The sequence below is a fragment of the Limimaricola sp. AA108-03 genome (assembly GCF_050847355.1).
Classification (GTDB): Bacteria; Pseudomonadota; Alphaproteobacteria; order Rhodobacterales; family Rhodobacteraceae; genus Limimaricola.
In genome coordinates, this window is the sequence record NZ_CP193756.1 from 221581 (window position 1) to 305356 (window position 83776).

Here is an 83776-nt window from a genome sequence, read left to right on the forward strand (position 1 = left end):
CGCCGCATGAGCCGCGACTTCGACCAGGCTGCGCGGCTCCTCGATTGCATCGAGCATGAAGCGCACGGCACGACCCAGCTGCGGGGATAGCGCGCCGCTCTCGGCGCGACGGCGCTCGATATCGTCGTGTACGAAAAGCGTACGCACGTCGTATGCCAGAGCATCCCCCCCGAGCCGGCGGATCGCCTCGAGTGCCAGCTCCATCGCTGAAGTCGCGCTGCCTGCGCTCTGGCGGTCACCGTCGGTTACGTAGCTTTCGGCCACCGCTTCGACGCCGGCAAACTCTTCCGCGAACGCCTCCATCTCATGCCAATGCACCGTAGCGCGGTAGCCCTCGAGCAATCCTGCCGCCGCCATGATCCATGCCCCCATGTCGAGGCCCGTCACCGTCCGGGACCGTCGCGCTGCAGCACGGATCGCGGGCAGCAATTCGGGACGGGCCGCGGCTTCCCGAGCCCCATAGCCGGCTATCAGCACGAGTGCATCGCATTGGCCGATTTCCGACAATTCGATCTCGGCGGCCAACTGTAGCCCGGAGGAGCTGCTGACCGCTTCGCCGCCCGGCGTCGCCACGCACCAATTGAACAGGGGCTGGCCAGAGAGATCACATGCCGCGCGCAGCGGTTCGATGGCGCTGGCCAGCACCATGTTGGAAAAGCCGTCGAAGGGCAGAAAGACGATCCGGAACGCCATGGTTGTCATTTTGTGCAATATAAACGGCAGAAATGGCAATGCGGGATCGATGGGCCGCGGCTAGCTTCTCCTCAATCGACCAATCCAAGCCGATCGGAGGCGCGACCGTGAACTGGGACGCATTCATTACCTGTGCCGTAACGGGCTCGGGGCAGAGTCACCTCAAGAGCGACAAGGTGCCGGTGACGCCGAAGGAGATCGCCGCCGCCTGCGTCCAGGCGGCGGGCGCCGGCGCGGCGATCGCCCATGTCCATGTCCGCGACCCTGAGACCGGCGCGCCGTCGCGCGATCCGGCGCTCTACCGCGAGGTGGTGGCGCGGGTCCGCGACAGCGGCACCGACGTGATCCTCAACCTCACCGCCGGCATGGGCGGCGACATCGTGCTTGGCTCCCCCGAGGCGCCGCTGCCGCTCGACGCAGCCGGCACCGACCTGATCGGCGCCACCGAGCGGCTGGTGCATGTCGAGGAACTCTTGCCCGAAATCTGCACGCTCGACTGCGGCACGATGAACTTCGCCGAGGCTGATTACGTGATGACCAACACGCCCGGCACGCTGCGTGCCATGGCGCAGCGGATCCAGACGGCGGGGGTGAAGCCCGAAATCGAGGTGTTCGATCTTGGGCATCTGTGGCTCGCCAAGACGCTGGTGGACGAGGGGCTGATCGATGATCCGGTCCTGGTGCAACTGTGCCTGGGCATTCCCTTCGGCGCGCCCAACGATCTCAATTCGCTCACCGCGCTGACTAACAACATGCCCGAAGGCTGGGTCTACTCGATGTTCTCGATCGGCCGGATGCAGCTGCCCTATGCCGCGCAGGCGGTGCTGTCGGGCGGCAATGTTCGCGTGGGGCTCGAGGACAACATCTGGCTGGAGCGCGGCGTTGCGGCCTCGAACGGCGATCTGGTGGAACGCGCGGCGACAATGCTTTCGGCGATGAACGTCAACCTCATGGCGCCCGCGCAAGTGCGCGAGAAGCTCAAGCTGAAGAAGCGCTGGTGACCCCCCACCCCATCACATGCCGCACGCGGCTTTGCGCGCGGCCGATTTCAGGGAGACTTGCATGACATTCACCGATCTCAGCCGCCGCGGCTTTCTGGCCACCGGCACCGCCGCTCTCGCCCTCGGACCCACCGCGCTGCGCGCGCAGGCCGGGCCGAAGCGCGGCGGCGCGATCCGCATCGGCCATTCCGGCGGTGCCACCTCGGACACCATCGACCCCGCGACCTATGCTGCGGGACCGGTGGTCACCGCGATGCTCGGCGGGGTGTGCAACAACCTCGTCGAGATCGACGCCGAAGGACGCGCGGCGCCCGAGCTGGCCGAGAGCTTCGAACCCGATGCCGAGGCGCGGGTCTGGACCTTCAAGCTGCGCGACGTGGCCTTCTCCGATGGTCGCAAGCTCACCGCCGCCGACGTGATCGCCTCATTCAACCACCATCGCGGCGAGGACACTAAGTCGGGCGCTAAGGGGCTGCTCGAGCAGGTCGCCGAGATCCGCGCCGATGGCGACCGCGTGGTGGTGTTCGAGCTGACCGCCGGCAATGCCGACTTCCCCTTCGTCGCAGCCGACTACCACTTCGTCATCATGCCTGATGACGGCAATGGCCGGATCGACTGGCAAGCCGCGATCGGCACCGGCGGCTACACGCTCGAAGAGCACGAGCCCGGCGTGCGCATTCGCCTCAAGCGGCGCGACGAATACTGGAAGGACGACCGCGCCTGGTTCGACGAGGTGACACTGCTGACGATCAACGACCCCACCGCGCGGCAAAACGCGCTGGTGACCGGCGAGGTCGACATCATCAACGGCGTGCCGCCCAAGACCGTGCACCTGCTGAGCCGCCGTCCCGGTCTGTCGTTGGTCGAGGTCACGGGCACCGCGCATTACCCCTTTCCGATGCATTGCGACGCCGCGCCTTTCGACGACGTGAACGTGCGTCTCGCGCTCAAGCACGCGATCGACCGGCAGGAGATGCTCGACAAGGTGCTCAAGGGTCATGGATCGCTTGGCAACGATCACCCGATCGCGCCGGGCAACCGGTTCCACGCGAGCGATCTCGAACAGCGCGCCTATGACCCCGACCGCGCGAAATACCACCTCAAGCAGGCCGGTCTCGACAGCCTCGACGTCTCGCTGTCGACTTCGGACGCGGCCTTCGCGGGTGCGGTAGATGCGGCGGTGCTGTTACAGGAATCCGCGAGCCGCGCGGGCATCCGTGTCAATGTCGACCGCAAGCCCGCCGATGGCTACTGGTCGAACGTCTGGCTCAAGGACCCCTTCGCCATGAGCTACTGGAACGGACGCCCGACCGAGGACTGGATGTTCAGTCTCGTCTATGCGGATGGCGCCGAATGGAACGAGAGCCGCTGGAGCAACCCGCGCTTCAACGAACTGCTGGTTGCCGCCCGGGCCGAGCTCGACGACGGGCTGCGCGCCGAAATGTATCACGAGATGCAGGCGCTGTGCCGCGATGACGGCGGCTCGATCATCCCGATGTTCGCCAACTACATCGATGGCAAAAACGACCGCATCGCGCATGGCGACCTCGCCTCGAACCGCTTCCTCGACGGCTGGAAGGTCGTCGAACGCTGGTGGGCCATCTGACCTCCTCATGCTCCGCCGTCAGCCGGCGGCGGGGCGCCCCGAACGACAGTCTCGAAAGGCCCATCGCATGACCCGAACCCTCTCCCGCGTCGCCTGCATCGGCGGCGGCGTCATCGGCGGCGGTTGGATCGCCCGGTTCCTGCTCGACGGCACCGACGTCGCCGTTCACGACCCCCACCCCGAAGCGCGCCGCATCATCGACGAGGTGCTCGACAACGCCCGCCGCGCCCGCGCGCGGCTGATCTCCGCACCACCTGTGCCCGAGGGGCGGCTGAGCTTTCATGACGACATCGCCGGCGCGGTCCAAGGCGCGGAGTACATCCAGGAAAGCGTGCCCGAACGGCTTGACCTCAAGCACAAGGTCTTCGCCGCGATCGAGGCGGCGGCATCCCCCGAGGCGCTGATCGGCTCCTCGACCTCCGGGTTCAAGCCCTCCGAGCTGCGCCGGGGCGCTGCCCATCCAGAGCGGATCTTCGTGGCCCATCCCTTCAACCCGGTCTACCTCGTGCCGCTGGTCGAGCTGGTGGGTTCCGGGCCGGAGGACGACGCCATCCTCGATCGGGCAGCGGGCATTCTCGCGCAAACCGGCATGCACCCTCTCAAGATCCGCCGCGAGATCGATGCGCATATCGCCGACCGGCTGCTCGAGGCGGTCTGGCGCGAAAGCCTCTGGTTGGTGAAGGACGACATCGCCACCACGCAGGAGATCGACGACGCGATCCGCTATGGCTTCGGGCTTCGCTGGGCGCAGATGGGCCTGTTCGAGACCTACCGCATCGCCGGGGGCGAAGCGGGCATGAAACACTTCATCGACCAGTTCGGACCGGCGCTGAAATGGCCCTGGACCAAGCTCATGGACGTGCCCGAAATGACCGAGGAGCTGTCGGCCAAGATCGCCGCGCAGTCCGACGCACAATCGGGGCAACACACGATCCGCGAGCTGGAGCGGATCCGCGATGACAACCTGATCGGCATCCTGCACGCGCTGCGCGCCAATGGCTGGGGCGCGGGCGAGACGCTGCGCGCCATGGAGGAGCGCGCTTTCGCGCAGGCCCATGCCCGCGCAGCAGCGGCTGCGCCCGACCCCGCCGAACCGCTGGAGTTGCACCGCGCGAAGGTCGGTGGCAACTGGCTCGACTACAACGACCACATGACCGAATTCCGCTACCTGCAGGTCTTCGGCGACGCCACGGACGCCTTTCTGGGCCATATCGGCATGGATGCCGCCTACCGCGCGCAAGGCCTGTCGGTCTACACGGTCGAGACGCATATCCGTCACCTTGCCGAGACCGCCGCGGGCACGGATCTCACCGTATGCACCACCGTGCTGGGCTTCGATGCCAAGCGCATCCGGCTGCATCACGAGATGGTCGATGCCGATGGCACGGTGCAGGCCACGGCCGAGCACATGCTGATGCATGTCGATACGCAAGCGGGCTGCGCCTGCCCGATGCGCGCGCCGCTGGCCGATCGGCTGGCCGCGCTGGCGCCGGGCCAGAGCGCCCTGCCCGCGCCCGATCACGCGGGCCGCCCGATCCGCGACATCGGCTGGCCGCTCGGGGAGCCCGCCTGACATGCATCCTTTCCTGCACATGACGTTGCAGCGGTTGGCGCTCGGGCTCCTGACCCTCTTCGCGATCTCGCTGTTCATCTTCCTCGCGATCGAGCTTCTGCCCGGCGACCTGACCGAGGAGATCCTCGGCCAGTCCGCCACGCCCGAGACGGTCGCGGCCTTCCGCCGCGAGCTGGGACTCGATCAGCCGGCGCATCTGCGCTACCTCGACTGGCTCGGCGGCGCGCTTCGGGGCGACTTCGGAATCTCCCTCGCCAATGGTCGCGAGATCGGCGAACTACTGGCCGCGCGCTTCGGCAACACGCTGTTCCTCGCCGCTTACGCCGCCGCGATCTCGGTGCCGCTGGCGCTAGGACTTGGGCTTCTCGCAGCGCTCTACAGGGACAGCTGGTTCGACCGCTTCGTCAACGTGGCGACGCTCAGCTCGATCTCGTTTCCCGAGTATTTCGTGGCCTATATCCTGCTGCTGTTCTTTTCGGTCAAATGGGGGCTGTTTCCCTCCATTGCCGACTTCGGCAGCGGCGCGGATCTGGGCACCATGCTCTACCGGACCTTCCTTCCGGCGCTGACGCTGGTGCTCGTGGTCACCGCGCATATGATGCGGATGACCCGCGCCGCGATCATCAACCTCATGGCTCAGCCCTATATCGAGATGGCGCGGCTCAAAGGCGCCTCGCCCGCGCGGGTGATCCTGAGCCATGCCCTGCCCAATGCACTGTCTCCGATCATCAACGTGGTGGCGCTCAACCTTGCCTATCTGATCACCGGCGTGGTGATCGTCGAGGTAGTCTTCGTCTTTCCGGGGCTGGGACAGCTGATGGTCGACTCGGTGGCCAAGCGCGACATCCCGGTGGTGCAGGCCGCCTGCCTGATCTTCGCGGGCATCTACATCCTGCTCAATCTCGCCGCCGATCTGCTGGCCATCGCCACCAATCCCCGGCTGATGCACAGGAAATGACCGATGACGCTGACTGACATCAAGACCGCTCCGCCGACGGCCTGGTTCGGCATCGTGGTGATCGGGCTCTACATCTTCGTCGCCCTCTTCGCCCCCCTCATCACACCCTTCGGCGAGACCGAGATCGTCGGCACGGAGTTCGAGCCTTGGGGCGGCGCCTACCCCTTGGGCACCGACAACCTGGGCCGGGACATGGTCTCGCGGCTGATCTGGGGCACGCGCAATTCGCTCGGCATCGCCTTGGCCACGACCGTGCTGGCCTTCGGCGCGGGTGCGGGGCTCGGGCTTCTGGCTGCGGTGACGGGGGGCTGGGTCGATCAGCTCCTGTCGCGGCTCGTCGACATGCTGATCGCGATCCCGGCGCTTCTCTTCGCGCTTTTGCTGCTGTCGATCTACGGCACCGGCATCGTCAACCTCGTGATCGTCATCGCGGTGATCGAGGCGACGCGCGTGTTCCGCCTCGCGCGGGCCGTGGCGATGGACGTGGTAGTCATGGATTACGTCGAAGCCGCGCGGCTCCGGGGCGAAGGGTTGGGCTGGCTGATGCGCCGCGAGATCCTGCCTAATGCCACGGCCCCTCTGATCGCCGAGTTCGGCCTGCGCTTTTGCTTCGTGTTCCTCGCGATCTCCGCGCTGTCCTTCCTCGGGCTCGGCATCCAGCCGCCCACCGCCGATCTGGGCTCCATGGTGCGCGACAACGCGGCCCTCATCACCTTCGGGGACATCACCCCGCTCCTGCCCGCCGCCGCCATCGCGCTTTTGACGGTGAGCATCAATTTCGTCGTCGACTGGGTGCTGCATCGCGCCTCCGGCCTCAAGGACTGAGAGGTTCAAGATGACCGATCCCCTCCTCACCATCCGCGATCTCAGGATCGAGGGCCGGCAGGGCCGAAGCTGGACCCCGATCGTCAAGGGCGTCGATCTGGAGCTGAAGCGCGGCGAGATCCTCGGCCTGATCGGCGAGAGCGGCGCCGGGAAATCGACGCTGGGCCTCGCCGCCATGGGCTATGCTCGCGACGGCACCCGCATCTCCGGCGGCTCAATCGACTTCGACGGGCAAGACCTCCTCGCACTGTCGGAACGCCGCAGGCGCGGTCTGCGCGGTCGGCGCATCGCCTACGTCGCGCAATCGGCGGCGGCCAATTTCAACCCGGCGCACCGGCTGATCCGGCAGTTTTCCGAAGCCCCGACCGAGATTCACCGCATCAGGGGCCGCGACGAGGCCAAGGCCGAGGGCCGCGCACTCTATGCCCGGATGCGTCTGCCCAATCCCGGCGAGATCGGCTTTCGCTATCCGCACCAAGTCTCTGGCGGACAGCTGCAGCGCGCGATGACCGCGATGGCGATGTCCTGTCGTCCCGACCTCATCATATTCGACGAGCCGACCACCGCGCTCGACGTCACCACGCAGATCGAGGTGCTGGCGGCGATCCGCGACGCGGTTCGCGAGTTCGGCACCGCAGCGATCTACATCACCCACGACCTCGCGGTGGTCGCGCAGATGGCCGACCGGATCAAGATCCTGCGCCATGGCGAGGAAGTCGAGGAACAGCCGACCCGCGCCATGCTCTCCGCCCCGCGCGAGGACTACTCCAAATCGCTCTGGGCCGTGCGCAGCCACGATGCCGCTGCCCGCCCGGCACCCGCCGAAGGCAAAACCCCGGTGCTGCGGCTGTCGAAGGTCTCGGCCGAATACGTGCGCGGCACGCGGGTGCTGCGCGATGTCAGCTTCGACATCCCCAAGGGCCGCACCGTCGCGGTGGTGGGCGAGAGCGGCTCGGGTAAATCGACCACGGCGCGGGTGCTGACTGGCCTTCTGCCCCTCAGCACGGGACAGGTCGAGCTCGATGGCGCGCCCCTGCCCGACCGGCTCGCCGAGCGATCCAAGGACCAGCTGCGGCAGATCCAGATGATCTACCAGATGGCCGACACCGCGCTGAACCCCAAGCAGACGATCCGCGAGATCATCGGCCGCCCGCTGCGCTTCTACCTCGGACTCAGGGGCGCGGCGCAGGAGGCACGAATCCGCGAGCTGCTGGCGGCGATCGAGCTCGACCCCGACAGCTACATCGACCGCCTGCCCGGCGCGCTCTCTGGGGGGCAGAAGCAGCGCATCGGCATCGCCCGCGCGCTGGCCGCCGAGCCCAAGCTCATCGTCTGCGACGAGGTGACGAGCGCGCTCGACCAGCTCGTGGCCGATGGCATCCTGCGCCTCCTGCGGCGCCTGCAGGAGGAGCGGGGCCTGAGCTACATGTTCATCACCCATGACCTCGCGACAGTGCGCGCCATCGCCGACCACGTGGTGGTGATGCAAAACGGCGAGGTGGTCGAGCAGGGCCCGCGGGACGAGATGTTCGCGCCCCCGCACCACCCCTACACCGAGACCCTGCTCGCCTCGGTGCCGCAGATGGATGCGGACTGGCTCGATACCGCGCTTGCCCGCCGTGGGGAGATCTGAGATGCGCGTGACCGACCCAGAGATCCTGCGCTTCATCGCCGAGACCGAAGCCGCCTACCCGGCCGAGGCCAACACCGCATCGACGGCCGAGAACCGCCGCCATTACGACGCGATGTGCGCGGTGTTCCGCAGCCTCCGGCCCGGGGACGTCGCGGTGTCCGACGCGGCGGTAGCGGGCGTGCCGATCCGCCGCTACCGCCCGCGCGGTGCGACGGGGCCGTTCCTGCTCTACGCGCATGGCGGCGGCTACGTCGTGGGCTCTCTCGACAGCCATGACGACGTCTGCGCCGAGATCGCGCAGACCACGGGGGCAGAACTGCTCGCGGTCGATTACCGTCTGGCGCCCGAGCATCTTTATCCCGCGCAGCTTGATGACGTGGAGACGGTCTGGCGGGCCGAGAGCGTGAACCGCCCCGGCTTCGTGCTGGGCGACAGTGCGGGCGGGGCGCTGATGGCGGCCCTGTGCCTGCGCATGCGGCGTATGGAAGGGCCGATGCCGCTCGCGCAATGCCTGATCTATCCCGGGCTGGGCGGCGACATGTCCGCGCCCTCCTATGCCGAGAACGCCGAGGCGCCGCTACTGCGCACCGCCGATCTCGTCCATTACGCGGGGGTGCTGACCGGCGGCGACACGAGGCTGCGCGAGATCGATCCCGAGCTTTCGCCGCTGCGCGCCCAGGATTTCGCAGGCCTGCCCCCGGCCCTCGTCGTCACCGCCGATGTCGACCCGCTGCGCGACGACGGCCCCGCCTATGTCGACAAGCTCGTCGCCGCCGGGGTCGCCGCCGAATGGCGCAACGAGCCGCAGCTGGTGCATGGCTACCTGCGGGCCCGCCATCGCAGCGCGCGCGCCGGACGAAGCTTCGAGGCGATCTGCGACTGGCTGCGCACGCAGCTCGCGGGGGTCGTATGAAGGCCCTGCGTCCCCGGGCGAGCGCACCTGTGCGCCCGCTCGGAGACGAGAGATCAGGCCACCTCTTCGCAGGCACCGAGTTCCGGCTTGCCGGGCTGGCGCGAGAGGCAGCGGAGGATCGCGATGCACATCAGAGCCATGATCACCGAGAAGGGCAGCGCTGCGATGATGGCCGCGGTCTGCAGGGTACTCAGCGCCGCGTTCCCGCCTGCGACTAGCAGCACCGCCGCCACGATGCCTTGGAAGCTGCCCCAGATCACGCGGTGGCGGAACAGCGGATTGGGATCCCCCTTGCTCAGGATGGTCGCCACGACCAACGTGCCCGAATCCGACGAGGTCACGAAATAGGTGGTCACGAGGATCGTGCCCAGCACGCCGGCCACGACGCCGACGGTCCCCACCTCCATCGCCTCGAAGGTCGCGAAGAGCGCCATCGAGACATTCGCGCTCACCGCCTCGGACACGCCGCCGGTTCCGAACAGCTCCGCCCACAACGCGGTGCCGCCATAGGCCGCGATCCAGACGAAGGACAAAAGCGACGAGACGCCGACCACGCCGAAGATAAACTCGCGCACCGTCCTGCCGCGCGAGACGCGCGCCACGAAGACGCCGACGAAGGGAGCCCAAGACATCCACCAGCCCCAGTAGAAGGTGGTCCACCAGCCCTGCCACATGTCGCTCCAGCCAGTCGCTTCCGCGGCGGGGGTCTCGACGTGGAGATTGAACGCGACGAGGTTCGCCGCGTAGGACAGCGTCGCATCGGCCAGGCTCGACAGCAGGTAGCGTGTCGGTCCCCAGGCGAAGAAGAAGACCAGCAGCAGGATCGTCAGCCACATGTTGCCCTGCGACAGCCACTTGATGCCCCGATCCAGCCCCGAGAGGACCGAGCACATAGCGACCGCCGTGATCGCGGCAATCAGGAGAAGCTGGACCTCGCCCGAGATCGGGATGCCCGCGATGTGGTTAAGGCCCGCGTTGATCTGCGTCACGCCCAGCCCCAGCGAGGTCGCAATGCCGAAAACGGTCGCGAACACCGCGATCACGTCGATCACGGTCCCAAGCGTCCCCTCGACCCGGTCGCCGAACAGCGGATAGAGCGTGTAGCGGATGCCCATGGGCTTCTTCAACCTGTAGGTGACCAGACACAAAGCCAACGCGACGATGCAGTAGAAGGCCCATGCGTTGAGCCCCCAGTGGAAGAAGCTGACCTGCAGCGCCATCTCCGCCGCCGCCGCGTTCCCCTGGTCTGCGGCGAAGGGCGTGCCGCCGGAATAGTGGAAGATCGGCTCGGCGATCGACCAGAAGATGATGCCGATACCCTGCCCCGCAGCATAGAGCATCGCGAACCAGGTGAAATAGCCGTATTTCGGTCGGTCATCCGCATCTCCGAGGCGAATGGCACCGTATCGGCTCAGCGCCACCCCGATCAGGAAAACGAGAAAGACGCCGGAAAGCGCCACGTACCACCATCCGAAGAAAAAGGTGACCACTGTTCTGGCCGCGTCGATCCAGCCGGCCGACAGCTCGGGAAAGGCCAGCACGAGAGCGACGAAGATAAGGATGATGGCCGCCGAGACCAATGTCGTGTGGGGGTTGACCCCCCTCAGCAATTCCGGACGAAAGGACATGGTAACTCCCTGATCGCGCTCATGACGCGTTTGATTGCCGCCTCTGCGTGCGGTTCCGCTAAGTTCGGATGATCCCGCTTCACCGGGATCGTGTGGGCGCCGACCAGGCCCGCCCGAGGGCCCGGGCTGATTGGTATTGCCACCGGGGATGGCCGTTCAGGCACCACGCTTCCCCCGGCCGGTTCGCGGTGCCGGCAGCGCGCGGTCGAGGCCGACGCGCCGGTCAGCCGACATTCGCCAGCACGGCGGGGCGAGCGAATTCCTTCCGCAGCGCCGCCACGATTCCATCGGTGCAGACCTCGAGCAGGATGTCTCCCTTCTCCGCCGTCGCATCCTTGGGCGATGACAGGGTGCCGCTGGCCGGGGTCCAGCCCGGCTGGGCAGGGTAGACGTCATAGGGGGGAAAACTGGCCGGCGCGTGTTCGACCGCGTCCTGTAGCGAGACGAGGTCCGGGTGAAGGCGCAGCATCAATGATGTCTCCAATACCCCCCCATGCTCGATGTCCCAGCCAAGGAAACCCTCGGGATAGAGTTTCTCGATCGAGGTCGGGTCCACGAAATCCCAGTAGGAGAGGACGACCACCTTGATCCCCTTGACCCCGCTCCAGTCCAGTTCGCGCAGCGCCAGGTCGATCGCCTCGGTTATGAACCATGAATTCTCGAAATGTCCGTTCACGATACAGACGTTCCGGACGCCGTGGCGTGCAAATTCCTTGACCACATCCTTGAGCGCATTGACGAGGCTCGCGCCATCGAGGCTGGTGGTGCCGGGAAAGAAATTTCCGCCCCCGGATTTCTGGTGCGACTTGTATCCGTAGGTAAAGGGGGGCGCGACCAGGGCGCCCGTTTTTTCCGCGGTGCGGCGCGCGAATTCCATCGGCAAGAGGACATCGACATGCATTGGCATGTGGTGGCCGTGCTGTTCCATCGACCCGAGCGGGATCAGGATGGGCACGTCGCCCGAGCGGACCCGCTCCTGATAATCCGGCCATGCCATTTCGGCGGCGAAAACTGTGGTGCGTGGCATGATATCCCCCTGTTTCATTGTTCCCTGACGCTAAGACAGCTTGCTCATGCAAAAAAATTTATTGTAGAAATTTTTGCATAAGGATTGCTGATAATGCGCAAGTTTACCAACCTGCAGACCGACCTGTTGCGGACCTTCGTGACCGTGGTCGACCTGCGGAACTACACCGATACGGGCCGGCTGCTCGGCCGGACGCAGCCAGCGGTGTCCTTGCAGATCAAGCGGCTCGAGGAGGTGACGGGCGTCAGGTTGATCTCGCGCATGGGCAAGCGGGTCGAGTTGACGCCGGATGGCCAGACCCTTCTGGGCTATGCGCGCGAGATCCTGCGGCTCAACGACCGCGCGGTCGCCAACCTGCAGCAGTCATCCTATTCGGGCACGCTCAGGATCGGCCTGCCTGTGGATTACTCGATCGGCTACTTCCAGAGCATCATCGCCGCCTTCTCGCGGGAGAACCCGGCCGTGCTGCTCGACGTGTGCTGCGATCGCAGTCCCGCGCTCCTGTCGGCCCTGCACACCGACGCGCTCGATCTGACCATCGCGGTCGCCGACTCGATGCCGGCCCCGCATGTCGCCGTCTACTGGTCCGAACGCCCGGTATGGGCCTGCGCGCGCGACTTCAAGATCGATCCGGCCACGCCACTCAAACTCGTCGCGCATCCCGACGGCTGCTTCTACCGTAAGCGCATGATCGACGCGTTGGACGCCGAAGGCCGGGACTGGCACGTGTCCTTCGAAAGTCAGGGCATATCCGCCCTGCAACGGGCCGTCGTGGACGGCATGGGGGTCAGCGCGCTGACCCGCAAGACGCTGCAGCCCGGCATGCGCCTCCTCACTGCCAGCGACGGATTTCCGAAGCTCTCCAAGGTCTATGTCGGCCTGTTCTACAAGCATGTCCGGATGTCGGAGGCGGCGCTCAAGCTGATCGAGAAGATCACGGCGGATGTGTCGCATTACCGCCTGCCGACCCGAACGCGTGCCTAGAGGCAGGACCGGGCCGGTTTACCATTATCACCCCTTATGTCTGAATGAAGGCTATTAATTTCACGCGTGTCTCCCTCCTCGATATGCAGGACGCATCGCGGTTCGAAAGGAGGAGTTCCGGCCATGGACGGCATGTTGCACATCATGGAATGGCACAATGGGGAAAAGGAATATTCACCGTTTTCCGACAATGAGATGGCACGCCGCCAGACCGAATTGCGCGAATGGATGGGTCGCAACGATGTCGACGCGACGCTGCTGACTTCATACCACTGCATCAATTACTACAGCGGCTGGTTGTATTGCTATTTCGGCCGGAAGTACGGCATGGTCGTCGATCACGACACCGCCACCACCATTTCGGCAGGCATCGATGGTGGCCAGCCTTGGCGCCGCAGCTTCGGCAACAACGTCACCTACACCGACTGGCGGCGCGACAACTTCTATCGCGCGGTCCGCGAGCTAACCAGGCGCGCGAAACGGATCGGCATCGAGTTCGACCATGTCTCGATCGAATACCGCGAGCGGCTGGCGGAGGCCTTGCCGGGGGTGGAGTTCGTCGATGTCGGCCAGCCCTCGATGTGGATGCGCACCATCAAGTCCGCCGAGGAAATCGCCCTGATCCGAGAAGGCGCCCGGATCTGCGATGTCGGCGGCTGGGCGGTGGCCAAGGCCGTCGCGACGGGCGTGCCCGAGCACGAGGTGGCGATTGCCGGAACCAACGCGATGATCCGTGAAATCGCGAAGTCGTTTCCCTTCGTCGAGCTGATGGACACCTGGACCTGGTTCCAGTCCGGCATCAACACCGATGGCGCCCACAATCCGGTGACCAACAGGAAGATCCAGTCGGGCGATATCCTGAGCCTCAACACCTTCCCGATGATCTTCGGCTACTACACGGCGCTGGAGCGGACGCTTTTCTGCGAGCATGTCGACGCGGCCAGCCTCGATATTTGGGAAAAGAACGTCAAGGTGCATGAGCGCGCTCTCGAGCTCATCCGGCCCGGTGCCCGCTGCATGGACATCGCGGCGGAACTCAACGCGATGTATCGCGACTGGGACCTGCTCAAGTACCGCTCCTTCGGATACGGCCACAGCTTCGGGGTGCTGAGCCACTATTACGGCCGCGAGGCGGGGGTCGAGCTGCGCGAGGATGTCGAAACCGAGCTCAAGCCGGGCATGGTCGTCTCGATGGAGCCGATGGTGATGATCCCTGAAGGCAGGCCCGGCGCGGGCGGCTACCGGGAACACGACATCCTCGTCATCGGCGAGGACGGCGTGGAGAACATCACCGGCTTCCCGTTCGGCCCCGAGCACAATGTCATCGGCGCCTGAGGGTCCGGCGGCCTCCGCGCGGCAGGTCGCCGCAGCGACCTGTGCCGTTCTCGCCCTGCTCGCCGGGGTGACGGCCCTGTCGCGCGAAGCGCAGCAGCAGGGCTACACGGTCCTGGCCCGCGGATCCGCCATTCCCCTCTTTCTAAGCACCGGCAACCGAGGATGGCCGGCCCCGTCGCTACCCGCCGGGCCGCCACCTTGGCCATGAGCTTCGTCTCGCCACGCAGCGAGGGGCCGACGGCGATCCCGGTCCGAGCCGAAAGTCGCGGAGGCTGAGACTCGCATGACCGCGCGCCTCGACCGGCCCGATGAGAAGCGCCGGCTGGTCTGACCCGGCTCCGCCCGGTCGGCCCGGCGGCCGGGCACGCGCTCACCCCATCCGCTCGGACGCGAAGGCGCCGGGCGAGGCGGGAAACACCACCGTCTTGCCGCCATTAAGGAACACCCGTCGGTCGGCATGGGCGTGCACCGCGCGCGACAGCACCTGCGCCTCGACGTCCCGTCCGAGCGCCACCAGGTCGCCCGCGCTTTGCGCATGCGTCACCCGCACCGTGTCCTGTTCGATGATCGGTCCCTCGTCGAGATCGGCGGTCACGTAATGCGCCGTGGCCCCGATCAGCTTCACGCCGCGCGCATGGGCCTGCTTGTAGGGCACGGCGCCCTTGAACGAGGGCAGGAAGGAATGGTGGATGTTGATGATCCGCCCGGCCATCCTCGCGCACAGACCGTCCGAGAGCACCTGCATGTAGCGCGCCAGCACCACCAGGTCGGCCCCGGCCTCCTCGACCACCGCCATGATCCGCGCCTCGGCCTCGGGCTTGTTCTCGGGCGTCACCGCGATGTGGTGGAACGACAGGCCATGGCCCTCGACCGTCGCCGCATAGGCCTCGTGGTTCGAGATCACGCCGGCGATCTCCACCGGCAACGCGCCGATGCGCCAGCGATAGAGCAGGTCGTTCAGGCAATGGCCGAACTTCGACACCATGACGATCATCCGCATCCGCGCCGGCGCTTCATGCGCCTCGAGCGCGAGGCCGGTCTGCGCCGAGATCCCGGCGAGCGCCGTCTCCAGGTCGCGGCGCGTGGCCCCCGTCTCGGGGCGGATCACCATGCGCAGGAAGAACTGGCCGGTCTCCTCGTCGTTGAACTGTGCGCTGTCGAGGATGTTGCAGCCCAGACCCGACAGACCGCCGGAGATGGCGGCGACGAGGCCGCGCCGGGTCGGGCCGGTTCCGGTAACGATCAGATGGCTCATGATTTCAGCACTCCGGGAGATTGACGGCGATACCGCCTGTGGATGTTTCCTTGTACTTCGTGTTCATGTCCCGCCCGGTCTCGAGCATCACCTTGATGCAGTTGTCGAGCGGCATGAAATGCGTGCCGTTGCCCCTGAGCGCCAGCGCCGCCGCCGAGACCGCCTTGATCGCGCCGAGCGCGTTGCGCTCGATGCAGGGCACCTGCACGAGGCCGCCCGCCGGGTCGCAGGTCATTCCCAGGTGATGCTCGAGCGCGATCTCGGCGGCGTTCTCGATCTGCGCGTTGCTGCCGCCCATGGCCGCGCACAGCCCGGCGGCCGCCATCGCCGAGGCCGATCCGACCTCGCCCTGACAGCCGACCTCGGCGCCCGAGATCGAGGCGTTGGTCTTGATGATCCCGCCGATCGCGGCAGCGGTGAGCAGGAAGTCGCGGCGGCGCGCCTCGGTGACGCCATCGCAATGGTCGAGCCAGTAGCGCAGCACCGCCGGCACCGTGCCAGCCGCGCCGTTGGTCGGTGCGGTGACGACCCGCCCGCCGGCGGCGTTCTCCTCGTTCACCGCCATGGCGTAGACGCTCATCCATTCATTGGCGACATGCGGCGCGGGGCGGTTGCCGGTCTCAGCGCGCAACGCCGCCTGGATCGCCTTCGCCCGCCTCTTCACCTTCAGCCCGCCCGGTAGAATGCCTTCTTGCGACAGCCCCCGGTCGATGCAGGCATTCATCGTCGCCGACAACGCATCGAGCCGCGCATCCAGATCGCGGACCCCGCGCGCCGACTCGTTGGCACGGGTCATCGCCGCAATGCTGAGCCCTGCTGCCTCGCCCATCGCCAGCATCTCGCGCGCCGAGCGGAAAGGATGCGGCAGCGCTTCGCCACCCGGCTGTGCCGGACCCTCGCGCGCGGCCACGAGCTCGGCCTCGGTCTGCACGAACCCGCCGCCGACCGAGTAGTAGGTGGTGGTCAGGAACGGGTTCCCGGCCCGGTCGAAGGCGCGGAAGATCATGCCGTTGGCATGAAGCGGCAACGCCGGGCCGTAATCGAACAGCAGGTCGGTGTCGAGGTCGAAACCGAGCGACGGCAACCCCTCGGGGTGAAGCGTGCGGGTTTGACGCAATCCATCGATCAACCCCTCGGCAGCGTCCGGATCGAGCGTCTCGGGTCGTTGGCCCAGGAGCCCCAGCACCACCGCCCGGTCGCTCGCATGCCCCTTGCCGGTGAAGGCGAGGCTGCCATGCAGCGAGACGCGCACCGAGGCCACCTCGCCCGCGCCGGGGATCCGTTCCGCGCCGCCTCTGAGGCCATTGAGAAACCGCGCCGCGGCGACCATTGGCCCCATCGTGTGCGACGAGGACGGCCCGATGCCGGGCTTGAAGATCTCGAACACCGATACCGGCATCGGATCAACCGTAGACCGGGAAGGCGTCGCAGAGCGCCTCGACTTCGGCGCGCACCTCCGCCTCGACATCCGCGTCGCCCTCGGGCGCCGCCGACAGCGCCGATACCACCTTCAGCACCAGCGCGCCGATGTGGCGGAACTCAGCCTCGCCGAAGCCGCGCGTGGTCCCTGCCGAACTGCCCAGCCGAACCCCGGAGGTGACGAAGGGCTTTTCCGGGTCGAAGGGGATTGCGTTCTTGTTGCAGGTCAGTCCCGCGCGCTCGAGCGCGACCTCGGCCGCCTTGCCGGTGACGCCCATCGGGCGCAGGTCCACGAGGACCATGTGACAATCGGTGCCGCCCGACACGATCCCCAAGCCGCCCGCCTTCAGCGTCTCGGACAGCGCCCGGGCATTGGCGATGACCCGGGCCGCGTATTCCTTGAACTCGGGCTGCAGCGCCTCGCCGAACGCCACGGCCTTCGCGGCGATCACATGCATGAGGGGCCCGCCCTGATTGCCGGGGAAGACCGCCGAGTTGAACTTCTTGGCCAGCCCCTCGTCATTGGTCAGGATCACCCCGCCGCGCGGGCCGCGCAGCGTCTTGTGGGTGGTCGAGGTCACCACATGCGCATGCGGCAGCGGGTCGGGATAGAGACCCGCCGCGATCAGCCCCGCGTAATGCGCCATGTCGACCATCAGCCAGGCCCCGACCTCCTCGGCGATGGCGCGGAAACCGGCGAAATCGATCTCGCGCGGATAGGCCGAAGCCCCGGCGACGATCAGCTTGGGCCGCTCGGCCAGCGCCCTCCCGCGGACCTTCTCCATGTCGATGAGATGGCTGTCCTCTTCGACCTCGTAGGAAACCACCTCGAACCACTTGCCCGACATGGTGACCGGCGAGCCGTGGGTGAGGTGGCCGCCATGGGCCAGCGACAGCCCCATGATCCGGTCGCCGGGGCTCAGCAGCGCGAGAAACACCGCTTGATTGGCCTGCGCGCCGGAATGCGGCTGCACGTTGACATGCGCCGCGCCGAAGAGCTGCTTCAGCCGGTCGCGCGCGATTTCCTCCACCGTATCCGCATGCTCGCAGCCGCCGTAGTAGCGCCGGCCCGGGTAACCTTCGGCGTATTTGTTGGTGAAAACAGAGCCCTGCGCGCGCAGGACGCCGCGGCTGACGATGTTCTCCGAGGCGATGAGCTCGATCTGCCGCTGCTGGCGGGTCAGTTCCCGCGCGATGGCATCGGCAATGGCGTTGTCGGAGATCCGGTCGTTCATGGAAGCGTCGAGCATGGGTGTCTCCCTTGGCTGCAGACATGCCCTCTCCGGCGACCGCCCGAAGGCGGTCGGCAGAGGGTGAAACTGGTGTGATAGGTCGGTTCGGCTCAGTAGGCGGCGTCGAGCTCCACGCGGCCGGTTTCCAGCAATGCCCGGACATGCGGCGCGAAGCTGCGCCAGACGTCGAGGCGGAAGGCGTCCGGCCCGTCGCGCCACAGCACCACCTGCGCGGTGTCGAAGACGGTGCGCACCACCCGGCCCGGCGCGAGCCGCTCCAGATCGCGCGGGCAGGCGATGGAGAGTAGCTCCCGCGCTGCCGGGCCGCTGACGGCAAAGGTGATCTCGCGGTCGGAGATCTCGACGAGCGCATGCGGCGCCTGCGCATAGGCTCTCGCCCCGGCGGCGGCGATGGCCTCCGCCTCGGGCGCGTGGATCAGCCATTCGTCCGGCCCGAGGCAGAGCGCCGCCCGCCCGCCCGACCGCGCCGCCGCGCCGACCCGCTCCGGCAGGTCAAGCCCGAGCGCCTGCGCGAGCGCGGCACGATGCGCCTCGCGCACCCGGAGCGAGAACCGCGCGACCGGGGCCAGCTCCTCGATCCGCACCAGGGCGGCCGCCCCCTGGACGACTTGGAAATCATGCGTCTGCTTGGTCATCATCGCGCCTTCCTCAGAGCTTCAGCCGGTCGCCGTCGGGGTCATAGAAGGCGGTCGAGGTGATCTTCGCCCGCACCACGCCCTCGGGCATCGGCACATGCACCGTCTCGCCCTCGCGGTCGCGCCCGCCCTCGATCAGCGCCATGGCGATGGAGCGGCCCAGCGTGGCGCTGTGATAGGAGGAGGTCACGTGGCCGACCATCTTCATCGGCTTGGGCTGGCCCGGGTCGAGTACGATCTGTGCCCCCTCCTCCAGCTTCACCGCGCCGTCCTCGGTCAGGAGACCGACCAGCTGCTTGCGCCCCGGGGCGACGAGATCGGGCCGCGCCAGCGACCGCTTGCCGACGAAATCGGGCTTCGCCTTGCCGATCGCCCAGCCCAGACCCGCATCCTCCGGCGTCACCGTGCCGTCGGTGTCCTGCCCGACGATGATGAAGCCCTTCTCGGCGCGCAGCACATGCATGGTCTCGGTGCCGTAGACGGTGATGCCGTGCGGCTCGCCCGCCTGCATCAGCGCCTCCCACAGCGCCAGCCCGTGCCGCGCCGGCACGTTGATCTCGAAGCCCAGCTCGCCGGTGAAGCTCAGCCTGAACAGCCGCGCCGGGAAGCCCGCGACGCGGCATTCGGCGACCGACATGTGCGGAAAGGCCTCGGCCGAGATGTCGCAGCCTTCGACCAGCCCCGCCAGCACCTCGCGGGCCTTGGGCCCGTTCAGCGCCACGGTCGCCCATTGCTCGGTGGTCGAGGTCAGCCAGACGTCGAGATCGGGCCACTCGGTCTGGAGGTAGTCCTCCATCATGTTGAGCACCCGCGGCGCGCCGCCCGTGGTGGTGGTAACGTGGAACAGGTCCTCCGACAGCCGCCCGATCACCCCGTCGTCGCGGATGTAGCCGTCCTCGCCCAGCAGCACGCCGTAGCGGCAGCGCCCTGGCGCCAGCTTGGTCCAAGGGTTGGTGTACATCCGGTTCATGAACTCGACCGCGTCCGGCCCGGCCACCTCGATCTTGCCCAGCGTCGAGGCATCGAAGATGCCGACTGAGGCCCGCGTGGCCAGGCACTCCCGCGCCACCGCCGCCTCCATGTCCTCGCCCCCTTGCGGGAAATACCACGCCCGCCGCCACAGCGAGACCGGCTCGAACACCGCGCCGTTGGCCTCGGCCCAAGGGTCGATCGGCGTGGCCCGCGTCACCTCGAAGGTGGCGCCCTTGTGGTAGCCCGCAAAGGCGCCGAAAGTGGTTGGCGTGTAGGGCGGGCGGAAGGTGGTCAGGCCCACCTGCGGCGGCGCCTTGCCGACCGCGTCCGAGGCGATCATCAGCCCGTTCATGTTCGACATCTTGCCCTGATCGGTCGCCATGCCGTTGGTGGTGTAGCGCTTGACGTGCTCGATCGAGCGCATCCCCTCGCGCACCGCGAGGCGGATGTCCTTGGCGGTGACGTCGTTCTGGAAATCGATGAAGGCGCGCACGCGGCTCGACTTGCGATCGGTCGGCAGCTCCTTGTGGCTTTCGCCCGTGCCGGGCCGGTCATGCGCGACGGCAAGGGTCGTGGCCCCGGCCGCCCTGCCGAGCGCCGTCGCCGCCTCTGCCCCCGCCTTCGCCCCGTCGGCCAGCGCCTCGGCATAGCCCCAGAGCCCGCGCCCCGCGCCCGCGATGTGGCAGTCCTCGGTCATCCGCCCGGGCAGGAAGGTCCGGCTCTCCTCGTCCCATTGCAGGCTGCCCTTGGTATGCGAGAACAGGTGCAGCGACGGCGTCCAGCCACCCGACATCAGCAGGCAGTCGCAATGGATCATGCGGGGATCGCCGACGCGGCCCGCTTCGACCGGGTTCACCGTGACCGAAGAAATGCGCAGCCGGCCGCGCGTGCCGGTGACGGTGTGCCCGGCCAGCACCTCGATGCCGCGCACCCGCGCTTCGGCGCGCAGGTCTTCGCGCGGGGTGTCGCGGGTGTCGACGATGGCGACGATCTTGGTGCCCGCCTCGGCCAGATCGAACGCCGCGTACCAGGCGCTGTCATGCGAGGTGACGATGACGGCCCGCTCGCCGACCTTGACGCCCCAGCGGTGCAGGTAGCTCTGCGCCGCGCCGGCCAGCATCACGCCGGGCCGGTCGTTGCCGTGGAACACCAGCGGCTTTTCCAGCGCGCCCTGCGCCAGCACCACGCGCGTCGCACGCACCCGCCACATCCGCTCGCGCGGGGCGTTCGCGGGGATCTCGTCGAGATGGTCGGTCAGCTTCTCGCACAACCCGATCATGTTCTGGTGGTAGTAGCCGATCGCCGTGGTGCGGGTCATCAGCCGCACGCCGAGCCGCGCGAGTTCCGACAGCGCCCCATCGAGCCACTCCCAGGCCCCCTGCCCGTCGATCTCGACGCCCGGATCGGACAGCAGCGCGCCGCCCATCTCCGGGTTCTCGTCCACTAGCGTCACCCGCACGCCCGCCCGCGCCGCCGCGAGCGCGGCCATGAGGCCCGACGGCCCGGCGCCCACGACCAGCAGGTCGGTGTGCAGGTAGCGCGAGGCATAGCGGTCCGGGTCGACCTCGGTCGGCGCCCGGCCCAGACCCGCGGCATGGCGGATCACCGGCTCGTAGAGCTTGTCCCAGAAGCTGCGCGGCCACATGAAGGTCTTGTAGTAGAACCCGGCCGGGAAGAGCGGGTGCAGCGCGTCGTTCACCGCGCCGAAGTCGAAGGCGAGCGAGCCGAGCCGGTTCTGGCTTTCGGCCACCAGCCCCTGCCGCAGTTCCTGCACCGTGGCGCGCGTGTTGGGCTCGAACCGCCCCTCTTTCTCACCGCCCCCGCGCGAGGTGCCGATGAGGGCGTTCGGCTCGGCGGAGTCCGCCGTCACAGGCCCACGCGGGCGGTGATACTTGAACGACCGACCCATCAGGTGGACGCCATGCGCCAGCAGCGCCGAGGCCACCGTGTCGCCGCGCAGCCCCTCATAGGACTTGCCGTCGAAGCTGAACATCACCGTCTCGTCGTGCTTCACCCGGCCCTTGCCGGGAATGCGGAACTGGCTCATTACGCGGCCTCCAGCTTTGAAAGATCGGGGCGCGGTTCGCCCGCCTTGTAGGTCATCAGGAACCGGTCGCTCACCGTGTCGCGCACCGCGTTGAAGAAGCGCGCGCAGCCATGGACATGGCGCCAGCGCTCGAAATGCGGGCCGCGCGCATTGGTGCGGATGAACAGGAAGTCGCGCCATTCCTCGTCGGACATCGCCGAAGGGTCCTCGGGCCGAATGACATGCGCCTCGCCCGCATAGGCGAATTCCAGCTCCGGCAGGGTCTCGTCGCAATAGGGGCAATGGATCAGCAGCATGTCGTCACCTCAATGCGCGACGGCGGCGGCCGCCGCCTCGTCGATCAGCCGCCCCGTGCGGAAGCGGTCCAGCGTGAAGGGGGCGTTGAGGGCATGCGGCTCGCCCGTGGCCACCGTGTGCGCCAGCACATGCGCCGCGCCCGGCGTCGCCTTGAAGCCGCCGGTGCCCCAGCCGCAATTGACGAAGAGGTTCGGCACCGGTGTCTTGCCGATGATCGCCGAGCGGTCCGGCGTCACGTCGACGATGCCGCCCCATTTCCGCAGCATCCGCATCCGGTTGAAGATCGGGAAGATCTCGCAGATCGCCGCCACCGTGTGCTCGATCAGCGGCAGCCCGCCGCGCTGCGAATAGCTGGTGTATTGGTCGGTGCCCGAACCGATCACCAGCTCGCCCTTGTCGGACTGGCTGATATAGGCGTGCACCGTGTTCGACATCACCACGCAGGGAAACACCGGCTTCACAGGCTCCGAGACCAGCGCCTGCAACGGGAAGCTCTCGAGCGGCATCCGCACGCCCGCGCTCTCCATCACCACGCTCGTGTGCCCCGCCGCCGAGACCGCGACCTTCTTCGCCCCGATGAAGCCCTTGGCGGTATCGACCCCCGTCACCGCCCCGTCGGGCCCGCGCCGGATCGCGATCACCGGGCAGTTCTGGATGATGTCGACACCCCTCGCCGCCGCCGCCCGCGCATAACCCCAGGCCACCGCGTCGTGCCGCGCCGTGCCCGCCCGCATCTGCAACGCCGCGCCCATGACCGGGTAGCGCGCCTCCCGGGAGATGTTGAGCGGCGGGCAGAATTCCTTGGCCTCCTCGGCCGAAAGCCAGCGGTTGTCGACGCCGTTCAGCCGGTTCGAATGCACGTGGCGCTGGAAGGACTGCACGTCGTGGACGTTGTGCGCCAGCATCATCACCCCGCGCCGCGAGAACATGACGTTGTAGTTCAGTTCCTGGCTCAGCCCATCCCACAGATCGAGCGCGTGGTCGTAGAGCTTCGCGCTCTCGTCATAGAGGTAGTTCGAGCGGATGATGGTGGTGTTGCGCCCGGTGTTGCCGCCGCCGAGCCAGCCCTTGTCGATCACCGCGACATTGGTGATGCCGTGTTCGCGGGCGAGGTAGTATGCCGCGCCGAGCCCGTGGCCACCGGCGCCGACGATGATGACGTCGTACTGCTTCTTGGGCTCCGCATCCGGCCATTGCTCGCGCCAGCCCTTGTGACCGGTGAGCGCGTTCTTCACCACGGCGAAGGCGGAATAGCGGGGCATGGCGCGATCCTCGGGAAGGGAGCTTTTCTGTTTCCTTCATGCCATGAAACCTGCATCCATGGCTGGATGGATGCGCCAGATTGACGTTATGATTGCGACATGAACACCGCTTTGGCCACGGCCCCTCCTCGACCCCGCCTGCGTGTCGGCTTCCTGCTGGCGCGGCGTTTCACGCTTTCGGCCTTCGCCAGTTTCGTCGATGTCCTGAGACTGGCCGCCGATGAGGGTGACAGGTCGCGGCCGATCCTGTGCAGCTGGCGTGTCATTTCCGAGGATCCGACCCCTGTCCGGTCCAGCTGCGGCGTCACCGTGGGCCCGGAGGAGCGGCTCGGCGATCCCCGCCGCTTCGACTACATCGTGGTGATCGGCGGGCTGATCGACGAAGGCGGTCTGCCGCCAGAGGAGATCGCCTTCCTGCGCCGCGCCGCGGCAGCCAAGGTGCCGCTGGTGGGGGTCTGCACCGGCGCCTTCATCCTGCACCGGGCCGGGTTGATGAAGGGGTACCGCTGCTGCGTCAGCTGGTTTCACCACGACGATTTCCTCGAGCAGTTCGACGGGCTCGTTCCCGTCTCGGACCGGGTCTTCGTCGAGGATCGCGACCGGCTGACCTGCTCGGGCGGCGCGAGTTCCGCGCATCTCGCCGCCCACCTGATCGACCGGCATATCGGCCGGGCGGCCGCGCGCAAGAGCCTGCACATCATGATCATAGACGAGGCAATGGCCGCCGACGATCCGCAGCCGGGCCTGCCGCTCGATCTCAAGACCCGCGATCCGCTGGTGCGGCGCGCGCTCCTGCACATGCAGCAGAATCTCGACGCGGCGCCCGGCGTGGGCGATGTCGCCGAACGGCTCGGGGTCAGCCGCCGCAAGCTCGAGCGGCACATGCGCGAGGCGCTTGGTCTGAGCCCGGCGGCGGCATTCCTCAAGGTCCGGCTCGCCCATGCGCGTTTCCTGCTCGCCCGCCCCGGCTACAGCGTCACCCGCATCGCCGCCGAGGCGGGCTTTTGCGACGTGTCGCACCTGATCCGCGTCTTCCGGCAGCATGAGGGCACGACGCCCGAGGCCTGGCGGCAGGCCAATGCCGCGCAGCGCGCGCCGGTCTGACGGGCAGACGAGAAAGGGCGGCCGATGGCCGCCCTTTCCCGCGAAATGCGATGTCTCTCAGGCGCGTTGCAACCCGCCGCTGCGCGAGGTGGCCAAGCTGACCGCGACATAAAGCAAACTCGAGACGGCGCAGCCGACCAGCGGGCCCACGACCCAGCCGGCCTCGCTCCAAAGCAGCATGCCGCCGGAGGTCACGAAGCCGCTGCCCATCGCCGCCAGCGCCCCCCAGCCATTGCCGCGCCAGAAGCTCGACACGAAAATCGGCCCGACCAGCGTCGCCAGCAAGGTGCCGGTGCCCAGAATGCCCAGCCAGGACAGGAAGAAGGGCGGTGCGTAGAACATCATCAAGAGACCGGCGAGACCGAACACCACCACCGCCGCGCGGTTGAGGAACAGGACCGTGGCCGGGTTCTCATGGCCGGGCAGCAGCGCCCGGCGCAGATCATGCGAGGCCGCCGAGGCGACGGTGTGCAGTAGCGAGTTCGCGGTCGATTGCATCGCGAAGAGGATGCACAGCGTGATGAAGCCGCCGAGCGCGGGGTGCAGGAAGCTCTGCAGATAAACCGGCATGGCCTGATCCGCCTGCTCCAGCCCGGGCATCCGGACCCGCATGTAAAGGCCCACTACGGGGATAAGCGATAGGAGACAACCAAAGGGCGCCACGTACATCGCGACCACATGCGGCTTAACATCGGGACGAAAGGCTAGGAAACGCACCGCCATGTACGGCAATACGGCTGAGAATAGGAAAGCGTAAGGCAAGACCAAAAAAACCGCGCCCCTAGCTTGGCCGTAGGGTGCGGAGGTTTCCGGGTTGATCAGACTAGGATCGATCTGACGCAAAGCCGCGACCAATTCTGCGGGAGTGAGATCGCTAAAGATTTGCGTGCAGATAATAACTGCCGCCAGAACCATACCGAGCAGCATCAGCGTGTCGGTCCAGGCCACCGCCGTCAGACCACCCAGCACCGTGTAGAGGATGATGATTGAGATCATCAGCACAGCTCCCCAGCTTTCGGGCAGGTCGAGCCAGCCGGCGGCGAGGATGCCCACGGCCTTGATCTGGCTGGTCAGGAAGACGAGCAGCAGCACGATGGTGATCACCGCGGCCACCCCCTGCACGAGCCGACCCAACCCGCCATCGGCATGCAGCCTCGCAGCGTATTCGGGGATCGTACAGCTGCCCATTTCGGCAGCCCGCCGTGACAGGAAACGCGAGAAGAACAGGACCGCAATCACCATAGCCGGGGCGAACATGAAATTGCCCAGTAGCTCGATCGCGCCGAATTCGTAGGCCACGCCGGGCGAGCCCATGAAGCCCCAACCGGAGAAGCCGGTCGCCACGATCGTCGAGGCGCCGACGAAGGGCCCGAGCGAGCGCCCCGCGACGAGAAAGCCGCTCTCGTCGTCGCCGCCCATCCGCACGACCCGGCCGGCACGCCATCCAAGCCAGATCAGCGCGGCCATGGACGCCGCCATGATCGCCCAGTTGACCCATACGCTATCGTCCACCTTCGGTCCTCCTCGAATTTGGTGGGATGGCCCGCCCCTCCTCCAAATGCGGGCCCGATGATCAATCCGCCCGCCGCGCCTCCTGCACGGCGAAGACGAAAACCGTCAGCACGAACGTCGCGAGATTGGATATGACGAACGCGTCCAGAACCCATGAGCCGGTCAGCATGGGACATCTCTCACGGAATGCAGAAAACCCCCGCGGTCTGCACCGCGGGGGCCAAGGTCGGATCAGGCGGCCTTCGCCTTGCCCTTCACGATCAGGTGCTCCGGGCCATAGGGGAAACCGGTGATGTTGCGGTTGCCCCCCTCCTCGATCACGAGGATGTCGTGCTCGCGATAGCCGCCGGCGCCGGGCGTCCCCTCGGGGATGGTGATCATCGGCTCCATCGAGACGACCATGCCGGGCTCCAGCACGGTCTCGCAGTCCTCGCGCAGTTCGAGCCCCGCCTCGCGGCCGTAATAGTGGCTCAACACGCCGAAGGAATGGCCGTAGCCGAAGCTGCGATACTGCAGCAGGTTTTCCTCGGCGTAGATCTCGTTGAGCTGCTTGGCGATCTCCGAGCACTTCTTGCCGGGCACCAGCAGCTCCTTGCCGCGGTCGTGGACCTTGCAGTTGATTTCCCACAGGCGGATGTGCTCGTCGCTGGCCTCCTCGGCGAAGAGCGTGCGTTCGAGCGCGACGTAGTATCCCGCGACCATCGGAAAGCAGTTGAGCGACAGGATGTCGCCGCGCTCGATCTTGCGGCTGGTGACCGGGTTGTGGGCGCCGTCGGTGTTGATGCCCGACTGGAACCAGGTCCAGGTGTCGAGCAGCTCGGCCTCGGGCCAGCTCTTGGCGATCTCGCGGATCATCGTGGCGGTCGAATGCAGCGCCACCTCGCGCTCGGTCACGCCGACGGCGGTGGCCTCGACGCAGGCCGCGCCGCCGATGTCGGCGATGCGGGCCATCTCGGTGATATGCGCGATCTCCTCGGCCGACTTGATCATCCGCAGCCGCATGGCGGGCGCCGCGATGTCGGTGAATTCGACGCCGGGAAACTCGGATTTGAGCTGCTCGAGCAGCTCGATATTGACGTGATCGAACTCGATCCCGATCCGCTTCGCCTTGCCCGCGACCTGTCGCACGGCATGAAAGAAATTGTCCTTCTGCCAATCGGTATAGGTGATGTTGTGGCCGAAGGTTCGACGCCAGGGCTGGCCGCCATCGATGCCCGCGCTGATCGTGGTGGCGCTGTCCTGATCGATCACGAGACCGTAGCGGCGACCGAACTGGCAATAGATGAAATCGGCATAATAGTTGATGTTGTGATAGGAGGTGAACAGCGCTGCATCGATGCCCGCTTCGGCCATATGCGCGCGGATCGCGTCCTGGCGACGCTGCATTTCGGAGGCAGAGAAGGTCGGCTTCGCCTTCTCACCATTACCTACATAATTCTGAAGACGTTCGCGCTGCATGATCGCTCCCTTTCTCGATGGACAGTGAAACTGGCCGGAGGGTCGATCGGATCTTGCAGCTTGTCAAAAGACCATAATTCACGCTCCCATGAGAAATACTCATATGGAGATCCAAGTGTCCCTTCCTCCGCTGACCGCCTTGCGGGCCTTCGAGGCCGTCGCGCGTCTGGGCAGCTTCAACGCTGCCGCGAAAGCGCTGTTCGTCACCCAGTCCGCCGTCAGCCATCAGGTGCGGCATCTCGAGACCTGGCTCGACCAGCCTCTTTTCGACCGGTCCGGCGCCAGGCCCCGCCTGCTGGCAAGAGGAGAGGCTCTTGCGCGCGACCTGACATTGGCGTTCGGCGGTATCGAAGCTGCCTGCGCCCGCGCACGAGTTTCGGAAAAGCCTGAATCACTCGTGATCGCGGCAATCCCGTCGGTGGCGCTGTGCTGGTTGATCCCGCGTCTGTCGTCGTTCCGAAACGCGCATCCAGACATTTCCGTGCGCATCATCTATGCGATCCACGGTCAGGACATCGATTTTCGGGAGGTCGATCTCGCTTTCACCTATGCCGCCAGCCCCCCGGCGCTGCCGGGCGTCCAGACCGAACTTTTCCTACCCGGCGTCAGCGTCCCTGTCTGCAGCCCCGCCGTTGCCACGGGGCTGGCCACGGGATCCGTTACGCCGGAGGCCATGCTGCAAGCCGGCTTCCTGCACGACAGCGATACGTCCGGCTGGGAAGACTGGCTGAGCCGTGCGGGGGGCGGCGGCGCTGTCCCGCTCGATGGGCCGGTGTTCGAGGATTTTAACCTGCTGCGGGCTGCGGCGTTGGCAGGGCAGGGAATCGCGCTGTGTCCCATCGCAATGATCCGCGACGACCTGCAAAGCGGGCAACTCGTGCAACTCTCCGATCGGACCGCGCTCGATGGCTATGGCTACTATCTCAATGTCGCGCAGACCATGGACCCGGCCATGGACAGGCCGGGGGCGATCTTCCGCGATTGGGCCTTCGCCGCCCGCGAAGCCTGAGCGCGGCTTTGACCGAGCCGATAGCTGCCGGCAAGAAGACGACCGGCCAACGTCCGATACGTTTTGGCGTCGTTCAGCGTTACCCCGAGCACGTCCTTCTATCGCCGACTGCGAACCAAGTTGACTTTAGCTCTTTGTATTTATCGAGGGCATGCAGAGACTTGTCTCGGCCGTTGCCGGACTGTTTGTACCCACCGAACGGTGTCGTCAAATCATCACGATCATAACAATTAACATAGACAAGTCCTGCTCGACCGCCGCGAGTTGGTCGCGGGAGCCGCCGTTCGGCGGGATCCTGTCGGACAAGCAGGTGGCCGAGGTGACCAACTACATCCGCTTGCATTTCGGCAATGAGTACGTCGAGGGCGAGAATGGCATCGCGGCCTTCGGCGACACGTGGGCCCAGACCGTCTCGGTGCTCGAGGCCAGCAATGCGAACCTCGCTCGTCTCGATCCGAATTTGTCCGACGTGGTGAAGATGACCGTCTTCCTCGTCGCGCCCGGCGAGGGAGCGGCATTGCTTCCGCGGGCTTCATGGCAAGCTACACCTAGTTCTTCGGCACCGAAGACCAGCCTAACCTGCCAGTGCGCTCGGTGGTCGAGGTCGCGGGCCTCGCCAACCCGGCCTGGCTGGTCGAGATAGAGGTCGTCGCAGTCCGGCCCTGACAAGAAATGAAGCCATGCGCGATGGCCGCCGGCGGTCAGGCGGCCATCCTCCAGATCTGGCTTGCCTCTGGTCTTTGGCATGAAATCTGGACGGCCAGGAGCCAGCATCACTGCGCCGTGTCGGCTTCCCGCTGATCGTCAGCTTTCGGCTTCGCAGGTCATGAGCGTGTCCTCCGCAATGAGATCGGTGAGCACGCCGTCGTCGCCCTTGACCCACCATTCGTATTGTCCAGAGACATAGCGCGCGCCCGATGCGGCCACCACCTGGACGAAGATGCGCTGCTCGCCCTCGACCGGGACGAGCGCCAGGCTTTCGGCACCCGATAAGACATACCGCACTTCGATGGATGGGGCCTCCCCGCAGGCATAAGTGCTGGTCGTCAGCTGCGCGTCGGCCAGCTGCAGGCCGACCGAGAGCGATGTGTCGGCCAGAGCCGCCGAGGAGGACAGTGCGAGAAGGGTGACACTCGAAATCGTTTTTTTCATCTGAAATCTTTCCTGACGCATGAAAACAGGCAGCGCTTGATGCTCGATACAGTAGGCCCGGCGCCGGTTCGAGTCCTCGTTTTGCAAATATAGCCATGGCATCTCCATTTCATGATCCGACATATTGCGTTTGGCCGAACCACGGGGGCGAACCGAAAAACCAGGAGCAATCGGTGATTGCCCTCCTGTCTTTTTGGCAAGCTTCTTCCCGGACCTCAGGTAGAGGCTTGCTTATTTTTTTGGACCTCCTATATCCGAGCCATGACCATGTTCAGCGCTCATAAGAGGTTCCTGCTCACCGCAGGAAAGCTACTGAACCGCCGGTAACCCCGAGCGGGCAAGCCGTGGTGCTTGTTCACGCCTCGGGGGTTTTGATCTCTCACAGATCCAATCGACACGACAAAGGCGTCACGTCCGCAATGCATGGCGCGCGATCGCGCGCGCCATGCCTTCGTGTGAAATGACGCCCGATGTCTCGGCATCAGTAGACTCAAGGCTGAAAAAACATGTCAATCTATATCACCCGTAAAATGATAGATTCCTCCGTTCAGAAAAGCAGGGCTCAAATGAACGGATCCATTTTCACGGTTCTGTTCCGGTGGGTCCGCAAGCAGCTGCGACGGCGCAGCATGATGGCCGATCTCCAGGCGATGGATGACAAGATGCTCGACGATATCGGAATCCGTCGGGCGGATATTCCGCGTCTGGTCGGCTCATTGGGCGATCGCGATCTGCGCATGCGCAGCATGGGGCAGACCTACAGGACGTAACGGTCAAGATCGCTTTTTCCGGCGTGAGGCGGGCCATCACCTTGCGTCCAGACATGCCCGCCGCCGCTCCCGTTCACTTGTCTCATTCAACCCTGCGCAATGAGGATTGAGATGACGTTTTTCCAGATTAATATCGAAAGCCTGCGATCCATTAAATCCGCTCCCAATGCCACATGCATCGCCCGCTGGGAGGATGACGGCGGTGGGCCCAACCCCATCGCGTTAGCCAGTCGCTCGCCGCGTCTGAAAGCGCGCCGTATCGGTTGGCTGCCTCCCGCAAGATCTCCGCAGCATCGGACGAAACAAACCTGTTTCGGAACAAACGAACCCTCAATGAAGGATCCCCTGGAATGACCATCACGTTGCGTGGTGTCGCTATCAAATGGGTCGGCGCTCAATACGGCAAACCACCAGGATGATCATTCGCTGCGGCAAAATGAATCTCACTCGAAACGGATGCCGGCGCCCCGATCCCGCGCCCATTCCGGCATGCCGCCTCGAAAGACAACCTTTACTCTCACGATGGAGGCACCATTGACGATCACCATGAAGCACAGCCGATACTCCGAAGACGCCAAACCCGTCGACCGCAATGCCGGGGTCATTGCCGACGCATTGTCCGATGCTCTGACGGACACCTACCGCCTCGTGCTGAAGACCCATGCCTGCCACTGGAACGTGGCGGGCTCGATGTTCTACCCGCTGCACCAGATGACGGAGGCGCATTACACCGACATGTTCGCAGCCGCGGATGTTCTGGCCGAGCGCATCAAGGCCTTGGGAAAACGCGCCTCGGTGAAGCCCGTCCGGATGATCGATGGCCTAGACACGGATGCGGATCTGACGGTGCACGAGATGATCAGGGGCCTCCTGGCGGATCACGAGGCGCTGTCGCAGCGCTTCTATGCCCTCGTGGAGGCCGCCGAGATTTCGGGCGATCCGGTCACCGCCGACCTCGCGACGGAGCGCGCGGCATTCCACGACAAGGCGGCCTGGATGCTCCGAGCGACAGCCGCATGAACGCGGCTCGTCGCGGCAGCAGGCGAAGGGAATGCCCCGGCTTCGGCCGGGGTATTTTCATTGATGCGGTCCCGGCGCAGCCCTCAATCGCCGGGCCGCCGTCACGTTCGAAATGAATTGTCCCGTGAGGGGACGAGATTGCGGAGCAGGCCATGGCATACAAACTACGCGAACTCCTCGCACCCGTGAAATCCCTGCTCGGCGGCACAGTCGCCTTCATGGCCGGAAACAGCCTGCTCGGCGTCGTTCTCCCGCTTCGCATGGAAGCCGAAGCCTATCCAGTCGCGCTGACGGGCGCGATCATGGCGGCCTATTACCTTGGCCTCGCGTTTGGTGGGGTGAAGTGCAAGCACGTCATCCTGCGTATCGGACATATCCGCGCCTTCTCGACCTTCGCCGCGCTCACCGCCGCGATCTGTCTGGCCTATGCGTTCTTCTTCAACCCGGCGGCCTGGGTGATCCTGAGGCTCGTCAACGGGTTCTGCATCGCCGGCATGACGACGGCGATCGAAAGCTGGCTCAACGACCGTAGCAGCAACGAAACCCGCGGCCGCGTTCTCGGCTATTACATGCTGACCTTCTACCTCGCCATCGCCCTTGGCCAGACCTTGGTGAATACGGCCCCCGTCGCGGGGAGCGATCTCCTGATGATTTCGGCCGCGCTGATCGGATTGTCGCTCGTTCCCGTGGCCCTGACGACCCTTGGAGAGCCGAACCTCGGCGAGCTGCGTGTCCTGAACGTGAAAGAGCTGTTCGAAGCCTCCCGGGTCGGCGTGGTCGGCGCTGGCGTGGCGGGCATTCTCGTCGGCTCCTTCTATGCCCTGGGAGTAGTCTTTGCCCGCCAGATCGGGCTGAGCGTGACGGAGGCGGCGCTGTTCATGAGCACCGTGGTGCTCGGCGGGCTGAGCTTTCAGGTGCCTATCGGCATGCTGGCGGACAGGTTCGACCGGCGGATCGTCATGTCCTCGATGCTGATCGCGGTGGGCGTGTCTTGGGGCCTGCTTTCGAAGTCGATCGCGAACGAGGTGTTTCTGCCCGCCCTGATGCTTATGGCACTGGTCTTCGGCGGCGCCATCAGCAGTGTCTACCCGCTCTGCGTCGCGCAAACCTTTGACCGGCTGGACAAGCGATACTACGTCGCGGCCTCGGGGCGGTTGCTGATGGTCTATTCGATCGGCGCGGCGATCGGCCCGTTGCTCGCCTCGGTCCTCATGTCGCTCTACGGACCGTTCTCGTTCTTCCTGTTCGAGTCCGCCATCGCAATCGCCTATGCGCTGTTCGTTCTCGTCCATATCAAGGCGGGGCCCGAGATGCCCGTGGGCGAACGCGAGAAATTCGTGCCGCTCCCCGACATCTCCCCTGTCGCCATGAGCCTGGACCCGCGCACGGAGCCCGGCCCCTCGGAACCGGACGCCCCGTCGACATCAACGACGGAGAGCGCGGTCGATCGGTGACGAAGCGGCCGATCGGACACGCGAAGCCTCCCCGTTATCTCATCGCGATACCAAGGCCTCGGACACAGGCAAAGTGAAGCGACGATGGCAGGCATTTTCAAAATATCCGACGGGTCGGGGCAACGTGTGACGTAATTCGAAGATGAAATAGAATAGGGAGCATGATGCCGAAACCAGCGCCGCGCTGGATTCGTATTTGGACCCGAGTTCAGTCGTTTTCTTTCGGCGGCTCCCTGAGACATCAGCGGTCTTCACCATGAGCAACTTCGCGCCTTAATGTCGCATGCACCTGCCGATTGCTTGAGTTCATGCCGCGAAAGAGGTATATAGAACGCATGATGATGTTCAGCCTTCATACGAGGTTCCTGCTTTTCGCAGGCAATCTGCTGAACCGCCGGTAGCCCCGGGCGGTCCGGTCCGGCTGGACCGGTTTCCGCGCCGGGGTTCTTCTGATCCGCAACAAATCGAACAGGACGACGGCGCAATTGCGCTGTCTGGCAAAAGCGTTCCGCTGGTTGAATTCTTTTGCCGGGCGGTTCGCATGCTGCCAGACGTCCTGTTTTGCAGGTCCTTATGCCGGAGAATGACATGTATATTTCTATCGAGAAAAACGCGCTCAATCGGCTGCCTCATTGCGAACATCCAAGATCGTCATCGGGCGGAATTCGTCGTTGGATCGCGGCTGCCATGCGGGGATGGCAACGTCGCAAGATGACCGCCGCGCTCGAGGCCATGGATGACAGGCTGATGCGCGACATCGGGATATATCGTGGTGACATCAAGAACGTCGTATATGGCCTTGATGATCGCGAATTGAGAATGACCCCAGTCGCACGGACCACTGCGAAGGCGCACCTGAGCCGACATTCATCGTTCGAATCCATCTGGTGACCAGAATTTCAAAGCGCGGCTCGCATATAAAGGTTTTGATGGAGAATATTCATGATGATCAGCAATGTCGATTTCGAAGACCTGTTTCCCGAAACATTTTCGCCGAAGCCGCGGATCCCGGAAAATTACCGTCCGACGTCCATTCCCGATGGGAACGTTCCGCCCGATCATGATGCCCCGCACGGGTCGGGCGGAACGGCGGTCGTTCTGGCAATGACCCCCATCATCGCGACAACCGGAGCCGTTCACGCCGTCATGGCAGCTTGGGCACGAAACGAGCGGTAGCGTCGGGCATACGGGAATTCACGAAACTGGGCAGACGTTCCGTATGAATATACTCGCCCTGTCTTCAATTTAATTCTTGACAGCCCACAAAGCTGTTTCGATGGGCCGTTCGTCGAATTGAGGAGATTGATGTCATGATCTCGCACGAAACGTATTTCCGGTTCCCTCTGCTGAACCGCCCGGTGCCCCGGGCGGTCTGCGCGGTGGCGCTTTAAGGACCGACCCGGGGTGTCTCGTTCTTGCAAACTTGAAACAGGGCCAGGTGGCCCGGGGAGTATGATCATGACCCTCATGAAATTGGTGCGACCATCGGCTGGCCAAGCCATTCCGGCGATGCTGGAACAAACCGCTCTTGGCGCGGGATTTGCGCTGACCCTCGCAGATCGCCTCGCCATCGAGCGCCTACTTTGCGACGGCGCGACGCTCATCGCGCCCAATCCGCTACTTCTGACGGCCCTTCTGCGTCACAAGTTGCGGATCTCGCGCGCGGCCAGAGAGCCCGCGGCGCACGATCTCGTCGTGTCCGGGCGCGCCGTCACCTACGAGATTGAAGGAGAGGGTATTCGCACCGGGACGCTCAGCACGTCGTGCATGCCGTTTCCGAACCATGTCATCGTGGCTTCCCTGCTCGGTGCCACGCTGATCGGGATGCGAGCGCTGCAGACGGGGCCGCTGCTGCGCAGCGATGGAAGCATCACATCGGTCACCATACTCGACGTAGCTGCCTCCCCGGTCGAGGCCGCGGCCTGACCGATGAGCGATCCGCCTCCTCATAAACATATCCACGCGCTCGTCGCGAATATTCAGGTGGAACCATGCGCGCAATATTGACCTCTCCCCGCCTGCTCCGTCGTCGGCCCAGGCTGACGATCAGCGATCAGGATCTCGCCCGGCTCGAGGCAATGGCCGTAAACAAGCTGTCCCGTGATCCTGCCTTGGCAAACCCTCTGCTTGAAGAGTTGGGTCGAGCCCGGATCGTGCCTGCGCATAAGCTGCCACGCAGGGTCGTGGCGATCGGCCGAAGCGTCACATACCTCGACGAGACGGCGGATCGGGAACGGACCCTGACCCTCGTCTTTCCCGAGGACGCGGATATTGCCTCTGGGCGCGTATCGGTCATGACGCCGATCGGCGTTGCCCTGATCGGTTTGTCCGAGGGCGCGCGATTCCATTGGGAAACGCGCGCCCGGGCGATCCGCGGTCTTACCGTGCTGCGGGTCGCGGAACCGTGCCTCACCGAACTCGTCGATGTCTGACTCGGCTTGAGCTGGTTCACGGATCGGTGCCGGGAGCTTCGGAGCGCCCCTTCAGCGCAGCACCGAGCGGATCGCCAATGGCCGGTTCTCGAGAATGGCTTCCATCGCGAAATGGCCCGTCACCGCCTCGATGTCGAAGCCTCGGATCAGCGCCTGATAAAAGCGGTCATAGCCCGCCATGTCGGCGCAGACCGCCTTGATCATGTAGTCCCAATGCCCGCCGATCCGGTGGAAATCGACCACCTCCGGCAGCGCCTCGACATGCGTGCGAAAGGCCCGCGCCCAGTCCGAGGCATGGTGACGGGTGCGGATCATCACGAAGACCGTCAGCCCGAGCCCGAGCGCCGCCGGGTCGATGTCGGCCCGCCGCCCCTTGAGCGCGCCGATCTCCTCCAGCCGCTTGAGCCGCCGCCAGCAGGCGTTCTGCGACAGCCCCACCCGCGCGGCCAGCTCGCGCTGCGACAGCCCGCCCTCGCGCTGCAGCAATTCGAGAATCCGGTAATCGATCTGATCGGCCTGAAGGGGCATATCCCGCCAATCTGACCCAAACTGTTGCGGCATACCAGTTCAAAAGGCCGTCGAATGATCGGCATGGGGCGGAGATGATAGCTCCAGCCCGCACAGGAGACCAGCGCCGTGACCGACCCTTTCGACCGTTTCGAGACCGCACTCACCGAGGCCGGACCCACCGCCCTGCGCGACGGCCAGTTCGGGCGTGGCGCCCTCGTTCCCGGCCCGTTCGGGCCGAAGGCGCTGGTCTATGCCGATGATACCGCCTCGGGCCGGGCGCTGCGGCAAGTCGAGGCATGGCTGCATGAAGAGGTCCTGCCCTTCTATGCCAACAGCCACACCGAAGCCTCGCATTGCGGTGCGCTGATGACCCGGCTGCGCCGCGCGGCGCGGGCGCGGGTGGCGCAGGGCTGCGGCGCGGGCCCCGACCACGCGGTGATCTTCTGCGGCAATGGCGCGACCGCAGGGATCAACCGGCTGGTGCAGCTTTTCGGCGTGCCCGACGCGCTTGCACGGGGCCGCCCGGTCCATGTCCTGATCGGCCCGTGGGAGCACCACTCCAACATCCTGCCCTGGCGCCAAAGCGGCGCGGAGGTGACCGAGCTGCCGGAGGGGTCGCATGGGCCCTGCCTCGATGCGCTCGATGCGGCGCTCGCGCGGGCGCGTCGGGCGGGCGCGCTTTGCATCGTCGCCCTCTCCGGCGCCTCGAACGTCACAGGCGCCATCGCCGACCCCGCCCGCGTCACGGCGGCGGTCAAGCGCGGCGGCGGGCTGATGGTCTGGGACATGGCCTGCGCCGCGCCCTACCTGCCGCTCGCCATGCGCTACGGTGGTGCCGAGGCCGATGCCATGGTGCTCTCGCCGCACAAGTTCGCCGGCGGGCCGGGCGCCTCTGGTGTTCTGGTGGTCCGCCGCGCCGCCTGCGCGCCGCATCGCCCGACCCAACCGGGTGGCGGCACGGTGCGCTTCGTCGGGCCTGTGACGCATGATTACGTCTCCGACCTCGCCGCGCGCGAGGAGGCCGGCACGCCGAACCTGCTGAGCGACATCCGCGCCGCGCTGGCCTTCGCGATCAAGGGCGCGATGGCGCGCATGGGTCTGCTCGAGATCGAGGCCGCGCTGGCCCGGCGCGGCGTCGCCGCCATCAAAGCCGCCCCCGGCATCGACCTGCTCGGCGGCCCCAACCGCCCCCGCCTGCCGGTCCTGTCGTTTCGGGTGACCGCCGCCGACGGCACGCCGCTGCACCAGCAGCTCGCCACCCGGATGCTGTCGGACCTGTTCGGCGTGCAGGCGCGGGGCGGCTGTGCCTGCGCGGGGCCCTATGTGCACCGCCTGCTCGGCATCGACGCGGCCGCGTCCGAGGCGCTGCGCGCCCGGATCCTCTCGGGCGAGGAGCTGGCCAAGCCCGGCTTCGTGCGCTGCAACCTGTCGCCCATGATGTCGGAGGACGAGATCGACACGGTGCTCGGCGCGATCGCCGCCCTGCCCGACGCGGCGCTGCGGCATCGCGACCGTTACGAGGCCGATGTCGGGCGGGCCATTTTCGGGACCAAAGCTGCCTAGATCGTGCCGCATGGCGGCGGCGCCGCGATCCGGCGCGCCTGCCACGAGGCGATGCATTCTCCGGACAGGAAGCCTGCGCCGAACCGGTCGCCCGCTCCCGGCGACCGGACAGGCATTGCGGCAAAACCGTTGCACGGCTTGCCCGGCGATTGCGGCTGGACCCCCTTGCCGGAGGAGATCATGCTCCGATGTTCCGGGCCCGTCGACCGGTCCGATCTGCAAACCAGCTGACAGGAAGGATCGTTTCGTGACACCCGACCCGACCCGCATCGAGAATCTTGCGACACCCGCCTTGCTGCTCGACGAAGAGAAGATGACCCGCAACATCGAACGGCTGGCGGGCCGGGCCGGCGCGTTGGGCATGTCCCTGAGGCCGCATCTGAAGACGGCCAAATGCACCGAGATCGCGCGCCGTCTCGGCGGCGACATGCCCGGCCCGATCACCGTCTCCACCCTGGCCGAGGCGGAGGCGTTCCACGCCGCCGGTCACGGCGACATTCTCTACGCCGTCGGGATCGCACCGCAGAAGCTCGCCCGCGTGCAGGCCTTGCGCGAGGGGGGTTGCGATCTCACCGTCATCCTCGACAGCCCCGAGCAGGCGAAGGCCGCGGCCGAGGCGCGGGTGCCGGCGCTGATCGAAATCGACAGCGACGGCCATCGCGGCGGGCGCCTCGCCGAGGACCCGGCATTGATCGAGATCGGGCGCATCCTGCACGGGGCGGCGTGCCTGCGCGGCGTGATGACCCATGCGGGCGAAAGCTACGGCGTGCGCGGCGAGGCCGCCCATGCGGATTTCGCCGAGCGCGAGCGCCGCGCGGTCGTCGCCGCGGCCGAGGCCCTGCGCCGCGACGGGCTGCCCTGCCCCGTCGTCAGCGTCGGCTCGACGCCCACAGCCCATGCCGCGCGCGACCTGACCGGCGTCACCGAGCTGCGCGCCGGGGTCTACATGTTCTTCGATCTGGTGATGGCGGGCATCGAGGTCTGCGAGACGGAGGACATCGCGCTGTCGGTCCTGACCACCGTCATCGGGCATCAGCGCGACAAGGGCTGGATCATGATCGATGCCGGCTGGATGGCGATGTCGCGCGATCGCGGCACCGCGGCGCAGGAGGTGGATCAGGGCTATGGCCTCGTCTGCGACGTGGAAGGGCGCGTATTGGACGGCCTGATCGTCGGCAGCGCCAATCAGGAGCACGGGATCGTCTCGTTGCGTCCGGGCGCGGATGCGGCGCTGCCGGACCTGCCCGTCGGCACCCGCCTGCGCATTCTCCCCAACCACGCCTGCGCGACCGCCGCGCAGCATGATCGCTACCATCTCCTGCCCGCCGCGGGCGGCGCCCTGAAGGTCTGGCACCGGTTCGGCGGCTGGTAGGGCGCGACGGCAGCCCCCGAACCGATGCCCATATCCCCCGGGTCTTCGCGGGGAAAGGGGGAAGGTGCTTGCCGTGTGAAAAGGGCGACGACACCCGGTGCGCCCCAACCCGCCGGGCTCAGGTTCCGAACAGGGGGCCCAAGCCGCCATTCCTCGATAAAGGCCCGCGCGACACCCGGTCGCGCAGGCCCGGCTTCATGCGGCGTAGTGGATCACGCTGCGGATGCTCTTGCCCTCATGCATCAATTCGAACGCCTCGTTGATCTTCTCGAGCGGCATGGTGTGGGTGATGAAATCGCTCAGCTTGAACTCGCCCGCGAGATAGCGCTCGACATAATCGGGCAGCTCCGAGCGGCCCTTGACGCCACCGAAGGCCGAGCCGCGCCAGACGCGGCCGGTGACGAGCTGGAACGGACGGGTCGAGATCTCCTGACCCGCGCCGGCGACGCCGATCACCACGCTTTCGCCCCAGCCCTTGTGGCAGCATTCCAGCGCCGAGCGCATGACGTTGACGTTGCCGATGCACTCGAAGGAGTAGTCGACGCCGCCATCCGTCATCTCGACGATGACCTCCTGGATCGGTTTGTCGTGATCCTTGGGGTTCACGCAATCGGTGGCGCCAAGCTGGCGCGCCAGCTCGAACTTGTTCTCGTTGATGTCGATGGCGATGATCCGGGCCGCCTTGGCCATGCTCGCGCCGATGATCGCCGACAGGCCGATGCCGCCGAGCCCGAAGATCGCGACCGTCGCGCCCTCCTCGACCTTGGCGGTGTTCATCACGGCGCCCATGCCGGTGGTGACGCCGCAGCCCAGCAGGCAGACCTCTTCGAGCGGCGCCTCGGGGTTGACCCTGGCGAGCGAGATCTCGGGCAGGACCGTGTATTCCGAGAAGGTCGAGCAACCCATGTAGTGATGGATCGGCCGGCCATCCTTGGAAAACCGCGTCGTGCCGTCGGGCATCAGCCCCTTGCCCTGCGTCTCGCGGATCTTCTGGCACAGGTTGGTCTTGCCCGAGCGGCAGAACTTACACTCGCCGCATTCGGGCGTGTAGAGCGGGATCACGTGATCGCCTACGGCGACGCTGGTCACGCCCTTGCCGATCGCTTCGACGATGCCGCCCCCCTCATGGCCCAGCACCGAAGGAAAGATCCCCTCGGGGTCGTCGCCCGAGAGGGTGAAGGCATCGGTGTGACAGACCCCCGTGGCGACGATGCGCAACCGCACCTCGCCCGCCTTGGGCGGCGCCACCTCGATCTCCTCGATCGAAAGCGGCTCCCCAGCGGCCCAGGCAACCGCGGCCTTGCAAGTGATGATGTCTGCCATTGGATGACGCTCCTGTCTTGGCGGATCGGAAAGTCGCGACGATGCGCGGCATGGAGCGCACTTACATTACTTCACCAAGCGCGTTAATCGCCGGTTCGAGAAAACACCATTGCACATGTGCAAAGATCGGAGGGAGGCGATGCAGGAGTGGGAAGGGGTCGGCGAGTTCGCGGCCGTGGCCGAAACGCTGAGCTTCACCCGCGCGGCCGCCCGGCTCGGCATCTCGACCGCGCAGGTCAGCCGACGGGTCAGCGGACTGGAGGCCCGGCTGGGCGTGAAGCTCCTGCAGCGCACGACGCGCAGCGTTTCCATGACCGAGCAGGGAGAAACCTACTACGCCCATATCCGCCGGGTGCTCGACGGGCTGACCGAGGCCGAGCGCGCGGTGACCCAGGCCAACGCCGCGCCGGCCGGACGATTGTCCCTCACTGCCCCCGTCACCTTCGGCGAAAGCGCCATCGGTCCGCTGGTGAACGAGTTTCTCACCCGGCATTCCGCGCTCGAGGTGACGCTGACGCTGACCAACCAGAAGATCGATCTGGTGGCGGAGGGGTATGATCTGGCGATCCGGCTCGGAACGCTCCAGGATTCGAGCCTTATCGCCACGCGCCTGGCGGCCCGGACGTTGCATGTCTGCGCCAGCCCAGCCTATCTCGCCTCCAGGGGAACGCCGCAGCAACCCGGCGACCTGTCGCGGCACAACTGCTTGCAAGGCACGCTGGACCACTGGCGATTTCGGCAGAACGGGCGCCCGCGACAGCTGCGGGTTCACGGCAGCCTACGGTGCAACAGCGGCTGGAGCCTGCTCGACGCGGCCATCAAAGGGGTCGGGTTGGTGCAACTGCCGGACTACTACCTGCGCACCGCCTTGGCCGAAGAGAAGCTCGTGCCGGTTCTGGAAGAGTTCCAGCCGCCGGAAGAAGGCGTCTGGGCGGTATATCCGCCGAACAGGCACTTATCGTCCAAGGTCAGGCTGCTGCTGGATTTCCTGGCCGAGCGCCTCGGCCGATCCGGCTAGCCCCCGGGCGGCCCGGGGGGCTGCGCGGGGGCCATGGCTCGCGAAACCGTTCAGCCCGGCGCCCTGCCCCCATCGGGCAGCTGCCCATCGACGATGGTGCCGCAGGCCTCCAGCTCATGGGTCAGTAGGGTGACCGAGGCGCGCTGCCCCGGCGCGATGCGTCCCAGATCACCGCCCAGCCCGAGCGCCTCGGCCGGGGTGGTCGAGGCCATCCGCAGCGCCTGCGCCCTCTGCGCGCCGCCCAGACGGCACATGTTGCGCACCGCCTCGTCCATCGCCAAATGCGCCCCCGCCAGGCGGCCTTCGGCGTCGGCAAGACGCCTGTCCTTTTGGGAAATAGTCTTGCCATTGACCGTGAAGCTTGCCTCGGGCGCGTCCAGCGTCGCCATCGCGTCGGTGACCAGAAACAGTCGCCGCTCGGTCATTGCCTTCAGAGCGAGCCGCAAATTCGCCGGATGCACGTGAATATCGTCGGCGATAATTCCGGCGAAAAGCCGGTCGTCATCGAGGAGAGACCCCACCACGCCGGGCGCGCGCCCCATGATCTGCGACATGGCGTTGAACAGATGCGTGCCGCCGCTCAGCCCCTCATCCGCCGCGCGGATCATCGCGGCGTGGTCGGCCTCGCTGTGCCCGGCAAAGACCGTGAGCCCCGCCCCGACCAGCCGCGCGATCGCGCCCGGTGGCGCCTCTTCCGGTGCCAGCGTCAGCAGCAGCGGCCCGCCAACCCCCTCGCACAGCGCATCGAGATCGTCTTCCGACAGGCGCTGCACCGCCGAGGGGGGGTGGATGCCCGGCCGCGCGGGCGACAGGAACGGCCCTTCGAGATGCAGGCCAAGGATCCCCGGCTCGGCCTCGGCCAGCGCCTCACGCACCTTGCGCATCGCGGCGAGATAGCCCGTGCCCGGCGCGGTGATGAAGGTCGGCAGGATATGCGCCGTCCCGCCCCGGCGCGCCGCGCGCGCCATGCGGCGCAAGGTGTCGCGCGTGGGCGCGTCGTTGAACATCACCTCGCCGCCGCCATTGATCTGCAAATCGATGAAGCCCGGCGCCGCCACTGGCGCGCGCAGCACGCGGCCCGCCGGCGCGCGGACGGCGGCGGTGACGTCGTGGATGCGGCCGTGCCGGATCACGACAGCCCGCTCCGCGAGCGGTTGATCCGCCTCGCCGTCGAACAACGCTTCTGGCAGGACGATCAGGTCGGTCTCGTCAGCCAAGCGTCACCTCCTGCCCCTCCGGGTGGGCCGTCTCGTAATACTGCCGCAGTTCCAGATCGGCGGCAGCCTCGGCGTCGAGCACGATGGTCGCGCGGGGATGCATCTGCAAGGCCGAGGCGGGGCAGCGGGCGCCGAGCGGGCCCTCGGCCATCGCCGCCACCGCCGTCGCCTTTTTCGTACCTGTGGCCAGTAGCACGGCATGGCGGCTGCGCAGGATCGTGGCGATGCCCATGGTGATCGCGAAGCGCGGCACCGTCTCGTCGGGCCCGAAGAAGCGCGCATTGGCCTCGCGGGTGGCGCGGGTCAGCGTCTTGACCCGCGTCGGCGAGGCCAGCGAGGAACTGGGTTCGTTGAAGCCGATATGGCCATTGCCGCCGATGCCGAGCAGCTGCAGGTCGATGCCCCCCGCCTGCGCGATCGCGGCATCATAGCGCGCGGCCTCGGCGGCGGGGTCCGGCGCGTCGCCGCGCGGCAGGTGGGTGCGAGACGGATCGAGCCCGAGCGGGCCGAACAGCCGCTCCCGCATGTAGCTGTGGTAGGATTGCGAATGCTCCGGCGGCAGGCCGACATATTCATCGAGGTTGAAGCTGGTCATGCGGTCGACCGCGACCTCACCGGCCCGGGCTCGTTCCACGAGCCTTGCATAGACCGGCTCCATCGTGCCGCCGGTGGCCAGCCCGAGGACGGCCTGCGGCTTTTCGTTCAGGGTCTGCGCGATGATCTCCACGCAGCGTGCCACGGCGGCGGCGGGATCGGGCAGGATCAGGATCTTCATGGTATCGGACCTTCATGGTGCCGGCGGTCGTCGAGCGCCGGTAGGCTAAGACATGGGTAAAGGGGCGTGGGCATGCGAGCGTCTCAGGCCCGGGCCAGCCCCGCGATCCCGATGATGCCGGCGGCGCCGCCCAGCTTGGCGGCTCGCAGCTCGGGACGCAGCGCGGCCGGCAACGATCCGAGGGCCGCGCGGATCCGGTCGAGAAAGCCGGGGGCCAGGCCGACCCCGCCGCCGATCACGATGCGGGGCGGGTCGATCAGCATCTGCAGATCCGTGCAGAGCGCGGCCGCGCGGGCAGCGGCCGTCGACACGATCTCTTCGGCCCAGCCCTCCCCGGCCCGCGCCGCCGAGAAGACGCCGCGCGCATCGGTGTCATGGCCGGTCTCGCGCGCGGCGCGGGCGATCCAGCGGCCAGACATCCGGTCCTCCAGCGGTCCCTTCTCCGGGATCAGCCCTCTCATCTGGCCCGCATGCCCCGCCAGGCCGCCGCGCCCTGACAGGAGCCGCCCCCCCGTCACGATGCCGCCCCCGATGCCGGTGGAGATCGTCAGGTAGATCATGTCTTGCCCCGCGCCCGCGCCGTGCAGATGCTCTCCCCAGGCCGCCGCCTGCGCATCATTGGCCAGCGTCACCGGGCGGCGCAGCCGCGTCTCGGCCATGGCGGCGTAGGGGGTTTCGGCCGGGATCGCCAAAGTGCCGGGATTGAGCGCGGACCACAGACCGCCCGAGACGCGACCGGTCACCGCGATGCCGACGCGGTCGTAGCGCCCCTGCCAGGGCGCTGCGAGCCCTGCCGCGGCATCAAGCCAGGCTTCGGGGCCCGCGTCGCGGTCGGTCGGCACGGTGGCCTGGTCGAGCACATGGCCCTCCTCGACGAGAGCGCAAAGCAGCTTGGTGCCGCCCTGATCTATGGCGAGGACCGGCCCACTCATGGGCGCATTCCCGCCCGGCCGACCGCCTCGGCGAACCAGCCGGTGACATGCTCGATCCGGGTGATCGCGGAGCCCACCACGACGGCATGCGCCCCGGCGGCGATCGCCTGCGCCGCCTGTTCGGGGCGGTGATAGCGCCCCTCGGCGATGGCGGGCAGGCCGGTGGCCGCCAGCGCCGTCACAAGCTCCAGATCCGGCCCCTCGGGCGGCGTTCCGCCTTCGGTATAGCCCGACATGGTGGAGCCGAGCAGCGCCGCCCCGGCAGCGGCGGCGGCGCGCCCGTCCTCGGGCGTGGCGCAATCGGCCATGGCGAGACGACCGGCGACGCGCACCGCCTCAATCAGCATGGCGACGGCTTCGGGCCGGTCACGACGGGTCGCGTCGACGGCGATGATGTCGGCCCCGGCATCCGCCAGATCCGCGACATCCTGCGCGAAGGGGGTGATCCGCACCGGGCTGTCGACGAGGTCGCGCTTCACGAGGCCGATGATCGGCGCATCGGTCAGGGCGCGCACCGCGCGCAGGTTGGCGATCCCCTCGATCCGCAACCCCGCCGCGCCGCCGTCGAGCGCCGCCTTCGCCATCGCGGCGACAATCTCGGGGCGGTCCATCGCCCCGCCGGTCACCGGCTGGCAGGACACCACGAGACGGCCGCGTAGTTGATCGATCATGTATGTGGCTCCGATCTTGCTTTGAACAAAGGGCGTCGCGCGGCCTATCGCATCAAACCGGGCAGCCCGGTGGCGAGGATGGGAAAGACGCAGACCAGCAGCAGCACCACCACCGGCGGGATCAGCCAGGGCAGGATCGCCCGGGCCAGCCGGTGGAACGGGATCTCGCCCACCTGCGCCACCACGAACAGCGCCATGCCCATCGGCGGGGTCAGGATCGAGATCATCAGGTTGAGGATCACGATGATCCCGAAATGCACCGGATCGATCCCGAAGCCCATCGCGATCGGCACGAGGATCGGCACCACGATCAGCAGGATCACGAGGCTTTCGATGAAGCAGCCGAGCAGGAAGATCATCAGATTGACCGCGATCAGGAAGGAGATCGGTCCATCGGCGAGGTTGAGGAACATCGAGGCGATCTGCTGCGGCGCCTGCTCGCGCGCCAGCACGAAGCCTAGGAGCCCCACGCCCGCGACGATGGTGGCGATCGAGGCCGAGGTCAGCGTCGAGTCGTAGATCGCGTCCCATAGCCGGCGCAGCGTCAGCTCGCGGTAGAACAGAAGGTCGATCGCGATGGCGTAGAGCACTGTCACCGCCGCCGCCTCGGTGGGCGAGAACAGCCCCGAGAAGATGCCGCCGACGATCACCGCCGGCGTCAGCAGCGCCGGCAGGCTCTTGACGAAGAGAAGCCCGACGGCGCGCGCCTCGGGCCGGGGATCGCGCGGGTAGTCGCGCTTCTTGGCGGTGGCATAGACCATCACCATCAGCGCCACGGCGCACAGCACGCCCGGCACCACGCCGCCCAGAAACAGCGCCCCGATCGAGGTATTGGAGATGACGCCGTAGAGCACCATGGTGATCGAGGGCGGCACCAGCGGGCCGATCATCGAGGACGAGGCCGTCACCGCGCCCGCGAATTCCTCGTCGTAACCCGCCTCGCGCATCGCCTCGATCTCCATCTTGCCCAAGCCCCCCGCATCGGCGAGCGCCGAGCCGGACATGCCCGAGAAGAACAGCGAGGCCAGCACGTTGACATGGCCCAGACCGCCAGTGATGTGCCCGACGAGGGCGCGGGCGAAGCCGAAGAGGTGATGGGTGATGCCGGCGGAATTCAGGATCGCGGCGGCGAGGATGAACAGCGGCACGGCGAGGATCGGGAAGCTGTTGAGCCCATCGACCATGCGCTGCATGGCAAAGCTCAGCCCCATGCCAGTGTGATAGAAGTAGCCCATGGAGACGATGATCATCGCCACGCCGATCGGCACGCCGATCAGCACCATGAAGAGCCAGACGAGGCCGACGGAGGCGAGGATCATGCCACGTCCTCCAGGCCGGGGCCGCCCGGGGCCTGCATGTCGGGCCCCCGTCTGAGCCGGGCGAGGATGCGTCGCGCCACCCGGTGCAACACGAGGATCACCGCGACGAGGCCCGCGGCATAGAGCACAGCGTCGGAGACGGGCAGCGTCACCGCTTCGTTGTTCCAGGTGCGCTGCACCGTCTTCCACGAAATGAGGACGAGGTGGCACAGGATGCCGCCCCAGAGCAGGTCCACCGCGATGGCGAGCCAGTGCCGCGCGCGGGCGGGCAGCGCGTCGGCGAGAAAGCCCATGCGCAGCTGCGCGTCGTTGCGCTCGACCGCGGCGATGGCGATGAAGGCCATCCACACCCAGATCCAGCGCGCCGCCTCTTCGGTCCAGACCGGGCCCTGAAACACAGGGGTGCGGCCGAAGATCTGGATCATCAACACGCCGAAGAGGACGATGAAGAGCGCCGAGGCGATGATGCCTTCGAAACTGTATCTGCGCATGGAGTCTCCGATCCGTCGATTGGGGTCGTGGCGGCGGAGTGGGAGCCCCGCCGCCGGGTCTTGGCGGCAGGCCGGGCGGGAGGGCCCCGACCGCCGCCAATTCGCAGCTTACTCGCCGCGGACCTTGGCAATCGCGCCCTCGCCGAACTCGGCCTCGAGCTCGTCGTAATATGGCTGCATCGCTTGGCGGAACGGCGCGAGATCGGGGCGGGTGATGGTCAGGCCGCGCTCCTCGAAGGTGGCGATCAGGTCCTCCTCGGCCTTGACGGTCATCTCGTCCGAGACTTCGCCACCGGCCTCGATCGCCTCGCGAACCCAGCCCTGCTCTTCTTCGCTCAGGCTCTCCCAAGTGCCGTTCGACATCAGGACCGCCGCGCTGGCGACGAAGTGGTTGGTCATCGCGACGTGGTCCTGCACCTCGTAGAACTTCATCGCGTCGATGGTCGGCAGCGGGTTCTCCTGCGCGTCGACCTGATTGGTCTGCAGCGCGAGATAGACCTCCTGGAAGGCCACGGGTGCCGGGGTGGCACCGACATTCTCGGCATAGGCGATGAGGAACGGCACGTTGGGGGTGCGCATGCGCAGGCCTTTCATGTCGTCGATGCTCTCGATCGGTTTGTTCGCGGTGGTCTGGCGGGTGCCGTAATACCACAGGTCGAGCATCTCGACGCCCTGCTCGCCGAACTTCGCATCCATCTCCTGGCCCCAGGGGCCGTCCACGATCTCTTCGAGATGCACAAAATCATCGACGACATAGGGCGCGCCGACGAGCTTCAGCTCGGGGATGACATAGCTCATGTCCGGGTAACCGGTGATGACCATGTCCAGCTCGCCCGCCTGCAGCTGCGCCACCATGGCCTTGAAGTCGCCCAGCGTGCCGGAGGGGAACAGATTCACGGTCAGCTCGCCGCCCGACAGCTCCTCGAGCTTTTCGCCGAAGGCCTGCGCGCCCTTGAAGACGTTGGACACCTCGTTGTCCTGCATGCCGAAGGTCAGTTCGCGCGCCTGCGCAGCCCCGGCGATCAGGGCCAGCATCGCGGTCGCGGCGAGCATCTTGGTATGGATCATGGTCGTTCTCCTCCTTGGTATGTCGTTGGCCGCCGGACGGCGTCAGTCGCCCTCCGGCGGCAGGTCCATCCCGGTGCTGCGCGGGGCTTTGAGCCGGGCGCGGTAGGATCTGGCGAGATGGCGGTCCATCACGTCGGTGGCGGTCACCACGTCGCCTGCGAGCACCGCTTCGTAGATCGCGCGGTGTTCCTCATAGGCGATGCGGTCGTAGCGGGCCGGATCGTCGGTCGGGGCGCGGCGCGCGAGCATGCCGCTCACGAACATGTCGTGCAGCGCGAGGATCACCGGGTTGTCGATCACCGTGACCAAGGCCCGGTGAAAGGCGATGTCGGAGCTAGCGAAGTCGGGCGTGCCGATCGCCTCGAAATTGCGGTCGAGCGCCGAGCGGATGCGGGTGATGCGGATGTTGTCGGCATGCATCGCCGCCTGCCGCGCGGCGCCGCTTTCGATGAACTGGCGCATCTGTTCGAGATGCGCCCGGCTCTCGTCGTCGCCCAGCACGTCGCGCAGGTGGTCGCCCGCCGCCGTCAGGACCCCTTCGAGCGACGGCGTCGCCGCGCGCGGGCGGTGACCGGTCTGGGTCTTGAGATAGCCGCGAAGCTGCATCTGCGCGAAGGCCTCGCGCACGGTCGGACGGGAGGCGCCGAAGCGCTCGCCCAGCTCGCGTTCGGTCGGAAGGGGAGAGTCGGGGGCGATCCGGCCGTCGCGGATCTCCGCGATCAGCGTCTCGGCAATGACACCGGATGCGCGTTGCGTCGTCATGTCAGCCCCCCTACCAGTGCAGATCCCCGTCTCCTCGCACACTTGGTATTTTCAGGATTCAATATTGTCAAACCAAAATCTCCCATATAGGCAATACTGGATTACAGGCACCATCTCGGGTCCGATCCTCGGGCGGTGTCTATCACCAGAGGGGGAACGCCAAGGTGGCCAAGCAATTTTCGGGAATGTACGCGGCGCTGATGACCGGCATGGACGAGGCCGGGGAGTTCTCGCCCGACCGTCAGCGCAACATCGATTCCTATGTGCTGCGGCAGGGGCTGGCTGGCCTCTATGTCGGTGGCAGCAGCGGTGAATCGGGGCTCCTGGGCACCGAGGAGATGCTGGCGCAGCAGGCCGTGGTGGCCGAAAGCGCCAGGGGCCACAATGCCCGGCTGATCGCCCATGTCGGCGTGCCGTCGCTGCGCGATTCCGTCGCGCTGGCGCGCCGAGCCGAAGCCTTGGGATACCACGCGCTGTCGGCCCTACCGCCGCATGCCTACCCCTTCTCCGACGACGAGGTGCTCGCCTATTACCGCGAGCTGTCGGCCGCGACCGCGCTGCCGCTCATCGTCTACGAGGTGCCGGTCCGCACCGGCCGCCCCTTCGGCCTCGACACGCTGGTTGAGCTTCTGGAGATGCCGGGCGTCGGCGGCATCAAATTCACCTCGACCGACTTGTTCAAGTTCTCGATGCTGCGCCGCCGTTGCCCCGAAAGCCTGTTCTTCTTCGGCTTCGACGAAGTCTACATCACCGGCGCCGCGCTCGGGGCCGATGGCGGCATCGGCACGACATACAACATCCTCGGCAGGCTCTACGTGGCGCTCGACGCCGCGATGCGCGCGGGCGATCTGGCGCGCGCGCGGGAGCTTCAGGACCTGTCACAGCGCTTCGTCGAAGCGCTTCTGGACGTCGGCGTCCTGCCCGGCATGAAGGCGGCGTTCCGGGCGATCGGTGTCGATTGCGGCCCGACGCGAGCGCCGCTCACCCCGAAGATCGCGGATGCCGAGGCGCGCATGAAAGCGGTCTTGGATCAAGCCGAGTTCAAGCGTTGGCTTGCCTGAAACGGCTTTCGTCCGGCGGCTGAAGCGGCCGGGCGAGATCACAGCCCTTCGGCGTCCACCGGCCATGCGCCCCATACCGGTCAGGCTGCCTCGAACTTGCCCATCGGGACCAGATCGGGTGCCGCCAAGCATGCCTTCGGGGATTTCGGTCGTCTCGCGGACGAGACAAAGGCCGCCTCGTTGCTGCCGGACGCGGGACAGGATCGGCCGGATCTGCCCAAGCCGGGCCACGGCTTTCGCACCGCGCTTGCTGTCCGAAGACCTCAACGCTTGGAATGCGTTCCGTCTGATAGAAACGCCTCATCCATCGGCACGTCCCATGGCATCGGATAGATGCTCGGCGAATCGCAGCCCTCGAAGCCCACCCCGATGATCCGTGGCCGCGGCTGAAGCCGCGCCAATGTCCGGTCATAATAGCCGCCGCCATTGCCGAGCCGGTAAAGATCCCGGTCGATGCCGACGAGGGGCGCGAGGACGATATCCGGCACACGGGCCTCGCCATTCACCGGCACGGGAATGTTCCAGATGCCACGGGTCATCGGGCAGCCGGGCGACCAGGCGCGGAATTCGAGCGGCATGGCTTTGTCGACCACGACCGGAAGCAGGATACCCGCCCCGGCCGCATGGGCCCTGGCCATCCATGGCCGCAGATCCGGCTCCCCGCGGATCGGCCAGTAGACGGCGATGGTGACGCCCGGCTTCGGCGCGACGATCCTGTCGAGGCCCTCGATCAGGGCCGTCGTCGCCCTTTCGCGCTCATGCGAAGGCATGGTGCGGGCCGCGAGAAGCCGCGCCCGCTCGGCGCGCCTGAACCGCGCCACGTCCCGCGCCGTCCCGGCATCGACCGGATGCCCGTCGACGAGCAGATGGGCAAAGCAGGGCGAGCCCCCCCGCTGGGGTCGTCTTCCATCCCGGATCTCCCGTTGCAGCCCATGCGGCCGGGACATCCTACCGCAGACACGGGCAAAGGCGATAGCGGCCCTTGCCGGACGATCGCCTTGCGCCTCAGGCGGCCTCGCGGTCCCCTGCCCCGCGCAGCAACTGCCGAATGATGTCGGAGCGGGTCAGGATGCCGACCAGCCGCTCCTTTCGCACCACCGGGATGACCTCGCTGCCCTGCGCCGCCAGCCGGTGCAGCAGCGCGCCGACCGGCATGTCATGCGGCACCGCCCGCGCGGCGGGCCGCATCACCTCCGACACACTGCGGCGCGGCGAGCGGCGCTTGAAGGCCAGCGGGCGCCCCTGGGCTACCACGGCATCGAGCAGGTCGGCCTGCAGAACGATACCGCGCAGTGTCATATCGACTTCGACGACGGGAAGGCTCTTGATGGCGTGATGGCAGAACAGCCCGGTGGACATAATGTCGTGCCGTCGAACCGGTGCCGGGCCGCCTCCGCCTACGCCGCCGCCAGCATTCGACCGTATTCTAGACGCCGGTTAAAATGGAAATCGTAGAGCATAAAGCCCGCCAGATCGGCGGGCTCTATTGAGTTGCTCTTTCAAAGAAAGGGTACGGCTCATCCGGCGACCGAGCTGTGCGCCTCTCTGGCCGGGGCCCTGAACACCACTGGCAAGGGGCCACGGCGCGACAGGGCAGCGATACCAAGAACGATCAGCCAGCCAGTGACGACGGCGACGATCCAGACAGTGCTGCCGGACGGCGCGATCACTGCCACGAGGCCGGCGAAGCCGATCGGCGCGCGCGCACCCCATGATAGAGGCCGGCCGCACCAGCCGCCGAAGGCGACTGCCCAGAGAGCCGTAGAGAAGAGCAGTGCGGCGGCGCTGAGCGCAACCTGCATGGCGCCGCCCTGTGCCAGCACGCCGGGATCGAAGACGAAGCCGAAGGGCACGAAGAACGCGACAAGGCTGAGCCCGAAGGCCGAGAGGCTGGTCTTGACGGCAGAGGCCTGGCCCACTGCCGCGGCCGCGAATGAGGCGAGCGCCACCGGCGGCGTCACCATCGACAGCACGCAGTAGTAGAAGATGAAGAAGTGCGCCGCGAGGGGAGCGATGCCGAGATCCTGGATCGCCGGCACGAAGAGCACCGCGCCGATGATGTAGGCGGCGACCGTCGGCAGGCCCATCCCCATGATGATGCAGCCGAACATGGCGAGCACCAGAGAGGCGTAGATCGAGCCCTCGGAAAGCGCCAGCAGCGAACTCGCGAACTTCAGCGCCAGGTTCGACTGCACCGCGACCGCAATGATCAGGCCGATCGACGCGATCGGAACGGCGACCTCGGCGGCCTGGCGCGGCGCATCGCGCAGCCCCTCGGCAATTTCGGTCCAGCCGATGCGTGTCGCCGGGCGCAGGAACGGCACGACGATGCACGACACCGAGGCCAGGACGGCGGCATAGGAGGCCGAGTAGCCGACGATCAGCAGGGAAACGAGCACTAGCGGCGGCAGAACCAGGTGCAGCCGTGGGCCGATGGGCGCAGTATCGGCGACCTCTTTGGCGGTCAGCGCTCGGATGCCATCGCGCCGCGCGCTCAGATCGACCACGATCAGCAGCGCCACGTAGAAGGCGACGGCCGGGATCAGACCCGCGAGCGCGATCTGCGCGTAGGGCATCCCCAGCAGCTCGGCCATGATGAAGGCGGCGACGCCCATGATCGGGGGCATCAGCTGGCCACCGGTTGAGGCGATGGCCTCCACGCCCGCCGCGCGATGCGCAGGAAGTCCGGTTCGTTTCATCAGAGGGATGGTGAAGACGCCGGTTGAGACCACGTTGGCCACCGCCGAGCCGCTGATAGAGCCCATCAGCGAGGAGCCAATGATCGCCGCCTTGGCAGTGCCGCCGGTGGCGCGCCCCGCAGCCCGGATGGCGAGGTCGATGAACAGCTGTCCACCGCCGACGGCACCGTAGAACGCGCCGAACAGGATGAAGTAGAAAATGAAGCTGACCGAAGTGGAGGTGGTGATCCCGAGAACCCCCGCCGTGGTCATGGTGGTGATCTCGGTCGCCGCCTCAAGACCGAAGCCGCGAAAGTTCAGCCAGCCGGGCAGCAGGTTGCCCCAGAAGGCATAGGCGACGAAGGCGAGGATCACCCAGACCAGTATCCAGCCCACGGCGCGGCGCGCGCCCTCGAGCAGCAGGAAGACCAGCGCCGCACCCATGACGATGTCGATGGTGAAGATCGGCGAGACGTTCTCCATCCGCGTGGTGAGCCGCTCGAAGCCGACGAGGTAATAGGCCAGGACCCCAAGTGCCGCGAGGATCAGCGCGGCGTCGAGAGACGCCCGGAGCCAGCCGGGCAGCTTCGGTGTGACAAGCGGCTTGTAGAGGAACAGCAGGATGAGGGCGAAGACGAGGTGAACGGGGCGCTCGACCAGAGGCTGTTGAGGGGCGAAGAGCAGCCAGGCCTGGAAGGCGATGAAAGCGATGCCAATGCAGAAGGCCAGCATCTGGACGGGGCTGTAGCGGGTTCCTGCGAGCATGGTCTCCTCCCTTGAGCGCAAGTCGGCAGCGAATGATCGATGCGGAGAGGGTCGCGCCCGACCATGGGCGCAACCCTCCGGTCGGGCTCACATCAGCCCGGCTTCCTCGTAGTAGCGCTGAGCGCCCGGGTGCAGCGCGATGCCGGTGTTCTCGGGCAGCATCGCCGTCGCCGGGTCGAACTGCGACCAGGCCCCGTGCGAGGACTTCAGCGCCTCGGCGTTCTCGACGATCGCCTTGGTGATCTGGTAGGCCGTCTCGTCGTCGAGCGAGGCGTTGGCGATCAGCACGGTGCCGAGGTTGGCGCCGGTCGTAGTCGCGTCCTGGCCATCGAACCAAGGGCCATATTCGCCGATCTCCAGCCCGTTCTCCTTGAGCAGCGCAACCGCCTCCTCTGGAATGTCGAGGTAGTCGACATCAACAGTCAGCGCGACCTCAGTGATGGTCGGGTGTCCCTTGATCATCGTGTCGATGTAGATGTCGGCATTGCCATTGCGCATCTGGTCGGCGATCTGGCCGGTGTCGACCTGAATCACATCACCGCCGTTCTTCCTGATCTCTTCGGCGCTGGTGCCAAGGCTTTCGAACAGCATCTCGGCCACCGGCACCGCCGAGGAGCCGACAGGCTTCATCAGCACTCGCACAGGCTCGTCCGAGGCGAGGATCTCGGCGAGATCGCTGGTGCCGCGCTTCTCGATGAACTCCTCGCGGGCAATGACGCCGACATAGACGTCGTTCAGCCCACCGACGAGTGCCCGGATATCCGGCGCGGCCATGCCCTGGTAGACATCCGAGCCGCTTTGAGCCCAGACCGCCGAGGCAACGTTCGACAGGGCGATCTCGGCCTTGCCGCCCTGAACCACCATCGGGTTGGCAACGCCGCCGCCGCGGGCGATCACCTCGACCGAGTTCGCACCGATGATCGGCTCGATGATCTGTTCGAGCGTGGCCGCGAATACATACCAGGACGACCCTTCGCGCATCGCGCCGATCCGCACCTCCTGGGCCGTGGCGGCACCGGCGGTGAGCGCGAGCAGGCTCGCCCCGAATGCCGCGGCACGGGCATGGGTCCGAATGAATTCAAACATGTCTGTTCCTCCCTTGATCAGGATGCCCCCGCGCGGGACGCGGGGGCAATCGGTCACTCGGCAGCCATGAGGTTCTCGACCCGGCCGATCCCGGCGGCGTCGAAGGCGGCCTCGATCTCGCGCTCGGCCGCGGCGCCGAGATCCTTGAGCGGCTCGCGGATCGTCGCATGGTCGAGCAGGCCCCGATGGCGCAGGCCGATCTTCAGTGCGACCGTGCCCTCCATGTGGCTGCCGCGGTGATAGACGGCCTTGGTCACCGGCAGAAGCCGTTCGGAGATCTTGCGCGCGGCGGTGTAGTCCTGAGCCTTCCCGGCCTTGATCAGGTCGATCAGCAGTTCCGGCGCGATGTTGCCGTAACCTACGAGCAGGCCGTCGACGTCGAACATGGTCGGCAGCAACCATTCGTCGTGGCACGAGAGGATCTGGAGGTCCGGCTGCGCCTTCTTCAGTTCGGGGATCTCGGTATACCAGCGCTTCATGTTGCGCACGCCGTTCTTCGTGGCGACGCAGCCTTCCTGGGCCGCGATCTCGAGCTGGGTGTCGAGGTCATAGGAGGCCTTGGTGGCGTCGGGATACTGGAACAGGATCGTCTGAAGTCCGCCCTCCTCGTAGATCGCCTTGTAGCGGTCCTGCGGGGCGCCCTTTTGGAAGCCGAAGCGCAGCCAGCCGTGGTTGGGATAGACCAGCGCGCCGGTGGCGCCGGCATCGCGCGAGCGCTTGGCCTCCTCGGCGGCGACCTTGGTGCCCTCGCCGGTGATGCCCGCGATGATCGGGACGTCGATCGCGTCCTTGTAGGCCCGGATCAACTCAAGACGCTCCTCGGTGGTGAGGAAGGTGCCCTCGCCCGCATGGCCAAGGATCACCAGCGATTTCACCTCGTCGAAGCTGGCGAGCCATTTCGCAAGGCGCACATTGGCCTCGATGTCGAGCGAGCCGTCCCGGTTGAAGGCGGTGACGGGGGCCGGGTTGAGACCGCGAAGATCCATGGGTTGCATTGTCGTGCTCCTCCGTTTGCAAGCCGATGTCTGACCCACGGGCCCCTTGCCTCAGCATTTGGGAACGATTGTGGGAACGTTCCCAAATTGCCGTTGCGGCGAGGCTGAGTCAAGTGGTAGTTTCAGGGGGAGGCCGAATGACCGGCTTGGGAGGGCGCCCGATGGACGAGATCAACGAGGCCATGAAAGACCGCGGACGGGTCACGCTGCACGACGTGGCGCGGGCTTCTGGCGTCTCGAAATCCACGGTTTCCCGTATGTTGGATGAGCGCCTGCCACGCTCCGACAGCCAGAAGGCGCGTCATGTCCGCCGCGTCGCCGCTGAGCTTGGCTATGTCCGCGACGTCTCGGCGGCGAGCCTGCGTCGGGGTAAGACCGGAATGATCGGGGTCATCGTGCCGCGGCTGACCGACACCGTCATGGCAATGCTTTACGAGTCGCTTGCCAAGGCCGCGACCCGAACTGGGCGCTTCACGATCGTTGCTACCACCGATGACGAGCCCGATGCCGACCGTCGCGCCGCCGACATGCTGCTGCGCCGGGGCGTGGACGGCCTTGTTCTCTCGACGGCCCGCGAGGGCAATGGTTTCACGAAGGAACTGAAGGAGAGGGAAGTGCCATTCGTGCTGGCCCTGCGGCACAACGGCAGCAGCCTGGCCTCGGTGGGCGACGACCGCCTTGGCGGTTACTTGGCGACGCGCCACCTGATCGATCTCGGGCACCGCCGTATCGGTATCCTCACGGGCCCTGAATATGCCACCTCGGCGCGGGGTCGCGTGGAAGGGTATCGGCGCGCCATGGAAGAGGCTGGCTTCGACATCGACCCGCAGCTGGTCATGCCCTCGACCTTCAGCATTGAATCCGGCGCGGAGGCGGCCGAGGAACTGCTGCGCCGCGATCCGCGGCCGACCGCGATCTTCGCGGTCAACGACAATACCGCCATCGGGGCGCTGTCGGCCATTGCCCATGTGGGGTTGTCGGTGCCAGAGGACATCTCTCTCGTCGGCTACAATGACATTCCGATCGTGCGTAGGTTGCCTGTGCCCCTGACCACCGTGCGCGTGCCGTTCGATCAGATCGCCTCAGCAGCCCTGGAGCTGCTGACGGCCGAGGACGTTCCCGCAGGAGACCGCATCCGGGTTGCGACGCCAACCTTAATTCCCAGGAAGTCGACCGCGCGACCAGCAACTGAGACCTGATACGAACTCCGGACCGAATGTTGCCCCTGTCTTTCGGGCGGTGAGCCGACATTCGCCGCAGGTCGGGCGAAGGTCAGCTCAGCGGACCTTCATGCCGTTAGCTGCAAGCGCACAATGCCCAGCTTTTCGGGTGCGGCATTCGGTAACTCGGGGGGAAAGCGGCCGTTCGCTACTTGTAGGAACCAAGGCGTAACGTCGTGGAAAGGCGACGTTCCAAACCCATGTTTTCTGGTTAACGGTTCTCGCTTCTTTAACCCGCTTTAAGGTCGATTTTCCGACTGTCTCTACCCCCCCTTCCTGACCGACTGCATCCTTGGAAATCGAACGCCCGATGGAAAGAAAAGCCTGGAAAGTTCCTCGCTTCAAAAAATATTAATTCAAGCCTCGTTTCCATTGCTTTCGTTTTTCAAGTTTTTCCGCCTGAATGACGCCAGTTCCGCCGGGCACGCATCTCTCCGCAAAGGCTTGGTTTGCATTGGTGGTCACGTCCAGCTTGTCCGGTGCGGTATTGTGATAGTTTCGTCGGGTCCCACAGATTGTTCCGCCCTTGGCAAAGATCTCGATTATCCCTCGGTCGTGAAAGACGCGAACGTCCTGCGCCCCGTCGATATCAACTCTGTAAAAAATGCCGCCGTCATCCTGCGGTAAGAGCACACTTAGCACGTCATCTGAAACCGTGATCTCAAAGGAGGTCGATCCTGACTGAGTCGCGCGGATTACTGTTCCGTTGAGCGGACCGGTCAATTGCAACTCGAACGGGGCACCTTGGGTAATGACGCCAGCCGCCGCCCGCGCCGGGGACGCGGGCCAAGCAGTGTCAAGTTCCGATACCGGCAGCATGCAGAGTCGGCCGTCCGCAGACAGCGAGAGCTCTCTCGGCAGGGACATCTCACCCGAATAGGATGATCCCAACGGTTTCCGGTCCTCCCAGTTGAATAGCCAAGCAAAAGCGATTTGGCGGCCATCTGCCTCGAAACTTTGCATCGCGTAGAAGTCGGTGCCGAAGTCGAGAAGCTGCAGTTCTTCGCTATCTGGAACGAAGCAGTCGTCGTTGAACTCGCCAACCAAGGCAAAAAGCAAGTTGTGCCGTCCCGAGGTTGGGTCGGTGTGACCGACGAAACCCATAACCAGAACCCATTTGCCGCCAAGTTGAAAGAAGTCGGGACATTCGACTGCGCGGGCGCCCTCCACGCGAAAACGCGAGGGGGCCCGGTAGAGCGGCCCGAGATAGGCCCAACTGCGCAGGTCGTCCGAGGCGTAAAGCAATACTGCGGGGTCGCCCTCCAATGACGCCCCAAGCACCATGCGATAAGCACCTGCGGCGTCGTCCCACCAGACCTTCGGATCACGGAAGTCGTGGGCCACGCCCTTCGGGCGTTCCTCAATTACCGTGATAAGACTTTTGGCCTGAACGAAGCCGGGCCCCGGGTGCGCGATCTTCTGGATCTCGCGGTAACCCGAGAAGAGATCGTAGGCTGGCAGACGCTCAGTGTAGAAAAACATCCGCGACCCGTCACGATCCTGAAAGGCATTGCCGGAAAAGGCCCCGCCGGTGGCGCCCAACTGCCAAAGGTCCTGCTCTGGGTGCAGAAAAACTGGCATGTGAGTCCAGTTGAACAGGTCTTTACTGGTGGCATGGCCCCAATGCATGGGCCCCCAATCTGTGCCCCCTGGATGAAACTGATAGAAGATGTGCCAAGTGTCGCCGACCTTGCAGAGACCGTTGGGGTCGTTCATCCACTGCCGGATCGGCGAGAAATGTAGCGTTGGTCGACCAGGATCCGCGCGCATCCACGCAGCAATTTCCGCGCCCGTTCGGAAAATGATGTCGTCAACCTCGAACTCCCATACAGTGATGCCGGCCCCTTCTACTTCGCCCGGAACGTAGGAATAAGCCCAATGGATAGCGGCTGAGCTATCCCATTCGATCGTGATGTCGCAGGATTCGCGATGATGATATCTAAAGAATGCAGGATGGCTTGGAAAGGCCGGAACCTGCCAGACGGTCTGCGCTCCGATTGTGATCCGCAAACAACCGGGGCCTTGCGCCCAGATCTCGACGCGCGTGCCAGTTTCGAGTCTCAGCGTTTTCTGCATGTCCTGTGCTTTCTTCTGGGTCCGGCGGGTCGGGATTTGCAGGGTCGAGGTCATCCGACGGGGACGGGCGTGCCGCGGAAGGCGTTGACGGAACGGTCCATCACCACCTGTGTCTCACTTCCTGAGTCCAAGACCGTGTTTCTCAGCGAGGCTTGCTCCACAAGAACGGACACCGCGTCGAGCGTTTGTAGGTTTTCGGTTGAAAGCAGCGCACCCACCTGGGTTGAAAAACAGGCGCTGTTCGGCGCAGCGTTTATGTCCGTTTTTTCGGTCGTCGTTACGATGTGATTGTTGGCTATGTAGTTTCCGCGACCAGATACCAAGCGAATGATCACGGGCTTTTCCGAGGGTGGTCTTATGAACTGCACGTCTATGGTTTCGGAGATATGATTGGCGATGACGGAGTTGTTGCTGCCATCAATCCGCAAGAGCCCGAACAGGTCATCGCGACCATTGTCGTATTTGACCATTGGTGCCCAAGGCTCCCGATCGCGAAGGAAATGGTTGGAGGAGACAAGGTTCTCGCAGCAGTTTTCAGAGAAAACCAGCATGCCGGGATAGAATGAGTGGAAGCGGTTGCCGGTGATCGACGACCGCACTACGCCGGAGAAGTGCACACTGCTTGCACCGCGCGGAAACACGTTGTTGGCTGAAACCAGTATACCGCCATAGTTCTCGGCGTAGATCGAATGCCCCCGGTATCCGGCACCGACAAAGTTGTTGGAGATCCGCGAGGCCTGCCCCATGCCTTTCAACTGGATGCAGTTGCCGCATTCCGCGACGAAATTGCCATCCACCGCCAGCGCGTCGGCATCATGGATGGTGATTCCGTGCTCCAGATAGACCAGCCCCATCCCCGTGATGCGGAACGAGTCGTTCGCGCTGGCCACGTGGATCCCGGTCTTTCCGTTCCTGTAGGTGTTTTCCGGATCGTCCTGACCCGACCCATCGTCGATGAAATGCAGTCCGTCGATGCAAAAGTCTGCGAACTCAACAGAGCTAATACGCGGGTTTCCGGTGCGCTTAACGCAGAAGGCGGCGCCAGAGGCATCGCTTTCGCCGGCCTCCGGAGGGAGGTCCACGAGAACTCGGCTTCCGCCTGGCCAGATCTCGTGCCAAGCGGCCAGTTCCTCGGTCGGCGTATTGAAACGAATGCTCGATGACGTGAAGCCATGCCCGGAGCCCACGATCTTTAGATAGCTCACGTCGATCAGGACTTGAGTGCGCAGGCGATAATCGCCGGGAGGGATGTAGATCACGGCACCAGGTTTGCCGCCTTCGTTCGCGTCGCGATCCTTTTGTCTGGCCTTGATATCTGAGATGATGCTGTTGATGACGGCCCCAATATCTTCATGGGCATTGCCCTCGGGATATTTGGTAACGTCATAGTCGTTTTGGTTGCACATGTCGTCTGTCTCCTGCGGCTGTCCGCGCCCTCGACAGGAGCGGGCCGATACGAATTCGAGAGCGGGAACCATCACCAGAGGCTGGTCCGGGTATCAGGGTCGAAGAAGTGGAGTTCCTCGGCGTCGACGGCCACGCGGGCGGTGTCTCCGGCGCGGACGCCGCTTTTCGGCGAGAACCGGGCAACGGCCGATTTCTGATCGCCGATATCGGCTATGGCATCGGGGTCTCCCGCATCCACCCAGGGCGCGTCGATGCTCAGATGCACCATGGATTCCGCGCCGAGCGCTTCGACAAGGGTCACGGGCGCCGATATCTCGGCCGAGCTGGGCCGGACCGTCGCGTCGTCCATGTGCTCGGGCCGGATCCCGACAATGACTGGACGGTGCGACGATCCCCTGAGCGAAGGTCGATTTTCGAACAACACTTCCGGCAGGTCGATGCGATTGCTGCCCAAGGTCACGGTCTGGCCGTCCAAAACCGCCTCGTAGAGGTTCATGGAAGGCGAACCAATGAAGGCAGCGACGAAAACGTTGTCGGGTCGGTTGTAGAGCGACTGCGGTGTGTCGACCTGTTGTAGGACGCCCGCCTTCATGACGGCGACCCTATCGCCCATGGTCATCGCCTCGACTTGGTCGTGGGTGACATAGATCGTCGTCACGCCCAGGCGGCGCTGGATGCCAGCGATCTCCGCCCGCATCTGCACTCTAAGTTTCGCGTCGAGGTTCGACAGGGGCTCATCCATCAGGAAGGCCGAGGGCTTGCGGACGATGGCCCGGCCCATGGCCACCCGCTGGCGCTGACCGCCCGATAGATTGCCCGGCTTGCGGTCGAGGTTGGAGGTCAGCTCAAGGATCGCCGCCGCGTCTTCGACGCGCTTGTTGATCTCGGCCTTGTCCATCTTTGCCATCTGCAGCGGGAAGGCGATGTTTTCCCGCACGGTCTTGTGCGGGTAGAGCGCGTAGGACTGGAATACCATGGCGATGTCGCGATCTTTGGGGTCGACCTTGTTCACCACCCGGCCGCCGATGATCAGCTCGCCGCTGGTGATGCTTTCAAGCCCGGCTACCATCCGCAGCGCTGTGGACTTACCGCATCCTGACGGACCGACGAAAACCATGAACTCGCCGTCCTTGATATCGAAACTCAGGTCGTGAATGGCGTGGAAGCTGTCGCCATAGACCTTGTTAATATTGTTTAAGATGATCGCGGCCATGGGTCTCTCCTCAGCCTTTCACAGCGCCGAACGTCAGGCCGCCGATGATTTGTTTCTGCAGAACCAGCGTCACGATGATGACTGGGAGCGAATAGAGCACCGCCGCCGCTGTCATCGGTCCCCAAGCGAGGCCATAGACCGAGTTGTATTCGGCGATGACGATTGGGGCGGTCTTCGCGTTTTCCGAGGTCAGCAGCAACGCGTAGAGGAACTCGTTCCAGCTGGCGATGAACGAAAATAGCGCCGTGATCGCGATGCCCGATTTCATGACCGGCAGGATGACCTTCACAAAGGCCTGAAACCGGGTGCAGCCGTCCATGCGGGCGGCCTCCTCCAACTCTTTGGGGACGCCTTCAAAAAAGGCCGCCATGAGTAGCAGCGCCAGTGGCACGGCTGTCGAGGTATGGGCGAGCACCAGTCCAGTCGTCGTGTCGAGCAGGCCGACGGATTTGAGCAGCTGGAACAGCGGCACCCCAAGCGAGACCGCCGGCACCATCCGGGTGATCAGCGCGAATAGCAGAAAAACGACAGTGAGTGGCCGGCGATACTGCGTGGCTACGTAAGCGGCCGGCACCGCCAGCGCCAGTGACAGCAGGGTGGTCAGCACCGCTACGATCAGCGAGTTCAGGAAAGCCTTGGGCAGGGTCGCAGTGCCCAGCACCTCGCGGAAGTTCTCCAACGAGAACGTCTCGGGGAAGAATTGTGGCGGGATCTGCTGAACATCCGCAGCCGGTTTCAGCGAGGTCATCAAGAGATAGACGTAAGGCAGCGCGTAGGACAGGACCAGTAAAAGCGCGAAGGCGTTGATCAGGACCTTGCCGATATCTCTTTGTCCGACATCAGTCATGGTTCGGCCTCCAGATTTTCCAGTAGGCAAGTCCTGCAAGGACGATCATCACGATCAGGAACAACGTGGCCGAGGCCGAGGCTTCGCCCATATCGCCGAACCGCACCATCCGCTGATAGATGTTCATCGAAAACACCTCGGATTGGTTGCGAGGCCCCCCTTGGGTCTGGATCCAGATCAGGTCGAAGGTTTTGGCCGCATCTACGCCCCGAACAATTACAACCACGGCGATCACGGGCCGCATCAGTGGAAGCGTGACATGCCAGAAACGTCTCAGCGCATTGGCACCGTCGATCCGCGCGGCTTCGATTAGGTCCTTAGGGATATTGGTTAGACCGGCATAGGAGACCAACGCGACGAAGGAGGTGGTCAACCATATGTCTGCGAAGGCCACCGAGTAGATGACGATATCCACATCTGACAGCCAGTTAATATCGCCCGGCGCGTCGATGAGGCCAACGCCTGCCAAGCCGTAGTTCAGGATGCCAATTTGGCCCACCAGCAGGAACCGCCACAACAGGCCCGCCACGATGGGCGGCACCATCAGCGGAAGCGCAAAGATAGTCCGGTGCCAGCGTGACTTGTCGGCAATAGCTGCGAACAGCAGCGCGGCGCAGAACCCGAACAGAAACTCAAAGAACAACGCGAAGACCGAATACTGCAGGGTGCGCAGAGCACTTTCGGCGAGACGCCTCGACGTTAGGGCGTCGGTGTAGTTCTGCAGCCCGACCCACTCGCGCAGGTGCGGCGCGATGGTTTCAACCTCGTAAAACGAATTGAAAATCAGAAGGCAGACCGGGTAGGCGACCAGCAATCCCAAGAACAGGACCGATGGCGCGAGCATGAGGCAAACAAACCGATTTTCGGTCATCGCTATCCCCTCCCGTTGAAAGGCGGGGAGGGCGCGCGCTGCACGCCCTCCGGTATGTCAGATGACCTCAGTTGAGGATGTCGGCCGCGTATTCGGCGGCTTCGGCCAGCAACTCGGCCACGTTGTCCTCGCATTCCATAGCCGCTTGGAAGGCGGGCATGACGGCTTCGTCCACCAGTTCCTGAAAGTCCTTGTGCAGCGGACGGCCCTTAGTGGCGGGCCCGCCAAGTGTGTCCAGCAGCGGCTGGAAATGCGCGTAGCTCTCCTGACCTACATAGCTTTCATAGGCTGAATTGGACGCGGCGAGCCCCAGCGGTGCTTCGATGCCCATTTCGTTGTTGGCGAAGGCGAAGGCGACGAACTGCTCGGCTGCGTCCTTGTTGGCCGCGGTCGAGGGGATCACGTTATACCATGGGCCGGGAATGGCGCCGATCCCAGCTGAGCCGGCCAGCATGGGCGCAACGCCGACCTTGCCAGACACTTGGCTGTCTTCTGGCGTCAACTTGTAAGCATGCGCCCAGAACTTCATCATCGCGGTCTGGCCCTGATAGAAAAGGTTCTGTTCTTCGCCCCAACCGATTTCCAACGCGTTTTCCGGCGCCGAACCGTCCTCGCAGAGCGGCGCGCGATAGAACTCCAGAGCTTCAATATGTGCCTCGTTGTCGAGGATCACGTTATTCTCTTCATCCAAGATGACCCCGGGCGAGCCAGCCTGCAGCACGTGTGCCATCCACTCTTCGGAAAACAGGCCGTTGACCGACGTGCCAAACATGCCGTCGCGGGTAAAGAACTTGGCCATATCACGCCACTGCTGCCATGTAGCGGGCGGCGCAAGTTCATAGCCATATTCGGCCTCGAAAGCTGCTTGGTTCTCCGGGTCTTCCCACAGGTCCTTGCGGTAAAATACAATCTCGGCATTGGCCCAGGCGGGCATTCCAATCATCTTGCCGTCGACGGTGGCATCAGCCAGAAGCGCCGGCGCCAGATCAGCCTTCACCTCGTCCGTGAAGAGCGCCGAGAGGTCTTCGACGTGATCAGCGAACCGGGCGTTCCAGACGACATCGATTGTGGCGACGTCGAAATTCGACGAACCTGAGGCGATCTCGGCCGACAGTTTGTCGAACACGCCCTGATAGGGAACCACAGTGAAGTTCACTTCGATCCCGGTCTCTTCGGTAAACCTCTCGGCCACGGCCTTCTGCAACATCTCCCCGCCTCCTTCGACGAGAATGTTGATGCTTTCGGCGCTGGCCATCGTGCCCGCCGACATGAGTGCGACAAGGCTCGTGCTCATCAGTGTCTTCATGGCGTCCTCCCAAGATTTATAGCGAAACCGCATCTCACGCGACTCGATAACCATAGGGTAGCCACGGAATGACAACGTTGTCAATTTATAATGTCGACGTTGTCATGAGCATGTAGTAAGGTCTCGCTGTGCAAGGGAAGTTGTCTGATGATCAGCATTGTCGATGTAGCCAAAGCAGCCGGTGTCTCGAACAAGACCGTGTCACGTGTGGTCAACGGGGAGCCGAACGTGAAGCCTGCGACTAAGGAAAGGGTCGAGAAGGCCATTGCCGAACTGGGCTACGTGCCAAACATGGCAGCCCGCTCAGTGCGCTCCAATCGGTCAAACACGTTGGGTATCATCACCGATTGCATTTCGACCACGCCCTATTCCGGAGACATCGTGCGCGGTATCCAAGATTGGGCCGAGGAACACGGACGCACCGTTCTGCTGGCGAATACCAATGGAGATGTCGAAAAGGAACGCCAGATCTGGCGCACGTTTCAGGCCCATCGGATCGACGGAGTTCTTTACGCCTCGATGTATCATCGTGAAATATCGCCCACGGCCGGCGATGTTGTCATTCCAACCGTTCTCCTGAATTGTCACCCGGTGAGCTCGTCTGGATATGCCTCGATCGAGCCGGATGATTACCAGGGGTCTCGCGACCTGACGAAATATGTCTTGAGCCGAGGGCATCGGCGCATCGGCTATGTCCGTCTGAACCCGAGTTTGCTCGGCGCTGAACTGCGCCTGGCCGCGTTTCAAGAGGCAATCGCCGAGGCTGGTTTAGGCGCTGCAGATGTGGATGTCAGGCTAGGGATGGAAGGCGAGATCGGCCAAGAGGTGAACCACGTCTTTGAGATCGTGAAGGCCATGCTATCGAAGCCCGAACGCCCAACCGCTATTTTGTGCGGCAACGACGAGATGGCTTTGCAAGCCTATCTCGCCGCACTCGGGCTGGGTCTGCGAATTCCGCAGGACGTTAGTATCGTCGGATTCGACGATTTCAAGACGGTCTCGACCGCTCTAAAACCCGCGCTGACCACTGTCGCACTTCCATATTACGACCTCGGATACCAGGGGGCCGACCGGTTGAACCAGTTAATCGCTGGTGAATCTCTGGACAATGACGCCCTCGTGCTTGCCTGCCGGATCGTCGAAAGGGGCTCGTGCCGGTAGCGTGCTTTCCAGCTTCCCGAAATTGCACAAGAAAGCCAGCAAAGACATGCTGCATCGCATTATCTGGCACTGGCGCCCGAGGGCGGCTTAGGACTGGTCGCAACCAAAGATCTTGTGCTGCCGCCGCGAAGACCTTCATTGACAAGGTGGTCAGATTTGGGCTTGGAGCAGACCTCCGCTGTGCAAGGCATGAAGGTCGGCTTAGGGCCGTTCGCTTCAGGTCTAAGGCCTCTTTCGATCGGTTCAATGCTAGATTGCATCTATTTAAACCGCGAACTCTGATGACACCCAGTCCGCGGCACCATAGCGTGATGGAATGAACGCGAGCGATTGGTCAGACGCCGAGAACGACGCCGTCGTAGCGGCTTACTTCGCAATGCTGAGCGATGAGCTGTCGGAGCGGCCATACAACAAGGCGGCCCAGAACAGGGCCCTGCAGCAGCAGATCGGGCGCAGCCGGGGCTCGATCGAGTTCAAGCTGAGCAACGTGTCCGCAGCCTGCCTCGGTCTCGGACTACCTATCATCAAGGGCTACCTGCCCCGGTTCAACGTGCAGATGTCGCTCGCCGAGGCCGCTGCCCGTTGGCTCGCGCGGCACCCGGAATGGGAAGCAGCCCTGCATGGCAAGGCCGTCCCGCAGATGACCGAGTCCGCCATTCTTCTCGTTGGCGTCGCGCCGACCCTGCGCAACGCACCGCCCTTGGAAGATCTCGAACACACGCAGCGCATCGCACGACGCTTTGACACGGCTGGTCGAGATGAGCGTAACCACGCCCTGGGCCATGCCGGCGAAGAGCGGGTGTTTCGCCATGAGATCCATGTCCTACGGCAAAGCGGCCGGGAGGATCTGGCGCGGCGGGTCCGCTGGGTCTCCCAGGAAGACGGCGATGGCGCGGGCTACGACATCGCCAGCTTCACGCCCCAAGGTCGGGAGCGCCTCATCGAGGTAAAGACCACCAACGGGTGGGAACGCACTCCCTTCCACATCTCGCGCAACGAGCTCGAGGTGGCGCAGGAGCGCCGCGACGACTGGCACCTTTTCCGGCTCTACGAATTTGCGCGCGCGCCGAAGGCCTTCGAGCTGCGGCCCCCTCTCGACGCACATGTCTCGCTGACCGCAACGAGCTTTCGGGCGAGCTTCCAGTGACCGATACGCCGCGCAGCTTCGCCCGCACGATCGGCATCGACTATTCCGGAGCCGAGACCGCAGAGGCGAGCCTCAAGGGATTGCGGGTTTACCAGACCCTCGGCGACGAGGAGGCGCAGGAAGTCTCGCCGCCGGTCGGGCCGAAGAAATACTGGACTCGGCGCGGGCTGGCGGCATGGCTGGTGCAGGAGCTGGACAGCCGTGTGCCGACGATCGCCGGCATCGATCACGCGTTCTCCTTCCCGATGCGCTACTTCGAACGTCATCGCTTGGCACCAGACTGGCCGAGTTTCATGGACGACTTCTGCGCGCATTGGCCGACGGACGAGCCGCACACCTATGTCGACTTCGTGCGGTATGGCCACGTCGGGAACGGGGCGGCCAGGACAGGCGAGCGAACCTGGCGCCGCCTGACCGAGGAAGCCACCGGATCGGCGAAATCGGTGTTCCATTTCGATGTGCAGGGTTCCGTGGCGAAGTCCACCCATTCCGGGCTCCCTTGGCTTCGGGCTTTGCGCAGGGCGAGGCCAAAGCTCCACTTCTGGCCATTCGACGGCTGGACGCCAGTCCCGGGGGCCTCGGTGGTCCTTGAGGCGTATCCGCGGCTCTGGAGCGCCAACTATCCGCGAGGCGCACGCACGCCCGACCAGCACGACGCCTATGCCATCGCGCGTTGGCTCCAAGAGGCCGATCGCAGCGGAGAACTGGCAGGTGCCTTCGCGGCGCCTGCGCCCGAACCAATCGCCATGACGGGACAGGTCGAGGGGTGGATCCTCGGAGCCACCTGGCCGCCGGTCAAAAAGCCAAAGCCAAAGCCGAAGCGGAAGCCGCCCATGCAGGGCGCGGCACCAGGCAGAACGACACGGCCGGGCTTCGTCAATCGCAACGAACAGGAAGTCCTGCGGAAGACCGACCTTCCCGGCAACGACCACAACCAGCTCGTCTACATTCTCCGATGCCAGCGCTGCGGCGAACGCTACGGGGCGAACGGCTCGGACATCTTTCAGCGGCGCTGTCCGGCTTGCGGGGCGGGCCGCCCGGGGCTGCCGATCGAGTTCGAATAATGAGAGGCACCTCGGGCCACCGCACGTGCTGACCGATATCGGTCATGCCCGGGACTGCCGACAAGACAGAGAAAACTGGCAAAGCCTTTGGCGCATGACCGGGGAGGTTCGGTAGCTGACGATCCCGCCGTTACCCACCCTACTCCTCCGCCAGCCCGGCATAGCGTAGCGCTTCGGCATCCGGCAGATCGCGCAGGTCCGCCAGTCCGAAGGCCGCGAGGAAGCCCAGCGTGGTGACGTAGGTGTAGGGCGCGCCGCGGCGTGGTGCCCGGGGCCCCGGCGCGATCAGATCCCGCGCCGCCAGCCGGCCGATCAGCTCGCGGGAGATCTCGGACCCGAAGATGTCCCTGAGCCCATCGCGGGTGATCGGCTGGTGATAGGCGATGGCGGCGAGCACCGCGAGGTCGCGCTCCGACAGGCCGATCTCCCGGTCGCCGAGATCGGCGGCGGCGCGGATCACCGCCCCGTAGGCGGGCCGGGTGCGCAGCATCCAAGCGTCGCCGACCCGCACCACCTCGTAGGGCCGGTCGGCCAGCTCCGCGGCGAGGTCGTCGAGCAGAAGATCCAGTGCCGCCCCCTGCCCCACGATGCGCGCCAGATCGGCGCGCGGCACCGGCTTGGGGCTGGCGAACAGCACCGCCTCGATCCGCCGCATCCATTCGCGCCAGCGCAGCTCGGGCGGCAGCTCGGCCAGTTCGCGGTCGATCATCTCCATGGTCAGAGCCCGTAGAGCCGGAAGCTGTCGCGGCCGGTCAGCTCGCGCAGCGCGCCGAGGGCCACCAGCCGGTCGCAGAGCCGCCGCGCGGCCCGGTCCGACATCAGCGAGGTCAGTGCCACCGGGGCCAGCGCATCCTGCGCGAGAAACAGCGCGAGGGCTGCTTCGGCCCCCCTGGCCCGCAGCTTCGGCGCCACGGCGTGCAGCCGTGCAGCGCGGCGGACCAGGTCCTGCGCCAGGCCGGCCGCCCGGGCCGCGGCGCGCACCACCGCCTGATGGCAGGCCAGCCGCAACTCGTCCCCATCGCGCCGCAGGTCGCGCGGCGCCAGGCCGATGGCCAGCAGCGGCACGATCCGGTCCCAGCCGAGCGCCCGGGCCAGCACCGCGTCGGCGAGGATCAGCGCCGCCGTCTCGGCCCGGGGCGCCTCGGCCAGCACGGCTTCCAGCGTGGTCGCGGCCCGCGCGACGGGCGGGCCGGTCCGCGCCAGCTCGCGCCGGACCAGCTCCGGCGCCACCCCGGGAAGGTGCACCATGCCGCGCGCCGTCAGCGGCCGCGTCACCGCGCGGCGCCAGGCCTGGCCGATCTCGCCCGCTGGCCCGAGCGGATCGCCCGGGCGCGTCAGGCACAGCGTGTCGCGCAGCTCCGCCAGGCCCTCCGGCCGCCCCGAAAGCCTCACAGTTGCCGCGGCGGCCTCGAGCGCCAGCCGGTCGCGCCACAGCGCGAGAGGCAGGCCGGGCTGGGCCATGGCGCCTTGCAGATGCGCCAGCATTGCCCCGGCGCAAAACGCCGCGTCCTCGGGATCGGCGGCGCGGCCCGTGACGGCCCAGCCCGGTGCGGCGGGCCAGGAAGGAGTGGAACGCTCGGGATGGGAAAGGACGAACACACCCCGGGCGCTACCGGGGCGCGGCGCTTTTGTCCATCATTCGACGCCGTAACCGCCGCGCTGTGCGGCTGTCCCTCATGTCCGATAATCTTGGTTTAACGGACGCATAGGGTGCACGTTCTGGTCGGAGAGCGACTCAGCGCCCCCTGTCCGGTTCTCAGGCGCGCGTTTCGGTAAGGCCGATGCAGGCGTATTTCATCTCGAGGTAGTCATCGAGCCCGTAGCGCGAGCCTTCGCGGCCCTGGCCCGACTGCTTGATGCCGCCGAAGGGCGCCACCTCTGTCGAGATCTGGCCGGTGTTGATCCCGACCATGCCGTAGTCGAGCGCCTCCATCATCCGCCAGCTGCGGTCGAGATCGCGTGTGTAGACATAGGAGGCGAGACCGTACTCCACGGCATTGGCCGCCTCGACGACCTCTCTCTCCGTCTCGAACCGGAAGATCCCGGCCACCGGTCCGAAGGTCTCCTCGCTGGCGATCCGCATCGCCGGGGTCACTCCCGAGAGCACCGTGGGCGCATAGAGCCGCCCCTCGCCCCGCCGGCCGCCGGTCAGCAGCGCGGCGCCCTGCCGCCGTGCGTCCTCGACATGTGCCTCGACCTTGGCGAGCGCGGCCTCGCTGATCAGCGGGCCGATCTCGGTGCCCTCCTCCATCCCGTCGCCGCAGCGCAGCTCCGACACCCGACGGGCAAGCCGCTCGGCAAAGGCATCGTGCAGGCCGGACTGGACGTAGATCCGGTTGGTGCAGACGCAGGTCTGCCCGGCATTGCGGAACTTCGACAGGATCGCGCCCTCGACCGCCGCGTCGAGATCGGCGTCGTCGAAGACGATGAAGGGCGCGTTGCCGCCGAGCTCCAGCGACAGCTTCTTGATCTGCTCCGCCCCCTGACGCATCAGGATCCGTCCGACCTCGGTCGAGCCGGTAAAGCTGATCTTGCGCACGGTCGGGTTCTCGCAGAACTCGAGCCCCATCGCCTTGGCGTCGCTGCTCGGCAGCACCGAAACCAGCCCTTCGGGCACACCGGCCCGTTCCGCGAGCACCGCCAGCGCCAGCGCCGAAAGGGGCGTTTCCACTGCCGGCTTGGCGACGATGGCGCAGCCCGCGGCGAGCGCCGGCGCGAGTTTGCGCGCCAGCATCGCGTTGGGGAAGTTCCACGGCGTGATCGCAGCCACTACCCCCACTGGCTGGCGTAGCACCAGGATGCGCTTGTCGCGCTGGTGGCCCGGGATGGTGTCGCCATAGACCCGGCGGGCTTCTTCGGCGAACCATTCGACATAGGCCGCGCCGTAGAGGATCTCGCCCTTCGCCTCGACCAGAGGCTTGCCCATCTCGGCGGTCAGGATCATCGCCAGGTCATCCGTATGGGACAGGATCAGCTCGTGCCAGCGGCGCAGAACCGCCGCGCGCTCCCCCGCGCTGCGCGCGGCCCATTCGACCTGTGCCAGTCGTGCGGCATCGATCGCCCGGGCAGCATCGGCGCGGTCGCAATCCGCGACCTCGGCCAGCAGCGCCCCGGTCGCCGGGTTGCGCACTTCGATGCGGCGCGCCGTCTCGTGCCAGTCTCCGGCGAGATAGGCGCGGGTCTCCAGCAGGGAGGGGTCCTTGAGCCGCGCCGCGAGCGTGGCGTCCTGTGCTGCGCTCATGCTCGTTATCCTTCCGCGAAGGCGTTGGCCGCGTCGCGCGACCAGTTGATCCACAGCCGGTCGCCCGGCACCGCCCGGCCCGCCAGCGGGTGACCGTAGCCCAGCCGCACGTCGACCATCTGCTTCCAGCCGGTCTCGGCGGTAACCGAGACGGTGTTGCCGAGGAAGGTCGCCTCGCGCAGCGTCACGGGGAGCGATCGGCCCTCGGCGCCCGGCTCGGCCGCCAGCTCGATCCGCTCGGGGCGCAGCATCAACTCGGCCCCCTGCCCGGTGCTGGCGCGGCCATGCAGCGCCACGTCGATCACCCGGCTGCCATCGCCGAAACCGATATCGACCCGGTCGCCCGCCACCCGCTCGATGCGGCCCTTGAGATAGCTGCTGTCGCCGATGAAGTCGGCCACGAAGCGCGTCGCGGGGGCGGCGTAGAGCTCAGGGCCGGTGCCAACCTGCTCGATGCGGCCCGCGTTGAACACCGCGATCCGGTCGGACAGCCGCAGAGCCTCTTCCTGGTCATGGGTCACGTAGAGGATCGTCACCCCGGTCTCGCGGTGGATGCGGCGGATCTCGTGCTGAATCTCCTCGCGCAGCTTCTTGTCGAGCGCCGAGAGCGGCTCATCCATCAAGAGCACCGGCGGATCGTAGACCAGCGCGCGCGCCAGCGCCACGCGCTGCTGCTGGCCGCCCGACATGTTGGCCGGCATCCGGTCCTCGAATCCGTCAAGCCGCACCAACTCGAGCGCGCGCTTCACACGTCGCGTCACCTCGTCCTTCGGCGTTCGGCGCACCCGCAGCGGAAAGGCCACGTTCTCGCCCACCGATAGATGCGGGAACAGCGTGTAGCGCTGGAACACCATGCCGAGATTGCGCTTGTGCGACGGCACGCCGAGGATCGACTTGCCGCGCAGCCGGATGTCGCCGGAGGTCGGGTCCTGGAAGCCCGCGAGGATGTAGAGCGTCGTGCTCTTTCCCGAGCCCGACGGCCCGAGGAAGGTGAGGAACTCGCCCTCGCGGATCTGGAGATCAACATTCTCGGTGGCGACCACCTCGCCATATTGCTTTCGGATGCGGTCGATATGCAGGAAGGGGACGGTCATGACTTCTTTCCTTTGCGCAGCAGGGCGGCGAGGAGCATCAGGAGGATCGTCGTCGCGACGAGAAGGGTGGAGGCGGCGGCGATGACCGGGCTCAGATCCTGCCGCATCGTGGCCCAGATCTTCACCGGTAGAGTCTGCAGGGTCGGGCTCGCCATGAAGATCGCCAGCACCACCTCGTCCCAGGAGATCAGGAACGAGAAGATCGCCGCCGAGAACAGCCCGTGGCTGATCGCCGGGAACGTGACGCGCAGCCGCGCCTCCCAGGGCGAGGCGCCGCACAGGATCGCGGCGTCCTCGATCGAGGGATCGAACTCTTCCAAAGCACCGGTGATCGAGATGATCGAGAACGGCAGCGCCACCACCAGGTGCGCGATCACGAAGCCCGTGAAGGTGCCGCCAAGGCCGATCCGCAGGAACACCGCATAGAGCGCCACGGCCAGCACGACGACGGGCAGCACCATCGGCGTCAGGAAGAAGGCGCGCAGCACCTCGCGGCCGGGAAACCTGCCGCGCACCAGCGCCAGCGAGGCCAGAAGCCCGATCGCTACCGACAGGAGCGTGACCACGACACCGATCTTGGCCGAGGTTAGGGCGGCCTCGGTCCAGCGTGGGTCGGCAAAGAGTTCGCGGTACCAGTCCAGCGTCCAGCCCGGCGGCGGGAAGATCAGCCAGCGCGAGGAGCCGAAGGACAGCGCCGCGATGAACAGGATCGGCAGCAGCAGGAACAGTGCGACGAGCCCACAGATCAGACCCAGTCCCCAGCGCCAGGCGCCGAGTTTTTCAAATGTCAAAAGCATCACTGCGCTCCCTTGGCAGGCCCGACGAGGCGCAGCTGCACCGCGTAGAGCGCCAGCGTCACCACCAGCAGCACGAAGGCCGCGGCGCCGCCCATACCCCAGTTGACGAGCGACTGGACCTGCTGCGCGATCAGCTCGGCCAGCATCATGTTGGAGGTCCCGCCCAGAAGCGCGGGGGTGACGAAGTAGCCCAGCGACATCACGAAGACCATCAGACCGCCCGAGGCGAGGCCCGGCAGCGCCAGCGGCACCAGCACCCGCCACAGCGCCTGCATCTTCGTGGCGCCGCACAGCGCCGCGGCCTGCAGGATGCCGGGGTCGATCTTGCGGATCGTGCCGTAGAGCGGGAGGATCATGAAGGGCAGCATGATGTAGACCATGCCGATGGTGACGCCTACGAGGTTGTTCACCAGCCGCAAGGGCGCGTCGATGATCCCCAGCGCCATCAGCGTGCGGTTGATGATCCCGGTCTGCTGCAACAGCACCATCCACGCATAGGTGCGGGCCAGAAGGTTGGTCCACATCGACAGCAGGATCACCGCGAAGGTGATCCGCGCGGCCAGGGGCGGCATGATTGCCAGCGCCCAGGCTACCGGAAAGGCCACGATCATGCTGATGAGCGTCACCAGCCCCGCCACCAGGAAGGTGTTGTAGAAGATCTTGGCATAGGTCGGCGTGGCCAGAAGCTCGGCATAGTTCTGCAGCCCGAGCACGGGTTCGGTCACAGACCGTGTCAGCAGAAGCGCGACCGGCACGACGAAGAAGGCGCCGAGGAGCAGCAGCGCGGGAAGCGCGAGGCCCAGGCCGCGCGGCAGGCGGGGCCACCGCGCGTGGCGCCGGGGGCTGGCTGTGGCGAGTGTGGTCATGGGAAATCCTGCGGGTGGGGCCCGCGGACCGGAGCGGTCCGCGGGGTCACGAAATCACTCGGCCTGCCAGGCGTACCAGCGGCTGCCGATCTCGTCGCGATGCTCGGCCCAATAGGCCAGATCGGCGTTGATCTGCGTCGCCGTCTGACTGTCGGGCAGCGTGGCGCGCAGATCCTCCTCCATCAGCTCCGGCGATCCGAGGTTGATCGGCGCGTAGCCGGTCTCCGTCGCGAACTTCGCCTGGCCCTCGGCCGAGGTGGCCTCGGCGATGAAGCGCATGGCCGCTTCGCGGTTCGGCGCGCCGCGCGGCACCACCAGCGCGTCGGCGGCGGTGATGTTCTGGTCCCAGACGATGCCCACGGGCATCCCGTCCTGCTCGAGCGCGGCGAGGCGGCCATTCCAGAAGAAGCCGATCGGCGCCTCGCCCGAGGCCAGGAGCTGCTGCGACTGCGCGCCGCTCGACCACCAGATGATGTCGTCCTTGATCGTGTCGAGCTTGGCGAAGGCCCGGTCGAGATCGAGCGGGTAGAGGTCCTCCGCCGCCACCCTATCGGCCAGAAGCGCCGCCTCGATCACGCCTGGCGCCGACCACTTGTAGAAGGTCCGCTTGCCGGGGAAGGTCTCGGTGTCGAACAGGTCGGACAGGCTGTCGGGCGTCTCGCCGGTCAGGTGCATCGGATTATAGCCCAGCACGAAGGCGTAGTAGAAACTGCCCACCGCATGGTCCGACACGAAACGCGGATCCAGCTTTTCGCGGTCGATGATGTCGAAGTCGAGCGGCTCCAACAGCCCCTCCTCGGCCGCCTTGAGCGCGAAGTCGTACTCCACATCGACCACGTCCCAGTTCACCGCGCCGGCCTCGACCATGGCGGTGAGCTTGCCGTAATCGGTCGGCCCGTCCTGGATCACCTGCGTGCCGGTCTCCTCGCTGAACGGCGCGGCCCAGGCCTCGGCCTGCGCGTCCTGCGTGGTGCCGCCCCAGCTGGCGAAAACCATCGGATCGGCGCTGGCCGCGCTGGCGGCGAAGAGCGCCGCGGCGCCCAGGATCAGTCTCGTCGTCATCCTCGTTCCTCCCTTGAAGATGTGGTCGCGGCCGGCTCAGCGCATCACGAACGGATCCGGGATCGGATCGTCGCTGGTGCGCAGCCAGACCGTCTTGATCGTGGTGTAGTCGAGCGCCGCCGCGAGGCCGCCCTCGCGGCCGTGCCCCGACAGCCCGTGGCCGCCGAAGGGCGCGATCGGGGAGACGGCGCGGTAGGTGTTGATCCAGACCACGCCGGCCTCGAGCCCCCGCGTCATCCGGTGCGCGCGGGTGAGGTTGGTGGTGAACAGCCCTGCGGCGAGCCCGTAATCCGTGCCGTTGGCAAGTCTCAGGGCGTCAGCCTCGTCGTCGAAGGCCAGCACCGACAGCACCGGACCGAACAACTCGGTGGTGACGCAGGGCGCTTCGGGCGCCTCGCTGCAGTCGAGAATTGCAGGCGTGGTGTAGAAGCCCGCCTCCCCCACCCGCTCGCCGCCGGTGACCAGCCGGGCGCCCTGCGCGGACGAGGCGGCGATCACCTCCTCGATCCGATCGCGCTGGCGCGCGGTGCATAGCGGGCCCATCTCGGTCTCGGGATCGTCGGGCGCGCCGATCCGCACCGCGCGCGCCTTTGCCATCAGCCGTTCGAGGAACGCGTCCTTGACCGAGCGCTCGACCAAGAGACGCGATCCGGCCACGCAGCTCTGCCCGGCGGCGGCGAAGATCGCCGAGACCTGGGCGTTGGCGGCGCTGTCGAGATCGGCGTCGGCGAAGACGATGAAAGGCGACTTGCCGCCCAGCTCCAGCGATGTGCGCGCGAGGTTCTCAGCCGAGTTGCGCACCACCATCCGCGCGGTGTCCGGTCCGCCGGTGAAGGCCACGTGGGCCACCTTCGGATGGCTGGTGAGCACCGCGCCGCAGCGCGCGCCGAACCCGGTGAGGACGTTGACCACCCCCGCCGGAAACCCCGCCTCGTGCACCAACCGTGCGAAATGCAGAAGCGGCGCCGGCCCCTCCTCAGAGGCCTTGAGGACCACGGTGCAGCCCGCCGCCAGTGCCGGTCCGAGCTTGACGGCGGACAAGAACAGCTGGCTGTTCCACGGCACGATGGCCGCGACCACACCCACGGGCTCGCGCCGCAGCCAGACCTCCATGTCAGGCTTGTCGATCGGCAGATGCGCGCCCTCGATCTTGTCGGCGAGCCCCGCATAGTAGCGATAATACTCGGCCACATAGGCGATCTGCGCGCGGGTTTCGCGGATGATCTTGCCGGTGTCACGGGTCTCGAGCGCGGCGAGCTCTGACGCGTCGCGCTCCACGAGATCGGCCAGCCGATGCAGGAGCTTCGCGCGCGCCGAGGCGGTGAGCCCCGCCCAGTCCGGCGCCCGGAAGGCGCGGTGCGCGGCCCTCACCGCGCGATCGACCTCGGCCTCGCGCGCCTCGGGCATGATCGCCCATGCCTCGCCGGTCGCCGGGTCGAGGCTCTCGAACCCGGCGGGGCCGTCCTCGAAGGCGCCGTCGATGTAGTGCTGGAATCTGCGCATCATTCCCTCCTCAGGCAAAGGCGGGCATGACGTCGCGGATGAAGCGTTCGAGCGACGCCTTCTTGCGCTCGAAGCTCATGCCGCTGTCGATCCAGAAGGCGAACTGGTCGTAGCCGAGATCCCGGTAGCTGGCGACGCGCTCGGTGACTTCGGCCGCCTCCCCGATGATGTTGTTGCGCCGCATCAGCTCTGGCGTGAAGAAGGGATGATTTGCGATCTCCTCCTCGCTCAGTTCCGCGATCAGCCCCTGGCTCACCGGGCGTTCGTTTTTGAACCACGCACCGAAGTAGTTGTAGAAGCGGTTGATCTCCTCCGCGCCGCGCTGCGCATCCGCCTCGTCGGAGGCGACATAGGTGTGGCGCAGCACCATGATTTCGGGGCGCGGCCTCTCGGGGTACTTGGCGCAGGCGCTCTCGAACTTGTCCATCAGGTCGCGCACCTCCTCGTCGCCCTGGCTGAGCGGCGTGACCTGCACGTTGCAGCCGTTGGCGACCGCGAATTCATGGCTGTTGATGTCGCGCGCCGCGACCCAGATCGGCGGGTGCGGTTTCTGCACCGGCAACGGCGCCGAGGTGGTGGCCGGGAACTGCCAGTGCTCGCCTTCATGGGCGTAGTCGCCCTCCCAGAGCCGCTGCACCGCTGGAATGAGCTCGCGCATCTTCTGGCCCGCGGTCCAGGCGTCGAGCCCGGGGCTCATGCGCTCGTATTCGTAGGTGTAGGCGCCCCGCGCGATGCCCAGATCGAGCCGCCCGCCGGTCAGCATGTCGGTCATTGCCGCCTCGCCGGCGAGCTTGATCGGGTGCCAGAACGGCGCCACCACCGTGCCGGTGCCGAGCCGGATGTCCGGAAAGCGCCGCGCCAGGTCGACGAGGTTCAGAAACGGGTTCGGCGCGATGGTGAAGTTCATGCCGTGATGCTCGCCGGTCCAGATGGCGTGCATCCCCCCCTCATGCGCGATCCGGCACAGCTCGATCATCTCGTCGTAGAGTTTGCGCTGCTCCTGCTGTGCCGAAACCCGCTCCATGTGAACGAAGAGTGAGAATTTCATTGCCCTGCCTCCGCAGCCACGCGGCGCACCCGGCCCGCGTTCTGGTTTCCGTAATAGATGCCGAAATCGCCGATCCGGCTTTCCTCCGCGAAGCGGCGCAGCATCACCTGCAGCGCCGGATCCGTGACGTCGCCCAGCGTGCTCTCGGTCAGCTCGACAAAGCCCCGCCCGCGGGCGGGTGCGCCCGCCATGGCGGCACAGAGGAACACGATGTGCTGCTGGCCGCGCTTCACGTCTTCCCAGAGCGCGTAGACGAAGCTCGGCTCTGCCTCGACGCCGGTCGCAGCGATCAGCCGCTGCAACGTCGCGCTCGCGCCCTCCTCGCCAGCGCGGGCCGTGGGGATGCCCAAGCCCCCCTGCCCGTCATCGACGAGCAGCACCTCGCCGTCGCGCTGCATCAGCGCGCTGACCACCACCGCCGGACCGGTGGCGAGTTGCGTCGCGGTCTGCGCGGGCTTGAAATAGGAGCCCCGGTAATAGCCGAGACCGGCCTGCCCGGAGTTGTCGAACGCCTCGACGCGGCCGATCAGGACCGCGTGGTCGCCTGCCTCCACGACCTGCTCCAGCGCGCAGTCGAACCAGGCCGAGACGCCACCCAGGACCGGCGCGCCATGCGGGCCGGGCTGCCAGTCGAGGCCGTCGAACCGATCCTCGGCGGGGCGGGCGAAGGTGTTGGAGATCTCCTTCTGGTCCTCCGACAGGATGTTGACCGCAAAGCCCTGCCCTTCGGTGAAGCTCGCGTAGTTCGCCGAGCGTTTCGACAGCGACACCAGGAGCAGCGGCGGGTCGAGCGAGACCGAGGAGAAGGAGTTGGCGGTGAAGCCCAGGGCCGTGCCGTCCGGGCCGGTGGTGGTGACCACCGTGACGCCGGTCATGAACGCGCCGAACGCGTCGCGCAGCAGGCGGGGGTTATCGATCGTCATGCGCGCATCTCCCTTCGCTCCGCGGCGATCGGCTCCTCCAGCCATCGCCGCATTTCCGCCGTGACTGCCTCGGGGGCGGTCAGGCCGACCATGTGCCGCTCGTTCGGCACGATCACCGCGCGGCCGCGCTGCGCCGCGCCAGCCATGGCGCGGGCCATCTCCGGGGTGGAATTGCGGTCCTCTGCGCCGGTCAGCACCAGCGTCGGGCAGGCGATCTCGCCCCAGCGGTCGGCATAGGTTTCGTCGCCCTCGGCAAAGGCCGCATAGGCGGCGGCGTATCCGGCACGATCGACCCGCTCCAGCCAGCCCGAGACCCGGTCGCGCACCGCGCGCTCCCCCGGCGTCTCGCCGAACCAGCGGCGCAGCGGCACGCTATCGTCGCCTTCACCGCGCGAGATCGCCCGTGCCCGCTCGCGGACCGCGGCCCGCGCCTCGGGGCTGCGGCGATGCACGCTGTTGAGCACCGCGAGACGTCGCACCCGCTCAGGCATCTCGATGGCGCAGCCCGAGGCCACGAGCCCGCCCATCGAATGCCCCGCGAGGTTCACCGCGTCGCGCCCCAGCGCGTCGAGAACCCGCCCCAGCCATGCGACGTAGTCGGGCAGCTGGGCTCCCTCACCCAGCCGGTCCGAGCCGCCATGGCCGGGCATGTCGACCGAGATGACTTCGTGGCTGGACGACAGCGCATCGATCTGCGGCGTCCAGGCTTCGGCGCACATGCCGACGCCATGCACCAGCACCAGAGGCTCGCCAGTCCCCGCCACGGCGCAGGTCGCGCGCGTGTCGTCAGACAGCAGCAGGGTTTTCGGCGTCATGCCCGAGCTCCTGCAGGTCCTGGTAACGATCGCCGATCCGGTGATGCGGCCGGCCACCGATCGACGCGCCAAGCGCCACGACGATCTCGTCGGCCGCCGGTGCGTCCGGGATCGCCATCTGGATGGTGAGGTAGTGCGAGCGCCGCCCGCCATCGTTCTTGTCCATCAGCGGGATCATGATCGGCGCATTGGCGGGCCCGCGCGTGTTGCAGAAGGCAAGATAGGATTTCGCGCCCACCGCGTGGCGGTAGTGATTGCCGAAGCGCAACGTGTGGATCAGCGCCGAGGCGTGCTCGACCTCGCCATCGGTGCCGACAACCGCCGACTTGCCATAACCCTCGACCGCCTCGCCCGAGCCAGCCCGCTCAAGGATCATGCCGGTCAGCAGGGCGCCAAGCTCAGGAGCCACCTCGGCGATCTCGGGGCGCAGGTCCTCGACGAAACCGCGCCCAGCCCACGGGTTCTTCAGCACGGCCGCGGCCGCGATCATCACCAGCGGCTGCGGCGCTGCCTTGCCGCCTTCGATCAGCGTGGTTTCGACATGCAGCAGCGTCTTTCGGATCGAAGCGGCCATGGCGCCCTCCCATATGGTCATACCGTCTTGCGGTCTTATGGTATGCCATAGTACGAGGTGTCAATCGCCTTGTTGGCTTTTCGCCCTTCGAGTAAGGTTCGCTTCATGACCACGACGCCCAGCTTCGATCTTCGCATCGATCAACCGCCTCAGACGCTGAGGGAAATCGTTCTCGACCGGATGCGCGGTGCGATCATCGCCGGGCATTTCGCGGCTGGTGATCGTTTGGTCGAGCGCACGCTTTGCGAGCAGATGGGCGTCAGCCGCACCATCGTCAGGGAAGTCATCCGGCATCTAGAATCAGAGGGGTTGGTCGCGATCCAGCACAATCGGGGGCCAATCGTCGCCACGCTGGACTGGCCGCAGGCACGGCAGATCTACGACATCCGTCTGCTACTCGAGGGGCGCGCGGCGCGGGCCTGCGCCGAGGTTGCCAATGCGGGAACGGGGCGCGAGCTGCGCGCTGCGCTCAAGGCCATCAAGGTAGCGCATAGTGCCGGCGAAGGCCTCGCGCTTTACGGCGCGACCGCGCGGTTCTACGAGATCATCTTCCGCCATGCCGGACACGACATTGCCTGGGAGATCGTGCAACGGCTCAACGGGCGGATCAGCCGCCTGCGCGCCCTGACCCTGTCTTCGACGGCGCGCGAGGTTCCCGGTCCCATGCGCATGGAACGCATCTGCGCCGCCATCGAGGCCGGCGATGCCGATGCCGCTGAGGAGGCGGTCCGGCTGCACCTGACCGAGGCATCCGCACTGGCGAAGTCCCTCCTGGCAGAGGAGAGCGCGTGATGCCCGCATACTGGATCGCCCATGTCACGATCACCGACCCCGAGCGCTATCGGGGGTATCAGGAAGTGGCCCCAGCCGCCTTTGCCCGGCACGGGGCCAGGTTTCTCGCCCGCGGGGGTGCCTCGGAAGTGCTCGAGGGGGAAGCACATCAGCGCCATGTGCTCATCGAATTTCCGGACTACGCGACCGCCCTCGCCTGCTATCGCTCCGACGAATATCAAGAGGCCCGCGCCCGTCGCGATGGCGCCTGCCAAGCCACGGTGGTGATCGTGGACGGGCTTGGCTGATCAAAGAGAAGCGCTCGCTTTGGCGATGATGAGCGCCACGAGCATCTGAAACCCTCATGCATGCGTCAGCATCTTCGCGGCTCCATGGTAGCATCGCAATTAGCTCGGCCCCTCACAGTATCGGGAAGTTCGGAGGTCCAATAGTAAGCGGCGTCTGGGCCCCACGTTGTAGATGAGCTGTGGCACGGCGAGGTGTCACCCGTCTCATGATGGGGAGTGCGCTTCGCAATGTGCGCGACAAATTCGTTTCTCAAATCTCTGGGCGTCGAGATCTACGCGTCTGGTCCCCGGCGTTGGTCGGACGGTGCGAAGGGACGCGCTGTGGCGGAGACACTTGAGCCGGGGGCGACAGTGAATGCGGTTGCCAGGCGGTATGGAATCCGTCCGAACCAACTCTCGGCTTGGCGGCGTCTCGCAAAGCAGGGACAGCTGGTTCTCCCCGCTGCGGAGATCGGCGAGCCTGTCTTCGCGCCGCTGGTCGTTTGCGACTCGGCCGAGACGAGGGATCCGACGGACGCGACGCCGCTTGTGATGATCCGGATCGTCAGGGGAGCAACGCAGGTCGAACTGTCGCCCGACACGGCGGCAGATCGGATCGCCGCGATCGTGCATGCTCTGGAAGCACCGACATGCTGATGCCGTCTCAAGGCGTCCGCATCCTGGTGGCGACGAAGCCGGTAGACTTCCGCAAGGGACATGATGGCCTGACCGCCCTGGTGCAGTCGACCTTGGCCGAGGATCCGTTCACCGGGACGGTCTTCGTTTTCCGGGCGAAACGCGCGGACCGGATGAAGATTCTATTCTGGGACGGCAGCGGCCTCCTCATGGCTTACAAGCGGCTGGAGGAGGGCTCCTTCACCTGGCCCGCGATCCGATCTTTCGCCATTGGCGACGGCCCTGCGGTCCATGCTTGCGCGCCTGCCGTTCGCCATCGCCGAGGAACTTGATACCGGTGCTGTCCACCAGCAGGTTCAGCGGGCCACCGGCCCGGCGATACGGAACCTGAACCGCCAAAGCCTTCTGCCTGCGGCACAGCGTCGAGTAGTCCGGCAGCGGCCAATCCAGCCCCGCCATCCGCAGCAAGCTGGCCACCATCCCGGCCGTATGCCCCGCGATGCGGCAATGAATCCCGCCGGGCCGTGTCGGTCACCAGGCAGCACGGCCCATGCGCGGCGGCCGCAACGGCGCGGAGTCGAGCAAGAATTAGTAGAAAAATCCTTGCAAGACTCGGTTCGCCCAGCCAATAGTCACGAAACGATGCCGGAAAACGCCAGAAACCGTGAACACGATGGGCCGGCTGGGGCGAGAATCAGGATGATGGGCGCAGACGGTGCAGATGCAGGATATCAGACAGGCCGACGAGCTGAACGCCGTCATTCGTGACCATTCCGAGCGTCTGACCGCCCAGCTGCACGCCCAGGCCGAGAGCCTGTTTCCCCCGGACGCCTCCAAGGAAATGCGCCGATTCACCTCCGGCGAGGCGGCGGCGCTGCTCGGGGTCAATGACTCCTACCTGCGCAAGCTGCATCTCGACGGCAAGGGCCCCTCACCTGTGCTGACGCCAGGGAACCGCAGGCTCTACTCGGTGCATGACCTGCACGCGCTGCGGGTTCTGCTGGAAAAGACCGCCCGCCGGCCCGGCGACTACCTCCCTGGCCGCCGCGAGGGCGACCACCTCCAGATCATTGGCGTGATGAACTTCAAGGGCGGCTCGGGCAAGACCACCAGCTCGGCGCATCTGGCGCAGCGCCTGGCGCTGCAGGGCTACCGGGTGCTGGCGATCGACCTCGACCCGCAGGCCTCGCTGACCGCGCTGCACGGCGTGCAGCCCGAGTTCGACCTGCTCGAGGGCGGCACGCTCTACGACGCGATCCGCTACCACGACCCGGTGCCGATCGACACCATCATCCGCCCGACCTACATCCCCGGCCTCGACCTGATTCCCGGCAATCTCGAGCTGATGGAGTTCGAGCACGAGACGCCGCGCGCCCTGGCGCAGGGCGAGGCGGGGCTGTTCTTCTTCCGGGTCCGCGAGGCGCTGTCGCAGGTCGAGGACCGCTACGACGTGGTGGTAATCGACTGCCCGCCGCAGCTCGGCTTTCTCACCATGTCGGCGCTCTCGGCGGCGACCGGGGTGCTGGTCACCATCCATCCCGAGATGCTCGACGTTATGTCGATGTCGCAGTTCCTGCGGATGACCGCCGACCTGATGGACGTGATTGCCGAGAGCGGCGCCGACATGAAGCATGACTGGATGCGCTACCTGCTCACCCGCTACGAGCCGACCGACGCGCCGCAGAACCGGATCGTCGCCTTCCTGCGCACCATGTATGGCGACAAGGTGCTGAACGCGCCGATGCTGAAATCCACCGCGATCTCGGATGCCGGTCTGACCAAGCAGACCCTCTACGAGGTCGAGCGCAGCGCCTTCACCCGCTCGACCTATGACCGCGCGCTCGAGAGCATGAACGCAGTCAATGACGAGATCGCGGCGCTGATCCAGAAGACATGGGGCCGATGAGAGACATGACCGGGGAGCCGCGCCGATGAGCGAGAACCGCAAGAAGCGCATGTCGATGCTCGACGGCCTCGCCGCCGTGGGCAGCCAGCCCGGCGCGCCGATGATGTCGTCGAACCGGGCGCTGCGCTCGGCCCGCGACGCGGTCGACAGCCACCGGGTCTGGGAGATCGACCCGGCGCTGGTCGACGACACCCGCACCCGCGACCGGCTCGACCCGTCCGACGTGATCGACCTGCGCGACGCGATCGAGGCCAACGGCCAGGCTGTGCCTATTCTGGTCCGCCGCCATCCCGAGAAGGATGGCCGCTACCTACTGGTCTATGGCCGCCGAAGGCTCGAGGCGGTGCGCGCCTCCGAGAAGGTCGGCAAGGTCCGGGCGCTGATCGCCCAGATGGACGAGCGCGGCGCGACGGCAGCGCAGATCTCCGAGAACATGGCCCGGCGCGACCTGTCCTTCATCGAGAAGGCGCTGTTCGCGCAGGAGCTGGTCGAGACCGGCTTCGGCAACCAGAGCCAGGTCGCCGAGGTGCTTACCGTGGCCAAGTCGGCGGTGTCGATGGCGATCTCGATCGCCGAGACCATCGGCCGCGACCTCGCCACCGCGATCGGTCCCGCGCATGGCATAGGCCGCCCCCGCTGGGAGGCGATGGCCCGCGCGATCGAGACCTCGGGCGCCGACCGCGCCGCGCTGGCCGAGCTGGCCGACGACATCCACACCGCCGCGCAGGTCGCGATGGTGCCCAACGCCGCCGCCGTCGACGATGATCCGTCGGTCGCCGCCTTCGAGGCCGTGATGCGGCACCTGGCCCCCGCCGCCCCCCCTGCCCCGCGCCGCGCCGCGGCGGCCGCGCCGTCGCGCCGGCCGCTGCGAATCGACGGCCGCAAGGCCGGCACAGTCAAGCGCACTGCCAGGGGGCTCGATCTGCAGCTCGAGGATCAGGGTTTCGCCGACTGGATCGAATCCGAGGCCCAGCAGGTGTTTGAGGAGCTTCACGCCCGCTGGATCGCGCGCGACGAAGGCTGACAACCGCAACGATAGGAGGCACGACCCCGACAAAGAAAGAGCCCCGCAAAGCTGACGCTCCGCGAGACCCTCACTTGATCTTAG

The 83776-nt window shown here is 66.0% G+C and carries 78 protein-coding genes and 2 pseudogenes (1 of these 80 cut by a window edge); 32 read left to right on the forward strand and 48 right to left on the reverse strand.

Annotated elements, in window-relative coordinates:
* A protein-coding gene (locus tag ACRAQ3_RS16755; RefSeq protein ID WP_432256363.1) for a GlxA family transcriptional regulator crosses the window boundary here: on the reverse strand, positions 1 to 732 show its 5' portion. Its footprint begins 231 nt before the window's first position; the window shows 732 of its 963 coding nt (coding positions 1–732); it begins with the start codon at positions 730 to 732; its stop codon lies beyond the left edge, outside the window.
* A gap of 68 nt (positions 733 to 800) precedes the next feature.
* Between ACRAQ3_RS16755 and ACRAQ3_RS16760 the strand changes: the two genes are divergently transcribed.
* The 7 genes from ACRAQ3_RS16760 to ACRAQ3_RS16790 all read left to right on the forward strand — a co-directional run bounded on the left by ACRAQ3_RS16760 (position 801) and on the right by ACRAQ3_RS16790 (position 9202).
* Complete coding sequence (locus ACRAQ3_RS16760) at positions 801 to 1694, forward strand: 3-keto-5-aminohexanoate cleavage protein (protein WP_370162691.1); 894 nt, start codon at positions 801 to 803, stop codon at positions 1692 to 1694.
* 61 nt (positions 1695 to 1755) lie between these two features.
* Positions 1756 to 3300: an ABC transporter substrate-binding protein gene (locus tag ACRAQ3_RS16765; protein ID WP_370162690.1), complete on the forward strand. Its 1545-nt coding sequence runs from the start codon at positions 1756 to 1758 to the stop codon at positions 3298 to 3300.
* 67 nt (positions 3301 to 3367) lie between these two features.
* Positions 3368 to 4873, forward strand: coding sequence for a carnitine 3-dehydrogenase (locus ACRAQ3_RS16770; RefSeq protein ID WP_432256364.1), 1506 nt, complete (start codon positions 3368 to 3370; stop codon positions 4871 to 4873).
* A gap of 1 nt (position 4874) precedes the next feature.
* On the forward strand, positions 4875 to 5831 hold the full coding sequence (locus ACRAQ3_RS16775; RefSeq protein ID WP_370162687.1) for an ABC transporter permease: 957 nt from the start codon (positions 4875 to 4877) through the stop codon (positions 5829 to 5831).
* Between the two features lie 3 nt (positions 5832 to 5834).
* Complete coding sequence (locus ACRAQ3_RS16780) at positions 5835 to 6656, forward strand: ABC transporter permease (RefSeq protein ID WP_370162686.1); 822 nt, start codon at positions 5835 to 5837, stop codon at positions 6654 to 6656.
* Positions 6657 to 6666: 10 nt separating this feature from the next.
* Positions 6667 to 8289: an ABC transporter ATP-binding protein gene (locus tag ACRAQ3_RS16785; protein ID WP_432256365.1), complete on the forward strand. Its 1623-nt coding sequence runs from the start codon at positions 6667 to 6669 to the stop codon at positions 8287 to 8289.
* A 1-nt stretch (position 8290) separates the two neighbouring features.
* Positions 8291 to 9202, forward strand: a complete 912-nt coding sequence (locus tag ACRAQ3_RS16790; protein ID WP_432256366.1) for an alpha/beta hydrolase — start codon at positions 8291 to 8293, stop codon at positions 9200 to 9202.
* Positions 9203 to 9255: 53 nt separating this feature from the next.
* On the opposite strand, the gene ACRAQ3_RS16795 is transcribed toward ACRAQ3_RS16790, so the two are convergent.
* Complete coding sequence (locus ACRAQ3_RS16795; RefSeq protein WP_370162683.1) at positions 9256 to 10830, reverse strand: BCCT family transporter; 1575 nt, start codon at positions 10828 to 10830, stop codon at positions 9256 to 9258.
* A gap of 223 nt (positions 10831 to 11053) precedes the next feature.
* Positions 11054 to 11857: a creatininase gene (locus ACRAQ3_RS16800; protein WP_370162682.1), complete on the reverse strand. Its 804-nt coding sequence runs from the start codon at positions 11855 to 11857 to the stop codon at positions 11054 to 11056.
* Between the two features lie 93 nt (positions 11858 to 11950).
* Between ACRAQ3_RS16800 and ACRAQ3_RS16805 the strand changes: the two genes are divergently transcribed.
* Together ACRAQ3_RS16805 and ACRAQ3_RS16810 are read left to right on the forward strand one after the other, a co-directional pair.
* The gene (locus ACRAQ3_RS16805; protein WP_432256367.1) at positions 11951 to 12841 is read left to right on the forward strand and encodes a LysR substrate-binding domain-containing protein; all 891 of its coding nucleotides are present in this window, start codon (positions 11951 to 11953) and stop codon (positions 12839 to 12841) included.
* Positions 12842 to 12964: 123 nt separating this feature from the next.
* A complete protein-coding gene (locus ACRAQ3_RS16810) occupies positions 12965 to 14176 on the forward strand; it encodes a M24 family metallopeptidase (protein WP_432256368.1) in 1212 nt (403 codons plus the stop codon).
* Between the two features lie 370 nt (positions 14177 to 14546).
* On the opposite strand, the gene purU is transcribed toward ACRAQ3_RS16810, so the two are convergent.
* From purU to ACRAQ3_RS16845, 7 genes are all read right to left on the reverse strand, one after another.
* Complete coding sequence (gene purU, locus ACRAQ3_RS16815) at positions 14547 to 15431, reverse strand: formyltetrahydrofolate deformylase (protein WP_432256369.1); 885 nt, start codon at positions 15429 to 15431, stop codon at positions 14547 to 14549.
* A gap of 4 nt (positions 15432 to 15435) precedes the next feature.
* The gene (locus ACRAQ3_RS16820) at positions 15436 to 16830 is read right to left on the reverse strand and encodes an L-serine ammonia-lyase (protein ID WP_432256370.1); all 1395 of its coding nucleotides are present in this window, start codon (positions 16828 to 16830) and stop codon (positions 15436 to 15438) included.
* A 4-nt stretch (positions 16831 to 16834) separates the two neighbouring features.
* On the reverse strand, positions 16835 to 18100 hold the full coding sequence (gene glyA / locus ACRAQ3_RS16825) for a serine hydroxymethyltransferase (RefSeq protein ID WP_432256371.1): 1266 nt from the start codon (positions 18098 to 18100) through the stop codon (positions 16835 to 16837).
* Positions 18101 to 18192: 92 nt separating this feature from the next.
* Entirely contained in the window at positions 18193 to 18738 is a 546-nt protein-coding gene (locus ACRAQ3_RS16830) for a sarcosine oxidase subunit gamma (RefSeq protein ID WP_432256372.1), read from the reverse strand.
* A gap of 13 nt (positions 18739 to 18751) precedes the next feature.
* On the reverse strand, positions 18752 to 21757 hold the full coding sequence (locus tag ACRAQ3_RS16835) for a sarcosine oxidase subunit alpha (RefSeq protein ID WP_432256373.1): 3006 nt from the start codon (positions 21755 to 21757) through the stop codon (positions 18752 to 18754).
* A complete protein-coding gene (locus ACRAQ3_RS16840; RefSeq protein WP_432256374.1) occupies positions 21757 to 22053 on the reverse strand; it encodes a sarcosine oxidase subunit delta in 297 nt (98 codons plus the stop codon). The genes ACRAQ3_RS16835 and ACRAQ3_RS16840 overlap by 1 nt, the downstream gene beginning before the upstream one ends.
* A gap of 9 nt (positions 22054 to 22062) precedes the next feature.
* Positions 22063 to 23316, reverse strand: a complete 1254-nt coding sequence (locus tag ACRAQ3_RS16845) for a sarcosine oxidase subunit beta family protein (protein ID WP_432256375.1) — start codon at positions 23314 to 23316, stop codon at positions 22063 to 22065.
* Between the two features lie 99 nt (positions 23317 to 23415).
* Here ACRAQ3_RS16845 and ACRAQ3_RS16850 point away from each other — a divergent pair, with 99 nt between their 5' ends.
* On the forward strand, positions 23416 to 24420 hold the full coding sequence (locus ACRAQ3_RS16850) for a GlxA family transcriptional regulator (protein WP_432256376.1): 1005 nt from the start codon (positions 23416 to 23418) through the stop codon (positions 24418 to 24420).
* A 57-nt stretch (positions 24421 to 24477) separates the two neighbouring features.
* Here the strand turns inward: ACRAQ3_RS16850 and ACRAQ3_RS16855 are convergent, their stop codons facing one another.
* Both ACRAQ3_RS16855 and ACRAQ3_RS16860 read right to left on the reverse strand, forming a co-directional pair.
* Positions 24478 to 25932 (reverse strand): sodium:solute symporter family protein, encoded by a 1455-nt coding sequence (locus ACRAQ3_RS16855; RefSeq protein WP_432256377.1) that lies wholly within the window; start codon positions 25930 to 25932, stop codon positions 24478 to 24480.
* 231 nt (positions 25933 to 26163) lie between these two features.
* On the reverse strand, positions 26164 to 27390 hold the full coding sequence (locus tag ACRAQ3_RS16860; protein ID WP_432256378.1) for an aminopeptidase P family protein: 1227 nt from the start codon (positions 27388 to 27390) through the stop codon (positions 26164 to 26166).
* Between the two features lie 103 nt (positions 27391 to 27493).
* Here ACRAQ3_RS16860 and ACRAQ3_RS16865 point away from each other — a divergent pair, with 103 nt between their 5' ends.
* Positions 27494 to 28399, forward strand: coding sequence for a LysR substrate-binding domain-containing protein (locus ACRAQ3_RS16865; protein WP_432256379.1), 906 nt, complete (start codon positions 27494 to 27496; stop codon positions 28397 to 28399).
* Positions 28400 to 28478: 79 nt separating this feature from the next.
* On the opposite strand, the pseudogene ACRAQ3_RS16870 reads toward ACRAQ3_RS16865, so the two are convergent.
* Both ACRAQ3_RS16870 and ACRAQ3_RS16875 read right to left on the reverse strand, forming a co-directional pair.
* Positions 28479 to 28670 (reverse strand): annotated as a pseudogene (locus ACRAQ3_RS16870) (aldehyde dehydrogenase family protein); the annotation flags it as partial.
* 533 nt (positions 28671 to 29203) lie between these two features.
* Positions 29204 to 29659 (reverse strand): MliC family protein, encoded by a 456-nt coding sequence (locus ACRAQ3_RS16875; protein WP_432256380.1) that lies wholly within the window; start codon positions 29657 to 29659, stop codon positions 29204 to 29206.
* 398 nt (positions 29660 to 30057) lie between these two features.
* On the opposite strand from ACRAQ3_RS16875, the gene ACRAQ3_RS16880 reads away from it, so the two are divergent.
* The 7 genes from ACRAQ3_RS16880 (at position 30058) to rnk (ending at position 35227) form a co-directional block, all read left to right on the forward strand.
* A complete protein-coding gene (locus tag ACRAQ3_RS16880) occupies positions 30058 to 30321 on the forward strand; it encodes a DUF1127 domain-containing protein (RefSeq protein WP_432256381.1) in 264 nt (87 codons plus the stop codon).
* Between the two features lie 546 nt (positions 30322 to 30867).
* Positions 30868 to 31341, forward strand: a complete 474-nt coding sequence (locus ACRAQ3_RS16885) for a Dps family protein (protein WP_432256382.1) — start codon at positions 30868 to 30870, stop codon at positions 31339 to 31341.
* A 152-nt stretch (positions 31342 to 31493) separates the two neighbouring features.
* Entirely contained in the window at positions 31494 to 32795 is a 1302-nt protein-coding gene (locus tag ACRAQ3_RS16890; protein WP_432256383.1) for an MFS transporter, read from the forward strand.
* A 588-nt stretch (positions 32796 to 33383) separates the two neighbouring features.
* Positions 33384 to 33686 (forward strand): DUF1127 domain-containing protein, encoded by a 303-nt coding sequence (locus ACRAQ3_RS16895; protein ID WP_432256384.1) that lies wholly within the window; start codon positions 33384 to 33386, stop codon positions 33684 to 33686.
* A gap of 51 nt (positions 33687 to 33737) precedes the next feature.
* Complete coding sequence (locus tag ACRAQ3_RS16900) at positions 33738 to 33971, forward strand: hypothetical protein (protein WP_432256385.1); 234 nt, start codon at positions 33738 to 33740, stop codon at positions 33969 to 33971.
* Positions 33972 to 34253: 282 nt separating this feature from the next.
* Complete coding sequence (locus tag ACRAQ3_RS16905) at positions 34254 to 34721, forward strand: hypothetical protein (protein ID WP_432256386.1); 468 nt, start codon at positions 34254 to 34256, stop codon at positions 34719 to 34721.
* A 65-nt stretch (positions 34722 to 34786) separates the two neighbouring features.
* Positions 34787 to 35227, forward strand: a complete 441-nt coding sequence (gene rnk, locus ACRAQ3_RS16910) for a nucleoside diphosphate kinase regulator (protein ID WP_432256387.1) — start codon at positions 34787 to 34789, stop codon at positions 35225 to 35227.
* Between the two features lie 51 nt (positions 35228 to 35278).
* On the opposite strand, the gene ACRAQ3_RS16915 is transcribed toward rnk, so the two are convergent.
* Positions 35279 to 35755, reverse strand: a complete 477-nt coding sequence (locus tag ACRAQ3_RS16915; protein WP_432256388.1) for an Lrp/AsnC family transcriptional regulator — start codon at positions 35753 to 35755, stop codon at positions 35279 to 35281.
* A 108-nt stretch (positions 35756 to 35863) separates the two neighbouring features.
* Here ACRAQ3_RS16915 and ACRAQ3_RS16920 point away from each other — a divergent pair, with 108 nt between their 5' ends.
* Positions 35864 to 37300, forward strand: coding sequence for an aminotransferase class V-fold PLP-dependent enzyme (locus ACRAQ3_RS16920; RefSeq protein WP_432256389.1), 1437 nt, complete (start codon positions 35864 to 35866; stop codon positions 37298 to 37300).
* A 313-nt stretch (positions 37301 to 37613) separates the two neighbouring features.
* Positions 37614 to 38672 carry an alanine racemase gene (locus ACRAQ3_RS16925; protein WP_432256573.1) on the forward strand — a complete coding sequence of 353 codons (1059 nt, stop codon included), beginning with the start codon at positions 37614 to 37616 and terminating at the stop codon, positions 38670 to 38672.
* 195 nt (positions 38673 to 38867) lie between these two features.
* Here ACRAQ3_RS16925 and ACRAQ3_RS16930 read toward each other — a convergent pair whose 3' ends face one another.
* The gene (locus ACRAQ3_RS16930) at positions 38868 to 39995 is read right to left on the reverse strand and encodes an S-(hydroxymethyl)glutathione dehydrogenase/class III alcohol dehydrogenase (protein WP_432256390.1); all 1128 of its coding nucleotides are present in this window, start codon (positions 39993 to 39995) and stop codon (positions 38868 to 38870) included.
* A 139-nt stretch (positions 39996 to 40134) separates the two neighbouring features.
* On the opposite strand from ACRAQ3_RS16930, the gene ACRAQ3_RS16935 reads away from it, so the two are divergent.
* On the forward strand, positions 40135 to 41013 hold the full coding sequence (locus ACRAQ3_RS16935) for a LysR family transcriptional regulator (RefSeq protein WP_432256391.1): 879 nt from the start codon (positions 40135 to 40137) through the stop codon (positions 41011 to 41013).
* Between the two features lie 50 nt (positions 41014 to 41063).
* Here ACRAQ3_RS16935 and nagA read toward each other — a convergent pair whose 3' ends face one another.
* The 8 genes from nagA to ACRAQ3_RS16975 form a co-directional block, all read right to left on the reverse strand.
* Positions 41064 to 42230 carry an N-acetylglucosamine-6-phosphate deacetylase gene (gene nagA, locus ACRAQ3_RS16940; RefSeq protein WP_432256392.1) on the reverse strand — a complete coding sequence of 389 codons (1167 nt, stop codon included), beginning with the start codon at positions 42228 to 42230 and terminating at the stop codon, positions 41064 to 41066.
* Complete coding sequence (gene nagB, locus ACRAQ3_RS16945; RefSeq protein ID WP_432256393.1) at positions 42223 to 43005, reverse strand: glucosamine-6-phosphate deaminase; 783 nt, start codon at positions 43003 to 43005, stop codon at positions 42223 to 42225. The genes nagA and nagB overlap by 8 nt, the downstream gene beginning before the upstream one ends.
* A gap of 83 nt (positions 43006 to 43088) precedes the next feature.
* Positions 43089 to 43937, reverse strand: a complete 849-nt coding sequence (locus ACRAQ3_RS16950) for an ROK family protein (protein WP_432256394.1) — start codon at positions 43935 to 43937, stop codon at positions 43089 to 43091.
* Positions 43934 to 44608: an N-acetylmannosamine-6-phosphate 2-epimerase gene (locus ACRAQ3_RS16955; RefSeq protein ID WP_432256395.1), complete on the reverse strand. Its 675-nt coding sequence runs from the start codon at positions 44606 to 44608 to the stop codon at positions 43934 to 43936. Before ACRAQ3_RS16955 ends, ACRAQ3_RS16950 begins: the two co-directional genes overlap by 4 nt.
* Positions 44609 to 44652: 44 nt before the next feature.
* Positions 44653 to 45927 (reverse strand): TRAP transporter large permease, encoded by a 1275-nt coding sequence (locus ACRAQ3_RS16960; protein WP_432256396.1) that lies wholly within the window; start codon positions 45925 to 45927, stop codon positions 44653 to 44655.
* Entirely contained in the window at positions 45924 to 46418 is a 495-nt protein-coding gene (locus ACRAQ3_RS16965; RefSeq protein WP_432256397.1) for a TRAP transporter small permease, read from the reverse strand. The genes ACRAQ3_RS16960 and ACRAQ3_RS16965 overlap by 4 nt, the downstream gene beginning before the upstream one ends.
* A 108-nt stretch (positions 46419 to 46526) precedes the next feature.
* On the reverse strand, positions 46527 to 47486 hold the full coding sequence (locus ACRAQ3_RS16970; RefSeq protein ID WP_432256398.1) for a sialic acid TRAP transporter substrate-binding protein SiaP: 960 nt from the start codon (positions 47484 to 47486) through the stop codon (positions 46527 to 46529).
* Positions 47487 to 47528: 42 nt separating this feature from the next.
* Positions 47529 to 48248, reverse strand: a complete 720-nt coding sequence (locus ACRAQ3_RS16975) for a FadR/GntR family transcriptional regulator (RefSeq protein WP_432256399.1) — start codon at positions 48246 to 48248, stop codon at positions 47529 to 47531.
* Positions 48249 to 48412: 164 nt separating this feature from the next.
* Here ACRAQ3_RS16975 and ACRAQ3_RS16980 point away from each other — a divergent pair, with 164 nt between their 5' ends.
* Complete coding sequence (locus ACRAQ3_RS16980; protein WP_432256400.1) at positions 48413 to 49309, forward strand: dihydrodipicolinate synthase family protein; 897 nt, start codon at positions 48413 to 48415, stop codon at positions 49307 to 49309.
* A 263-nt stretch (positions 49310 to 49572) separates the two neighbouring features.
* Here the strand turns inward: ACRAQ3_RS16980 and ACRAQ3_RS16985 are convergent, their stop codons facing one another.
* From ACRAQ3_RS16985 to ACRAQ3_RS17005, 5 genes are all read right to left on the reverse strand, one after another.
* Entirely contained in the window at positions 49573 to 50256 is a 684-nt protein-coding gene (locus ACRAQ3_RS16985; RefSeq protein ID WP_432256401.1) for a 5-formyltetrahydrofolate cyclo-ligase, read from the reverse strand.
* Between the two features lie 58 nt (positions 50257 to 50314).
* Positions 50315 to 50668, reverse strand: a complete 354-nt coding sequence (locus tag ACRAQ3_RS16990) for a CBS domain-containing protein (RefSeq protein WP_432256402.1) — start codon at positions 50666 to 50668, stop codon at positions 50315 to 50317.
* 158 nt (positions 50669 to 50826) lie between these two features.
* On the reverse strand, positions 50827 to 52752 hold the full coding sequence (locus tag ACRAQ3_RS16995) for a TRAP transporter permease (protein WP_432256403.1): 1926 nt from the start codon (positions 52750 to 52752) through the stop codon (positions 50827 to 50829).
* Between the two features lie 87 nt (positions 52753 to 52839).
* Complete coding sequence (locus ACRAQ3_RS17000; RefSeq protein ID WP_432256404.1) at positions 52840 to 53838, reverse strand: TAXI family TRAP transporter solute-binding subunit; 999 nt, start codon at positions 53836 to 53838, stop codon at positions 52840 to 52842.
* Positions 53839 to 53891: 53 nt separating this feature from the next.
* The gene (locus tag ACRAQ3_RS17005; protein WP_432256405.1) at positions 53892 to 54833 is read right to left on the reverse strand and encodes a dihydrodipicolinate synthase family protein; all 942 of its coding nucleotides are present in this window, start codon (positions 54831 to 54833) and stop codon (positions 53892 to 53894) included.
* A gap of 161 nt (positions 54834 to 54994) precedes the next feature.
* Between ACRAQ3_RS17005 and ACRAQ3_RS17010 the strand changes: the two genes are divergently transcribed.
* The gene (locus ACRAQ3_RS17010; protein ID WP_432256406.1) at positions 54995 to 56032 is read left to right on the forward strand and encodes a LacI family DNA-binding transcriptional regulator; all 1038 of its coding nucleotides are present in this window, start codon (positions 54995 to 54997) and stop codon (positions 56030 to 56032) included.
* 372 nt (positions 56033 to 56404) lie between these two features.
* Here ACRAQ3_RS17010 and ACRAQ3_RS17015 read toward each other — a convergent pair whose 3' ends face one another.
* The 6 genes from ACRAQ3_RS17015 to ACRAQ3_RS17040 form a co-directional block, all read right to left on the reverse strand.
* A complete protein-coding gene (locus tag ACRAQ3_RS17015) occupies positions 56405 to 58129 on the reverse strand; it encodes a glycoside hydrolase family 32 protein (protein WP_432256407.1) in 1725 nt (574 codons plus the stop codon).
* A 50-nt stretch (positions 58130 to 58179) separates the two neighbouring features.
* Complete coding sequence (locus ACRAQ3_RS17020; RefSeq protein ID WP_432256408.1) at positions 58180 to 59535, reverse strand: NosD domain-containing protein; 1356 nt, start codon at positions 59533 to 59535, stop codon at positions 58180 to 58182.
* Positions 59536 to 59606: 71 nt separating this feature from the next.
* Entirely contained in the window at positions 59607 to 60749 is a 1143-nt protein-coding gene (locus ACRAQ3_RS17025; protein WP_432256409.1) for an ABC transporter ATP-binding protein, read from the reverse strand.
* 10 nt (positions 60750 to 60759) lie between these two features.
* On the reverse strand, positions 60760 to 61596 hold the full coding sequence (locus ACRAQ3_RS17030) for a carbohydrate ABC transporter permease (RefSeq protein ID WP_432256410.1): 837 nt from the start codon (positions 61594 to 61596) through the stop codon (positions 60760 to 60762).
* A complete protein-coding gene (locus tag ACRAQ3_RS17035) occupies positions 61589 to 62467 on the reverse strand; it encodes a carbohydrate ABC transporter permease (RefSeq protein ID WP_432256411.1) in 879 nt (292 codons plus the stop codon). The genes ACRAQ3_RS17030 and ACRAQ3_RS17035 overlap by 8 nt, the downstream gene beginning before the upstream one ends.
* A gap of 67 nt (positions 62468 to 62534) precedes the next feature.
* A complete protein-coding gene (locus ACRAQ3_RS17040) occupies positions 62535 to 63773 on the reverse strand; it encodes an ABC transporter substrate-binding protein (RefSeq protein WP_432256412.1) in 1239 nt (412 codons plus the stop codon).
* A gap of 147 nt (positions 63774 to 63920) precedes the next feature.
* On the opposite strand from ACRAQ3_RS17040, the gene ACRAQ3_RS17045 reads away from it, so the two are divergent.
* The 3 genes from ACRAQ3_RS17045 (at position 63921) to ACRAQ3_RS17055 (ending at position 67145) form a co-directional block, all read left to right on the forward strand.
* Positions 63921 to 64934 carry a LacI family DNA-binding transcriptional regulator gene (locus ACRAQ3_RS17045; protein ID WP_432256413.1) on the forward strand — a complete coding sequence of 338 codons (1014 nt, stop codon included), beginning with the start codon at positions 63921 to 63923 and terminating at the stop codon, positions 64932 to 64934.
* A 316-nt stretch (positions 64935 to 65250) separates the two neighbouring features.
* Positions 65251 to 66081, forward strand: a complete 831-nt coding sequence (locus ACRAQ3_RS17050) for a DUF3883 domain-containing protein (RefSeq protein ID WP_432256414.1) — start codon at positions 65251 to 65253, stop codon at positions 66079 to 66081.
* Positions 66078 to 67145, forward strand: coding sequence for a hypothetical protein (locus ACRAQ3_RS17055; RefSeq protein WP_432256415.1), 1068 nt, complete (start codon positions 66078 to 66080; stop codon positions 67143 to 67145). The genes ACRAQ3_RS17050 and ACRAQ3_RS17055 overlap by 4 nt, the downstream gene beginning before the upstream one ends.
* Positions 67146 to 67284: 139 nt before the next feature.
* Here ACRAQ3_RS17055 and scpB read toward each other — a convergent pair whose 3' ends face one another.
* From scpB to ACRAQ3_RS17115, 12 genes are all read right to left on the reverse strand, one after another.
* Positions 67285 to 67860, reverse strand: a complete 576-nt coding sequence (gene scpB, locus ACRAQ3_RS17060) for an SMC-Scp complex subunit ScpB (protein WP_432256416.1) — start codon at positions 67858 to 67860, stop codon at positions 67285 to 67287.
* 2 nt (positions 67861 to 67862) lie between these two features.
* Positions 67863 to 68744 (reverse strand): DUF1403 family protein, encoded by an 882-nt coding sequence (locus tag ACRAQ3_RS17065; RefSeq protein WP_432256417.1) that lies wholly within the window; start codon positions 68742 to 68744, stop codon positions 67863 to 67865.
* A gap of 157 nt (positions 68745 to 68901) precedes the next feature.
* A complete protein-coding gene (locus tag ACRAQ3_RS17070; protein WP_432256418.1) occupies positions 68902 to 70386 on the reverse strand; it encodes an NAD-dependent succinate-semialdehyde dehydrogenase in 1485 nt (494 codons plus the stop codon).
* 5 nt (positions 70387 to 70391) lie between these two features.
* Positions 70392 to 71480 (reverse strand): ABC transporter ATP-binding protein, encoded by a 1089-nt coding sequence (locus ACRAQ3_RS17075; protein ID WP_432256419.1) that lies wholly within the window; start codon positions 71478 to 71480, stop codon positions 70392 to 70394.
* Entirely contained in the window at positions 71477 to 72277 is an 801-nt protein-coding gene (locus ACRAQ3_RS17080) for an ABC transporter permease (RefSeq protein ID WP_432256420.1), read from the reverse strand. The genes ACRAQ3_RS17075 and ACRAQ3_RS17080 overlap by 4 nt, the downstream gene beginning before the upstream one ends.
* Complete coding sequence (locus ACRAQ3_RS17085; protein ID WP_432256421.1) at positions 72277 to 73143, reverse strand: ABC transporter permease; 867 nt, start codon at positions 73141 to 73143, stop codon at positions 72277 to 72279. Before ACRAQ3_RS17085 ends, ACRAQ3_RS17080 begins: the two co-directional genes overlap by 1 nt.
* A gap of 54 nt (positions 73144 to 73197) precedes the next feature.
* Positions 73198 to 74205 carry an extracellular solute-binding protein gene (locus tag ACRAQ3_RS17090; RefSeq protein WP_432256422.1) on the reverse strand — a complete coding sequence of 336 codons (1008 nt, stop codon included), beginning with the start codon at positions 74203 to 74205 and terminating at the stop codon, positions 73198 to 73200.
* A gap of 36 nt (positions 74206 to 74241) precedes the next feature.
* Positions 74242 to 75711 carry an aldehyde dehydrogenase gene (locus ACRAQ3_RS17095; protein ID WP_432256423.1) on the reverse strand — a complete coding sequence of 490 codons (1470 nt, stop codon included), beginning with the start codon at positions 75709 to 75711 and terminating at the stop codon, positions 74242 to 74244.
* Positions 75712 to 75718: 7 nt separating this feature from the next.
* Positions 75719 to 76756 carry an LLM class flavin-dependent oxidoreductase gene (locus ACRAQ3_RS17100; protein WP_432256424.1) on the reverse strand — a complete coding sequence of 346 codons (1038 nt, stop codon included), beginning with the start codon at positions 76754 to 76756 and terminating at the stop codon, positions 75719 to 75721.
* Positions 76753 to 77679, reverse strand: a complete 927-nt coding sequence (locus ACRAQ3_RS17105) for a flavin reductase family protein (protein WP_432256425.1) — start codon at positions 77677 to 77679, stop codon at positions 76753 to 76755. The genes ACRAQ3_RS17100 and ACRAQ3_RS17105 overlap by 4 nt, the downstream gene beginning before the upstream one ends.
* Complete coding sequence (locus tag ACRAQ3_RS17110) at positions 77676 to 78494, reverse strand: alpha/beta fold hydrolase (protein ID WP_432256426.1); 819 nt, start codon at positions 78492 to 78494, stop codon at positions 77676 to 77678. Before ACRAQ3_RS17110 ends, ACRAQ3_RS17105 begins: the two co-directional genes overlap by 4 nt.
* Positions 78466 to 79068, reverse strand: coding sequence for an amino acid synthesis family protein (locus ACRAQ3_RS17115; protein WP_432256427.1), 603 nt, complete (start codon positions 79066 to 79068; stop codon positions 78466 to 78468). The genes ACRAQ3_RS17110 and ACRAQ3_RS17115 overlap by 29 nt, the downstream gene beginning before the upstream one ends.
* A gap of 105 nt (positions 79069 to 79173) precedes the next feature.
* Between ACRAQ3_RS17115 and ACRAQ3_RS17120 the strand changes: the two genes are divergently transcribed.
* From ACRAQ3_RS17120 to tnpB, 4 genes are all read left to right on the forward strand, one after another.
* Positions 79174 to 79860 (forward strand): GntR family transcriptional regulator, encoded by a 687-nt coding sequence (locus tag ACRAQ3_RS17120; protein ID WP_432256428.1) that lies wholly within the window; start codon positions 79174 to 79176, stop codon positions 79858 to 79860.
* Positions 79860 to 80147 (forward strand): DUF1330 domain-containing protein, encoded by a 288-nt coding sequence (locus tag ACRAQ3_RS17125; protein WP_432256429.1) that lies wholly within the window; start codon positions 79860 to 79862, stop codon positions 80145 to 80147. The genes ACRAQ3_RS17120 and ACRAQ3_RS17125 overlap by 1 nt, the downstream gene beginning before the upstream one ends.
* Positions 80148 to 80375: 228 nt before the next feature.
* Positions 80376 to 80783, forward strand: coding sequence for an IS66-like element accessory protein TnpA (gene tnpA / locus ACRAQ3_RS17130; protein WP_432256574.1), 408 nt, complete (start codon positions 80376 to 80378; stop codon positions 80781 to 80783).
* Positions 80783 to 81094, forward strand: a complete 312-nt coding sequence (tnpB, locus tag ACRAQ3_RS17135; RefSeq protein WP_432256575.1) for an IS66 family insertion sequence element accessory protein TnpB — start codon at positions 80783 to 80785, stop codon at positions 81092 to 81094. The genes tnpA and tnpB overlap by 1 nt, the downstream gene beginning before the upstream one ends.
* Here tnpB and ACRAQ3_RS17140 read toward each other — a convergent pair.
* Positions 81021 to 81251, reverse strand: a pseudogene (locus tag ACRAQ3_RS17140) (transposase); the annotation flags it as partial. The gene tnpB and the pseudogene ACRAQ3_RS17140 overlap by 74 nt on opposite strands.
* Before the next feature lie 232 nt (positions 81252 to 81483).
* Here ACRAQ3_RS17140 and repA point away from each other — a divergent pair.
* Positions 81484 to 82668 (forward strand): plasmid partitioning protein RepA, encoded by a 1185-nt coding sequence (gene repA / locus ACRAQ3_RS17145; protein WP_432256430.1) that lies wholly within the window; start codon positions 81484 to 81486, stop codon positions 82666 to 82668.
* A gap of 25 nt (positions 82669 to 82693) precedes the next feature.
* Entirely contained in the window at positions 82694 to 83692 is a 999-nt protein-coding gene (gene repB / locus ACRAQ3_RS17150; RefSeq protein ID WP_432256431.1) for a plasmid partitioning protein RepB, read from the forward strand.
* The last annotated feature ends 84 nt before the right edge of the window (positions 83693 to 83776 follow it).

Coding starts and splice junctions, on each gene's coding strand:
- ACRAQ3_RS16765 (WP_370162690.1), top strand. CDS start 1,756: ATGACATTCACCGATCTCAGCCGCCGCGGCTTTCTGGCCACCGGCACC.
- ACRAQ3_RS16770 (WP_432256364.1), top strand. CDS start 3,368: ATGACCCGAACCCTCTCCCGCGTCGCCTGCATCGGCGGCGGCGTCATC.
- ACRAQ3_RS16775 (WP_370162687.1), top strand. CDS start 4,875: ATGCATCCTTTCCTGCACATGACGTTGCAGCGGTTGGCGCTCGGGCTC.
- ACRAQ3_RS16780 (WP_370162686.1), top strand. CDS start 5,835: ATGACGCTGACTGACATCAAGACCGCTCCGCCGACGGCCTGGTTCGGC.
- ACRAQ3_RS16785 (WP_432256365.1), top strand. CDS start 6,667: ATGACCGATCCCCTCCTCACCATCCGCGATCTCAGGATCGAGGGCCGG.
- ACRAQ3_RS16790 (WP_432256366.1), top strand. CDS start 8,291: ATGCGCGTGACCGACCCAGAGATCCTGCGCTTCATCGCCGAGACCGAA.
- ACRAQ3_RS16795 (WP_370162683.1), bottom strand. CDS start 10,830: ATGTCCTTTCGTCCGGAATTGCTGAGGGGGGTCAACCCCCACACGACA.
- ACRAQ3_RS16800 (WP_370162682.1), bottom strand. CDS start 11,857: ATGCCACGCACCACAGTTTTCGCCGCCGAAATGGCATGGCCGGATTAT.
- ACRAQ3_RS16805 (WP_432256367.1), top strand. CDS start 11,951: ATGCGCAAGTTTACCAACCTGCAGACCGACCTGTTGCGGACCTTCGTG.
- ACRAQ3_RS16810 (WP_432256368.1), top strand. CDS start 12,965: ATGGACGGCATGTTGCACATCATGGAATGGCACAATGGGGAAAAGGAA.
- purU (WP_432256369.1), bottom strand. CDS start 15,431: ATGAGCCATCTGATCGTTACCGGAACCGGCCCGACCCGGCGCGGCCTC.
- ACRAQ3_RS16820 (WP_432256370.1), bottom strand. CDS start 16,830: ATGCCGGTATCGGTGTTCGAGATCTTCAAGCCCGGCATCGGGCCGTCC.
- glyA (WP_432256371.1), bottom strand. CDS start 18,100: ATGCTCGACGCTTCCATGAACGACCGGATCTCCGACAACGCCATTGCC.
- ACRAQ3_RS16830 (WP_432256372.1), bottom strand. CDS start 18,738: ATGACCAAGCAGACGCATGATTTCCAAGTCGTCCAGGGGGCGGCCGCC.
- ACRAQ3_RS16835 (WP_432256373.1), bottom strand. CDS start 21,757: ATGAGCCAGTTCCGCATTCCCGGCAAGGGCCGGGTGAAGCACGACGAG.
- ACRAQ3_RS16840 (WP_432256374.1), bottom strand. CDS start 22,053: ATGCTGCTGATCCATTGCCCCTATTGCGACGAGACCCTGCCGGAGCTG.
- ACRAQ3_RS16845 (WP_432256375.1), bottom strand. CDS start 23,316: ATGCCCCGCTATTCCGCCTTCGCCGTGGTGAAGAACGCGCTCACCGGT.
- ACRAQ3_RS16850 (WP_432256376.1), top strand. CDS start 23,416: ATGAACACCGCTTTGGCCACGGCCCCTCCTCGACCCCGCCTGCGTGTC.
- ACRAQ3_RS16860 (WP_432256378.1), bottom strand. CDS start 27,390: ATGCAGCGCGAACGTCTTCAGAATTATGTAGGTAATGGTGAGAAGGCG.
- ACRAQ3_RS16865 (WP_432256379.1), top strand. CDS start 27,494: ATGGAGATCCAAGTGTCCCTTCCTCCGCTGACCGCCTTGCGGGCCTTC.
- ACRAQ3_RS16875 (WP_432256380.1), bottom strand. CDS start 29,659: ATGGAGATGCCATGGCTATATTTGCAAAACGAGGACTCGAACCGGCGC.
- ACRAQ3_RS16880 (WP_432256381.1), top strand. CDS start 30,058: ATGTCAATCTATATCACCCGTAAAATGATAGATTCCTCCGTTCAGAAA.
- ACRAQ3_RS16885 (WP_432256382.1), top strand. CDS start 30,868: ATGAAGCACAGCCGATACTCCGAAGACGCCAAACCCGTCGACCGCAAT.
- ACRAQ3_RS16890 (WP_432256383.1), top strand. CDS start 31,494: ATGGCATACAAACTACGCGAACTCCTCGCACCCGTGAAATCCCTGCTC.
- ACRAQ3_RS16895 (WP_432256384.1), top strand. CDS start 33,384: ATGTATATTTCTATCGAGAAAAACGCGCTCAATCGGCTGCCTCATTGC.
- ACRAQ3_RS16900 (WP_432256385.1), top strand. CDS start 33,738: ATGATGATCAGCAATGTCGATTTCGAAGACCTGTTTCCCGAAACATTT.
- ACRAQ3_RS16905 (WP_432256386.1), top strand. CDS start 34,254: ATGACCCTCATGAAATTGGTGCGACCATCGGCTGGCCAAGCCATTCCG.
- rnk (WP_432256387.1), top strand. CDS start 34,787: ATGCGCGCAATATTGACCTCTCCCCGCCTGCTCCGTCGTCGGCCCAGG.
- ACRAQ3_RS16915 (WP_432256388.1), bottom strand. CDS start 35,755: ATGCCCCTTCAGGCCGATCAGATCGATTACCGGATTCTCGAATTGCTG.
- ACRAQ3_RS16925 (WP_432256573.1), top strand. CDS start 37,614: ATGACCCGCAACATCGAACGGCTGGCGGGCCGGGCCGGCGCGTTGGGC.
- ACRAQ3_RS16930 (WP_432256390.1), bottom strand. CDS start 39,995: ATGGCAGACATCATCACTTGCAAGGCCGCGGTTGCCTGGGCCGCTGGG.
- ACRAQ3_RS16935 (WP_432256391.1), top strand. CDS start 40,135: ATGCAGGAGTGGGAAGGGGTCGGCGAGTTCGCGGCCGTGGCCGAAACG.
- nagB (WP_432256393.1), bottom strand. CDS start 43,005: ATGAAGATCCTGATCCTGCCCGATCCCGCCGCCGCCGTGGCACGCTGC.
- ACRAQ3_RS16950 (WP_432256394.1), bottom strand. CDS start 43,937: ATGAGTGGGCCGGTCCTCGCCATAGATCAGGGCGGCACCAAGCTGCTT.
- ACRAQ3_RS16955 (WP_432256395.1), bottom strand. CDS start 44,608: ATGATCGATCAACTACGCGGCCGTCTCGTGGTGTCCTGCCAGCCGGTG.
- ACRAQ3_RS16960 (WP_432256396.1), bottom strand. CDS start 45,927: ATGATCCTCGCCTCCGTCGGCCTCGTCTGGCTCTTCATGGTGCTGATC.
- ACRAQ3_RS16965 (WP_432256397.1), bottom strand. CDS start 46,418: ATGCGCAGATACAGTTTCGAAGGCATCATCGCCTCGGCGCTCTTCATC.
- ACRAQ3_RS16970 (WP_432256398.1), bottom strand. CDS start 47,486: ATGATCCATACCAAGATGCTCGCCGCGACCGCGATGCTGGCCCTGATC.
- ACRAQ3_RS16975 (WP_432256399.1), bottom strand. CDS start 48,248: ATGACGACGCAACGCGCATCCGGTGTCATTGCCGAGACGCTGATCGCG.
- ACRAQ3_RS16985 (WP_432256401.1), bottom strand. CDS start 50,256: ATGTCCCGGCCGCATGGGCTGCAACGGGAGATCCGGGATGGAAGACGA.
- ACRAQ3_RS16990 (WP_432256402.1), bottom strand. CDS start 50,668: ATGTCCACCGGGCTGTTCTGCCATCACGCCATCAAGAGCCTTCCCGTC.
- ACRAQ3_RS16995 (WP_432256403.1), bottom strand. CDS start 52,752: ATGCTCGCAGGAACCCGCTACAGCCCCGTCCAGATGCTGGCCTTCTGC.
- ACRAQ3_RS17000 (WP_432256404.1), bottom strand. CDS start 53,838: ATGTTTGAATTCATTCGGACCCATGCCCGTGCCGCGGCATTCGGGGCG.
- ACRAQ3_RS17005 (WP_432256405.1), bottom strand. CDS start 54,833: ATGCAACCCATGGATCTTCGCGGTCTCAACCCGGCCCCCGTCACCGCC.
- ACRAQ3_RS17010 (WP_432256406.1), top strand. CDS start 54,995: ATGGACGAGATCAACGAGGCCATGAAAGACCGCGGACGGGTCACGCTG.
- ACRAQ3_RS17015 (WP_432256407.1), bottom strand. CDS start 58,129: ATGCAGAAAACGCTGAGACTCGAAACTGGCACGCGCGTCGAGATCTGG.
- ACRAQ3_RS17020 (WP_432256408.1), bottom strand. CDS start 59,535: ATGTGCAACCAAAACGACTATGACGTTACCAAATATCCCGAGGGCAAT.
- ACRAQ3_RS17025 (WP_432256409.1), bottom strand. CDS start 60,749: ATGGCCGCGATCATCTTAAACAATATTAACAAGGTCTATGGCGACAGC.
- ACRAQ3_RS17030 (WP_432256410.1), bottom strand. CDS start 61,596: ATGACTGATGTCGGACAAAGAGATATCGGCAAGGTCCTGATCAACGCC.
- ACRAQ3_RS17035 (WP_432256411.1), bottom strand. CDS start 62,467: ATGACCGAAAATCGGTTTGTTTGCCTCATGCTCGCGCCATCGGTCCTG.
- ACRAQ3_RS17040 (WP_432256412.1), bottom strand. CDS start 63,773: ATGAAGACACTGATGAGCACGAGCCTTGTCGCACTCATGTCGGCGGGC.
- ACRAQ3_RS17045 (WP_432256413.1), top strand. CDS start 63,921: ATGATCAGCATTGTCGATGTAGCCAAAGCAGCCGGTGTCTCGAACAAG.
- ACRAQ3_RS17050 (WP_432256414.1), top strand. CDS start 65,251: ATGAACGCGAGCGATTGGTCAGACGCCGAGAACGACGCCGTCGTAGCG.
- scpB (WP_432256416.1), bottom strand. CDS start 67,860: ATGGAGATGATCGACCGCGAACTGGCCGAGCTGCCGCCCGAGCTGCGC.
- ACRAQ3_RS17070 (WP_432256418.1), bottom strand. CDS start 70,386: ATGAGCGCAGCACAGGACGCCACGCTCGCGGCGCGGCTCAAGGACCCC.
- ACRAQ3_RS17075 (WP_432256419.1), bottom strand. CDS start 71,480: ATGACCGTCCCCTTCCTGCATATCGACCGCATCCGAAAGCAATATGGC.
- ACRAQ3_RS17080 (WP_432256420.1), bottom strand. CDS start 72,277: ATGCTTTTGACATTTGAAAAACTCGGCGCCTGGCGCTGGGGACTGGGT.
- ACRAQ3_RS17085 (WP_432256421.1), bottom strand. CDS start 73,143: ATGACCACACTCGCCACAGCCAGCCCCCGGCGCCACGCGCGGTGGCCC.
- ACRAQ3_RS17090 (WP_432256422.1), bottom strand. CDS start 74,205: ATGACGACGAGACTGATCCTGGGCGCCGCGGCGCTCTTCGCCGCCAGC.
- ACRAQ3_RS17095 (WP_432256423.1), bottom strand. CDS start 75,711: ATGATGCGCAGATTCCAGCACTACATCGACGGCGCCTTCGAGGACGGC.
- ACRAQ3_RS17100 (WP_432256424.1), bottom strand. CDS start 76,756: ATGAAATTCTCACTCTTCGTTCACATGGAGCGGGTTTCGGCACAGCAG.
- ACRAQ3_RS17105 (WP_432256425.1), bottom strand. CDS start 77,679: ATGACGATCGATAACCCCCGCCTGCTGCGCGACGCGTTCGGCGCGTTC.
- ACRAQ3_RS17110 (WP_432256426.1), bottom strand. CDS start 78,494: ATGACGCCGAAAACCCTGCTGCTGTCTGACGACACGCGCGCGACCTGC.
- ACRAQ3_RS17115 (WP_432256427.1), bottom strand. CDS start 79,068: ATGGCCGCTTCGATCCGAAAGACGCTGCTGCATGTCGAAACCACGCTG.
- ACRAQ3_RS17120 (WP_432256428.1), top strand. CDS start 79,174: ATGACCACGACGCCCAGCTTCGATCTTCGCATCGATCAACCGCCTCAG.
- ACRAQ3_RS17125 (WP_432256429.1), top strand. CDS start 79,860: ATGCCCGCATACTGGATCGCCCATGTCACGATCACCGACCCCGAGCGC.
- tnpA (WP_432256574.1), top strand. CDS start 80,376: ATGTGCGCGACAAATTCGTTTCTCAAATCTCTGGGCGTCGAGATCTAC.
- tnpB (WP_432256575.1), top strand. CDS start 80,783: ATGCCGTCTCAAGGCGTCCGCATCCTGGTGGCGACGAAGCCGGTAGAC.
- repA (WP_432256430.1), top strand. CDS start 81,484: ATGCAGGATATCAGACAGGCCGACGAGCTGAACGCCGTCATTCGTGAC.
- repB (WP_432256431.1), top strand. CDS start 82,694: ATGAGCGAGAACCGCAAGAAGCGCATGTCGATGCTCGACGGCCTCGCC.